This window comes from Streptomyces sp. VTCC 41912 (genome assembly GCF_045799175.1).
In the GTDB taxonomy this organism is placed as follows: Bacteria; Actinomycetota; Actinomycetes; order Streptomycetales; family Streptomycetaceae; genus Streptomyces; species Streptomyces albulus_C.
Genome location: NZ_JBJMAB010000002.1, coordinates 227,141 through 336,909, shown reverse-complemented (window position 1 = coordinate 336,909; position 109,769 = coordinate 227,141). Strand labels below are relative to the sequence as shown.

At 73.0% G+C, this 109,769-nt stretch carries 108 protein-coding genes and 2 pseudogenes (2 of these 110 running past the window's edge); 58 read left to right on the top strand and 52 right to left on the bottom strand.

All coding sequences use genetic code 11. The features are described 5' to 3' along the window. On the bottom strand, window positions 1-463 hold the 5' portion of the coding sequence (locus ACJ6WD_RS04880; RefSeq protein WP_233657092.1) for a hypothetical protein. The gene continues 329 nt to the left of window position 1, outside the view; only the first 463 of its 792 coding nucleotides appear in the window; the start codon lies at window positions 461-463; its stop codon lies off the left edge, out of view. Between the two features lie 334 nt (window positions 464-797). Between ACJ6WD_RS04880 and ACJ6WD_RS04875 the strand changes: the two genes are divergently transcribed. The 6 genes from ACJ6WD_RS04875 (at window position 798) to ACJ6WD_RS04850 (ending at window position 8,195) form a co-directional block, all read left to right on the top strand. Beyond that, a complete protein-coding gene (locus ACJ6WD_RS04875) occupies window positions 798-2,273 on the top strand; it encodes an aldehyde dehydrogenase family protein (RefSeq protein WP_233657135.1) in 1,476 nt (491 codons plus the stop codon). 70 nt (window positions 2,274-2,343) lie between these two features. Continuing rightward, entirely contained in the window at window positions 2,344-3,885 is a 1,542-nt protein-coding gene (locus ACJ6WD_RS04870) for a GMC family oxidoreductase (protein ID WP_233657091.1), read from the top strand. Further along, window positions 3,885-5,027 (top strand): glycine betaine/L-proline ABC transporter ATP-binding protein, encoded by a 1,143-nt coding sequence (locus tag ACJ6WD_RS04865; RefSeq protein WP_233657090.1) that lies wholly within the window; start codon window positions 3,885-3,887, stop codon window positions 5,025-5,027. The genes ACJ6WD_RS04870 and ACJ6WD_RS04865 overlap by 1 nt, the downstream gene beginning before the upstream one ends. Further along, a complete protein-coding gene (locus ACJ6WD_RS04860) occupies window positions 5,024-5,197 on the top strand; it encodes a hypothetical protein (protein ID WP_157955311.1) in 174 nt (57 codons plus the stop codon). The genes ACJ6WD_RS04865 and ACJ6WD_RS04860 overlap by 4 nt, the downstream gene beginning before the upstream one ends. Further along, window positions 5,194-7,188, top strand: coding sequence for an ABC transporter permease subunit (locus ACJ6WD_RS04855; RefSeq protein WP_233657089.1), 1,995 nt, complete (start codon window positions 5,194-5,196; stop codon window positions 7,186-7,188). The genes ACJ6WD_RS04860 and ACJ6WD_RS04855 overlap by 4 nt, the downstream gene beginning before the upstream one ends. 2 nt (window positions 7,189-7,190) lie before the next feature. After that, a complete protein-coding gene (locus ACJ6WD_RS04850) occupies window positions 7,191-8,195 on the top strand; it encodes an ABC transporter substrate-binding protein (protein WP_233657088.1) in 1,005 nt (334 codons plus the stop codon). A 115-nt stretch (window positions 8,196-8,310) separates the two neighbouring features. On the opposite strand, the gene ACJ6WD_RS04845 is transcribed toward ACJ6WD_RS04850, so the two are convergent. Then, complete coding sequence (locus ACJ6WD_RS04845; protein WP_233657085.1) at window positions 8,311-9,060, bottom strand: BPL-N domain-containing protein; 750 nt, start codon at window positions 9,058-9,060, stop codon at window positions 8,311-8,313. Between the two features lie 6 nt (window positions 9,061-9,066). Continuing rightward, window positions 9,067-13,254, bottom strand: a complete 4,188-nt coding sequence (locus tag ACJ6WD_RS04840) for a Pls/PosA family non-ribosomal peptide synthetase (RefSeq protein WP_407615177.1) — start codon at window positions 13,252-13,254, stop codon at window positions 9,067-9,069. 239 nt (window positions 13,255-13,493) lie between these two features. Between ACJ6WD_RS04840 and ACJ6WD_RS04835 the strand changes: the two genes are divergently transcribed. Continuing rightward, complete coding sequence (locus ACJ6WD_RS04835) at window positions 13,494-13,706, top strand: hypothetical protein (RefSeq protein ID WP_233657083.1); 213 nt, start codon at window positions 13,494-13,496, stop codon at window positions 13,704-13,706. A gap of 51 nt (window positions 13,707-13,757) precedes the next feature. Here the strand turns inward: ACJ6WD_RS04835 and fabV are convergent, their stop codons facing one another. Beyond that, window positions 13,758-14,975: an enoyl-[acyl-carrier-protein] reductase FabV gene (gene fabV, locus ACJ6WD_RS04830; protein WP_233657082.1), complete on the bottom strand. Its 1,218-nt coding sequence runs from the start codon at window positions 14,973-14,975 to the stop codon at window positions 13,758-13,760. A 232-nt stretch (window positions 14,976-15,207) separates the two neighbouring features. On the opposite strand from fabV, the gene ACJ6WD_RS04825 reads away from it, so the two are divergent. Continuing rightward, window positions 15,208-16,446: a serine protease gene (locus ACJ6WD_RS04825; RefSeq protein WP_233657081.1), complete on the top strand. Its 1,239-nt coding sequence runs from the start codon at window positions 15,208-15,210 to the stop codon at window positions 16,444-16,446. A gap of 77 nt (window positions 16,447-16,523) precedes the next feature. Here ACJ6WD_RS04825 and ACJ6WD_RS04820 read toward each other — a convergent pair whose 3' ends face one another. From ACJ6WD_RS04820 to ACJ6WD_RS04805, 4 genes are all read right to left on the bottom strand, one after another. Continuing rightward, window positions 16,524-16,718 carry a DUF397 domain-containing protein gene (locus ACJ6WD_RS04820; RefSeq protein ID WP_407615176.1) on the bottom strand — a complete coding sequence of 65 codons (195 nt, stop codon included), beginning with the start codon at window positions 16,716-16,718 and terminating at the stop codon, window positions 16,524-16,526. 4 nt (window positions 16,719-16,722) lie between these two features. Further along, window positions 16,723-17,013: a hypothetical protein gene (locus ACJ6WD_RS04815; protein WP_407615175.1), complete on the bottom strand. Its 291-nt coding sequence runs from the start codon at window positions 17,011-17,013 to the stop codon at window positions 16,723-16,725. Between the two features lie 229 nt (window positions 17,014-17,242). Continuing rightward, window positions 17,243-17,440 (bottom strand): DUF397 domain-containing protein, encoded by a 198-nt coding sequence (locus tag ACJ6WD_RS04810; protein WP_376438828.1) that lies wholly within the window; start codon window positions 17,438-17,440, stop codon window positions 17,243-17,245. Next, complete coding sequence (locus tag ACJ6WD_RS04805; protein WP_376438825.1) at window positions 17,437-18,315, bottom strand: helix-turn-helix domain-containing protein; 879 nt, start codon at window positions 18,313-18,315, stop codon at window positions 17,437-17,439. The genes ACJ6WD_RS04810 and ACJ6WD_RS04805 overlap by 4 nt, the downstream gene beginning before the upstream one ends. 208 nt (window positions 18,316-18,523) lie before the next feature. Between ACJ6WD_RS04805 and ACJ6WD_RS04800 the strand changes: the two genes are divergently transcribed. From ACJ6WD_RS04800 to ACJ6WD_RS04780, 5 genes are all read left to right on the top strand, one after another. Then, complete coding sequence (locus ACJ6WD_RS04800; RefSeq protein ID WP_331247752.1) at window positions 18,524-18,982, top strand: ATP-binding protein; 459 nt, start codon at window positions 18,524-18,526, stop codon at window positions 18,980-18,982. Then, window positions 18,979-19,353, top strand: a complete 375-nt coding sequence (locus tag ACJ6WD_RS04795; RefSeq protein WP_233657075.1) for a hypothetical protein — start codon at window positions 18,979-18,981, stop codon at window positions 19,351-19,353. The genes ACJ6WD_RS04800 and ACJ6WD_RS04795 overlap by 4 nt, the downstream gene beginning before the upstream one ends. Continuing rightward, window positions 19,350-19,769, top strand: coding sequence for a hypothetical protein (locus ACJ6WD_RS04790; protein ID WP_376438821.1), 420 nt, complete (start codon window positions 19,350-19,352; stop codon window positions 19,767-19,769). Before ACJ6WD_RS04795 ends, ACJ6WD_RS04790 begins: the two co-directional genes overlap by 4 nt. A gap of 96 nt (window positions 19,770-19,865) precedes the next feature. Beyond that, a complete protein-coding gene (locus ACJ6WD_RS04785; protein WP_016572376.1) occupies window positions 19,866-20,129 on the top strand; it encodes an SCO4848 family membrane protein in 264 nt (87 codons plus the stop codon). 465 nt (window positions 20,130-20,594) lie between these two features. Then, a complete protein-coding gene (locus tag ACJ6WD_RS04780; protein ID WP_376435362.1) occupies window positions 20,595-21,800 on the top strand; it encodes a D-alanyl-D-alanine carboxypeptidase family protein in 1,206 nt (401 codons plus the stop codon). Between the two features lie 93 nt (window positions 21,801-21,893). Here ACJ6WD_RS04780 and ACJ6WD_RS04775 read toward each other — a convergent pair whose 3' ends face one another. The 4 genes from ACJ6WD_RS04775 to glyA form a co-directional block, all read right to left on the bottom strand. Further along, window positions 21,894-22,970, bottom strand: a complete 1,077-nt coding sequence (locus tag ACJ6WD_RS04775; RefSeq protein ID WP_407615174.1) for a YihY/virulence factor BrkB family protein — start codon at window positions 22,968-22,970, stop codon at window positions 21,894-21,896. 135 nt (window positions 22,971-23,105) lie between these two features. After that, the gene (locus ACJ6WD_RS04770; RefSeq protein WP_016578870.1) at window positions 23,106-23,705 is read right to left on the bottom strand and encodes a 2'-5' RNA ligase family protein; all 600 of its coding nucleotides are present in this window, start codon (window positions 23,703-23,705) and stop codon (window positions 23,106-23,108) included. 103 nt (window positions 23,706-23,808) lie between these two features. Next, entirely contained in the window at window positions 23,809-24,873 is a 1,065-nt protein-coding gene (gene trpS / locus ACJ6WD_RS04765) for a tryptophan--tRNA ligase (RefSeq protein ID WP_374206777.1), read from the bottom strand. A 253-nt stretch (window positions 24,874-25,126) separates the two neighbouring features. After that, window positions 25,127-26,404, bottom strand: a complete 1,278-nt coding sequence (gene glyA / locus ACJ6WD_RS04760) for a serine hydroxymethyltransferase (RefSeq protein ID WP_407615173.1) — start codon at window positions 26,402-26,404, stop codon at window positions 25,127-25,129. A gap of 352 nt (window positions 26,405-26,756) precedes the next feature. On the opposite strand from glyA, the gene rocD reads away from it, so the two are divergent. Further along, complete coding sequence (gene rocD / locus ACJ6WD_RS04755) at window positions 26,757-27,962, top strand: ornithine--oxo-acid transaminase (protein WP_233657070.1); 1,206 nt, start codon at window positions 26,757-26,759, stop codon at window positions 27,960-27,962. A gap of 56 nt (window positions 27,963-28,018) precedes the next feature. Then, entirely contained in the window at window positions 28,019-28,912 is an 894-nt protein-coding gene (locus ACJ6WD_RS04750) for a hypothetical protein (RefSeq protein WP_233657069.1), read from the top strand. A gap of 14 nt (window positions 28,913-28,926) precedes the next feature. On the opposite strand, the gene ACJ6WD_RS04745 is transcribed toward ACJ6WD_RS04750, so the two are convergent. Next, window positions 28,927-30,366, bottom strand: coding sequence for a PLP-dependent aminotransferase family protein (locus tag ACJ6WD_RS04745; protein WP_376438806.1), 1,440 nt, complete (start codon window positions 30,364-30,366; stop codon window positions 28,927-28,929). Between the two features lie 47 nt (window positions 30,367-30,413). Between ACJ6WD_RS04745 and ACJ6WD_RS04740 the strand changes: the two genes are divergently transcribed. The 7 genes from ACJ6WD_RS04740 (at window position 30,414) to ACJ6WD_RS04710 (ending at window position 35,532) form a co-directional block, all read left to right on the top strand. Further along, the gene (locus tag ACJ6WD_RS04740) at window positions 30,414-30,917 is read left to right on the top strand and encodes a carboxymuconolactone decarboxylase family protein (RefSeq protein ID WP_020929462.1); all 504 of its coding nucleotides are present in this window, start codon (window positions 30,414-30,416) and stop codon (window positions 30,915-30,917) included. Between the two features lie 5 nt (window positions 30,918-30,922). Next, complete coding sequence (locus ACJ6WD_RS04735) at window positions 30,923-31,372, top strand: carboxymuconolactone decarboxylase family protein (RefSeq protein ID WP_233657066.1); 450 nt, start codon at window positions 30,923-30,925, stop codon at window positions 31,370-31,372. Beyond that, window positions 31,369-32,112: an isocitrate lyase/phosphoenolpyruvate mutase family protein gene (locus tag ACJ6WD_RS04730; protein WP_407615172.1), complete on the top strand. Its 744-nt coding sequence runs from the start codon at window positions 31,369-31,371 to the stop codon at window positions 32,110-32,112. Before ACJ6WD_RS04735 ends, ACJ6WD_RS04730 begins: the two co-directional genes overlap by 4 nt. A gap of 104 nt (window positions 32,113-32,216) precedes the next feature. Beyond that, window positions 32,217-32,984, top strand: coding sequence for a serine hydrolase (locus ACJ6WD_RS04725; RefSeq protein ID WP_407615171.1), 768 nt, complete (start codon window positions 32,217-32,219; stop codon window positions 32,982-32,984). A gap of 167 nt (window positions 32,985-33,151) precedes the next feature. After that, complete coding sequence (locus ACJ6WD_RS04720; RefSeq protein WP_376438800.1) at window positions 33,152-33,463, top strand: hypothetical protein; 312 nt, start codon at window positions 33,152-33,154, stop codon at window positions 33,461-33,463. A gap of 62 nt (window positions 33,464-33,525) precedes the next feature. Beyond that, entirely contained in the window at window positions 33,526-34,953 is a 1,428-nt protein-coding gene (locus ACJ6WD_RS04715; RefSeq protein WP_407615170.1) for a hypothetical protein, read from the top strand. A gap of 69 nt (window positions 34,954-35,022) precedes the next feature. Continuing rightward, complete coding sequence (locus ACJ6WD_RS04710) at window positions 35,023-35,532, top strand: FBP domain-containing protein (RefSeq protein WP_407615169.1); 510 nt, start codon at window positions 35,023-35,025, stop codon at window positions 35,530-35,532. A 46-nt stretch (window positions 35,533-35,578) separates the two neighbouring features. On the opposite strand, the gene ACJ6WD_RS04705 is transcribed toward ACJ6WD_RS04710, so the two are convergent. After that, entirely contained in the window at window positions 35,579-36,400 is an 822-nt protein-coding gene (locus tag ACJ6WD_RS04705; protein WP_407615168.1) for an alpha/beta fold hydrolase, read from the bottom strand. A gap of 74 nt (window positions 36,401-36,474) precedes the next feature. Here ACJ6WD_RS04705 and ACJ6WD_RS04700 point away from each other — a divergent pair, with 74 nt between their 5' ends. Then, window positions 36,475-36,912, top strand: coding sequence for a MerR family transcriptional regulator (locus tag ACJ6WD_RS04700; RefSeq protein ID WP_233657059.1), 438 nt, complete (start codon window positions 36,475-36,477; stop codon window positions 36,910-36,912). Window positions 36,913-37,005: 93 nt separating this feature from the next. Here ACJ6WD_RS04700 and ACJ6WD_RS04695 read toward each other — a convergent pair whose 3' ends face one another. The 5 genes from ACJ6WD_RS04695 to ACJ6WD_RS04675 form a co-directional block, all read right to left on the bottom strand. Next, complete coding sequence (locus ACJ6WD_RS04695) at window positions 37,006-37,779, bottom strand: succinate dehydrogenase iron-sulfur subunit (RefSeq protein WP_016574687.1); 774 nt, start codon at window positions 37,777-37,779, stop codon at window positions 37,006-37,008. Then, window positions 37,779-39,533, bottom strand: coding sequence for a succinate dehydrogenase flavoprotein subunit (gene sdhA, locus ACJ6WD_RS04690; RefSeq protein ID WP_331247742.1), 1,755 nt, complete (start codon window positions 39,531-39,533; stop codon window positions 37,779-37,781). Before sdhA ends, ACJ6WD_RS04695 begins: the two co-directional genes overlap by 1 nt. 32 nt (window positions 39,534-39,565) lie before the next feature. Further along, on the bottom strand, window positions 39,566-40,042 hold the full coding sequence (locus tag ACJ6WD_RS04685; RefSeq protein ID WP_016574685.1) for a succinate dehydrogenase hydrophobic membrane anchor subunit: 477 nt from the start codon (window positions 40,040-40,042) through the stop codon (window positions 39,566-39,568). A 6-nt stretch (window positions 40,043-40,048) separates the two neighbouring features. Continuing rightward, entirely contained in the window at window positions 40,049-40,429 is a 381-nt protein-coding gene (gene sdhC, locus ACJ6WD_RS04680; protein ID WP_016574684.1) for a succinate dehydrogenase, cytochrome b556 subunit, read from the bottom strand. Window positions 40,430-40,611: 182 nt separating this feature from the next. Next, entirely contained in the window at window positions 40,612-41,121 is a 510-nt protein-coding gene (locus ACJ6WD_RS04675; RefSeq protein WP_233657134.1) for a 2-oxo-4-hydroxy-4-carboxy-5-ureidoimidazoline decarboxylase, read from the bottom strand. 417 nt (window positions 41,122-41,538) lie between these two features. On the opposite strand from ACJ6WD_RS04675, the gene ACJ6WD_RS04670 reads away from it, so the two are divergent. From ACJ6WD_RS04670 to ACJ6WD_RS04660, 3 genes are all read left to right on the top strand, one after another. After that, the gene (locus ACJ6WD_RS04670) at window positions 41,539-43,248 is read left to right on the top strand and encodes a glycoside hydrolase family 20 protein (protein ID WP_331247741.1); all 1,710 of its coding nucleotides are present in this window, start codon (window positions 41,539-41,541) and stop codon (window positions 43,246-43,248) included. A gap of 536 nt (window positions 43,249-43,784) precedes the next feature. Beyond that, a complete protein-coding gene (locus ACJ6WD_RS04665; protein WP_233657133.1) occupies window positions 43,785-44,507 on the top strand; it encodes an RNA polymerase sigma factor in 723 nt (240 codons plus the stop codon). Then, window positions 44,507-45,568 (top strand): hypothetical protein, encoded by a 1,062-nt coding sequence (locus tag ACJ6WD_RS04660; protein ID WP_407615167.1) that lies wholly within the window; start codon window positions 44,507-44,509, stop codon window positions 45,566-45,568. The genes ACJ6WD_RS04665 and ACJ6WD_RS04660 overlap by 1 nt, the downstream gene beginning before the upstream one ends. Window positions 45,569-45,763: 195 nt before the next feature. Here ACJ6WD_RS04660 and ACJ6WD_RS04655 read toward each other — a convergent pair whose 3' ends face one another. Then, window positions 45,764-46,120, bottom strand: a complete 357-nt coding sequence (locus ACJ6WD_RS04655; RefSeq protein WP_407615166.1) for a peptidoglycan-binding protein — start codon at window positions 46,118-46,120, stop codon at window positions 45,764-45,766. Between the two features lie 99 nt (window positions 46,121-46,219). Here ACJ6WD_RS04655 and ACJ6WD_RS04650 point away from each other — a divergent pair, with 99 nt between their 5' ends. Then, window positions 46,220-47,800 (top strand): methylmalonyl-CoA mutase, encoded by a 1,581-nt coding sequence (locus ACJ6WD_RS04650; protein ID WP_016575808.1) that lies wholly within the window; start codon window positions 46,220-46,222, stop codon window positions 47,798-47,800. A gap of 54 nt (window positions 47,801-47,854) precedes the next feature. Continuing rightward, window positions 47,855-48,067: a hypothetical protein gene (locus ACJ6WD_RS04645; protein ID WP_016575807.1), complete on the top strand. Its 213-nt coding sequence runs from the start codon at window positions 47,855-47,857 to the stop codon at window positions 48,065-48,067. Between the two features lie 40 nt (window positions 48,068-48,107). On the opposite strand, the gene ACJ6WD_RS04640 is transcribed toward ACJ6WD_RS04645, so the two are convergent. Beyond that, window positions 48,108-48,818 (bottom strand): FadR/GntR family transcriptional regulator, encoded by a 711-nt coding sequence (locus ACJ6WD_RS04640; RefSeq protein WP_233657053.1) that lies wholly within the window; start codon window positions 48,816-48,818, stop codon window positions 48,108-48,110. Window positions 48,819-49,009: 191 nt separating this feature from the next. Between ACJ6WD_RS04640 and ACJ6WD_RS04635 the strand changes: the two genes are divergently transcribed. The 3 genes from ACJ6WD_RS04635 (at window position 49,010) to cutA (ending at window position 51,543) form a co-directional block, all read left to right on the top strand. After that, window positions 49,010-49,525, top strand: coding sequence for a gluconokinase (locus tag ACJ6WD_RS04635; RefSeq protein ID WP_233657052.1), 516 nt, complete (start codon window positions 49,010-49,012; stop codon window positions 49,523-49,525). Window positions 49,526-49,678: 153 nt separating this feature from the next. Next, on the top strand, window positions 49,679-51,076 hold the full coding sequence (locus ACJ6WD_RS04630) for a gluconate:H+ symporter (RefSeq protein ID WP_233657051.1): 1,398 nt from the start codon (window positions 49,679-49,681) through the stop codon (window positions 51,074-51,076). 134 nt (window positions 51,077-51,210) lie between these two features. Further along, window positions 51,211-51,543, top strand: a complete 333-nt coding sequence (gene cutA / locus ACJ6WD_RS04625; RefSeq protein WP_233657050.1) for a divalent-cation tolerance protein CutA — start codon at window positions 51,211-51,213, stop codon at window positions 51,541-51,543. 88 nt (window positions 51,544-51,631) lie between these two features. Here the strand turns inward: cutA and ACJ6WD_RS04620 are convergent. After that, window positions 51,632-52,052 (bottom strand): annotated as a pseudogene (locus ACJ6WD_RS04620) (NUDIX domain-containing protein). A gap of 81 nt (window positions 52,053-52,133) precedes the next feature. Further along, window positions 52,134-52,855 (bottom strand): annotated as a pseudogene (locus ACJ6WD_RS04615) (GntR family transcriptional regulator). A gap of 295 nt (window positions 52,856-53,150) precedes the next feature. On the opposite strand from ACJ6WD_RS04615, the gene ACJ6WD_RS04610 reads away from it, so the two are divergent. Together ACJ6WD_RS04610 and ACJ6WD_RS04605 are read left to right on the top strand one after the other, a co-directional pair. Then, window positions 53,151-54,356: a helix-turn-helix domain-containing protein gene (locus ACJ6WD_RS04610; protein WP_407615165.1), complete on the top strand. Its 1,206-nt coding sequence runs from the start codon at window positions 53,151-53,153 to the stop codon at window positions 54,354-54,356. A gap of 134 nt (window positions 54,357-54,490) precedes the next feature. Then, window positions 54,491-54,985, top strand: coding sequence for a hypothetical protein (locus ACJ6WD_RS04605; protein WP_376435322.1), 495 nt, complete (start codon window positions 54,491-54,493; stop codon window positions 54,983-54,985). 88 nt (window positions 54,986-55,073) lie between these two features. Here ACJ6WD_RS04605 and ACJ6WD_RS04600 read toward each other — a convergent pair whose 3' ends face one another. Further along, window positions 55,074-56,669, bottom strand: a complete 1,596-nt coding sequence (locus tag ACJ6WD_RS04600; protein ID WP_407615164.1) for an FAD-dependent monooxygenase — start codon at window positions 56,667-56,669, stop codon at window positions 55,074-55,076. Window positions 56,670-56,707: 38 nt separating this feature from the next. Between ACJ6WD_RS04600 and ACJ6WD_RS04595 the strand changes: the two genes are divergently transcribed. Continuing rightward, window positions 56,708-57,388: a TetR/AcrR family transcriptional regulator C-terminal domain-containing protein gene (locus ACJ6WD_RS04595; RefSeq protein ID WP_331247733.1), complete on the top strand. Its 681-nt coding sequence runs from the start codon at window positions 56,708-56,710 to the stop codon at window positions 57,386-57,388. 42 nt (window positions 57,389-57,430) lie between these two features. On the opposite strand, the gene ACJ6WD_RS04590 is transcribed toward ACJ6WD_RS04595, so the two are convergent. The 3 genes from ACJ6WD_RS04590 to ACJ6WD_RS04580 are packed head-to-tail and all read right to left on the bottom strand — an operon-like array spanning window position 57,431 to window position 60,956. Beyond that, a complete protein-coding gene (locus ACJ6WD_RS04590; RefSeq protein ID WP_407615163.1) occupies window positions 57,431-58,615 on the bottom strand; it encodes an acyltransferase family protein in 1,185 nt (394 codons plus the stop codon). Further along, window positions 58,615-59,979, bottom strand: coding sequence for an alpha-2,8-polysialyltransferase family protein (locus ACJ6WD_RS04585; RefSeq protein ID WP_233657044.1), 1,365 nt, complete (start codon window positions 59,977-59,979; stop codon window positions 58,615-58,617). Before ACJ6WD_RS04585 ends, ACJ6WD_RS04590 begins: the two co-directional genes overlap by 1 nt. After that, complete coding sequence (locus ACJ6WD_RS04580) at window positions 59,979-60,956, bottom strand: glycosyltransferase family 2 protein (RefSeq protein WP_020929451.1); 978 nt, start codon at window positions 60,954-60,956, stop codon at window positions 59,979-59,981. Before ACJ6WD_RS04580 ends, ACJ6WD_RS04585 begins: the two co-directional genes overlap by 1 nt. Window positions 60,957-61,191: 235 nt before the next feature. On the opposite strand from ACJ6WD_RS04580, the gene ACJ6WD_RS04575 reads away from it, so the two are divergent. The 13 genes from ACJ6WD_RS04575 (at window position 61,192) to ACJ6WD_RS04515 (ending at window position 76,005) form a co-directional block, all read left to right on the top strand. Continuing rightward, window positions 61,192-62,499 carry a DUF6716 putative glycosyltransferase gene (locus tag ACJ6WD_RS04575; RefSeq protein WP_233657132.1) on the top strand — a complete coding sequence of 436 codons (1,308 nt, stop codon included), beginning with the start codon at window positions 61,192-61,194 and terminating at the stop codon, window positions 62,497-62,499. 65 nt (window positions 62,500-62,564) lie between these two features. After that, window positions 62,565-63,779, top strand: a complete 1,215-nt coding sequence (locus tag ACJ6WD_RS04570) for a cytidylyltransferase domain-containing protein (RefSeq protein WP_407615162.1) — start codon at window positions 62,565-62,567, stop codon at window positions 63,777-63,779. Window positions 63,780-63,902: 123 nt separating this feature from the next. Beyond that, window positions 63,903-64,856 (top strand): N-acetylneuraminate synthase family protein, encoded by a 954-nt coding sequence (locus ACJ6WD_RS04565; RefSeq protein ID WP_233657043.1) that lies wholly within the window; start codon window positions 63,903-63,905, stop codon window positions 64,854-64,856. Between the two features lie 151 nt (window positions 64,857-65,007). Beyond that, window positions 65,008-66,162, top strand: a complete 1,155-nt coding sequence (locus ACJ6WD_RS04560) for a hypothetical protein (RefSeq protein ID WP_331250016.1) — start codon at window positions 65,008-65,010, stop codon at window positions 66,160-66,162. Between the two features lie 165 nt (window positions 66,163-66,327). Continuing rightward, window positions 66,328-67,542 carry an amidohydrolase gene (locus tag ACJ6WD_RS04555; RefSeq protein ID WP_407615212.1) on the top strand — a complete coding sequence of 405 codons (1,215 nt, stop codon included), beginning with the start codon at window positions 66,328-66,330 and terminating at the stop codon, window positions 67,540-67,542. A 76-nt stretch (window positions 67,543-67,618) separates the two neighbouring features. Beyond that, the gene (locus tag ACJ6WD_RS04550) at window positions 67,619-68,464 is read left to right on the top strand and encodes a helix-turn-helix transcriptional regulator (protein WP_233657042.1); all 846 of its coding nucleotides are present in this window, start codon (window positions 67,619-67,621) and stop codon (window positions 68,462-68,464) included. Continuing rightward, window positions 68,443-68,730, top strand: coding sequence for a DUF397 domain-containing protein (locus ACJ6WD_RS04545; RefSeq protein ID WP_233657041.1), 288 nt, complete (start codon window positions 68,443-68,445; stop codon window positions 68,728-68,730). The genes ACJ6WD_RS04550 and ACJ6WD_RS04545 overlap by 22 nt, the downstream gene beginning before the upstream one ends. Window positions 68,731-68,924: 194 nt before the next feature. Then, window positions 68,925-69,962, top strand: coding sequence for a BMP family protein (locus ACJ6WD_RS04540; RefSeq protein WP_016574954.1), 1,038 nt, complete (start codon window positions 68,925-68,927; stop codon window positions 69,960-69,962). A gap of 198 nt (window positions 69,963-70,160) precedes the next feature. Beyond that, entirely contained in the window at window positions 70,161-71,684 is a 1,524-nt protein-coding gene (locus ACJ6WD_RS04535; RefSeq protein WP_016574955.1) for an ABC transporter ATP-binding protein, read from the top strand. Beyond that, complete coding sequence (locus ACJ6WD_RS04530; RefSeq protein ID WP_374206776.1) at window positions 71,681-72,871, top strand: ABC transporter permease; 1,191 nt, start codon at window positions 71,681-71,683, stop codon at window positions 72,869-72,871. The genes ACJ6WD_RS04535 and ACJ6WD_RS04530 overlap by 4 nt, the downstream gene beginning before the upstream one ends. Then, window positions 72,868-74,154 carry an ABC transporter permease gene (locus tag ACJ6WD_RS04525; protein WP_331250014.1) on the top strand — a complete coding sequence of 429 codons (1,287 nt, stop codon included), beginning with the start codon at window positions 72,868-72,870 and terminating at the stop codon, window positions 74,152-74,154. Before ACJ6WD_RS04530 ends, ACJ6WD_RS04525 begins: the two co-directional genes overlap by 4 nt. 56 nt (window positions 74,155-74,210) lie before the next feature. Next, a complete protein-coding gene (locus ACJ6WD_RS04520; protein WP_016574958.1) occupies window positions 74,211-74,618 on the top strand; it encodes a cytidine deaminase in 408 nt (135 codons plus the stop codon). A gap of 109 nt (window positions 74,619-74,727) precedes the next feature. Continuing rightward, window positions 74,728-76,005 carry a thymidine phosphorylase gene (locus tag ACJ6WD_RS04515; protein ID WP_233657039.1) on the top strand — a complete coding sequence of 426 codons (1,278 nt, stop codon included), beginning with the start codon at window positions 74,728-74,730 and terminating at the stop codon, window positions 76,003-76,005. A gap of 174 nt (window positions 76,006-76,179) precedes the next feature. On the opposite strand, the gene ACJ6WD_RS04510 is transcribed toward ACJ6WD_RS04515, so the two are convergent. After that, on the bottom strand, window positions 76,180-77,502 hold the full coding sequence (locus tag ACJ6WD_RS04510) for an MFS transporter (RefSeq protein ID WP_233657038.1): 1,323 nt from the start codon (window positions 77,500-77,502) through the stop codon (window positions 76,180-76,182). 63 nt (window positions 77,503-77,565) lie between these two features. On the opposite strand from ACJ6WD_RS04510, the gene ACJ6WD_RS04505 reads away from it, so the two are divergent. Beyond that, window positions 77,566-78,582 carry a LysR family transcriptional regulator gene (locus ACJ6WD_RS04505; protein WP_407615161.1) on the top strand — a complete coding sequence of 339 codons (1,017 nt, stop codon included), beginning with the start codon at window positions 77,566-77,568 and terminating at the stop codon, window positions 78,580-78,582. Between the two features lie 76 nt (window positions 78,583-78,658). Here the strand turns inward: ACJ6WD_RS04505 and ACJ6WD_RS04500 are convergent, their stop codons facing one another. Further along, window positions 78,659-79,426: an alpha/beta hydrolase gene (locus ACJ6WD_RS04500; protein WP_233657037.1), complete on the bottom strand. Its 768-nt coding sequence runs from the start codon at window positions 79,424-79,426 to the stop codon at window positions 78,659-78,661. A gap of 103 nt (window positions 79,427-79,529) precedes the next feature. On the opposite strand from ACJ6WD_RS04500, the gene ACJ6WD_RS04495 reads away from it, so the two are divergent. Together ACJ6WD_RS04495 and ACJ6WD_RS04490 are read left to right on the top strand one after the other, a co-directional pair. Continuing rightward, window positions 79,530-80,690 carry an adenosine deaminase gene (locus ACJ6WD_RS04495; protein ID WP_233657036.1) on the top strand — a complete coding sequence of 387 codons (1,161 nt, stop codon included), beginning with the start codon at window positions 79,530-79,532 and terminating at the stop codon, window positions 80,688-80,690. A gap of 141 nt (window positions 80,691-80,831) precedes the next feature. Continuing rightward, window positions 80,832-81,110 (top strand): hypothetical protein, encoded by a 279-nt coding sequence (locus ACJ6WD_RS04490; protein ID WP_016571670.1) that lies wholly within the window; start codon window positions 80,832-80,834, stop codon window positions 81,108-81,110. 100 nt (window positions 81,111-81,210) lie between these two features. Here ACJ6WD_RS04490 and ACJ6WD_RS04485 read toward each other — a convergent pair whose 3' ends face one another. From ACJ6WD_RS04485 to afsQ1, 5 genes are all read right to left on the bottom strand, one after another. Further along, on the bottom strand, window positions 81,211-81,420 hold the full coding sequence (locus tag ACJ6WD_RS04485; RefSeq protein WP_233657035.1) for a PspC domain-containing protein: 210 nt from the start codon (window positions 81,418-81,420) through the stop codon (window positions 81,211-81,213). Window positions 81,421-81,466: 46 nt separating this feature from the next. After that, a complete protein-coding gene (locus tag ACJ6WD_RS04480; RefSeq protein WP_020929664.1) occupies window positions 81,467-82,018 on the bottom strand; it encodes a VanZ family protein in 552 nt (183 codons plus the stop codon). A gap of 67 nt (window positions 82,019-82,085) precedes the next feature. Beyond that, on the bottom strand, window positions 82,086-82,715 hold the full coding sequence (locus ACJ6WD_RS04475; protein WP_233657034.1) for a hypothetical protein: 630 nt from the start codon (window positions 82,713-82,715) through the stop codon (window positions 82,086-82,088). After that, window positions 82,712-84,451 carry an ATP-binding protein gene (locus tag ACJ6WD_RS04470; protein WP_374206774.1) on the bottom strand — a complete coding sequence of 580 codons (1,740 nt, stop codon included), beginning with the start codon at window positions 84,449-84,451 and terminating at the stop codon, window positions 82,712-82,714. Before ACJ6WD_RS04470 ends, ACJ6WD_RS04475 begins: the two co-directional genes overlap by 4 nt. Continuing rightward, window positions 84,448-85,125 carry a two-component system response regulator AfsQ1 gene (gene afsQ1, locus ACJ6WD_RS04465; RefSeq protein ID WP_016571665.1) on the bottom strand — a complete coding sequence of 226 codons (678 nt, stop codon included), beginning with the start codon at window positions 85,123-85,125 and terminating at the stop codon, window positions 84,448-84,450. Before afsQ1 ends, ACJ6WD_RS04470 begins: the two co-directional genes overlap by 4 nt. Window positions 85,126-85,381: 256 nt before the next feature. On the opposite strand from afsQ1, the gene ACJ6WD_RS04460 reads away from it, so the two are divergent. Then, entirely contained in the window at window positions 85,382-86,203 is an 822-nt protein-coding gene (locus ACJ6WD_RS04460; protein WP_233657033.1) for a SigE family RNA polymerase sigma factor, read from the top strand. A gap of 168 nt (window positions 86,204-86,371) precedes the next feature. Here ACJ6WD_RS04460 and ACJ6WD_RS04455 read toward each other — a convergent pair whose 3' ends face one another. Continuing rightward, window positions 86,372-87,052, bottom strand: a complete 681-nt coding sequence (locus ACJ6WD_RS04455) for a uridine kinase (RefSeq protein WP_407615160.1) — start codon at window positions 87,050-87,052, stop codon at window positions 86,372-86,374. 182 nt (window positions 87,053-87,234) lie between these two features. Between ACJ6WD_RS04455 and ACJ6WD_RS04450 the strand changes: the two genes are divergently transcribed. Beyond that, a complete protein-coding gene (locus ACJ6WD_RS04450) occupies window positions 87,235-87,648 on the top strand; it encodes a hypothetical protein (protein WP_016575464.1) in 414 nt (137 codons plus the stop codon). 110 nt (window positions 87,649-87,758) lie between these two features. Here the strand turns inward: ACJ6WD_RS04450 and ACJ6WD_RS04445 are convergent, their stop codons facing one another. The 3 genes from ACJ6WD_RS04445 to deoC are packed head-to-tail and all read right to left on the bottom strand — an operon-like array spanning window position 87,759 to window position 91,040. After that, window positions 87,759-88,619, bottom strand: coding sequence for an aldehyde dehydrogenase family protein (locus tag ACJ6WD_RS04445; RefSeq protein ID WP_331249248.1), 861 nt, complete (start codon window positions 88,617-88,619; stop codon window positions 87,759-87,761). Next, the gene (locus ACJ6WD_RS04440) at window positions 88,612-90,042 is read right to left on the bottom strand and encodes an aldehyde dehydrogenase family protein (protein WP_331249249.1); all 1,431 of its coding nucleotides are present in this window, start codon (window positions 90,040-90,042) and stop codon (window positions 88,612-88,614) included. Before ACJ6WD_RS04440 ends, ACJ6WD_RS04445 begins: the two co-directional genes overlap by 8 nt. A gap of 2 nt (window positions 90,043-90,044) precedes the next feature. Then, on the bottom strand, window positions 90,045-91,040 hold the full coding sequence (gene deoC, locus ACJ6WD_RS04435; RefSeq protein WP_407615211.1) for a deoxyribose-phosphate aldolase: 996 nt from the start codon (window positions 91,038-91,040) through the stop codon (window positions 90,045-90,047). Between the two features lie 144 nt (window positions 91,041-91,184). Between deoC and ACJ6WD_RS04430 the strand changes: the two genes are divergently transcribed. Beyond that, window positions 91,185-91,808 carry a PH domain-containing protein gene (locus ACJ6WD_RS04430; protein ID WP_407615159.1) on the top strand — a complete coding sequence of 208 codons (624 nt, stop codon included), beginning with the start codon at window positions 91,185-91,187 and terminating at the stop codon, window positions 91,806-91,808. Window positions 91,809-91,866: 58 nt separating this feature from the next. Here the strand turns inward: ACJ6WD_RS04430 and ACJ6WD_RS04425 are convergent, their stop codons facing one another. The 4 genes from ACJ6WD_RS04425 to ACJ6WD_RS04410 form a co-directional block, all read right to left on the bottom strand. After that, window positions 91,867-92,376, bottom strand: coding sequence for a hypothetical protein (locus ACJ6WD_RS04425; RefSeq protein ID WP_233657029.1), 510 nt, complete (start codon window positions 92,374-92,376; stop codon window positions 91,867-91,869). Next, the gene (locus ACJ6WD_RS04420; RefSeq protein WP_233657028.1) at window positions 92,373-92,567 is read right to left on the bottom strand and encodes a hypothetical protein; all 195 of its coding nucleotides are present in this window, start codon (window positions 92,565-92,567) and stop codon (window positions 92,373-92,375) included. The genes ACJ6WD_RS04425 and ACJ6WD_RS04420 overlap by 4 nt, the downstream gene beginning before the upstream one ends. Before the next feature lie 208 nt (window positions 92,568-92,775). Further along, complete coding sequence (locus tag ACJ6WD_RS04415) at window positions 92,776-93,102, bottom strand: recombinase family protein (RefSeq protein WP_233657027.1); 327 nt, start codon at window positions 93,100-93,102, stop codon at window positions 92,776-92,778. Window positions 93,103-93,358: 256 nt separating this feature from the next. Further along, window positions 93,359-94,561: a helix-turn-helix domain-containing protein gene (locus ACJ6WD_RS04410; protein WP_037633091.1), complete on the bottom strand. Its 1,203-nt coding sequence runs from the start codon at window positions 94,559-94,561 to the stop codon at window positions 93,359-93,361. 331 nt (window positions 94,562-94,892) lie between these two features. Here ACJ6WD_RS04410 and ACJ6WD_RS04405 point away from each other — a divergent pair, with 331 nt between their 5' ends. Beyond that, window positions 94,893-95,258: a hypothetical protein gene (locus ACJ6WD_RS04405; RefSeq protein WP_038521418.1), complete on the top strand. Its 366-nt coding sequence runs from the start codon at window positions 94,893-94,895 to the stop codon at window positions 95,256-95,258. 223 nt (window positions 95,259-95,481) lie between these two features. On the opposite strand, the gene ACJ6WD_RS04400 is transcribed toward ACJ6WD_RS04405, so the two are convergent. From ACJ6WD_RS04400 to ACJ6WD_RS04390, 3 genes are all read right to left on the bottom strand, one after another. Continuing rightward, window positions 95,482-97,164 carry a phospho-sugar mutase gene (locus tag ACJ6WD_RS04400; RefSeq protein WP_331249254.1) on the bottom strand — a complete coding sequence of 561 codons (1,683 nt, stop codon included), beginning with the start codon at window positions 97,162-97,164 and terminating at the stop codon, window positions 95,482-95,484. 161 nt (window positions 97,165-97,325) lie between these two features. Further along, window positions 97,326-98,141, bottom strand: a complete 816-nt coding sequence (locus ACJ6WD_RS04395) for a purine-nucleoside phosphorylase (RefSeq protein ID WP_233657022.1) — start codon at window positions 98,139-98,141, stop codon at window positions 97,326-97,328. A gap of 126 nt (window positions 98,142-98,267) precedes the next feature. Further along, a complete protein-coding gene (locus ACJ6WD_RS04390; RefSeq protein WP_233657021.1) occupies window positions 98,268-98,705 on the bottom strand; it encodes a gamma-glutamylcyclotransferase in 438 nt (145 codons plus the stop codon). On the opposite strand from ACJ6WD_RS04390, the gene ACJ6WD_RS04385 reads away from it, so the two are divergent. After that, a complete protein-coding gene (locus tag ACJ6WD_RS04385; RefSeq protein WP_374206773.1) occupies window positions 98,645-100,291 on the top strand; it encodes an NAD(P)H-quinone dehydrogenase in 1,647 nt (548 codons plus the stop codon). The genes ACJ6WD_RS04390 and ACJ6WD_RS04385 overlap by 61 nt on opposite strands. Window positions 100,292-100,609: 318 nt before the next feature. Continuing rightward, window positions 100,610-101,548 (top strand): DeoR/GlpR family DNA-binding transcription regulator, encoded by a 939-nt coding sequence (locus tag ACJ6WD_RS04380; RefSeq protein ID WP_233657020.1) that lies wholly within the window; start codon window positions 100,610-100,612, stop codon window positions 101,546-101,548. Window positions 101,549-101,630: 82 nt separating this feature from the next. Here the strand turns inward: ACJ6WD_RS04380 and ACJ6WD_RS04375 are convergent, their stop codons facing one another. Then, the gene (locus ACJ6WD_RS04375) at window positions 101,631-102,287 is read right to left on the bottom strand and encodes a TetR/AcrR family transcriptional regulator (protein WP_016571401.1); all 657 of its coding nucleotides are present in this window, start codon (window positions 102,285-102,287) and stop codon (window positions 101,631-101,633) included. A 348-nt stretch (window positions 102,288-102,635) separates the two neighbouring features. On the opposite strand from ACJ6WD_RS04375, the gene ACJ6WD_RS04370 reads away from it, so the two are divergent. After that, window positions 102,636-103,820, top strand: a complete 1,185-nt coding sequence (locus ACJ6WD_RS04370; RefSeq protein WP_233657019.1) for an esterase family protein — start codon at window positions 102,636-102,638, stop codon at window positions 103,818-103,820. A gap of 83 nt (window positions 103,821-103,903) precedes the next feature. On the opposite strand, the gene ACJ6WD_RS04365 is transcribed toward ACJ6WD_RS04370, so the two are convergent. Beyond that, the gene (locus ACJ6WD_RS04365; RefSeq protein WP_233657018.1) at window positions 103,904-105,673 is read right to left on the bottom strand and encodes a biotin carboxylase N-terminal domain-containing protein; all 1,770 of its coding nucleotides are present in this window, start codon (window positions 105,671-105,673) and stop codon (window positions 103,904-103,906) included. Window positions 105,674-106,131: 458 nt separating this feature from the next. On the opposite strand from ACJ6WD_RS04365, the gene ACJ6WD_RS04360 reads away from it, so the two are divergent. Next, complete coding sequence (locus ACJ6WD_RS04360) at window positions 106,132-106,590, top strand: hypothetical protein (protein WP_376435546.1); 459 nt, start codon at window positions 106,132-106,134, stop codon at window positions 106,588-106,590. Window positions 106,591-106,664: 74 nt separating this feature from the next. Here ACJ6WD_RS04360 and ACJ6WD_RS04355 read toward each other — a convergent pair whose 3' ends face one another. The 5 genes from ACJ6WD_RS04355 to ACJ6WD_RS04335 form a co-directional block, all read right to left on the bottom strand. Beyond that, window positions 106,665-107,243, bottom strand: a complete 579-nt coding sequence (locus ACJ6WD_RS04355) for a DJ-1/PfpI family protein (protein WP_016571397.1) — start codon at window positions 107,241-107,243, stop codon at window positions 106,665-106,667. Between the two features lie 111 nt (window positions 107,244-107,354). Beyond that, a complete protein-coding gene (locus ACJ6WD_RS04350; RefSeq protein WP_331249258.1) occupies window positions 107,355-107,966 on the bottom strand; it encodes a nucleoside triphosphate pyrophosphatase in 612 nt (203 codons plus the stop codon). Window positions 107,967-107,994: 28 nt separating this feature from the next. After that, window positions 107,995-108,498 (bottom strand): hypothetical protein, encoded by a 504-nt coding sequence (locus ACJ6WD_RS04345; protein WP_407615158.1) that lies wholly within the window; start codon window positions 108,496-108,498, stop codon window positions 107,995-107,997. 13 nt (window positions 108,499-108,511) lie between these two features. Continuing rightward, a complete protein-coding gene (locus tag ACJ6WD_RS04340; protein WP_233657015.1) occupies window positions 108,512-109,474 on the bottom strand; it encodes a tyrosine-protein phosphatase in 963 nt (320 codons plus the stop codon). 181 nt (window positions 109,475-109,655) lie between these two features. Next, window positions 109,656-109,769 carry the final stretch of a penicillin-binding protein 2 gene (locus tag ACJ6WD_RS04335; protein ID WP_331249260.1) on the bottom strand. It continues 1,371 nt past the right edge of the window, so 114 of the gene's 1,485 nt are visible here — the last part of the coding sequence; its start codon lies off the right edge, out of view; its stop codon occupies window positions 109,656-109,658.

The following is a 109,769-nucleotide window of genomic DNA, read 5'->3' as shown; positions in this document are numbered from 1 at the left end:
TGGTGAGGTCGCAGGCGGTGGCGATGCTCTGGAGGAAGGCGTCGTCGGTGGTGCCGTGCAGGAACCGGCCCTGGTAGTTCCGGGCCGCGGTGGTCCCCTCGTCGCCGGGCAGCTGGCTCTTCCAGAAGGCCGCGTCGGGCTTGAGCCAGACGTCCTTGCCGCGTTTGATCAGGTCGACCCGGCCCAGCGGGCCCTTGCTGACGTTGCCGGCGCAGTTGCCCGCCCGGTCGAGGGTGAGGTCGAGCTTGGTGGCGTCGGTGGAGCTGGCGGTGCGCAGCCGCAGCGAGTGCGCACCGAGGAGGGCGTGCAGGGCGTCGTCGGAGATCTGCTGCGCCGTCTTGCCGGCGAGGTCTCCCTCGTCGCCCGGGTCGTCGGCGGGTGCCGCGGCGGCGCAGGTGGCGGCGAGGACCACACCGGCCGCGCCGCAGGTCAGCGGGGTGAGGGAGCGGCGTCTGCGGGGCATCTGGGCTCCTCCGGTACGGAGGGGCTCCCGGGGACCGCGGTGGGCCCTCCGAAAGGCTCCCCGGTGGGCATAAGGCTATTCAGCGTACTTTCCGGTCCATTCGGGCGCATGTGGAGCTGTCGGGCGGCTTTGGGTGACTCGTGTCACTTTCGATGAATGTTTGGGCATAGGACCGGGGCATTGGGTTAGGGGTCCCCGTTGCTAGTGGGCCAGAGGTTGAACCAGTGATGAACACCGGAGCAGCCCGGACCGCCGGCGCAACTCACCGGTAAGCGGAAGGCAGAAGGACGTCGTGTCGGGAACCGAGACAAGCGAGACCATTCACGTAGGCGGGGTGTGGCGGGCGGCTGCATCCGGTGCCACGCGCGAGGTCCTGGACCCCGCCGACGCCACGACGCTCCAGGTGGTCGCCGAGGGCGGTGCCGAGGACGCCGACGCGGCGGTGGCGGCGGCCAAGGCGGCCTTCGACGGCGGCGCGGGGGCGTGGCCCCGCACGTCCGCGGGTGAGCGGGCGGCGCTGCTGCGCCGGGTCGCCGACCTGCTCCAGCGCGACCGCGAGCAGATCGCGCTGATCGAGAGCCGGGACACCGGCAAGACCCTGGAGGAGGGCCGGGTCGACGTCGACGACGTCACCAACGCCTTCCGCTACTTCGCCGACCTCGTCGTCAACGAGAGCGGCGGCCGGGTCGTCGACGCCGGTTCGCCGGACGTGCACAGCGTCGTGGTGCACGAGCCGGTCGGCGTCTGCGCGCTGATCACCCCGTGGAACTACCCGCTGCTCCAGGCGAGTTGGAAGGTCGCGCCGGCGCTGGCGACCGGCAACACCTTCGTCATCAAGCCGAGCGAGGTCACCCCGCTCTCCACGGTGCACCTGGTCCGGCTGCTGGTCGAGGCGGGTCTGCCGGCGGGCGTCGCCAACATCGTCACCGGCGCCGGGCTGCCGGTCGGCCAGCGGCTGGCCGAGCACCCGGACGTGGACCTGTTCTCCTTCACCGGTGGCCTGGCCAGCGGCACGAAGGCGGGTGCGGCGGCGGTCTCCGGCGCCAAGAAGATCGCCCTGGAACTGGGCGGCAAGAACCCCAACGTGGTCTTCGCCGACGCCTGCGCGACCGACGAGGGCTTCGACACCGCCGTCGACCAGGCGCTGAACGCGGCGTTCATCCACAGCGGGCAGGTGTGCTCGGCCGGTGCCCGGCTGATCATCGAGGAGTCGGTGCGCGACCGCTTCGTCGCCGAACTCGCCCGCCGCGCCGAGAAGATCAAGCTGGGAAGGGGCACCGAACAGGGCGTGGAGTGCGGCCCGTTGGTCTCCCAGCAGCAGTTGGACAAGGTCGAGGCGTACGTCGCCTCCGCGCTGGCCGAGGGCGCCAACCTGCGCTGCGGCGGCGCCCGCCCCGAGCCCAGCGACGTCCGGCCGGCCACCGGCTACTTCTACCGGCCGACCGTGCTGGACGGCTGCCACCGCGGGATGAAGGTCGTCCGCGAGGAGACCTTCGGGCCGATCCTCACCGTCGAGACCTTCACCACCGAGGACGAAGCCGTCACGCTGGCCAACGACACCGAGTACGGGCTGGCCGGTGCGGTCTTCTCCGCCGACACCGCCCGCGCCCGCCGGGTCGCGGCCCGTCTGCGGCACGGCACGGTGTGGATCAACGACTACCACCCCTACCTCCCGCAGGCCGAATGGGGCGGCTTCGGGAAGTCCGGCATCGGGCGCGAGCTCGGCCCGACCGGGCTCGACGAGTACCGGGAGAGCAAGCACGTCTACGAGAACCTGCGGCCCCAGCCCGTCCGTTGGTTCGCCGGCTGACCGGTCCGTCCCCGGCCCGGGCGGTCGCCGCCCGGGCCCCGCGCGCACTTCGCAGTAAGGAGCACCCCCCATGCCCGTGTACGACTACGTAGTCGTCGGCGGTGGCACCGCCGGATCCGTCATCGCCTCCCGCCTCACCGAGGATCCGCACACCACCGTCGCCGTGATCGAGGGCGGTCCCACCGACATCGACCGCGAGGACGTCCTGACGCTGCGCAAGTGGCTCGGCCTGCTCGGCGGCGACCTGGACTACGAGTACACGACCACCGAGCAGCCCCGCGGCAACTCGCACATCCTGCACAGCCGCGCCAAGGTCCTCGGCGGCTGCTCGTCGCACAACACGCTGATCTCCTTCAAGCCGCTGCCCTCGGACTGGGACGAGTGGGCGGCGGCCGGTGCGACCGGCTGGGGCGCGAACGAGATGGACCCCTACTTCGGCAAGCTGCGCAACAACATCGTGCGGGTGGCCAAGAAGGACCAGAACCAGATCGCCACCGACTGGATCGAGGCGACGAAGACCGCCCTCGGCGTCCCGGAGGTCGTCGGCTTCAACGACCGGCCCTTCGAGGAGGGCGTCGGCTTCTTCGACCTCGCCTACCACCCGGAGAACAACAAGCGCTCCTCCGCCTCCGTCGCCTACCTCCACCCCCACATGGAGGCCGGCGACCGGCCCAACCTCACGCTGATGCTGGAGACCTGGGCGCACAAGCTGGAACTGGACGGCACCACCGCCAAGGGCGTCCACGTCCGCACCAAGGACGGCGAGGAGGTCTACGTCGAGGCCGCCCGCGAGGTGCTGGTGTGCGCCGGCGCGGTGGACACCCCGCGGCTGCTGATGCACTCCGGCATCGGCCCCAAGAAGGACCTGGAGGCGCTCGGCATCCCCTGCGTCCTGGACCTGCCGGGCGTCGGCGAGAACCTCATCGACCACCCCGAGTCGGTCATCGTCTGGGAGACCAACGGGCCGATCCCCGGCAACTCCGCGATGGACTCGGACGCCGGTCTGTTCGTGAAGCGGGACCCGGACCACAAGGGCCCGGACCTGATGTTCCACTTCTACCAGATCCCGTTCACCGACAACCCGGAGCGACTGGGCTACGAGCGGCCCGAGCACGGCGTCTCGATGACCCCCAACATCCCCAAGTCCCGCGCCCGCGGCCGGCTCTACCTCACCTCCGCCGACCCCGAGGTCAAGCCCGCCCTGGACTTCAAGTACTTCGAGGACGAGGGCGACTACGACGGGCGGACCCTCGTCGACGGCATCAAGCTGGCCCGCAAGGTCGCCGAGGCCGAGCCGTTCAAGAAGTGGCTCAAGCGGGAGGTCTTCCCCGGCCCCGAGGTCACCGACGACGCGGAGATCAGCGAGCTGGTCCGCAAGGCCGCGCACACCGTCTACCACCCGGCCGGCACCTGCAAGATGGGCGCCGAGGACGACCGGCTCGCCGTCGTCGACCCGGAGCTGAAGATCCGCGGCCTGTCCGGCATCCGCATCGCCGACGCCTCCGTCTTCCCGACGATGCCCGCGGTGAACCCGATGATCGGCGTGCTGATGGTGGGGGAGAAGTGCGCCGAACTGCTCCGCGCGGCCTCGACCCAGGGGGGTGATGCGTGATGACCGGTTCCTCCGTCGACGCCGCTGCCGTCCCCAACCCCCGCAAGGACACGGCCGGTTCGGCCGCGGACGGCGCGGGCGAGCAGCCCGTGGTGTTCTCCGTGCGCCACCTGTGGAAGGTCTTCGGGCCGAAGGCCGAACGCATCCCCGACGACGCCGCGGTCACCGAGCTCAGCGCCCGGGAGCTGCGCGAGCAGACCGGCTGCACCGCCGCCGTCCGCGACGTCTCCTTCGACGTCCGCAAGGGCGAGGTCTTCGTGGTCATGGGGCTGTCCGGCTCCGGCAAGTCCACCCTCGTCCGCTGCCTGACCCGGCTGATCGAGCCGACCAGCGGCGTGCTGGAGATGGACGGCGAGGACGTCCGCGCCATGGACCGCACCGCGCTGCGCGAACTGCGCCGCCGCCGGGCCGCCATGGTCTTCCAGCACTTCGGCCTGCTGCCGCACCGCACCGTCGTCGACAACGTCGCCTACGGCCTGGAGATCCAGGGCATGGGCAAGTCCGAACGCCGCGAGAAGGCCGCCGAGATGGTCGACAAGGTCGGCCTGGCCGGCCTGGAGAAGCGCCGCCCCGGCCAGCTCTCCGGCGGCCAGCAGCAGCGGGTCGGCCTGGCCCGCGCGCTCGCCGTGGACCCCGAAGTCCTGCTGTTCGACGAGCCGTTCAGCGCGCTCGACCCGCTCATCCGGCGCGACATGCAGGAGGAGGTGGTCCGCCTGCACCGCGAGGAGGGGCGGACCATGGTCTTCATCACCCACGACCTGGCCGAGGCGCTGCGGATCGGCGACCGGATCGCCCTGATGCGCGACGGGCAGATCGTCCAGCTGGGCACCCCCGAGGAGATCGTCGGCTCGCCCGCCGACGACTACGTCCGCGACTTCGTCCGGGACGTCCCGCGCGAGCAGGTGCTGACCGTGCGCCGCGCGATGCGCCCCGCGGAGGCCGGCGAGGCCGAGGCGGGCCCCGCGCTCGCCCCCGACACCCTGATCTCCGACGCCATCGAGGCGGTGGCCCGCTCCGGCGGCCCGGCCCGCGTCGTCGACGACGGCCGCTGCCTGGGCGTCGTGGACAGCGCCTGCCTGCTGAACGTCGTGGCCCGGATATCCCAGCCGCACCATGACGCGTCGGGGGAGGTGGCCGCATGATGTACGCCGCCGCACCCCACCGCGGCGCCGCCCGCGCCGTCGCCCCCCGCGCGCCCGCCGCGAGCCCCCGGGCCCGCCTGCGCGCCGCCCTCCTGCGCCAGTGGCGCCAGGCCCAGCGGGCCGCCGCGCTGAACGTGGCGGCCGGCACCGTGAAGCGGGGCCGCGCATGAGCACCGCCGCACCCCCCACCACTCCCGGCGTGCTCGGCGCCGGCAAGCCCGGCCCCCTCCAGGGCCTGTTGCGCCGCCGCGGCCTCGCCAAGCTCCTGCTGCTCGCCGTCGCCGCGGCCGTGCTCGTCCCGCTCGCCGCGGCCGCCTGGCCCGGCGGTGCCTGGCCCACCGCGCTGACCGTGGACCTCTCCGGACCGCTCGACCACGTCAGCAACTGGATCATCGACAACCGCGACAGCAACTGGCTGTTCGTCTACGTCCTGGGCCACCTCAGCAACGCCGTGGTGCTCTCCGTCCGCGGCGTCTACCTGCTGCTGCTCGCCCTCGGCTGGACCGGTGTGACGGCCGGTGTGACGCTGCTGGCCTGGCGCGTCGCCGGCCTGCGGATCGCCGCCGTCGCGCTGGTGTCCTTCCTGGCCAGCGGGGCCCTGGGGATGTGGGTCCCGACCATGCAGACGCTGGCCCTGATGATCGTGGCGGTGCTCGCCTCGGTCGTCGTCGGCGCGCTGCTCGGCCTCGCCGCCGGCCTGTCCCCGCGGCTCTTCAAGCTCCTGCGCCCGGTCCTCGACACCATGCAGGTGCTCCCGGCCTTCGCGTACCTCCTGCCGGTCGTGCTGGTCTTCGGCATCGGCGTGCCCGCCGCGCTGCTGGCCACCGTGATCTACGCGGCGCCGCCGATGGCCCGGCTCACCGCGCTCGGCCTGCGCGGCGCGGACGCCGGCGTGCTGGAGGCGGTCTCCTCGCTCGGCGCCACCGGACGCCAGCGGCTGCTCACCGCGCGCCTGCCGCTGGCCCGCAAGGAACTGCTGCTGGGCGTCAACCAGACGATCATGATGGCGCTGTCCATGGCCGTGATCGCCTCGATGATCGGCGCCGCCGGCCTCGGCGACCGCGTCTACCAGGCGCTCGCCTCGGTCGACGTCGGCTCCGCGCTGGCCGCCGCCATCCCGATCGTGCTGCTGGCCATCGTCATGGACCGCACCACCGCCGCGGCCGGCGAGAAGCTGGGCGCGGCCCCGTCCGCCGCCGGCCCCCGGCTGCTGCGCGGCTGGCCCGCCTGGGTCGGCATCGCCGCGGTCACCGCGGTGGTCGCGCTCGTCGGCCGCCTGGCCGGTTCCACCATCTGGCCGGCCGGCGCCACGTTCGCCATCGCCCGGCCGGTCAACGACGTCAAGGAGTGGATGGTCAACCACCTCTACTCCGGTGTCCCGGTCGTCGGCGGCACCGCCGACTGGGCCGCGCACTTCACCAACTGGGTCCTCAACCCGCTGCGGGACGGCCTGACCGCCCTGCCCTGGTACGGCGTGCTGCTCGTCGTCGCCGCCCTCGCCTGGCTCATCGGCACCTGGCGCACCGCGCTCACCGCCGTGCTGGCCATGGCCGCCATCGGCGTGCTGGGCGTGTGGAAGCCGTCCATGGACACCCTCTCGCAGGTGCTGGCCGCCCTGGTCGTCACCCTGGTGCTGGGCGTCGGCGTCGGCATCCTCGCGGCCGGCAGCAAGCGCTTCGAGGCGGTGCTGCGCCCGGTCCTGGACGTCATGCAGACCATGCCGCAGTTCGTCTACCTGATCCCGGTCGTGGCGCTGTTCGCGGTGGGTCGCGCGCCGGCCGCCGCCGCGGCGGTCGTCTACGCCCTGCCGGCGGTCATCCGGATCACCACCCAGGGCCTGCGCCAGGTGGACCCCGGCGCCATGGAGTCCGCCCGCTCGCTCGGCGCCACCCGCTGGCAGACCCTCCGCCAGGTCCAACTGCCGCTCGCCCGGCCGGCGTTGCTGCTGGCCGTCAACCAGGGCGTGGTCCTGGTGCTGGCCGTCGTCATCATCGGCGGTCTGGTCGGCGGCGGGGCCCTCGGCTACGACGTGGTCACCGGCCTGGCCACCGGCGACCTCGCCATCGGCCTGGTCGCCGGCGTCGCCATCGTGTGCCTGGGCCTGATGCTCGACCGGGTCACCCAGCCCACGGAACGGCGCACGACCGGGAAGGGAGCCTGACCATGTCCCGCACTCCGACACGCGCCCGGGCGCTGACCAAGGCGCTGGCCGCCACGGCCGCGACCGGGGCCCTGCTGGTGTCCCTGTCCGCCTGCGGCAAGGCCGACATGACCAAGCAGGCGTCCCCGTTCGCCGCGGCCAAGGGATCCAAGTCGGTGACCCTGTCCGTGCAGACCTGGGTCGGCGCCCAGGCCAACGTCGCGGTGGCGAAGTACCTGCTCGAACACGAGCTGGGCTACCACGTCGACACCGTCCAGGTCGACGAGATCCCCGCCTGGGACGCGCTCAGCCAGGGCCGGGTCGACGCCATCCTGGAGGACTGGGGCCACCCCGACCAGGAGAAGCGCTACGTCCAGGACAAGAAGACCATCACCGCCGGCGGCGGCAACGGCGTCACCGGCCACATCGGCTGGTGGGTCCCGAAGTACTGGGCGGACGCGCACCCCGACGTCACCGACTGGAAGAACCTCAACAAGTACGCCAAGCAGCTCCGCACCTCGGAGAGCGGCGACAAGGGCCAGTTGATGGACGGTTCGCCGTCCTACGTCACCAACGACAAGGCGCTGGTGAAGAACCTCGGCCTGAACTACCAGGTCGTCTTCGCCGGCTCCGAGGCCGCCCAGATCACCCAGATCCAGCAGTTCGCCAAGCAGAAGAAGCCGTTCCTCACCTACTGGTACGAACCGCAGTGGCTCTTCAACCAGGTGCCGATGGTGGAGGTCAAGCTCCCTCCGTACACCGACGCCTGCGCGGCGAAGGGGGCCAAGGACCCGCAGTCCATCGACTGCGCGTACCCCACCACCCCGCTCCAGAAGTACTTCAACACCGACTTCGCCAAGAGCGGCAGCTCCGCGGCGCGGTTCCTGAAGAACTTCCACTGGGACAAGAAGGACCAGAACGAGGTCTCCGAAATGATCGCCTCCAACGGCCTCCCGGCCGACGAGGCGGCCAAGAAGTGGGTGGACGAACACCCCGACGTGTGGAAGCCCTGGCTGACGAAGAAGTAGCCGCCGCACCCCGTCCTCCGCACCCGGGCGGGGCCGTCATCCGACGGTCCCGCCCGGCGTCGTTCGCGGCCTCCTGGGGTCTCAACTCGGCTTCAGGTCAAGGGCGTTCGGTCGGTCAGTCCGCGAGCAGTTCGTCCACCAGGTCCACCGCCAGGTCGTGGGTGTGGTGCACCGGGAGGCCCTCGTCGAGGAACCAGTCGTCGGTGGCCTCGGGGTGGGGGCCGACGACGGCGATCTTGCCGGCGCCGCAGGGGGCGACGACGGCGGCCACGGTGCCGTTGGGGTAGGTGGCCAGGACGGTGGCGGTGGCTCCCGGGTCGAGGAGGAAGTGCGGGCCGTCCTGGAAGTAGACGGTGCGGGGCAGACCGCGCCACCGGGTCTCCACGACGGTGTCGCCGTCGTGGGTGACGGTCGCGCCGGGCGTGACGATGTACTGGTCGGTGTCGCCGGGCAGCAGGTCGAAGCCGGGGTCGTCGCCGGCCAGGTAGCCGCCCAGGCAGAAGCCGAGGTAGCGGCCGCCGCCCCGGACGTAGGCGCGGATCTCGTCACCGTGCTTGCGCAGCCGGCGGTAGGCGGGGCCGAGCGAGCCGCCGCCGGGCTGCGCGTAGAGGTGCGCGTGTGCCAGGGACGTCAGGGACAGCGGGACGTCCTCGGACGGGCCGGTGTAGCGCACGTCGAGGTCCCAGGGGCCGGCCTCCAACAGTGCGGCGACGGCCTCGGAGCAGCCGGCGGGGCGGGCCGCCGGTCCGCGGTAGACCAGGGCCAGGCGGCGTCCGCCGGGGGCGGGCAGCGGCGGGGTCTCCGCCTCGGTGCGGGCGCCGAAGGCCCGGCGGACGGAGTCGAGGAAGCGGGTGGGGGGAGACATGGGCGCTCACCGTGCAGGACTGGTGGGGTGGGGGGTCAACTCGGGGGACGGGCGCGCGCCGCCCCGGAGGGCCAGGCCCTGGACGGGGATGCCGCGCCACGCGGTGCCGGGGGTGAGGTACTCGCCCTTCATGACCAGGGAGAGCGCGTCGAGCCAGACGCCCTCGCCGACGACGCCGTCGTAGAGCACCACCGAGCGGCTGCCGACGGACGCGCCGGCCTGGACGGTGACCTTCGACATCTTCATGACCCGGTCCTCGAACAGGTGCGTCTGCAAGCTCACGCCGGCGCCGATCGCCGCGTCGTCGCCGATGTCGACCAGGTCGAACTCGGTGAGGAAGGTGGTGCCGAGCCACGTCCGGCGGCCGATCCGGGCGCCGAACAGCCGCAGCGCCGGCGGCAGGAACGGGGTGCCGGCCAGGGGCGCGAGGGCGACCGGCACGGCGGCCGCCTCGTACAGGCCGGTGACGAACTCGCTGCGGCGCACGAACCAGCTCCACAGCGGCTCCGTGCGGGGCCGGTAGCGGCCGATGACCAGGCGCTTCAGCAGGGCGCAGGCGACGACGACGGCGAGCCCGCTGGCCATCAGCAGGAGCGGGGCGAGGAACAGGGGGATGGCCCGGGAGGGCGCGCGGGCGACGGCGGAGAGCGCGAGGAGGAACAGGAAGGTGGCGGCGCCCAGCAGGGACGCCGGCAGCGTGGCGCGCAGGTACTCGATGGCCAGGCGGCGGCGGACCGCCTTGCGGGTGGGGCTGAAGGTCAGTTCCTCGGGGAAGGTGCCGCTGCTCTGGCGCTGGGGCAGGCGGATCGCGGGGGAGCCCAGCCAGGAGGTGCCGGGGGGCACGTCGGCGCCGGGCGGGACGGTGCCGACGCCGATCAGGGACCCGGGCCCGGTGCGCGTCCCGGCCGGCAGGTACGCCGCGTTGCCGAGGAACGCGCGGCGGCCGACCTCGGTGCGGCGGCAGGTGACCCGGCCGCCGGCGAACGTCGCGCCGCCCACCCCCGCCATGTCCGCCACGAAGCTGCCCTCGCCGAGGGTGAGCAGGTCCGGGTCGAGGTGGGCGGCGGTGGAGACCTCGGCGCCCGGACCGATCCGGGCGCCCAGCAGCCGCAGCCAGGGGACGGTGTAGAGGGTGGCGTAGAGGGAGTTGGTGAAGGTGAGGCTGGACTCCAGCAGCTTGTCGGAGAGCCACTTGCGGACGCCCAGGGCGGAGCGCACCGGGTGCGTGCCGACCGGGGTGCGGGGCAGCACCAGCCGCTTGGCGCAGGCGATCGCCGCACAGACGGCGAGGACGTAGAGCGGCGCCGCGAGGACCAGGGTGACCGCGACGGCCGGGCCGCTGCCCCAGGCCAGCCAGACGCACCACACCAGCGCGGAGCCCGGCACCAGGACGGCCAGGGTGAGGAGTTCGAGGAAGGCGACGCCGAGCACCGCGGCGGCGACGTGCCGCGCCCGGCCGTGCTCGGTCGTGCCGCCGGCCCGCAACATGTCCTCCACGTGCGGGTCCAGGGCCGGCACCGGGGCGGGCGGCGAGCCGGCCCAGCGGGCACCGGGCGGCACCACCTCCCCCTGCCCGACCACCGACTGTTCGCCGAGGCCGGCCCCCGCCGCCAGCCGGGCGCCGGGCTCCAGCACCGCGTGCGCCCCCACGTAGGCGCGCGGCCCGATGTCGATCGGGGCGACGGTCACCCAGCCGTCCGCCACCCGCCAGGCCCGCAGCGTGACGCCGTAGCCGATCGCGGCGTCCGCGCCGATCCGGAGCAGCGCCGGCAGCGGGACGACGCCGGTGGCGATGGTCGTCCGCGGCCCGATCCGGGCGCCCAGCAGCCGCAGGTAACGGCCCATCAGCGGCGAGCCGCTCAGCGCGGGCAGCGGGCTGACGCTCAGCAGGAGGGAGAGCGCCCACAGGCGGAGGTAGGTCGCGCCCCACAACGGGTAGCGGCCCGCGCGGATACCGGCCGCCAGCGGGCGGGCGAGGACCACCGGCAGCAGCCAGCGGACGCCGAAGTAGCTGATCAGCACGGCCAGTACGGGCCGCAGCGGCAGCGCATCCTCGCTGGTGAAGTCGCCGTTCGCCCAGCTGAAGACGGTGACCAGCGGCAGGGTCAGGACGAACAGCAGGAGGTAGATCGAGGCGGCTTGGGCCAGGCCGGCGACGGCGATCCGGGCCCGACCGGGCCGCAGCGGGCGCGGCCGCACCGGTACCTCGCCGGCGGCCCCGGCACCGCTGCCGCCGCCTGCCGCACGGTCACCGCTCCCCGGCCCCGCGCCGACCGACCCGCCGCCTGCCCCGACCCCGGCCCCGGCCTCCGCGCCGCCCGGTGCGCCCAGGTGGGCCGCGAGCCCGCGCACCGTCGGATGGGCGTAGACGTCGCGCAGGGCGGCGCCGGCGGCGAGGTCGCGGCTGCGCAGCAACGACACGACCTGCGCGGCGAGCAACGAGTGCCCGCCGAGGTCGTCGAAGAAGTCCGCCTCGGTGGAAAGCGCCTCGGGCCCCATGCCGAAGACCTCGGCCCACACGTCCCGCACCCGCGCCTCCCACGCGCCCCGCGGCGGCGTCACCCGGCCGCCGACGCCCAGGCGCCGGCCGGTCGGTGCGGGCAGCCGCCGGCGGTCCACCTTGCCGCTCGGCAGGGCCGGCAGCTCGGTCAGGACGTCGAGGAACGGCGGCACCATGTAGGCGGGGAGCCGGTGCCGCAGCCGCTGGTGCAGCCGGGCGACCAGCGCGTCCCCGTCCGCCGTGCCGGCCTGCCCGGCGCCGTCCGGTGCCAGCACCACGTACGCGGACAACTCCCTCTCCTCGGCCCCGTCGTCGCGGGCCGGCGGCGCCACCAGCGCGGTCGCCGCCTCGGCCACCCCGGGGTCCTCCAGCAGGACGTTGTCGATCTCGCCGAGGTCGATCCGGTAGCCCCGCACCTTCACCTCGTCGTCGGCCCGCCCCAGGAACTCGATCTCCCCGTCGGCGGCGCGCCGGCCCAGGTCGCCGGTGCGGTAGAGCCGCCCGCCGTGCGGGGCCAGCGGGTGCGTGACGAAGCGCTCCGCGGTCAGTTCCGGGCGCCGCACGTAGCCGCGGGCGACGCCCGGGCCGCCCACGCAGATCTCGCCCACCGCCCCGTCCGGCACCGGTTCGCGCCGGTCGTCCAGGAGCACCGCGGTGTACGTGGGCACCGGCCGGCCGATCGTCACCGGGCGGCCCGGCCGGAGTTCGGCGACGGTGGCGGTGACGGTGGTCTCGGTCGGCCCGTAGGTGTTGAGGATCCGGCGGCCCGGCCGGCTCCACCGCTCGACCAGCCGGGCCGGGCAGGGCTCGCCGCCCACCACGATGCTGCGCACCGCCGGCAGCTCCCAGTCCCGGGGGATGGTCGCCAGCAGCGTCGGCACGCAGTAGAAGAGCGTGGTCGCGGACGTCTCCAGCACGCCGGCCAGTTCGGCGCCGAGCCGCGCCCCGGCCCCGACGGGACCCGCGACGAGGGTCGCGCCGACCGCCCAGGTGGGCCAGATCTCCTCGATCGAGAAGTCGAAGGAGAGGGTCATGCCCTGGTAGACGCGGTCGTCGGGGCGCACGTCGTAGACGCCGGGGATCACGTCGAGGAAGTTGCAGATGCTGGAGTGCGCGATGGCCACGCCCTTGGGGCGGCCGCTGGAGCCCGAGGTGTACATGATGTACGCCAGCGGGTCGTCGGGGTCCTCGGCCTCCGGGCCCGGGGGCGCCGGCGGGCGGCCGGGCACCGGGTCCGCGGCGGGGGCCGGCGCCGGCCGCGGTCGGGTGCCGGGCGCGGTGGCCAACTCGGCGGCCAGCGCGTCGAGCCGCACCACGGGCGCCGGCCGTCCGGCCACCGATCCGGCCAGCTCCGTCACCGTCAGCACCGCGTCCACCCCGGCGTCCGCCGCGATGAACGCGACCCGGTCGGCGGGCGCCGCCGGGTCGATCGGGACGAACGCCGCGCCCGCCTTGCCCACCGCCAGCAGCGCCACGTACATGTCCACCGACCGCGGCACCAGGAGCGCGACCCGGGAGCCCGTCCCGATGCCCTGTCCGATGAGGTGGTGGGCGAGCCGGTTGGCCCGGGCGTCGAGGGCGGCGTAGGTCAGGACGTGCGGCCCGCACTCCAGGGCGGTCGCCGCGGGCATGCGGTCGCAGGTGGACTCGAAGAGGTCGGATAGCCGCCTCCCGGTCCGCCTGGTCGTGCCCATGACTCCATCGCAGCGCCGATCACCGGTGATCGCATGTCGGCCCCGGGGAACCCCGTTGACCTGGGCTTTCCCCGCGAAGTGCGGGCCGTCCCGGCGGCGGTCAGCGACGGTCCCGCCCGTCACCCGATCGTATGGCCGCGGACCCGCCGGGCCACCGTGCCGGCCCGCGGCGCTCCAGGCTGGGACGCGCCCCAGACCCGCCCGGGGATCGACCCGGCGCACGAAAGGCCCGGCCCGTCATGCCCCTGCCGCCGCCGCACTGCCCGACCCTCGACTGTCACGACACCCTGTGGAAGGACACCGCCACCACCGAGGTCCACTGGGACAACTGGCGCTGGTGGTGCCGGCGCTGCGACAAGAAGTGGTACCCGACCCGCGAGCAGGTCGAGCAGTACCGGCACGGCGTGGGGGCGGGCCGCCTGGACCCCCGGGTGCCGGCCCGCCCCTGCTGACGCGGCCCGGCCGACCCGCCTACCGGGCCGGCCGACCGCACCCGCCGACCGTCAGGCCGACTCCTGCGGCCACGGCACCTCGGTGGCCACCGGCGCGCCGTAGTCCACGCCGGGCACCGCGAAGCCGTAGAGGCGGTGCACCTCGCCGTGGAACCAGTCCAGGTCGGCGAGTTCGGCGATGTTCTCCGTCGTGGCACGCTGCCACCGCTCGGCGACCGCGGCCTGCACCTGCGGCGTCAGCTCCCAGCGGTCCAGCCGGACCCGGCCCTCCTCGTCGAGGTCCAGCGGGCGGGCCCCGGTGAGCTGGTCCCACAACTCGCCGAGCTGCGCGGTCGGCGACACCACCTGCTCGCCCAGGACGCCGCGCAGCAGCCCGACGTAGAGCGCGATGCCGGGGATGGCGGTGGACGACTGGGTGACGGCGGCGCCGTTGACCGACGTCACCGCGCGCCCGCCGACCAGCTCGGACAGCCGCTTGTCCAGGGTGCGGGCGGTGCCCTCCAGGTGGGCCTTGGCGGCGCCGATGGTGCCCTTGCGGTAGATCGCCTCGGTCAGCGACGAGCCGATGTAGGACAGCGCCGCGGTGGAGAAGCCCTCGGCGAGCAGACCGCGGCCGGCCAGGTGGTCGATCCAGCGCTCCCAGTCGGCGCCGCCCATCACCGCCACGGTCTGGGCGATGTCCTCCTCGGTGGCCGGCGCGGTCTCCACCTCCTTGACCTCGGGCGCGCCCTCGCCGTCGAAGACCAGGGTCCTGGTGCGGGACGGCGCGCCGATCGGCTGGAGGACCGAGGCGTAGGTGGTGCCGGTCTCCGGGTCGGTGCGCCGTGGGGCGGCCACCGAGTAGATCAGGTGGTCCAGCTTCCCGCCGAACCGCTCCGCCACCAGGTCGGCGACCTGCTCCTTCAACGCGTCGGAGAACGCGTCCCCGTTGAGGAAGACCATGTCCCGCCCGGCCTCGCGGGCGAGTTCGGCGGTGGCCGCGGTGCGGTACCAGCCGGCGGTGGCGGTGCGCCGGGCACTGCCCGGCTTCTCGAAGCAGACGCCGATGCCGCGGATGCCGGCGCGCTTGAGGCCGGCGAGGGTGGCGGCCAGGCCGTAGCCGGCGGAGGAGCCGATGACGAGGGCCACCGGGCCGTCGGCCGGCGGCGGCGTGGTCGGGGCGGGCACGGCCTCCCACATGTCGGAGACCAGCTGCCGGCACCCGGCGGGGTGCGAGTCGAGGAAGAGGAACCCGCGGCTGCGGGGGCGGTCGATGACGCGGTCGGTCACGGTGCGGTCCTCGGGACGGTGCGAACAGGACACCGCCGATTGTCCCGATCTTCGGCCGGAGACGGCCCGCCGCCCCGCCCGGCGCGGCGGAACGGCATAGTAGGGCGCGGCCCCATCAGGGGCATGACAGTCAGCCCGCGACTGCCGTCAGGGGAGCACCGACCGGCGCCGGCGCCACCACCGTGCCGCGCCGTGCCGGGCGCGTCGTACGTACCAGGGGGGAACCACACCCATGCCGTCCACACCGGCCACGCCGTCCGCACCGTCCGCACCGTCCGGATCCTCCGCACCGTCCGGTCCGGCCGGACGCGCCCGCCGTCCGCGTCACGGTCGCGTCGCGTTCGCCGCCGCGGCCGCCGCCGTCCTGCTCGCCGCCACCGTGACCGCCTGCGGGCCCGACGGCAACTCCGCCGCCACGGGCGGGGGTTCGGCGTCCGGCAACCAGAAGGCCGGCGGCCTGCCCGACGACGCCCCGACCAGCATCGACGACCTGAAGAAGTGGAAGGACGGCGGCTGGAAGGACTGGGGCAAGTGGGCCCGCGAGGCCCGGGACTTCGCCAACCCGATCATCAAGGACCACTGGAAGGCCGACCGGATGGCGCAGGCCCAGGCGGCCCCCGACGTCGGCGTCCAGGCCGGCGCGGCGGTCGGCGGGTCCGGAGCCACCGACCCCGAACCCCGGCCGGTCACCGCCCAGGAGGTCGGCCGCCCCTACCACCGGAACATGGCCCCGGTCGGGAAGATCTTCTTCGACAGCCCCAAGGGCCCGATGGTCTGCTCCGGCACCATCGTCGAGGACCCGGCGCACCCGGGGAAGTCCAACCTGGTGTGGACCGCGGGCCACTGCGTCCACTCCGGCCGGCAGGGCGGCTGGATGCGCAACATCGTCTTCGTCCCGTCGTACAACGACACCGGCGTGCCGATGAGCCAGGTCGGCACCACCCCCACCCAGGAGGTCACCCCCTACGGCCGCTTCTGGGCGGACTGGATCAGCACCTCCGGTGAGTGGCTCGACATGGGCAGCACCGAGTCCGGCAACGCCGGTTCCGCGTACGACTTCGCGGTGCTGCACGTCCGCCCGGAGAACGGTGGCGGCAAGTCCCTCCAGGAGACCGTCGGCGCGGCCGCGCAGGTGTGGTTCAACGCCCCGCACGCGGACGGCATCAGCTCGATCAAGGCGTTCGGCTACCCCGCCGCGCCGCCCTACGACGGCGCCCGCATGATGTCCTGCTACGACCGCCCCGGCCGCCTCACCATGCAGCAGGGCACGCCGGCCATGGACCGGATCGGCTGCACCATGACCGGCGGCACCTCCGGCGGCGGCTGGTTCGTCGGCCGCAACGGCAAGCTGACGCTGATCTCCAACACCTCGATCAGCTCCAACGCCCACACCTGGCTCGCCGGCCCCTACCTGGGCCCGGAGGCGCAACGCGTCTTCGACTCGGTGAGCCGCAAGTTCGCGGGCCAGTAGGCCGGGTCGCCTTGGCTGTTCCACGACGGGCCCCGGTCCCCGCCGCCTCGCGCGGTGCGGACCGGGGCCCGTTCGCGTCAGTTGCGGTCGTCGCCCTTCAGCGCGTCGGTGAACGCGCTCCAGGCGTCGGCGGGGAAGAGGAGTTGGGGCCCGGCGGGGTCCTTGCTGTCGCGTATGGCGTGGCCGCCGGTGGTGGTGGCGATCTCTACACAGGCTCCGTCCTGGTTCGAGTACGAGGACTTCCGAAACACGCCCATGACCTCTGGCTTCATGTCTTCACTTCCTTGTGCGGCGGTCCGATCTCAAGGAGTTCCCGGCTGCGTCAAGCGCTTTCATCCGGTGGTAGCGCTGCTGGTCGAAGACGTTGACGTAGTGCGCAAGGCCCTTGGGGCCTTCTACCACGTTGGTGTGCGTGGGGCCGTCCGGGGGTGCTGCTTCCACGTTCGCCTCTGCCCCGAACGAGAAGCCCGATAACGAACTCGACATGCCGGCGAGAAGACCTGCCTCCTCGGAGAGCAGTTGGATCGTGACGCTCTGCCGTTCCCCGACGTCCTCCAGGCGAGTCAATTGCCCTTCCCGCACGTGCGGTGCGGCGCGCAGGTCCGCTCGTCCGCGTCCTCGACGCCGTAGAGGTCGAGAAGCGTGCGGAAGCCCCGACGCGGACGTGTGCCCGCTCTCCATGCGGCTGATCTTGGAGCCGCAAGTTCGCGGGCCAGTAGGCCGGGTCGCCTCGGTCGTTCCACGACGGGCCCCGGTCCCCGCCGCCTCGCGCGGTGCGGACCGGGGCCCGTTCGCGTCAGTTGCGGTCGTCGCCCTTCAGCGCGTCGGTGAACGCGCTCCAGGCGTCGGCGGGGAAGAGGAGTTGGGGCCCGGCGGGGTTCTTGCTGTCGCGTATGGCGTGGCCGCCGGTGGATATGGGGGCGACCTCCACGCACTCGCCTGTCTGTGCGGAGTACGAGGACTTCCGGAACGCGCCTATGTCTTCAGGCTTCACGGCTTCACTTCCTTGTGCGGCGTTCCACCTTCAAGGAGTTCCCGGATGCGCTCGGCACTCCTGTCCGGAGGCAGTGCGGCCGAGCGTAGCTGATCGAACGTGTTGACGTAGAGGGCCAGATCCTCCGGCGCTTCCACAACATTGGTGTTCGCCGGATTCTCCAGTGTCACGGCTTCCACGTTCGCCTCCACCCCGAACGAGAAGGCCACGAAAGCTCCTGCCATCCCGGCGACCAGGCTCGCCGTCGTCGGCAGGAGCTGGATGGTGACGTTCTGCCGTCCCCCGACGTCGAGTAGATGCTTCAACTGGCCGTCTCGCACCTTGCGGTCGAGGGAGAGGGAGGTGAGAGCTGGTTCCCAGAGGATCGCGGCGAAGCTGGCCCCTCCCTCCTCGATCCTCCGCTGGCGTTCCTGGCGCAGCTTCGCCAGCTCGACGACCCTCTCGGACGGGATCGTCTGGGGCCCTATGGCGATGACGGATTCCATGTAGTGAGTGGTTTGCAGCAACCCGGGGATGAGGACCGGGCCCCACGAGCGAATGTATGTCGCCTCATGTTCCAGAGCGATGTGGTGGGCGTAGCCGTCTCCGACGGCGCCCTGATAGTCGATCCACCACCCCCGTTCGTTGCTGCGCCGGGCCCACTCCAGCAACTTGGCCCGTTCGCCGGGGTCCTCGACTCCATACAGTTCCAGCAGAGTTCGGACCTCCAGCGCGGAGGCGGTCGTCTGTCCGCTCTCCAGGCGGCTGACCTTCGAGACGGACTTCATGATGGCTTCGGCGCTGTCCGGTTGATCGAGTCCAGCCGCCTCCCGATAGCGCCTCAGTGCGTTGCCGAGCCTCCGGCTTCGTACCGTCGGCCTCCCACCTGCGGGCATGAGCGCTCCTTTCAACGATGGCCTCAGTGTGCCGCGTTGAGCCGTAACGGAAATAGTTTGCACGCTCACGCACCGCAATCGCAACTTGCGCAGGCGGTACTTGTGGACGAAGTGCTCGACGCCCTACCGTGAGACTCGTCACGCAACGCATGTGTAGCGACTCGTTGCGTAATGGCATCGCTCCGTCATGCGCACCAAGGGGATGGCCATGTCCGCACGCGCCCGGTTCGTAGCAACTCCGCCCGTCGCGACCGCAGTCGCCTACCGGTTTCCGTCCGACGCGCGCAGCGTCGGCTGGGCCCGCAGAGAGCTCCGGCGGCAACTGCGCGCATGGCGCGTCGGGGGTGAACTCGCCGAACCAGCAGCGCTGTTGACGTCCGAACTCGTCACCAACGCCGTGCGGGCGCACGCCGGTCTGGCCGCGCCGGTGCCGGCGATCGGGGTCCGGTTCGTGCTGGCGGGCGACCGGCTGCGGCTGGAGGTGCACGACGTCGGCGGCGGGGAGCCCGTGGTCAAGGAGTCGACGGGGGTCGAGGAGGAGGAAACGGAATGTGGTCGTGGCTTGGTGCTCGTGGACGCCTTGGCAAGTGGCTGGGGGGTGGTCCCGGTCGGCACCGGAAAGGTGGTGTGGGCCGAACTCCCGCTGCCTGCACCGGAGATGCCGTGACGGTCGTGGGGGACGTCGCGGTCTACCGGGCGGAGCTGGTGGTCCACCGGCCGGACGCGCCGTCGATCGACCTCGGGGGCGTGGTGACGTACTCGCCGCGCCGGGCGGTGCGATGGGTGCGGACGCGGGCCGAGCAGGTCGCCCAACAGTTAGGGGTGCCCGCCGGGACGGGGGCGCTGGACTGGCTCGGCGACCAGGTCGCTTTCGGCCGGGCGGTGTACGGGCTGATGGCCGGAAATCCCGTCGCCCTGACCGTCGTTGACGCCGAGGGGTGCGCGTACGCCCTCGTGGCCCGGCCCGGCGGCAGGACCGTCGGCGCCTACGGCACCGGCACTCCGCAGGGGCGGGAGGCGGCATGGCTCGCGGCGTGACGTGGACGGTTCGGCCGGGGACGCGGACGGGGTTGGCGGTGCCCGGGATCTGGTGCGAGCGGACGGTGTACCGCTCCGCGCACGCGGACGAGGTGGCGTCCTGGACGGCCCTCGCGGTCGGCGCCCCGCTGCGGGCCGTGCGGGAGATCGCCGCGGACGCCCGGCGGCTGGCCGCCGGGCTGTCCGGGCGGGCGCGCGAACGGGCCCTGCGCGAGGTGGACGGCGACGGGCGCCTGGGGGCGGTGTCCGCACTGCACCGCGGGGAGCCCTGCGGGCTGGCCCTGAACTGCGCGGGCACGTGGGTGGAGTGGTCGGCCCACCCCGTGCTCTTCCTGCCGGTCGTCAGCCGGACCGGACCGCGGTGCCGCCGCGCGGCCGGTGAGGGCGCGGGCTTCGGCGCCGCCGCACTGCGGTGATCACGCGGCGCGGGGCGGGCGCAGGCCGCGGCCGCCCCGAAAATCGATCACGGATACTGGCAGGGCAAGGCTTCCCCGCAGCAGAGGACACACCCCATGAAGCTCAGCCGCCCGGTCTCCTGGTTCCTCCTCGCCTTCGGCGCCTGGTCATGGGTGGTGTGGACGACCTTCGTCAAAAACCTGGTCAAGGACGCCAGCGGGCTGGCCTTCGACCACGGCAACCCCACCGCGTACTTCTGGATCCACCTCACCCTCGCCATCGTGTCCTTCCTCCTGGGCACCGCGATCGGCGTGCTCGGCTTCCGCGGCCTGCGCGCCCTGCGCCGCGAGGCACCCCGGACCGCAGCGGCAGAGGGCTGACGGGCGAGCCCCCGGGCCGTTCCGAGACCTGAAGGGCGGCACCTTCCGCGCCGCGCCCCTTGCGCCGCCACCCCGCGCCGCCACCCCCGCGCACCCCGCCGCGACGTGATCCACGTCCCGGCCGGGCCGGTTTGGGATCCCGAGCGGGCCTGTCGTCGTCTTCGCACCTGTGGACCAGCTCTTTCGCCTAGTCCGGACGTCGTGATGGCCAGTGGTTTGTGGAAGGTGAAGCAGATGCACCAGGTCCCTCCGAGGGGGAGCCGGAAGCAGGACGCGGGACGGGGGAGTTCCGGGGGGTCCGGTCGGGACGGCGGCAGCGGCTCCATCCGGCCGTTCGGAGGGCCACTCTTCCGTGGGGCGCGTTCCGGGAGGCGGTCGCGGCCGGGTACGTTCACGGACGTGCCGACGACCTTCTGTGCCCCCGCGTCCCCCTCCGCCGTACGAGCCGTTCGTACCGTCGCCGCGTTGGCGTCCTCCGTACTGCTGGTGTCGCCGCTGTTCGCGGGCTCCGCGCAGGCCGCCCCCGTGGACGGCGGACAGCCCCCGAAGGCGCCCGTGCCGCCCGCGAAGATGTCGCAGGTCGGCGGGGAACGACTGGGCCAGGCGGGCGTGCAGGTGCAGCCGAGAGGGGGCGCGCCCGCGCTGCCGGACGCCAAGGAGCTGACCGCCCGCTCGTGGATCGTCTCGGACGCCGACTCCGGTGAGGTGCTGGCGGCGAAGAACCCGCACTGGCAGCTGGCGCCGGCCAGCACGCTGAAGATGCTGTTCGCCGACACCGTGATGCCGAAGTTCCCCAAGACCCGCACGTACAAGGTCAAGCCGACCGACCTGGCGGGCATGGGCGCCGGCAGCAGCCTCGTCGGGATAAAGGAGAACCTCACCTACACCGTCCACGACCTGTGGCTGGGGGTCTTCCTGCGGTCCGGGAACGACGCGGTGCACACCCTCTCCGCGATGAACGGCGGCACCGACGCCACCGTCAAGGAGATGCAGAAGCGCGCGGTGGAACTCAACGCCACCGACACGCACGTGATCACGCCGGACGGCTACGACGCACCGGGGCAGGTGTCCAGCGCCTACGACCTGAGCCTGTTCGCCCGGGCCGGGCTCAAGAACGCGGACTTCCGGGAGTACTGCTCCACGGCCAGCGCGCAGTTCCCGGGCGACATGGGCAAGGACGGCAAGCGCGCCACCTTCGGCATCCAGAACACCAACCGGCTGCTCAGCGGCGACTACGACATCAAGCCGTACCCGGGCATCGGGGGCGTGAAGAACGGCTCCACGACCAACGCCGGCTCCACGTTCACCGGCGTCGCCCAGCACGGCGATCGCAAGCTGCTGGTCACCGTGATGAACCCGGAGAAGAAGGAGCACAACGAGGCGTACCGCGAGGCCGCCAAGCTCTTCGACTGGGGCTTCGCCGCGGACGGCAAGGTGGAACCGGTCGGCCGTCTGGTCGAGGCGAAGGGCGCGGAGAAGGAGTCCGGCACGGACGCGGCGGGCGGCGACCCGCAGGCCCAGGCCGCGCTGGACTCCGCCGGCTTCGGCGGACCGTGGGCGGCCGCGGGCATCGGCGGCGTCGTCGTGGTGCTGCTGGGCGGGCTGGCGTGGCTGGTCCGCCGGCGGCGGCCGGCGACGGACGGCGGCGGCGGGCGCCGACGCAGGAAGTGACCGCGGCCGGGGCCGGGCCCGTCGCACCGCCGACGGGCCCGGCCCCGGTCCGGCCGCCCTGCCCGGGGACGGGCCCCACCGGTGGTGCGGCCGCTACGCCGCGGTGGCGGGAGCCGGCTCGGCCGCTCGGGCGGCCGGCCGGTAGGTGGCCGTCCAGGCCGCGCAGAAGACCAGCAGCTTCGCGGTGAAGTTGATCCACAGCAGCAGCGCGATCGGGGTGCCGAACGCGCCGTACATGCTGCGCGCGGCGACGCCCCGCAGATAGCCGCTGAGCAGCAGCTTCAGCAGTTCGAAGCCGATCGCGCCGATCAGCGAGGCGGTGATCAGGGCGCGCCGCGGCGGTCGGGCGCCGGCCAGCTTCGTCAGGACGTAGGCGAGCATCACGAAGTCGGCGAGCACCGCGATGCAGAATCCCGCGGCGGTCAGCAGCAGGCTGGCCGCGCCGCCCTTGGGCAGCCCGATCGCGTCCGCCGCCCGGTCGACCGCGGCCGACGCGAACGTCGAGCAGCCCACCGAGACCAGGGCGACCGCGCCGAGACCGAGCAGCAGAGCGCCGTCGCGGAGCTTGCCGACGAAGAAGTTGGTGTCCTCGTCGGGCAGCTCCCAGACGGCCCGCAGGCAGTCGCGCAGGGACTGCACCCAGCCGATGCCGGTGAGCAGCAGCAGGGCGCCGGCGATCAGGCCGACCGTGCCGGCGTTGTTGACCAGCGCCGCGAGGTCGAGCTGGCCGGAGATGCCGGGGATCTGCTCGGCGAGCTTGGTCTGGAGGGTGTGCAGTTGGGCGTCGCCGATGGTGGCCGCGACGATCGCGGCGGCGACGGTCAGCAGGGGGAACAGCGCGACGAAGCTGGTGAAGGTGATGGCGGCGGCCAGTCGGGTCCAGTGCACCCGCAGCATCCGCTCGTAGCTGCGCCACGGGTGGGAGTCGAGGACCCAGCGGACGGCGGGGGCGAGCCGGGGGCCGACGACCGGCAGCCCGGTGACCCAGCCCAGGGGGCCGGCCTCCGCGTCGGTGTCCTTGGCCTTGGAGGGGTCCTCGGCCGGGCCCTTGGCCGGGTCCTCGGCCTGGTCCGCGTCCCGGCCGTCGCGGGAACTCCCGTTGCCGCCGCCGTGGTTGTCGTGCGCGTCCGCGTCGTCGCCGTCGCCCCGCATGCCCCGTCCGCCCGTCATCCCCGTACCGCCCCTCCGTGCCGGCTGCTCCGGTTGATCCGGAACACTAGCTTCCGGCTACCCCGGACGGCGGGAAGCACCCGACGCACCGGGCAGGAGCGTGACGGCGTGCGGCCGGGCCGGGCGCGGGGCGCCTCAGTAGGACGCGGCCGGCGGCCGGGAGAGCTCGGCGGCCTCGGCGGCCTGCCGGGGCAGCGTCACCGCCGCGCTCCCGGGCCCGAACGGGTACTCCCGCTCCAGCCGCCACACCTCGTCGTCGCCCTTCTCGTAGAGCGCGAAGCCGCCGACCGTCCAGGCGGCCGAGAAGCCCGCCAGCTCCGTCTCGGCGCGGTCCATGGCCGCCTCGTCGATGCCGTGCGCGACGGTCACGTGCGGGTGGTACGGGAACTGCAGCTCCCGCGCGCACGGCCCGGACGCGGCCCGGACCCGCTCCTGGAGGGCGGTGCAGCCGCGGGCGCCCTCGACGACCTTGACGAAGACCACCGGCGACAGCGGCCGGAAGGTGTCGGTGCCGTCCAGCCGCAGCGCGAACGGCCGACAGCCCGCGGCGACCTCCGCCAGGTGCTGCTCGATGGCGGGCAGCGCCGCGGCGTCCACCTCGGTCGGCGGGAGGAGGGTGATGTGGGTGGGGATGCCGCGGGCCGCCGGGTCCCCGAAGCCCTCGCGCCTCCGCTGGAGGAAGCTGCCGTGCGGCTCCGGGACCGCGAGCGAAACGCCGAGCGTTACGGTCCCCACTGCGTTCTCCCTCCAGACGTGTGGGTGCGCGCCGCGGGGGCGCGCACCCTTCCCAGTGTGCCGGGCCGCGCCCGCGAGGGCACGCCCGGATTTCCGCGGACGGTCAGCGCTTGGCCGGCAGGAACCCGATCCGGTCGTAGGTGGCGGCCAGCGTCTCCGCCGCCACCGCCCGGGCCTTCTCGGCGCCCTTGGCCAGGATCGTGTCCAGCGTCTCGGGGTCGTCGAGGTATTCCTGCGTACGGGTCCTGAACGGTGTGACGAAGTCGACCATCACCCCGGCCAGGTCCGTCTTGAGCGCGCCGTACATCTTGCCCTCGTAGGAGCGCTCCAGCGACGGGACGTCCTCGCCGGTCAGGGTGGACAGGATGGTGAGGAGGTTGCTGACGCCGGGCTTGGCCTCGCGGTCGAAGCGGATCACCGTGTCGGTGTCCGTCACGGCGCTCTTGATCTTCTTCGCGGTGGCCTTGGGCTCGTCGAGGAGGTCGATGATGCCCTTGGGCGACGACGCCGACTTGCTCATCTTGATCGACGGGTCCTGAAGATCGAAGATCTTCGCCGTCTCCTTCACGATGTACGGGTTCGGGATCGTGAAGGTGTCGCCGTAGCGGGTGTTGAAGCGGTCCGCGAGGTCGCGGGTCAGCTCCAGGTGCTGGCGCTGGTCCTCGCCGACGGGGACCTGGTCGGCCTGGTAGAGCAGGATGTCGGCGACCATCAGGACGGGGTAGGTGAACAGGCCGACCGTCGTCCGGTCCGAGCCCTGCTTGGCGGACTTGTCCTTGAACTGCGTCATCCGGGACGCCTCGCCGAAGCCGGTGACGCAGTTCATCACCCAGGCGAGCTGGGCGTGCTCGGGCACGTGGCTCTGCACGAAGAGGGTGCACCGCTCCGGGTCGAGACCGGCGGCCAGCAGCTGGGCGACGGCGACCCGGGTGTTGCGGCGCAGCTCCGCGGGGTCCTGCGGGACGGTGATCGCATGCAGGTCGACCACCATGTAGAAGGCGTCGTGGGACTCCTGCAGCGCCACCCACTGGCGCACCGCACCGAGGTAGTTGCCGAGGTGGAAGGAGCCGGCGGTGGGCTGGATGCCGGAGAGCACACGGGGACGCTGCATGGCGGAGCCATTCCCCTCGGGGTGATGGTGGGCGACGGGCGGGCGTTCGAGAGCCATGGCAGTCATTCTCTCAGGTCCGCGGGGAGCCCAGGCGTGGAGCCCCGCGGCCCCGGGCGGAGGGCCCGGTGCGCCCGGCCGCCGAGGCCCGTGCTCCCGGGAGCGGGGGCCGGTGGGCCCGGGCGCGGGGACCCCGCAGGGGGTGGCCGAACACATCCCGTAGGGGAGGGTCGGGCCCCCTGCGAGGCCACAACGCGCGCGGTGGCGGCGGGTGTTCCCGGCGCGGCGGGCAGGCGCTGAACGGGGGAGCGGCTCAGCGGGGGAGCGGCAGGCCCGGCGCCGGGTGAGCGGCCATCAGCTCCGCGACCTCCTTGCGGATACCCGCGAGGGCCTCCTCGTCACCGGTGCCGGCGGCCCGCACGCCCCGGTCGATCCACTCCGCGACCTTCGGCATGTCCGCGGTCCCCAGCCCGCGCGAGGTCAGCGACGGGGTGCCGATCCGGACGCCGGAGGGGTCGAACGGCTTGCGCGGGTCGAACGGCACGGTGTTGTAGTTCACCACGATCCCGGCCCGGTCCAGGGCCTTCGCGGCGACCTTGCCGGGCACCTCCTTCGAGGTCAGGTCGATCAGCACCAGGTGGTTGTCGGTGCCACCGGAGACCAGGTCGAAACCGCGCGCCAGCAGCGCCTCGGCGAGCGCCTTGGCGTTGGCGACGACGGCGTGCGCGTAGTCGCGGAAGGACGGCGCGGACGCCTCCCGCAGCGCCACCGCGATGGCGGCCGTGGTGTGGTTGTGCGGGCCGCCCTGGAGGCCCGGGAAGACCGCCTTGTCGATCGCCTTGGCGTGCGCGGCGCGCGACATCAGCAGGGCGCCGCGCGGACCGCGCAGCGTCTTGTGGGTGGTGGTCGCCACGACGTCGGCGTGCGGCACGGGCGAGGGGTGCGCACCGCCCGCCACCAGGCCCGCGATGTGCGCGATGTCGGCGACGAGGACCGCGCCGGCCTCCCGCGCGATCTCGCCGAACGCGGCGAAGTCGATGGTCCGCGGGACGGCCGTGCCACCACAGAAGATGATCTTCGGGCGTTCCTTGAGGGCCAGGTCGCGCACCTCGTCGAAGTCGATCCGCCCGGTGTCGGCCCGGACGCCGTACTGCACCCCGTTGAACCACGTGCCGGTCGCCGAGACGCCCCAGCCGTGCGTGAGGTGCCCGCCCATCGGCAGCGACATGCCCAGCACGGTGTCGCCGGGGGAGGCGAAGGCGAGGTACGCGGCGAGGTTGGCGGGCGAGCCGGAGTACGGCTGCACGTTGGCGTGCTCGACGCCGAAGAGGGCCTTGGCGCGCTCGACGGCCAGCGTCTCCACCAGGTCGATGTTCTGCTGGCCCTCGTAGTAGCGGCGGCCCGGGTAGCCCTCGCTGTACTTGTTCTGAAGGACCGTGCCGGTGGCCTCCAGCACGGCGGCGGAGACGTAGTTCTCGCTGGGGATCAGGCGCAGGGTGTCGGCCTGCAACCGCTCCTCGGCGTCGACCAGCGCGGCCAGTTCCGGGTCGGCGGTGTGCAGGGCGGGGCGGGCGGGGGGATGGGCCGTCATGGCGTCCTCCGGGGCGATCGAACGGTGGTCGGTCGTGGTCCCGGGGTACCCAGGCGGGCGGCACCTCGTAGGCGTGTGGCCGCGCACCGCTTCCTCGGGGTCCGTTCCCCGTGCGCCAGTCGCGGCTGCGCACGGGAAGTCTAGGGCCTGGCGGCCCGCGCGCGCCCGGGCTCCGGCCGAACGGGTCCGCCCGGCGGTGCCGGCGGACCGCACGCCCGGGCACCTCCCGCCCGGCGGTGCCCGGGCGGGACAATGGGGACAGACCGCGAAGAGGAGCCGGAGCGCGCGGGGAGGGGCCGGCACTCGCTCATCCGGTCGGACCGGGCGGTCCGACCCGCCGGACGGAGACACCGTGACGTCCACGGAAGCGTTCATCGCCGCCGCCGAGGCCCACAGCGCGCACAACTACCTCCCGCTGCCCGTCGTCGTGGCCACCGCCGAGGGCGCCTGGATGACCGACGTGACCGGCCGCCGCTACCTCGATCTGCTCGCCGGGTACTCCGCGCTCAACTTCGGCCACGGCAACCGCCGCCTCCTGGACGCCGCCCGGAGCCAGCTGGAGCGGGTCACGCTGACCTCCCGGGCGTTCCACCACGACCGCTTCGCGGACTTCTGCACCCAGCTCGCCGACCTGTGCGGGATGGAACTCGTCCTGCCGATGAACACCGGCGCCGAGGCGGTGGAGACCGCGGTCAAGACCGCCCGCAAATGGGGCTACCGGATCAAGGGCGTCCCCGACGGCCGGGCCCGGATCGTCGTCGCGGAGGGCAACTTCCACGGCCGCACCACCACGCTGGTCTCCTTCTCCACCGACCCCGAGGCCCGCGCCGACTTCGGCCCGTACACCCCCGGCTTCACCGTCGTCCCCTACGGCGACCTGGCCGCCCTGGACGCGGCCGTCGACGCCGACACCGTCGCGGTGCTGCTGGAGCCCATCCAGGGCGAGGCCGGCGTCCGGGTGCCGCCGCCCGGCTACCTGGCCGGCGTCCGCGCACTGACCCGGGACCGCGACGTCCTCTTCATCGCCGACGAGATCCAGTCCGGCCTCGGCCGCACCGGCGCCACCTTCGCCTGCGAGCAGGAGGGCGTGGTGCCCGACGTGTACGTCCTGGGCAAGGCGCTCGGCGGCGGGGTGGTGCCGGTGTCCGCCGTGGTGTCGTCCCGCGCGGTGCTGGGCGTCTTCCGCCCCGGTGAGCACGGCTCGACCTTCGGCGGCAATCCGCTGGCCTGCGCGGTCGGCCTGGAGGTCATCGCGCTCCTGCGCACCGGCGAGTACCAGCGACGGGCCGCGGAACTCGGCGCGCACCTGCACCGGGCGCTCGCGCCCCTGGTGGGTGGGGGCGCGGTGGACGCGGTGCGCGGCCGCGGCCTGTGGGCCGGCATCGACGTCCACCCCTCCCGCGGCGACGGCCGGGCCGTCTCGGAACGGCTGCTGGCCCGCGGCGTCCTGGTCAAGGAGACCCACGGTCCGACGATCCGGATCGCCCCGCCCCTGGTGATCAGCCAGGAGGACCTGGACTGGGGCCTGGAGCAGCTGCGGGCGGTACTGGGCGCGTAGCCGCCCCCGCCCAGCGCCCCTGCCCCGCGGCCCGCCGGCCCCGTACAGTCGGAGCCATGCTGCTCGGGATGATCTGCGCGCTGGCGTCCGCGGTGTGCTTCGGCACCGCCTCCGTCTTCCAGGCCGTCGCCGCCCGCGACACCCCGGCCGGCACCGGCTCCGGCGTCGACGCCCGACTGCTGCTGCGGGTGCTGACGCAGTGGCGCTACCTGCTCGGGCTGGCCCTGGACGGACTGGGCTTCCTGCTGGAACTGGTGGCGCTGCGAACCCTGCCGATCTACACGGTCGGCGCGGCGCTGGCGGCCACCCTCGCGGTGACCGCGGTGGTCGCCGCCCCCGTCCTCGGCACCCGCCTCAAGCGCGCCGAATGGAGCGCGGTCGCGGTGGTCTGCGGCGGACTCGCCCTGCTCGCGCTGTCGTCCGGCACCGAGGGGCACCGGACCGGCAGCCCCGCCCTGCGGATCGGCGTGCTGGCCTTCGCCCTCGCCCTCCTGGCCGGCGGCGCCCTCGCCGGCCGGCTCCCGGACCGCGCCCGCGCCGCCGCGCTCGGCCTCGGCTCGGGCTTCGGCTTCGGCGTCGTCGAGGTCGCGGTGCGCCTGATCGACGGGTTCGGGCCGGCCGACCTGCTCACCAACCCGGCCACCTACGCGCTGCTCGTCGGCGGGGGCGCCGCCTTCCTGCTGCTGACCGCCGCCCTCCAGCGCGGCTCGGTCACCACCGCCACCGCCGGCATGGTGATCGGCGAGACCCTCGGCCCGGCCCTGGTCGGCGTCGCCTGGCTCGGCGACCGCACCCGCGACGGCCTGGCCCCGCTGACCGTCACCGGTTTCGCGCTGGCCGTGGCGGGCGCGCTGGCCCTGGCCCGGTTCGGCGAGGCGCCCGCGACCGGCCCGGCCGACGCCACCGCGGCCGACGCCGAACCCGCACCGGCGGTGGTGGAGCGCCCGTAGGCCGCGGACGCGGGTCAGTTCCCCGGCGGCAGCGCCCGCAGCAGGGCGTCCAGGACGGCCGCGAAGGAGTGGTCCGGCGGCCGGCCGTAGGCGATCACCAGGGCGTCGCGGGCCGCCGCGGGGAACGCCGGGTCGGTGAACTCCCGCAGGCCGTGCACCGCCAACCCCTGCCACAGTGCGGCCTGGACGATGGACTGCTCGGTGCCGGGCGGGAGTTCCAGCACCGCGTGCAGCCCGGCGGCGATCCCCGAGACGTGCACGTGCGGGGCGGCCTCGGCCAGCGCCGCCACCAACTGGTCGCGCCGGCGCCGGTAGCGCAGCCGCATCCCGCGCAGGTGCCGGTCGTACGCCCCCGACGCCAGGAACTCCGCCAGGGTCAGCTGGTCCAGGGAGCCGGACTGCCACTCGCCGGTGGCCTTGACCTCCAGCACCCGGTCGATCAGCCGGTCCGGCACCACCATCCACGCCAGCCGCAGCGCCGGCGCCAGGCTCTTGCTCGCGGTGCCCAGGTAGACGACGTGGTCGGGGTCCAGTCCTTGCAGGGCGCCGACCGGCTGCCTGTCGTATCGCAGTTCGCCGTCGTAGTCGTCCTCCAGGACGTAACCCCCGGTGGCACGCGCCCAGTTGACCGCCGCGGCCCGCCGGTCCGGGTGCAGCGGGACGCCGGTGGGGAACTGGTGCGCGGGGGTCAGCAGGGCCGCCCGCAGGTGGTCCAGGCCCACCAGTTCGCCGGTGTCCGCGCCGTGCGCGTCGACCGGGAGCGGGACCGTGCCGAGCCCGGCCCGGGTGATCACGTCGCGGTGCAGGTGCAGCCCGTAGGACTCGGTGGCGATCCGGCCGGCGGCGCCGCCGCGGGGCCGCAGCGCCCGGCTCAGCAGCCCCAGCCCCTGCATGAACCCCGCACAGATCACGATCCGGTCCGGATCGGCCCGGACGCCGCGGGCCCGGGCGAGGTAGTCGGCGAGCACCGCCCGCAGCTCGGGCCGGCCGGCCGGGGTCCCGTACCCGAACGCCTCGTGGGGCGCGGCGGTCAGCGCCCGGCGGGCCGCCGCCAGCCAGGCCGTGCGGGGGAACGACGAGACGTCCGGGGTGCCGGGGGTGAGGTCGAAGCGCGGCCCGGCGGCGGTCGGGGACGGCGGGCCCGGGGTGCGCCGGGCCGCCGCGGCGCGCGGCAGGACCCGTTCGGCGACCTCGGTGCCGGAGCCCTGACGGGCGCAGAGCCACCCCTCGGCGACCAGCTCGGCGTAGGCGTCGGCGACGGTGTTGCGGGCGATGCCGAGGTCGGCGGCGAGCGACCGGGAGGACGGCAGCCGGGTGCCGGGGGTCAGCCGCCCGGAGCGCACGGCCCCGCGCAGCGCCGTCATCAACGAGGAGCGCACCCCGCCCGGACCGGTCAGCTCCAGATGGAGGTCCCGCCCGAGATCCCGCCCGAAAGTGGCCCGCGAATTCTCCATGGAAGTGGACCATACCCCTGTGCCACTCACCCCGTAGCGTCACGGTCATGACGAACGAGACGACACCCACCGCAGGACACCAGGCCCCGGCCGCCGCCGGCCACCAGCACGGCCCCCGGATGCGCTGGGCCAAGCTCGCCCCCGAGGTCTACAAGGCCATGATCGGGCTGGACGCGGCCGCCAAGAAGGGCCTCGACGCGACCCTGGTCGAACTGGTCAACATCCGCGCCTCGCAGCTCAACAAGTGCGCCTTCTGCCTCCACATGCACACCAGCGACGCCCGCAAGGCCGGCGAGAGCGAGGAGCGCCTCGCCCTCCTGGCCGCCTGGGAGGAGGCCGTCGGCTTCTTCACCGACCGGGAGCGCGCCGCCCTGGCCCTCACCGAGGCGATCACCGTGCTCACCGACGGCTTCGTCCCCGACGCCGTCTACGCGCAGGCCGAGGCCGCCTTCGAGGAGGCCGAACTGGCCCAGCTGATCGCGCTGATCACCACCATCAACGCGTGGAACCGGTTCGGCGTGACCACCCGCCTCGTCCCGGGGCAGGTGTGAGCGCGATGAGCCACCGCATGACGTTCTGGAGCAAGGTCCCCGCCTTCTACCAGGCCCAGCTCAAGCTGACCATGGCCGCGAAGAAGGGCCTGGGCGACGCCGTCCTGGCCGAACTGGTCGTGCTGCGCGCCTCCCAGCTCAACACGTGCGCGTTCTGCGTCGACATGCATGTCACCAACCTCCGCGCGGCCGGCGTCGAGGCGCAGCGGATCGACCTGCTGCCGGCCTGGGAGGAGGCCGGCGACCTCTACTCCGAGCGGGAGCGGGCGGCGCTCGCCTTCACCGAGGCGGTCACCGTACTGACCGAGGGCCACGTCCCGGACGAGGTGTACGAGCGGGCCGCCGCCCAGTTCGACGAGGCCGAACTCGCCCACCTGCTGGCCGTGATCGTCGCCATCAACAACTGGAACCGGGTCAACGTCACCGTCCGCCAGCCCCCCGGGGCGGAGCTGTGACCTCCACCGGCCCCGCCGCGACGCTGCGCGCCCTGCACCACGGCCGCCGGCCGGGCGACCCGCTGGTCCTGCCCAACGTCTGGGACGCCGCCTCCGCCCGGGTCTTCGCCGACGCCGGCTTCCCGGCGCTGGCCACGCCCAGCGCGGGCATCGCGGCGTCCCTGGGGTACGCGGACGGCCGGACCCCGGCCGACGAGATGTTCGCGGCGATCGCCCGGATCGTGCGGGCCGTGGACGTCCCGGTGACGGCGGACGTGGAGGCCGGGTACGGGCTGTCCGCCGAGGAGTTGGTCGGCCGGCTCGCCGAGGCCGGCGCGGTCGGCTGCAACCTGGAGGACTCCGACCACACCACCGGCGCCCTGCGCGACCCCGAGGAGCAGGCCGCCTGGCTGGCGGAGGTGCGTGCCGCGGCCGGCGACGCCCTGGTCCTCAACGCCCGGATCGACACCTTCCTGCGCGGCGAGCGGGGACCGGACGCGTTCGCGGCGCGGGCCCGCGCCTACACCGAGGCCGGCGCCGACTGCCTCTACCCCATCCTCGCCCCGCCCGAGCTGCTGCCCGAACTGGCCGCGGCGGTCACCCTCCCGCTCAACGCCCTGGCGAAGCCCGGCGGCCCGCCCCCGCGCGAACTGGGCGCCCTGGGCGCGAACCGGATCACCTTCGGCGGCGGCCTCCAGCAGCAGGCCACGGCGACCCTGGCGGCGGTGGCGGGACGGCTGTGGGCCGACACCGGCGACTGACCCGACGGCCGACCGGTGGGCGGCGGTCCGGGGCCGGGGCCGGGGCGGGGCGCACAGGGGCGTTCGCGCCGGGGCCCGACGGGACCGCCGCCCTACGATGAGCCATGCTCTCCGTCGCCGTAGCTCCCTGGCAGTGCCCCCCGGTGATCCTGCGGAACGCGGACGTCCCGCACTACGCGGCCAGCACCATGAAGGTCGCGGTGCTCGCCGCCGTCCATCGCAGCGGACTCGCCCTCGACACGGAGGTGCCGGTCGTCAACGCCTTCCGCTCCGCGGTCGGCGGGAGCTACGCGCACTCCCGGGCCGACGACGGCGATCCGGAGCCCTGGGAGCTGCTGGGCCGCACCGCGCCGCTGGGCTGGCTCGCCGACCGGATGGTCAGCCACTCCTCCAACCTGGCCAGCAGCCTGTGCCTGGCCGCGGTGGGCCCGGCCGCGGTGGCCGAGGTGTGGCGGCGGGCCGGGGCGTCCGCCGCCTCCGGCAGCCCGCGCGGGATCGAGGACGCCCCGGCCCGCGCCGCCGGCCTGACCAACCAGGTCACCGCCCACGACCTCGTCCGGCTGCTGACGTCGCTGGAACCCGAGGTCCTGGCCCGCCTGGAACACAACGCGCACGCCGTCGACCTGGCCGCGGGACTGCCCCCCGGCACCCGGCTGGCCAGCAAGAACGGCTGGATCACCGGGGTGCGGCACGGCGCCGCCGTCGTCCACCCGCCCGATGCCCCGCCCTACGTCCTCGCCGTCTGCTACACCGGCCCGCTCGCCGACGGCCGGGACGCCGGCGACCCCGCGGCCCGCCTGCTGGCCCGGCTCTCCGCCCGCGTCTGGGACTGCCGCCACCGCCTCGCCGACACTCCCGACGACTCCTTCTGACGACTCGTCAGATCACGTTTCGGGTTGTCGAATTGCCCGCTCCGGGGTGTTCGCCGCACGCTAGAAGCCGCCCCGTCACGGGTATCAGGAGAACGGGCGTACGGGCAGCCCGGCGGGCTTGATAGCTTGGTGGTGAAGGCCCGCGGGGGAACGGGGAGAAGCGGTACATGGCCGAGCAATTCAAGGTCGACCTGGAAGAACTGGACATCGTCGTCCGACAGCTGCGCCACCTGCAGCGCGACATGGACGACCCCACACAGACGGTCGCCTACAACACGACGATCCCGAGGTCCGCGTTCGGGATCAACTTCATCGAGGCCGGCAGGCTCGCCGGCGCGCACGACGGCATGCAGGCGTACCTCTCCGACGTGCTCGGCGCGCTCCAGGACCTGATCCGCACCTTCGGCGAGAAGACCGAGGCCAGCCGCGGCGCCTACGAGGACCAGGAGCACGACGCCCGGCGCCCCGGGCACGACTGACGGGTCAGCCGCCCGGCACCGGGCGGGCCTGACGACAGCGAGGACGAGGGAGGGGGACCGGTATGACGGAGGCCGGGCCGGAGCGCGACGACGGCGCCCAGGAGGCAGAGCGGCACAGGGCCGAGCAGGAGCGGGCGGAGCGCATGAAGTCGCTCCAGGGCCACCGGTTGACCCCGCGGTCCCCCTCCGACTTCCAGCGGCACGACCTGGCCGCGCTCCGGGCGATGACCGACCACGCCAGCCCCGCGGCGATCGAGACCTCCGGCCGGCACTGGCGGTCCTCCGCCGACCGGCTCGGCGGCGACGACGGCCACGGCGGGATCCGCAAGGCGTTCAAGGACGCCGTCGACCACGCCTCGGCGCACTGGGAGGGCTCGGCGGCGCAGGCGTTCCGCCGGGAGGCCGCCAAGGTGCTGGCCAAGCTCGACCGCAGCTACCAGCACGCGCGCAACGTCGAATCCATCCTGATCGGTTCGCGCGCCTCGGGCCCCGAGGTCGGCGTCGCGCACAACCTCCGCGAAGTCCAAAAGGCCATGGTCAAGCTCCAGCTCGCCGGGGGCGCCCCCGACCCGGTGGCGCCCACCGGCGACGAGAGCAAGTTCAAGCGGGACATGGCCAACCCCAAGCTGGACACCCGGATGGCGCTGGAGCTCAACCGCGGCAGCCTCCCGCCCAGCAAGGAACGCCAGATCGAGGCCGTCATCGTGATGGACGAACTGGCCGCCCACTACGAAGCGCAGACCAAGCGGCTCCAGGACGGCACCGGACCGGGGATCGACGGGGACTGGCCCATCGCCCCGGCCGGCGGCCCGACCCCACCGCCGGTGAACGCCGCGGTGACCGGCGGCCCCCAGCCGCACCACCCGCCCGCCGCGCAGCGGCCCAACGGCGTCGGCGGCGGCGCGGTCCCGGCCGGCTTCGACAGCCCCCGGGCCGACCGGCCGGTCACCACGGGCCTGGAGAGCACCGGCGGCGGCAGCCTCACCGCACCGCCGGTGAGCACCCACGGGCTCGGCGGCGGCACGCAGTCCGGCGGCCAGAGCAGCCCGGCCCCCGCCGCCGGCGGCTTCCCGGGCGGCGCGGTGCCGCCCGGCGTCATCGGCGTGACGGGCAGCGGGATGCCGGCCGGCGGCGCCCGTGGCTCCGGCGGGGCGCGGCGCAGCGCCAGCGGCCGGGCGGGCGCGCCCGACGCGGTCGCCGCCCGCGCCGCCCTGCCGCCGCAGGCACCCGGTACTCCGACCGCGCGGCCGACGAGCCCGACCGGCGGACCCGGCCCCACCGGCGGCAACCGCCAGGGCGGCGGCGGACTGCACCGCAGCCGCGGCGGCACCCGGGCGACCCCGGCGGACCCGACGGCCCCCCACGGCAAGGGCAAGGGCGACGTGTCCGACAAGGGCGGCCGGGCCCGTACCGGCACCCCGCGGCCCCGGTACCTCGACGAGGACGAGCCCACCCCGCCGCGGGAGATCCCGCCGTCCGTGATCGAGTGAGCCGTCGCGGGGACGGGGCGCGGAAAAACCGCACGACGCGCCCCGGCCCGCGCTGTTAGCGTCCGCACCATGGATCCGGTCGGTGAGAAACAGCTGCGCGCCTCCTTCGTGAACTGCTCCAAGGGGGAGGCGAGCCGGCTCCACCTGCCCGTGGGACTCGCCGAACTGCCCTGGTCGGAACTGGATTTCCTGGGCTGGCGCGACCCCGGCGCCCTCGACCGCTGCTACCTGGTCGCGCCGCGCGGCGACGACCTGATGGGCGTGACCCTGCGGGTGCCGCAGGGCGTGCGGCGCAGCTTCACCAAGACGACGGTGTGCTCGATCTGCCTGACCGGGCACCCGGGCTCCGGGGTGAGCCTGCTCGCCGCCCGCCGCGCCGGGCCCGCGGGTCGACAGGGCAACACCGTCGGCACCTACCTGTGCGCCGACCTCGCCTGCTCCCTCTACGTCCGCGGCCGCAAGAAGTCCCAGCTGGCCGGGCGGCACGAGGAGACCCTCCCGCTGCCGGACCGGATCGCGCGCACCGTGCGCAACCTCGACGCCTTCCTGGACAAGGTGCTGGACGGCGCGGCGGCCTGACGGAGCGGGCCCGGGCGGGCGGCCGCCCCGCCGCCGGCCCGCCCCGTCACAGCCCCCGCGCGGCCAGGAAGTCCCCGATCAAGGCCAGCCACTCCGCGTTCCGCTCGACCATCGGCAGGTGCCCGCTGGCGACCTCCGCGTACCGCGCGCCCGGGATGTGCTCGGCCAGGTAACGGGAGTGGGCCGGGTCCAACAGGGCGTCCTGGGTGGTCGCGATGACGAGCGTGGGGACCGCGATGCCCGGCAGGTCGGCGGTGGTGTCCAGGGCCTTGACCAGGGCCGCCTGCTCCGCCGAGCCGGCCGGCGGCAGCGTCGGGTCCGGGTCCAGGGCGGCGGCCAACTCGGCCGGCGACAGCGCGCCGAGGCGCTCGGTCGACAGCCCGCTGAGCGTCCGGGCCTGGGCGAAGCCCTGGTAGTCGCCGTGGTCCAGGAGCCGCAGCCACAGGTCCAGCCAGACCTGTGCGCGGGTGTCCGCCTTGGCCAGCCCGGCGGTCAGGACGAGCCCGCGCACCCGCTCCGGATGACGGGCCGCGGCCCGTACGGACACCGCGGTGCCCATCGAGAAGCCGACCATCGTGAAGGTCTCCACCCCGGCCGCGACGGCCTCGGCGACCACCGCGTCGGCCAGCGCGTCCAACTCCAACGGGCCGGTGGCGCGCGGGGATTGGCCCGAGCCGGGGTAGTCGGGCGCCACCACCCGGTGGCCGGTGGCGGTCAACGCCGGGATCAGCGTGCCGTAGTTGTCGCGGACGCTGCCGGTCGCGCCGTGCGCCAGCAGGACGCCGGGCCCGCCGGCCGGGCCGGCGACGGTGGTGGACAGCGGCGGAAGGGAAACGGACGGGGTCTGCACCGCGGGAATCTTCGTCATGCCGCAGAGGTTGCCGTCTGACACCGGTGTGAAGGTCAAGCCGGACCGGACGGGAGCGGTGAGAGGAGCCTCACATGGCGGTCGGCACCCGGGCGGGCCCGTCCCCGACGGGCCGGATGCGGATCGGCGCGCTCGCCCGCCGCACCGGCGTCAGCACCCGCGTCCTGCGCTACTACGAGCAGCGCGGCCTGCTGCGCGCCGGGCGCGACGCCAACGGCTACCGCACCTACGACGCCGACGCCGTCGAGACCGTCGGCCGCATCCGCGACCTGCTCGCCACCGGCCTGAACACCGAGTCCATCCGCGAGCTGCTGCCCTGCGCCCAGGGCGGCCCGGGGCTGACCCCGTGCGCGTTCTCGTGCGGCGCGGTGGAGCGCCAGATGGCCCAACTCGACGCCGAAATAGCCGAGTTGGAGCAGCGTCGGGCGGCCCTGGAGGTCTACGCGCAGGTCATGCGGGAGCGCGGGGCCCAGGACGAAGCGCTGGCCGCGAGGGCGCTGCGCTCGGGCTGAGCGGCCCGGACACGGCCGAGGGCCCCGCCCCCCCCGTACGCACGGGGAGCGGGGCCCTCAAGGAGACGAGCGGCCCGGATCGGGCCCGACGGATCAGAACCGCCGGGTGATCAGGGCCCGCTTGACCTCCTGGATCGCCTTGGTGACCTCGATGCCACGGGGGCACGCGTCGGTGCAGTTGAAGGTCGTCCGGCAGCGCCAGACGCCGTCCTTGTCGTTGAGGACCTCCAGCCGCTGCTCACCGCCCTCGTCACGCGAGTCGAAGATGAAGCGGTGCGCGTTGACGATCGCCGCCGGGCCGAAGTACTGCCCGTCGTTCCAGAACACCGGGCACGACGAGGTGCACGCCGCGCACAGGATGCACTTGGTGGTGTCGTCGAAGCGCTCGCGGTCCTCGGCGGACTGCAGCCGCTCACGGGTCGGCTCGTTGCCGGTGGTGATCAGGAACGGCATCACGTCCCGGTACGCCTGGAAGAAGGGCTCCATGTCGACGACGAGGTCCTTCAGCACCGTCAGGCCCTTGATGGCCTCGACGGTGATGGGCTTCTGCGGGTTGATGTCCTTGATCAGCGTCTTGCAGGCCAGCCGGTTGCGACCGTTGATCCGCATGGCGTCCGAACCGCAGATGCCGTGCGCGCAGGACCGACGGAACGTCAGCGAACCGTCCAGGTCCCACTTGATCTTGTGGAGGGCGTCCAGGACGCGCTCCTTGGGGTCGATCTCCAGCTGGAAGTCCTCCCAGCGGGCCTCCTCGGAGACCTCCGGGTTGAACCGGCGGATCCGGAAGGTGACCGTGACCAGGTGCGCGGCGTCGTTCTCGGCCGCGTCCAGGGCAGCGGAGTGCTGGTCGAGAGTGGGGGTGCTCATCAGTACTTACGCTCCATCGGCTGGTAGCGGGTCTGCACGACCGGCTTGTAGTCGAGACGGATCGACTCGGAGCCGTCGGCGCCCACCTCGCGGTACGCCATGGTGTGCCGCATGAAGTTGACGTCGTCGCGGTTGGGGTAGTCCTCGCGGTAGTGACCGCCGCGGGACTCCTTGCGGGCGAGCGCGGAGACCGCCATGACCTCGGCCAGGTCGAGCAGGTTGCCCAGCTCGATGGCCTCCAGCAGGTCGGTGTTGAAGCGCCTGCCCTTGTCCTGGATGGACACGTTGCGGTAGCGCTCGCGCAGCTCGCCGATCTTCTCGACCGCGGTCTTGATCGTCTGCTCGGTGCGGAAGACCATGACGTTGGCGTCCATGGTCTCCTGCAGCTCCTTGCGGATCTCGGTGACCCGCTCGTTGCCGGTGGCGCCGCGCAGCCGCTCGACCTGCTCGGCGACCAGCGACGCCGGGTCCTCGGGCAGCTCGACGAAGTCGGCGGTGGCGGAGTACTCCGCGGCGGCGATGCCGGCGCGGCGACCGAAGACGTTGATGTCCAGCAGCGAGTTGGTGCCCAGGCGGTTGGCGCCGTGCACCGAGACGCAGGCGACCTCGCCGGCGGCGTACAGGCCCGGCACGACGGTGGTGTTGTCGGCCAGCACCTCGCCCTCGACGTTGGTCGGGATGCCGCCCATCGCGTAGTGCGCGGTCGGCTGGATCGGGATCGGGTCCGTGTAGGGCTCGATGCCGAGGTAGGTGCGCGCGAACTCGGTGATGTCCGGGAGCTTGGCGTCCAACTGCTCCGGCGGCAGGTGGGTCAGGTCCAGGTAGACGTGGTCGCCCTCGGGACCGCAGCCGCGGCCCTCGCGGATCTCGGTGTAGATCGAGCGGGAGACGACGTCGCGCGAGGCGAGGTCCTTCATGACCGGCGCGTACTTCTCCATGAAGCGCTCGCCGTCCTTGTTGCGGAGGATGCCGCCCTCACCACGGGCGCCCTCCGTCAGCAGGATGCCCATCCGCCAGATGCCGGTCGGGTGGAACTGGAAGAACTCCATGTCCTCCAGCGGCAGCCCGCGGCGGTAGACCGCCGCCTGGCCGTCACCGGTCAGGGTGTGGGCGTTCGACGTCACCTTGAAGAACTTGCCGGTGCCGCCGGAGGCGTAGATGACCGCCTTGGCCTGGAAGACGTGGATCTCGCCGGTGGCCAGCTCGTAGGCGACCACACCGGCCGACTTCTTGACGCCGTCGACCTCGGTGATCAGCTGGTCCAGGACGTAGAACTCGTTGAAGAACTCCACGCCCTCCTTGACGCAGTTCTGGTACAGCGTCTGGAGGATCATGTGGCCGGTGCGGTCCGCGGCGTAGCAGGACCGGCGGACCGGGGCCTCACCGTGGTTGCGGGAGTGACCGCCGAACCGGCGCTGGTCGATCCGGCCCTCCGGCGTGCGGTTGAAGGGCAGGCCCATCTTCTCCAGGTCGAGGACCGAGTCGATGGCCTCCTTCGCCAGGATCTCGGCGGCGTCCTGGTCGACCAGGTAGTCGCCACCCTTGACCGTGTCGAAGGTGTGCCACTCCCAGTTGTCCTCCTCGACGTTGGCGAGGGCCGCGGCCATGCCGCCCTGGGCGGCACCGGTGTGGGAGCGGGTCGGGTACAGCTTGGTCAGCACGGCGGTGCGGCTGCGCTTCGTCGCCTCGATGGCGGCGCGCATGCCGGCGCCGCCGGCGCCGACGATGACGGTGTCGTACTTGTGGATCTGCATGGGTGGAATACCTCTGTCCCTCAGCCCGGGGCCTAGCGGATGTTCGGGTCGAAGGTGAAGATCACCAGCGTGCCCAGAAGGACGGTGAACACCGTGGCGGTGTAGAGCAGCATCTTCAGCCAGAAGCGGGTGTTGTCCCGCTGCGCGTAGTCGTTGATGACGGTGCGCAGGCCGTTGGCTCCGTGCAGCATGGCGAGCCACAGCATCAGCAGGTCCCAGACCTGCCAGAAGGGCGAGGCCCAGCGGCCGGCCACGAAGGCGAAGCCGATCTTGGAGACGCCGCCGTCGAGCACCAGCTGGATCAGCAGGTGGCCGAGGACGAGGACGACCAGGACGATGCCGGACAGCCGCATGAACAGCCAGCCGTACAGCTCGAAGTTGGTGCGGGTCGACTTCGGGGTCTTCCCGGTGCGCTTGCGGGGTGCCTCGATGACCGGAGCCGGGTTGTCCGCGTCGTAGAGCGCGACGTTCTCCGCGGCGGTGCCCGCGGCGGTGGATTCAGCAGACATCACGCGTCAGCTCCCGAACAGCGTGCGCAGCGTGTGCTGCAGCACGGGGTAGAAGGCACCGGCCATCAGCACGACCCAGACGCCGACGACGGTCCACAGCATCTGCTTCTGGTACTTCGGGCCCTTGGACCAGAAGTCCACGGCGATGACCCGCAGGCCGTTGAGCGCGTGGAAGAGGATGGCGGCCACCAGGCCGTACTCCATCACGTTGACGATCGGCGTCTTGTAAGTCGCAACGACGTTGTCGTACGCGTCGGGGGAGACACGAACGAGAGCGGTGTCGAGGACGTGTACGAACAGGAAGAAGAAGATGAGGACGCCAGTGACTCGATGAGCCACCCAGGACCACATGCCTTCCCGGCCGCGGTACAACGTTCCAGCCGGCACGGAAAAACCCTCCGGGAGCGGGGACTAGGGCCGCGCCGGCTTCTCTGTCGGTCGGGCCCGGCCGGGTACGGTCCACCGGCCGCTCGTCATCGTATCGACGAGTTGTCGGTTCCTCGCGCGGGGGTCCTTAGGTGTGATCAAACAGGCACCAACGGGCTATCACACAAGTGCGAAACAGGCCATTAGCGACAAGTCGCCGCGAGTTGTCCCAGTCGGACGCCGGCCAGGCGCCGTAACTGGTCGGCCGCGACCGTCCGCTCCTCGTCGGGTTCGTGCGCGAGGCGGGTGCGGATGGCGTGCAGGGTCTGGTCCATCAGCTCGTCGTCGCGGTAGCCGTCGAGGCAGATCACGAAGGCGTGCCGGAAGCGGAGTTCGTAGGCGGCGTGGGCGGCGCGCAGGGCGGTGTGGGCGGCGAGGGTGCCGGGGCCGGGGCGGGCCGGCGGCAGGGGCGCGGGCGCCTCCCGGGCCAGCGCCTCGGCCTGCTCGGTCGGCGTGAGGTCGTAGCCGGCCTCGTCGCCGGCGGCCAGGAGGGACGCCAGGTCCGGATAGGGGCGGTGGGCGGCGATCCGCTCGGCCCACCGGAGGCAGCCGCAGCAGGTCAGCAGGGCGGCGACGGCCCGGTCGTGGGGGAGTGCGTTGAAGCGGGCGAGGTCGGCCGTCGCGGGCTCGGTGCGCGGCGTCCGCCAAGGTATGCCGCACCGTGGAGCAGGCGGGTGGGACCGCGTCGGCGGGCGGGCGGCCGGAGTGTCACCGGACAGCGTGGGCTCCTCGGGCGGACGGGACGGCTGAGAGTGGATGTGGTGGGTGGGCGGCGGGCGACTGGCGGAAACCGAGCGGCGGGTGGGGCGAAAAGGATGAAAAGTCTGATACGTACGGAATGTGCAGCAGGTGTGGTGATACGTCACATGAGGTGGCACCCGGCGGTTTTCCGGCGGTCCACGCGCCCTGGAAGGGAGTGAGCGACGGCGAGGCCACGCTAACGACGCCCGCCGGCCACTGTCCGACGGATGCGCGATTTTCACCCGGATGAGAGAGCTTTCGCGCGCACGGTGGACGCCCTGCCCCGCACCCCCGGCAGTGCCTTCGCCCCGAAAAGTGAGGATTGCACGATGTCGAACCCGATGCGGCCGCCGCGTTTCCCGCGGCCCTCGGCCTTCCCCCGGCCCCCGCGTCCGGCCGCCCCGGCCGTCGGTCCGGCGGCCCGCCGCGCGCTGTGGGCCGCCCCGGTGCTGGCCGGCGCGCTGGTGCTCGGCGGCTGCTCCCAAGGGGCCGATTCCCAGCCCCCAGGGGCCGCTCCTAGCTCCTCCAGCCCCGCCGCCCCCATCCCCACGTGGGCGAAGGTGACCGGCCCGCCGCGCATCGTGCCGGCCGTCCGGGACTTCCACCCGGCGGACGGGAACGGCTGGCGGCCGACCAAGGACGCCCGGGTCGTGGTACCGGCCGGGCAACAGAGCACCGTCGCCGATGAAGCGCAACTCATGGCCAAGGATCTCGGTGGGTTGGCGGTGGTCTGGGGAAAGCAGGACGTCCGGCCCGGTGACGTCGAGGTGAAGCTCGGCGGATCGGGCGGTGCCGGCCGCCCCGACAACGCCCCGCCCAACAGCACCGCCGACGAGTCCTACACCCTGACCGCCCGGGACGGCCGGCTCACCCTCGCCGCCCCCACCGACGCCGGGATCTTCAACGGCACCCGCACCGTCAAACAGGCCGTCCGCAACGCCGGCGGCCTGCCCGAGGGCACCATCGAGGACCGCCCGGACCGCCCCCAGCGCGGCATGCTGCTCGACAACGCCCGCAAGCCGTTCACCGCGGACTGGATCGAGGCCCGCATCCGGCAGCTCGCCGACCTCAAGCTCAACCAGCTCCAGCTGCACTTCTCCGACGACCAGGGCTTCCGCATCCAGAGCGACAGCCACCCGCAGATCGTCTCCGCCGACCACCTGACCAAGGACCAGGTCCGCCACCTCATCAAGGTCGGACAGAGCCTGCACGTCGCCCTCATCCCGGAGATCGACTCGCCCGGCCACCTCGGCGCGGTCCTCGCCCACTACCCCGACCTCCAGCTGCACAACGCCTCCGGCACGGTGCTGCGCGGCGCCATCGACATCTCCAAGCCGCAGGCCGGCGCGCTCATCGACTCGCTGCTGAAGGAGTTCGGGCAGCTCTTCCCCGGCCCCTACTGGCACCTGGGCGGCGACGAGTACCAGGCGCTGATGTCCCGCAACCCCGAGGCGTCGTACCCGCAGCTCGCCAAGGCCGCGCGGGACAAGTACGGCGCCGGCGCCACCATCAAGGACCTCGCGACCGGCTGGCTGAACGACCGGCAGAAGACCGTGCAGGCCGCCGGCAAGACCCGGATCGAGGCGTGGAACGACGGCTTCTTCGCCGGCGGCAAGGTGGCCGCCGACAAGAACCGCACGGTCGCCTACTGGACGGGCAAGGAGATCGGCGCCCGCGACCCCGCAGAGTTCCTGCGCGAGGGCCGCACCGTGCTCAACCTCAACGACGAGTTCCTCTACTACGTGCTCGGCGAGCCCAACGGCTTCACGTACCCGACGGGTGAGCGGATCTACCGGAGCTGGACCCCGCGGGTGCTGCGCCACACCGCGCCGGTGTCCGTGCCGGAGAGCCAGACCGGCGCCGACCGCATCCCGGGCGGGCGGTTCGGGGTCTGGTGCGACCACGCCGACGCGCAGACCGCGCAGCAGATCGCGGCCGGGATCAAGATGCCGCTCGCGGCGCTGGCGCAGAAGACCTGGGACCCGCGCACCCCCGCGCTGTCCTGGCCGGACTTCAAGGCGCTGGCGAACCGGATCTGACCGGTCGGGCGGAAGATCGCGAGAGACGGCCGAGGCCGCCACCCCCCACAGGAGAGGCCCCGGCCGTCGCTCACGCGGAGCCCCGCGAAGGGCTCCTAACCGATACAGCGCCAGCGGACCCGAAAGCGTCACACGGGGTACGGGCGGCGGCACGGCCAGTGGTCTGGACGCGGGCCGGGCGGGGCCCGTAACGTGCCGGAACGCGCCGGTTGGCGCACGGCCCGCGGCCGGCTCCGCGACCCGAAGGACGTTTAGTTACTGGGGAGTTCGGATGAGTGCGAGGGCACGTCGTGCCGATGCGCCGCCCGTCCCAAGAGGTGGCCCGGGTGCCGGGCACCGGGTCTCACCCGTTACGGTCAGCAGGAACGGCCGGACGTCTGACGACCGGCGCAGCGGCTGACCGCACCGGCCGCGCGGCGCGCCCGGGCGGACCAGACGACCAACCAGCAGCGAAGAAACAGCGACAGCGCGAAGCGGCAAGGACCGGGCGGCGGACATTCAGCGTGCGACAGGATGGACCCGTGCGAGGGGACGACATTCAGCCGGACGACGGACGGCTGACGGTTGCCGTGCAGGCGGCGCAGGACGGCGACGAGGCGGCGTTCCGGCTCGTCTACCGCGCCATACAGCCCCGGCTCCTCGGCTACGTCCGGACCCTGGTGGGCGAGGCGGACGCCGAGGACGTGGCGTCCGAGGCGTGGCTCCAGATCACCCGCGACCTCCCTCGCTTCAGCGGCGACGCGGACCGCTTCCGCGGCTGGACCGCCCGGATCGCCCGTAACCGTGCGCTGGACCACATCCGGATGCGCGGCCGTCGACCGGCCGTCGGGGGCGACGAGAGCGAACTCGCCGACACCCCCGCCGCGTCCGACACCGCGGGCGAGGCGCTGGAGGCGCTGGGCACCGGCCGCACCTTCAGCCTGATAGGCCGGCTCCCGCAGGACCAGGCCGAGGCGGTGACCCTGCGGGTGGTCGTCGGACTGGACGCCAAGAGCGCGGCCCAGGTCCTGGGCAAGCGGCCGGGCGCGGTGCGCACCGCGGCCCACCGCGGTCTGAAGAAGCTCGCCGAACTCCTCACCGAGGACGGTGGCGGGGACGACGGTGACGGGGCGACCCGACGGCTGTCCGCCGGTCCGGGCCCGGGTGCTGGCACGCTGGGTGAGCTGCCCGTACAGGACCGAAGACACCAGGACGGTGTGGCGGATTCGTACGTACCAGGTGTGACGGAAACGGCCGCACGAACGCAGAAGGACATGTGATGGCCGACGACCGGTATAGCTGGCTCGACAAGGACGCCGCGGAGCGACTGCTGCGTGGTGAGCCGGCCGGTTCCCAGGTCGGCGACGGCGCACCCGAACTCGAACACCTGCTGAAGGCCGCCGCAGCGGCCGGTTCCGGCCTGCCCGAATCCGCCCCGCTGCCCGGCGAGGAGGCGGCCCTGGCCGCCTTCCGGAACGCCCGGCACGGCCCCGGCGCCCGCGGCGACACCGCCCGCGGCGCCGCGCTGCCCGGCGTCCGGTTCGACCGCACCCGCCGCGTCGCCGAACGCGGCGGGCTCGCCCGCCCCTTCAGACGCGGCTTCGCCGTCGCCCTCGCGGTCTGCGCGATCGGCGGTATCGCGGTCGCCGCCGGCACCGGCGTGCTGCCCACCCCGTTCCGGGGCGGCGAACCGCAGCCCGGGGCCAGCGTCTCGGCCGCCGAGACCCCCAGCACCTTCGAGACCCAGGAGCCGGCCACCACCGGCGAGACCGGCCGCACCCCGGCCACCCCGCCCGACGGGCGGCCCACCGGCCCCGGCGCCAGTCCCAGCCCCGGCGGCAGCCCCGGCACCGTCCCGACGCCCGGCACCCCGACGCCCGGCACGGGCACCGGCACCCCCGGCGGGGGCGGCTGGCCGCAGCAGGACGGCGACGGCAAGGGCAAGAAGCGCCTGCTGCTGGCCCTGTGCAAGGACTACGAGACCGGCAAGCGCGGCGACATGGACCGCGACACCCTGCGGCGCCTGGAATCCAAGGCCGGCGGCCCGGACCGGGTGCACGCCTTCTGCCGCCAGTACCTCGCCCAGTCCGGACAGCAGGGCGGCGGCTCGGGTGACAACGATGGCGGAGGCGGCAAGGGCGGCAACGGCGGAGGCCAGGGCGAGAACGGCGGCAATGGCGGAGGCGGCCACAACGGTGGCGGCAGCGGCGACGAGGAGGGTGACTCGTCCCCCACCGCCACGCCCAGCCCGAGCGCCCCGCCCGCCAGCACCACCCCCGCACCGGACCCCAGCACGACCGTGCCGACCCCAACCGGAACCCTTCCCGCCGGTCGGGTGTGACGTTTTTGAACGCCGCGGCGCAGTAAGAAGTGAGCCGACTGGTCATCGGCGGCGCACGAGCCAGGGTTCCCCCCGTACCCGTGGCTCAGCGCACTCGGCGCGGGCGGGGCACGTTCCCCCGGCCCTGCCCGCGCCGCCCTTTTGCGCCTAAGCCGGCGCCGCTCCCGCGTAGGTGGTGGCGGTGGGTGGGGGTGCTCAATTGTCGCTTCGGTCACGGATTTTGCCCGTGTGATGCAGTTCGGTGTGGGTCGGTCTTCTGGTGCGGGAGGTGAGCGCCGAGCGGTCCGCGCTCGCGTAGATCCCGGTGACGGACAGCCCGGCCTCCTGCTGGAACGTACGGACGGCGCGGGCGGTCCCGGCGCCGTAGCGGCCGGTCGGGTCGTGCGGGAAGAGGGCCAATTGGGCCAGCCGGGCCTGGAGGTCACGGACCGCCGGGCCGTGCGCGCCGGGCCGCAGTACCGGGGTGATTTGCACCGGATGGCAGGCCGTCACCGAGGTCAGTGCCACCAGCGCCGTCAGCGCCGCCGTTCCCGCTCTCCCGCTCCACCGCATGACCCACCCCCTTCCCTCGGTGCATCGGGACGAACCTCCGGGCATGCTGTGAATGCGGTGCAAATCTGCACTGTTCACCCGTTTGGAGGCGTAGTGGACATGGTGCGGGAGAGCGAGAGCGGACTGCCCATCGAGCCGGTGTACGGGCCGGCGGCGCTGGCCGGGTGGCACCCGGACGCCGCGCTGGGCGAACCGGGCGCCTATCCGTACACCCGGGGCGTCTACCCGACCATGTACACCGGGCGGCCCTGGACGATGCGGCAGTACGCCGGGTTCGGGACCGCGCGGGAGTCCAACGCGCGCTACCGGCAGCTCATCGAGCACGGCACGACCGGACTGTCGGTCGCCTTCGACCTGCCGACGCAGATGGGCCACGACTCCGACACCCCGATCGCGGCGGGCGAGGTCGGCAAGGTCGGAGTCGCGATCGACTCGGTCGACGACATGGAGGTGCTGTTCGGCGGCATCCCGCTGGGATCGGTCTCCACGTCGATGACGATCAACGCGCCCGCCGCGCTTTTGCTGCTCATGTACCAACTCGTGGGCGAGCAGCAAGGAGTGACGGGTCCTCAGCTCAACGGCACGGTGCAGAACGACGTGCTGAAGGAGTACATCGCGCGGGGCACGTACATCTATCCGCCGCAGCCGTCGCTGCGGCTGACCGCGGACGTCTTCCGCTACTGCCGGGCCGAGGTCCCCCGCTGGAACACCATCTCCATCTCCGGCTACCACATGGCGGAGGCCGGCGCCTCGCCCGCGCAGGAGATCGCCTTCACCCTGGCCAACGGCATCGCCTACGTCCGCACCGCGCTCGCCGCCGGCATGGACGTCGACGACTTCGCGCCGCGGCTGTCGTTCTTCTTCGTCGCCCGCACCACGCTGCTGGAGGAGGTCGCCAAGTTCCGTGCCGCGCGGCGGATCTGGGCGCGGGTGATGCGGGAGGAGTTCGGTGCGCGCAACCCCAAGTCGCAGATGCTGCGGTTCCACACCCAGACCGCGGGCGTGCAGCTGACCGCCCAACAACCGGAGGTCAACCTCGCGCGGGTGACCGTGCAGGGGCTGGCGGCGGTGCTCGGCGGGACCCAGTCGCTGCACACCAACTCCTTCGACGAGGCGATCGCGCTGCCCACCGAGAAGGCGGCCCGGCTCGCCCTGCGGACACAGCAGGTGCTCGCCCACGAGACCGACGTGACCGCCACCGTCGACCCGTTCGCCGGTTCGTACGCGGTGGAGTCGCTCACCGACGCCGTCGAGGAGGCGGTCCTCGCGCTGATGACGCGGGTCGAGGACCTGGGGGGCGCGGTCGCCGCCATCGAGCGGGGCTTCCAGAAGGAGGAGATCGAGCGCAACGCCTACCGCATCGCCCAGGAGACCGACGCCGGCGCGCGGGTGGTGGTCGGCGTCAACCGCTTCCGCACCGACGAGGAGGAGCCCTACGAGCCGCTGCGGGTGGATCCCGCCATCGAGGCGCAGCAGGCCGAGCGGCTGGAGCGGCTGCGCGCCCACCGCAACCGCCACGCGGTCACCGCGGCGCTCGGCGCGCTCCGCAAGGCCGCCGAGGGGACGGACAACGTGCTCTACCCGATGCGGGAGGCGCTGCGCGCCCGGGCGACGTTGGGCGAGGTGTGCGACGCGCTGCGCGAGGTGTGGGGGACGTACGTGCCGACGGACGCCTTCTGAGGTCGTGCCGGGTGCCGGGTGCGGCGCCCGCGGCGCGTCCGCCAGACTGGGGGCATGTCCGCACCCCGACGCCGCTGCCCCATCTGCACCCGAGAGATCGCCGTGGTCGGCGGTCGGTACGCCCGCCACGACCCGCCGGGGCGGCGGACCGGGATCGAGCTGATCTCCTGTCCGGGCTCGCGGCGGACCGCACCGATGATGGCGCCCGCGGAGAAGCTCTTCGACCCCGAGGAGCCGCCGATCCCCGGCCAGCAGCCGCTGTTCTGACGGGCCGGCCCGGGGCGGACCGCGGCGCCGGGTCCGCGAACTACGGTGCGAGGACGTCGAGTTCGGCCATCGCGCCGACGGTGATCTCCCGGGTGAGGGCCTCCGCGCGGACCGCGTCCCCGGTACGGATCGCCTCGGCGACCTGGACGTGCAGGGTGACCGCGGCCGGGTCGGGGTCGGTGAACATCACGTGGTGCTGGGTGCGGCCGGTCAGGACCGCGGCGACGACCTCGGCGAGGCGCGCGAACATCTCGTTGCCCGAGGCGGACAGCACCACCTTGTGGAACGCCATGTCGTGGACGAGGTAGGCGTCGAGCTGCTGGCCGCGCGAGGTGGCCACCATCCCCATGGCGTGCTCGGTGAGCTCGGCGCACTGGGCGGGGGTGGCGTGGTGGGCCGCGAGCCCGGCCGCCACCGGCTCGACGGCCGAGCGCAGCACGGTCAGCGAACGCAGCTGCCGGGGGCGGTCCCGGCCGGCCAGTCGCCAACCGATCACCCGTGGGTCGTAGACGTTCCACTCCTCGGTCGGGCGGACCGTCACCCCGACCCGGCGCCGGGACGCGACCAGGTGCATGGACTCCAGGACCCGGACCGCCTCGCGGATCACCGTGCGGGAGACGTCGAACCGCTCGGCCAGTTCGTCGGTGCGCAGGACCGTGCCCGGAGGGTGGTCACCCGCGGTGATCGCGGGCCCCAGGGACTCCAGCACGCGGGCGTGCAGCCCCTTCTCCCCGTTTGCGGTCGCGTCCATGAGCCAAGCCTACGTTCCCGCCTCCCGGCCAATTAAGTATGACGTTTGCGTCACAGGGGCTTGAATACGTCGTACCTAATGAGTTTCAGTGGAGGGCGCACGAGGTCAAAGAAGACCGTGTCGTACCGATCACCCCGAGAGGGGCGATGTGGCGCGAGACGTTCTGTATACGAAGTTTCGAGGTATTCGGGATGGGCAGCGCCGACGTCATCGTCGTCATGGGTGTGGCCGGGACCGGCAAGACGACGATCGGTCCCCTGGTGGCCGACGCCCTCGGCGTCCCGTACGCCGAGGGCGACGACTTCCACCCGCCGGCCAACATCGCCAAGATGTCGGCGGGCGTGCCGCTGGACGACGCCGACCGCGGCCCCTGGCTCGACGCCATCGGCGCCTGGGCGCACGGGCGGGCCGGCCACGGCGGAGTGGTCAGCTGCTCCGCGCTCAAGCGGGCCTACCGCGACCGGCTGCGGGCCGCCGCCCCGGGCGTGGTCTTCCTCCACCTCGCCGGCGACCGCGCGCTGATCGAGGCGCGGATGGCCGAACGCAAGGGCCACTTCATGCCCACCGCACTGCTGGACTCCCAGTTCGCCACGCTCGAACCGCTCGGTCCGGACGAGGCGGGCGTGGCCGTCGACGTCTCCGGTACCCCGGAGCAGATCGCCGACCGCGCCGTCACCGCACTGCGCCACCGGACCCAGGCCGCGTAACCCGCGCCGAGGCCACCCCCCCCAAGCCGCCGGGCCCCTCCCTTCCCCCCCCCGAGGGGCCCGGCTCTCCTCACCGTTCCCCTCCCCTCCGACCAAGGGGCCCTCCGAAAGCCGGGCCTTCGCCAAAGGGGCCCTCCGACAAAGGGAATCGCCGTGCCACATCTCAGCGTCGAGATGCTCGCAGCGGACGCGACCACGCCGATCACCACGGCCGGTCACGCGCAGCTGGGCATCGCCGTCCTGGCGGGTATCGCCGTCATCGTCCTGCTGATCACCAAGTTCAAGCTGCACGCCTTCCTGTCGCTGATCATCGGTTCGCTGGTGCTCGGCGCGGTGGCCGGGGCGCCGCTCGACAAGGCCATCGCCAGCTTCTCCACCGGGCTGGGCACGACCGTCGCGGGCACCGGCGTGCTGATCGCGCTGGGCGCCGTCCTCGGCAAACTCCTCGCCGACTCCGGCGGCGCGGACCAGATCGTGGACACGATCCTGGCGAAGGCCGGGCGACGGGCGATGCCCTGGGCCATGGTGCTGATAGCCGGCATCATCGGGCTGCCGATCTTCTTCGAGGTCGGCATCGTGCTGCTGATCCCGGTGGTCCTGCTGGTCGCCAAGCGCGGCAACTTCTCCCTCATGCGCATCGGCATCCCGGCGCTGGCCGGCCTGTCCGTGATGCACGGGCTGATCCCGCCGCACCCCGGGCCGCTGGCCGCGATCGACGCGGTCAAGGCCAACCTCGGCGTCACACTGGCGCTGGGCGTCGTCATCGCCATCCCCGCGGCGATCATCGCCGGCCCGCTCTTCTCCCGCTACGCGGCCCGCTGGGTCGACATCGCCCCGCCCGAGAAGATGATCCCCCAGCGGACCTCCGACGACCTTCAGAAGCGCCCCGGCTTCGGCATCACCGTCGCCACCGTCCTGCTGCCGGTCGTGATGATGCTCGCCAAGGCCCTGGTGGACGTCGTCGTGGACAACCCCGCGCACACCGTCCAGCGGATCTTCGACGTCGTCGGCTCGCCGCTGATCGCACTGCTCACCGCCGTCGTCGTCGCGATGTTCACGCTCGGCCGCGCGGCCGGCTTCACCCGTGGCCGGATCGCGTCCACCGTCGAGTCCTCGCTCGGCCCGATCGCCGGCGTGCTGCTGATCGTCGGCGCCGGCGGCGGCTTCAAGCAGACCCTGGTGGACTCCGGCGTCGGCCAGATGATCCTGGAGATCTCCAAGGACTGGAACATCTCCACGCTGCTGCTGGCCTGGCTGATCGCGGTCACCATCCGCCTCGCCACCGGCTCCGCCACCGTCGCCACCATCTCGGCCGCGGGCCTGGTAGCCCCCCTCGCCGCCGACATGAGCACCACCCACTCCGCCCTCCTCGTCCTCGCCGTCGGCGCCGGCTCCCTCTTCTTCAGCCACGTCAACGACGCCGGCTTCTGGATGGTCAAGGAGTACTTCGGCATGGACGTCGGCCAGACCCTGAAGACCTGGTCGGTGATGGAGACCCTGATCTCGGTCGTCGGGATCGTGGGGGTGCTGTTGCTGTCGTTGGTGGTGTAGGGGCGGTCGCCGACGCGTCGGCCTCACGGTTGTGGATGAGCCCCTGCCGGGCGCCCTTGGGGTGGTCGGCGGGGGCTTTGCGTCGGAAGTGCGTGTTCACGGAGAAGCGGAGCCCGCGTCAGTAGGCTCGCCACATGGCGGACTTCCTTCAGGTATCCACTGCGACGGAGACTCGCGAGGGCGCGGTCAGGCTCGCTCAATCGGTTGTGTCGGCTCGGCTCGCGGCGGGAGCACAGATCGTCGGGCCCGTGATCTCCGTCTTCTGGCATCGGGGTGAGTTCGGCACGGGGGAGGAGTGGCAACTCCTGTTCAAGGCCCGTGCCGACCGGTACGACGAGATCGAGGCGCATCTGTTGAATCACCACCCATGGAACAACCCGGAGGTTTCAGCGGTGCCGATCGTCGCCGGATCGGCGGCATACCTGCGCTGGGTGGAGACGGCCACCGCGCCCGACTCGGAGGGGTGAGTTGTCGGAGAGCCGACCGCGGGAGGCGCGAGGTGTCCCTGCCGGTCGCCATGTCGGCTCCCGACAGAGAGCCTTCGCCCGTCGGCTGCTATCCCAGGTACGGTGCCGGTCGGCGTTCCAGGAAGTGCCGAATCCGTAGCCGTTGAGTGTGGTGCATGGGCAACTCGTCCGTCTCGTCAGGAGCCACGAAACGAGGCTCCGATGCCTCGTCGGAGAGCGTGAGCGCACCTCCGACGACCTGCGCGGTGAAGTACACGTTGAACTGCCGCCGCACCTCTCCGTCGCTGTATGCGATGACATGACGCGGGTCCGTGTAGGTGCCGACCAGGCCGGTGACCTCCACGTCCAATCCGGTCTCTTCCTTGACCTCCCGGACGGCCGTTCCCGGGAGGGAATCAGTCAGTTCCATCCCGCCGCCGGGCAGCGCCCACAGGCCGTTGTCGACCCAGCCGCTGGAGCAGGATGCGTCCCGCGTCCTCCGTGACGGCTGCCGACGCGGCGACGAGCAGGGTGTTCGGTTGCGGCGCCCGTGGGTCGTCGTAGTGCTCAGTCCGGGGCGCGTGCTCAGCCTCTTGCCGCCCTGAGGCCCCTCACGGCTGGTACTCGTATCCGATCGTGAAGCGGGGCGGCAGGCACCATTCGCCGTATTCGATGACGCCGTCGGCGTCCGACCAGCGGTGTGCTCCCGCCAGGATCGGAGCGCCCACGGGCAAGCCCAGGGCGCTGGCCTCGCGCGCGTCCGCGGCCCGGGCGTGCATGTCGTCCCTGGCGTGCGCGATGGTGCGTTCCGTGGCCTCCAACACCCGGGCCGACAAGCCGTGGTTGCGCTCCGGTGCGGTGTTCAGCAGGTCGGGCACGAGGGCGGCGAACGGCGCCGGGTACCACGTGACCGCGAACACCGTCCGGGTCTTGCCCCGGCCCGCCAGCCATTCCCGGCGGACGACCTGGTCTCCCGTGTCCAGGTCGAAGATCTCGGCGATGTACAGCGGAGGGGCAACCAACTCCGCCGCCGTGACCCGGCTCGTCTCGCCGTCGGCGAGGAACGACTTCACGCGCTGCACCCGGGCGAGCCGGTCGCGCGCCGAAAGGGTCCACACCGGGTCGTCGGCGACGTACGTGCCGCGCGGAGTGGTCCGGATGTACCCCTCGACCTGGAGTGCCTGGAGAGCGCGGGACACCGTCGCGGCGGCCACCTGCCACTGCCCCGAGATCTCCCGGTTCGTGGGCAGCTTCGCCCTGGCTCCAGATCGCCCGACAGGATGCGCTCCCGGAAGTGATCCGCGATCTTCGTAAACGTTTTCGGGCCAGGCATCTCCCTTACTCCTCACGTGAGTTGGGGGCCGAAGTCGCTCAGCACACTAGGGCACCGGAACCGCAGCCGGAGCGCTTCGGCCGCCTCGGTAATGAACTAGTTCTCGCTGATCGTCGGCGCCGGCGGCGTCAAGCAGACGCTGGTGGAGGCGACCGGGTGCAGCGGCTCCTCGGGCAGCCCGCTCACTCGCGAACTCCGCACCGACCCTCCGTAGAGTGACGGAGAGCAATTGCCGTTCCCCGGTGGCTGGCCCGGGGGTACCTTCGGAAATGTCGAGATCCGAAGGGATTCCCGGATGCCCTACGCCAGTGGCAACGCCAGCGAGCGCATCGGGCAGCGCATCGCGGAGGCCCGCAAGGCACGTGGCCTGACGCAGCTACAACTCGCTCAGCACGTCCCGTGCTCGAAGTCGCTCATCGCCCAGGTGGAGCGCGGCCACAAGCCCGCCACGCCGTCGCTCACCGCAGGCGTCGCCCGTGCCCTCGGGATCCGTCTCGAACAGCTCACCGGGCAGCCGTACGAGGACCCGCACCGGGGGCGGGTGCGTGCGACCGTGCCGGACATCCAGACGTCGATGCTGTCGTGGGACCTGCCCGAAGAGGACCTACCGGTCCGGCCGTTCGAGGCGCTGGCGGCCGATGTCGCGCGGGCCTCCGCACTCGGGCGGAAGGCCCGGTACGCGACGCTCGGCACGATGCTTCCGTCGCTCCTCGACGAGCTGTCGGCCGCCTGCCACTCCGCCAACGGGGCCGAACGGGAGAAGCTGTTCGGGCTGCTCGCCGAGGCGTACAGCGGGGTGACCGCCATCGCGTACGCCGTGGGGTTCTTCGACTTGCGTTCGCAGGCCATGGACCGGGTGCAGTGGGCGGCGCGCGAGTCGCGCGATCCGCTGCGCATCGGACGCACGCAGTGGCAGCGCGCCACCCTGTTTCTACAGGCGGCCGCGTACGACCGCGGGATGCGACTGTTGGACCGGGTGCGCCACGACGTGGGCGAGGACATCGGCCGCATGGCGGGACCCGAGCTGAGCATGCACGGTGCCGTCCACCTGCGTTCGGCCATGTTCGCCGCGCGGGACGGGAACGCGGCCACCGCCCGCGCGCATCTCGACGCCGCGGCCGACACCGCACGTCTGCTCGGGCGGGACGCGAACCATTACGGCCTGGAGTTCGGGCCGACCAACGTGGCCATGCACCGGCTCGGGGTGGCCGTGGAACTGCACGACGGGCCGGAGATCGGACGCCTCATGCGGCACACCCGGCTGCCCACCGACGTGGCACCCGTCCGGGCGGGCCGCTGGTACATGGACGCGGCGAAGGGCTGGCTCGACTACGGCCATCGTGAGAAGGCGTTCACTGCGCTCCAAGCTGCCCGCCGCGTGGCGCCCGAGCAGACCCGCAACCATCCCCAAGTGCGGGAAACCGTCCATGCGTTGATCCGGCTCCAGCGGTACGGCAGCGAGTCCCTGTCGAGTTTCGCCGCCTGGCTCGGCATCGCCTGAGGTTTCACGAGCCGTGAAACTCACCGGGCTTCGTCGGGCCCAGCATGAAGGGACAAGGCCGGGCGAGGACGCACTGGTGCGACCTCCTCGGGTGTGCCCCGTGCTGGTTGAGGAGCGTGAAGGTGCTGAATCCCATGGACACCGCACGGCTGTTGCCGTGGAGCAGCCCGGAGGGAAAGCCGTGTTACCTCATCGGCGGGACCGGGACCGGGTACGTCTCCCGGCTCGCCGACCGGGTGGAGGCGGAGCAGATGGACGCGGCGGCCGAACTCGTCGAGGAAGCCGGTGATGTCCTTGCCGGGCGGTGCTGGTCACCCGGCGAAATCCACTTGCTGGCCGTCGAGTTGAACGCGCACCTGGCCAGGGTCCATCGGGTTTCGAAGAGCCGGGGCGGCCGGTTGCTCCAGTTGGAGAGAGATTCCGGTACGGACGGCGAGGACGACGAAGACGGTGCGGGCGGTCGCGGAGACCCGCCTGCCGAGGACTTCCCCGACCGGGACGGTCCCGAGGAGGGGCGGCGCGCGCCCCGTTCGAGCCCGCGGGCTCGGCTCGGGGCTCCGGTCCGTCCTGCGGGGAGCGTCCCGGGCGTTCCCCTGAAGGGTGCCGTGCGGGGGGCGTCCGCGCGGTGAGGGAGGCGGGGCCCGTCCTCCTGGTCTCAGGGGAGGGCGGGCCCCGGGCCGGTGGTGCGGGTGGTGGCTCGGTCTCGCCCGGGCCGGCTCAGGCGGCGACGGGGGTCGCGCCGAAGTGCGTCCGGAGGGTCTCCGTGAGTGCCGCCGTCGCCTCCTCGGGCGGGGCCGCCACCGCGATGTAGCCGTCGGGGCGGATGAGGAAGACGGTGGGGGTGGTGCCGTAGGCCGCGCGGAGGTGGCCGTCGGGGTCGAGGAGGTCAGGGGTGGGGCCGCCGACGTGGACGGTGTGGAGGGGGGTGGAGCCGGCCGCTTTGGTGAGGGCCGGGGTGTCCAGGTCGGGGGCGTCGAGGGCGAGCACGGTGAAGTGCGGGCCGCGGAAGGCGTCGAAGAGGCGGGTGGGGGTGCCGTCGGCGGTGGTGCAGGGGGCGTCGGGGGCGCGGTCGCCGGCGGTGCGGGCGCCCTCGGCGAGGCCGGTGCGCAGCTCGCGGGTGAGCGGGCTTTCCGGGTAGCCGACGCCGAGTTGGTGCAGGTCGCGGCCGCGGCGGAGGCTGCCGGAGCGGTGCAGTCGGGTGCTGGTCGCGAGGATGTCGGCGGCGATCGGGCGGCGCTCGGCCTCGTAGGTGTCGAGGAGGGCGTCGGGGGCGCCGTGCCGGAGCACTTGGCCGAGCTTCCAGCCGAGGTTGTAGCCGTCCTGGACGCTGGTGTTCAGGCCCTGGCCGCCGGCCGGGGAGTGGATGTGCGCGGCGTCGCCGGCCAGGAACACCCGGCCGTGGCGGTAGGCGTCGACCATGCCGGCCTTGGGGCGGTAGAGGGACGTCCAGAGCACCTCGCGGACCTGGTCGCGGGTGAGGTGGGTGTGCGTGGCGATCAGGTCGCGGACCGCCTCGTGGGAGGTGTCCGGCTCGCCGGCCGCGGCGGCGAGCAGCTGGAAGTCGTCGGTGCCGGCCAGCGGGAGGAGGCCGACGAAGCCGCCGTTCGGCAGCATCCAGCGGTGCCAGTGGTCGCGGTCGAGGCCGTCGAGGCGGATGTCGGCGAGGACGGCGTGGCCCGGGGCGAGGTCCGGCCCGGTCATCCGGACGTCGAGCTGCTTGCGGACGGTGCTGGCGCCGCCGTCGCAGGCGACCAGGTAGCGGGCCCGGACGGTGCGCACGGCGGCGTCGGGCCCGGTCAGACGGGCGGTCACGCCGTCGTCGTCCTGGGTGAAGTCGGTGAGTGCGGTGTCCAGTTGGACGCTGCCGCCGAGGTCGCACAGGCGGTCGTGGAGCAGGCGGACGTTGCGCCACTGGGGGAGCATGCGGATGTCGGCGTAGGGCGCGGACGGGGTCGGGACGCCCCGTTCCACCATCTCGTGGGTGCGGACGATCCGGCCGTCCTCCCACAGTGCCATGGGCGGGTAGAGGCCGCTGGCGGCGTGCGCGGCGGGGAGCACGCCGAGGTCGTCGTAGACCTCCTGGGTGCGGGGCTGGATGCCGGTGCCGCGGGCGCCGCGGGAGAGGGTGTCCTGCCGCTCGACGATCAGGGTGGTCACGCCCCGGCGGGCGAGGTCGATGCCGAGCGCGAGGCCGGTCGGGCCGGCGCCGGAGATCAGGACGTCGACGGGCGGCGCGGTGGCGCCCCCGGCGGCGGCCTCGGAGGTGCCCTCGGTGGGGTTGGCGAAGGTTTCCTTAACGCTGTTAAGTGCCATGCTTCCGAGGCTGCCCTTAACGGTGTTAAGTTGTCAACATGGCTTCGCGCATTGACCGAAAACTGGTGGTGGAGACCGCCCTGCGGCTGCTGAACGAGGGCGGGCTGGACGGCCTGACCCTCCGGCGGATCGCCAAGGAACTCGACGTCCAGGCGCCGGCGCTCTACTGGCACTTCAAGAACAAGCAGGAACTGCTCGACGAGATGGCGACCGAGATCTTCCGGCGGCTGTTCCGGTCGACGCCGCCCGAGGGCGGGCCGGGGCCGGACGGCCGGTGGCCGTCCTGGCAGGAGATGGTCCGGAACACCTGCGCCGCGCTCCGCCGGGAACTGCTCACCTACCGCGACGGGGGCAAGGTCGTCGCCGGCACGCGGATGACGGACGACAGCTTCGCCGCCCCCCTGGAACTCTTCCTCGGCCACTTCACCGCGGTCGGCTTCACCCTGCCCGAGGCGTCCCGCGCCTGGTGGACCGCGTACAACTACACGGTCGGGCTGGTCATCGAGGAGCAGTCGGTGCACCCCGACCCCGCGCACCGGGAGGTCCGCGACCCGTCCTACGACCTCGACGAGCGGGAGCGCCGACTGGGCGCGGAGTACCCGCTCGCCGCGCGGGCCGGGCGGGCGCTCTTCGGGGACCTGGAGGAGGCGTTCGAGGTCGGGCTCCAGATCATCGTCGCCGGGATCGAGGCCAACTACGTGCAGGCGCACGGGCGTTGACGGAGGTGCGGGGCGGGTCGGGCCCGCCCCGCCGGTGAGCGGCTAGCGGCGCGGATCGATGGCGCGGCGCAGTCGCGGGGTCAGCGGGCGCTCGACCCACCGGTGCAGCACCCACGCCAGCAGCAGCATCAGCCCGACGGTCAGCAGGAACGTGGCGTACGAGGGCAGCCCGAGGTCGCGGTGCAGCACGCCTATGACGACCCAGCCCAGGTGCTCGTGGACGAGGTAGAAGGGGTAGGTCAGTGCCCCGGCGACGGTCAGCCAGCGCCAGTTCGCCCAGCGCAGGGCGCCCAGGGCCACCGCGGCGACCGCGGCGAAGCCGAGGGTCACGATGGCGATGATGACGGTCGCCGAGCGGTACGAGAAGGCGTGCGCGGACGGTGCGTGCCAGAGCCCGGCGACCGCGTAGTGCTGCCCGATCAGCCAGCTGACCAGCACGATCGTCCAGGCGACCGGGTCCCGCCGGCCGAACCGGTGCAGCAGGTACAGGCCCACGCCGCCGATGAAGAACGGGGCGTACTGGGGCATCAGGACGGTGGTGAGGAAGGGGTCGTGGGCGGACTGGGCTAGGGCGGCGGCCAGCGTCCAGCCGGCGCAGAACAGCACGACCCGCCCGCGGGTGGCGCCCGGCAGCACCACGCACAGCGCGAAGAGGGCGTAGAAGCGCATCTCCGCCCAGAGCGTCCAGCACACGCCGAGGACCCGGTGCACGCCCAACGGGTACTGGAGCATGGTGAGGTTCGTCAGCACCTCGCTGGGCGAGAGCGCCTTGAAGGCGACCCAGGGGAGCGCGAAGACCGCGGTGACCAGCAGGATCGCCACCCAGTAGGCGGGGTACAGGCGGCTGACCCGGGAGGCGACGAAGGAGCGCAGGGTCCGCCCCCAGCCACTGAGGCAGATGACGAAGCCACTGATCACGAAGAAGATCTGGACGCCCAGGCAGCCGTACGCGAACGCGCCGGAGAGGGCGGGGAACTGGTGGGCCGGGGAATCGCCCCAGGCCCGGGAGACGTCACCGTTGCGGCCGCCGTAGTGGTACGCGGCGACCATCAGGGCGGCGAGCAGCCGCAGCCCGTCCAGGGCCCGCAGCCGGGCGGCGCCACCGCTCCGGCCGCGGCCCGGTATCGAGGTGTCCCGGACGGCGGCCGGAGCGGCGCCCGACCGGCCGGCCGCGGCGCGGTCCGGCGCCGTGCGGGGCGCCCCGGCCGCCGGTGAGGTCGTGGTCATCAGGCGGCGGCCCGCTTCCTCAATCGGCGCTGCACGGCCCGGGCCCGGCGCGCCACCCGGCGGAGGGCGGCGTTGCGCGGGATGAACGACAGTTGGGACGGGAGCGCGCCGGGCAGCGCCAGCGCGGTGAGCCGGCGACGCTTGAAGTAGCGCCGGGTGCGCGGGCTCAGGTGGGCCGCCAGGTAGCGTTCGGCGGCCGGCCGCAGGTGCGGGTAGATCTGGTGCTGCATCGCGTAGCCGACGGCGGTGACCAGCGGGCCGACGTCCTCGGGCGCGGCGATGGCGCGGGGCCGTTCGGCGCGGTCGGCGAGGTCCGGCACCAGCGCGTCCACCAGCGTCACCGGCATCCGGTTGCTGTTCTGGTACGGCGTCAACCGCTCCAGCAGCAGCCCGGTGCCGGTCCGGGCCACCGGCAGGTCGTAGAAGACGGCCGCGGTCAGGAGCGCGGTGGAGAAGCAGCCGACCACCAGCGCCGGCCGGGTCCGCTGGTAGAGGACCTCGGCGAGCACCGGCCGGTCCAGCACCGTGAGCGCGACCTCAAGCCGCTCGGCCTCCCGCTCCAGCAGCCGCGACCAGCGGGCCGGCGCCGACGGGTGCGGCTTGAAGACGATCTCGCGGTGCCCCCGCTCGACCGCCCCGCGCACCATCGCCACGTGCAGTTCCTCTTCCTCCTGCGGGGTGAGGATGGCGAGCGCGGAGAGGTACTGGCCGAGCAGCAGCGCCGCGCCCTCCGGCACCCCGGCCAGGTCGCCCGCCGCCGTGCCGTCGTCGGCGAGGTCGGCCAGCACCTTGGTGAACGCGGCGGACGGCACCAGCACCGGCTCGACCCCGAACTCGGTGAGCAGCAGCGGCTTCAGGCCCGGCACCAGGTCCAGGTGCAGCAGCCGCTCGATCCGGGTGCCGACCAGCGGGTCGAGCTTGTTGCGGGTGGGGCCGTAGCTCATCAGCCCGTCGGCGTAGACGTGGACGGGCGCACCGGGGAAGAGCTGCGCCAGCGCCAGCGCCGGGTTGACCTGGATCGACTCCACGACCAACTCGACCTGGTCGTCGCCCAGTTCCCACAGCAGCCGCAGGTGGCGCTCCCACAGCGGTACGTCGTCGGAGCGCGGCGACCAGCCGCCGGGGTGGAACGGGCGGATCGTCTCGTTCCACGACAGCACCCGGTCGAAGCGGCCGCGCAGCCGCGCGAAGCCGGGCATGGCGTCCAGCGCCGGGGTGGTCTCCGGGGTCGTCGCGTTGTTGCTGATCAGCAGTAGTCGGCGGTCGGCCGGTGCGAACAGGTCGGCGTCCAGGGCCGCGGCCAGCGTCGCCGCGCCGTAGAGGGTGGAGGCCAGGAAGATCTGGGTGCGGGGCCGGTCGGGCATCAGGCGGCGACCTCCGCCGGGGTGGGGCGGCGACGCAGCCGCCGCAGCCGGGAGGCGCGGTGTACATCCATGGAATCCAGGGCTTCCTTCAGTACGTCCTGCGGCATGCGTTTCATGGCCGCGGCGCTCATCGCCCGCAAGGTGCGGGCGACCGGCGGCTCGAACCGTTCGATCGAGCCGAGATGGTGGGAAATGATCGCGCAATACGTGCGGACCGCTTTCGGCAACAACAGGTGCGCTTCGGGGTCCCGCGCCGTTTCCTCGATCACCTGATCGAAGGCGCGAATGAAGTCCAATTGCCGCACATCGCCGATCTGGGTCAGCGAGGACGCCACTCCGCGTCGGTAGAAAACCCCCAACAGGCCGGTCACCGCCATGGATTTCGCCTCGCGGTGCAATCGCCAGATCCACGGCCGGTCCTCGGCCGTGCGCAACCCGTCGGTGAAGTGCAGCAATCCGTCGTCGAGCAGCCGCCGGTGGTAGATGCCGGCCCAGGCGTAGGCGTAGTCCACCGAGGTGGAGCGGTCGGCGGGCAGGATCACGCTCCGCGGATCCATCACCACCCCACGCCGGCCGTGCGGGACCCGGTGCACGGTGCGCGCCCGGGCGGTGCACTGGACGTGGTCGGTGCGGACGAAGTCGCACCCCAACTCCTCTATGACGGAGAGGAGTTCGGGGAGGTAGCCGGGGGCCAGCCAGTCGTCCCCGTCGAGGAAGGTGAGGTAGGTGCCGCGGGCCGCGTCCAGCCCGGTGTTGCGGGCGGTGGCCAGACCGCCGTTCTTCTCGTGCCGCAGCACCCGGGCGCCCGGCAGGTCCGCCGCGGCGCGCGCGAGGATCTCCGGCGTCTCGTCGCGTGAACAGTCGTCGACGAGGAGGAATTCGAAATCCTCGCGAGAGTTCGCCGCCAGGCTTTTCAGAGTATCGGGCGCGTATGTCTGCACGTTGTAGAACGGCACGATGACGGAGAGCTTAACCACCCACGTGACGTTAGGGGTGGCGCCCGGCATTCGTCTTGACGTGGCGCGTACTTGGCGGTGAACGAAGAATGGCGGGATGGTTAACCGAGCCGGTGACCGGACGGTATCCGGGTGGGTTCGACATGCGTCGGTCGGCTGTTAACCCGTTGTTGCTCCTCAGTTGGTCCGCCAACCGTCGCGCCTTCCTAGCGTCTTCGACGTGCCATCACGTATCCATTCCGCACCGCGGGTCGCGGTGCTCGCCGACTCGGACACCCGGTGGAAGTGGGGCGCCCTGACCGCCCGCCGACTCCAACCGGACGCCCGGCTCGACGGCTACCTGCTCCGCGGCCGCGCCACCCCCACCGTCCGCCAACTCGGCGAGGTCGGCGCCCGCGCGGACTCGCTGCGGGAGATCCGGGGCGTCGACTTCGTCCGCGCCGTGGACCGCACCCGTTGCGACGTGCTGGTGCTGGCCTGCGTCGGCGGCGCCGTCCAGGCGATGCTGCACGGACTGGGGCACGCCTGGCGCACCGAAGGGCGCCGCCCCGTCGTCGTCACCGGTTACGTCGGCGTGGTCTACGAGAAGCTCGCCGACGGCCTGTTGCTGCGGCACGGCGCGGACGTGGTGCTCGCCAACTCCCGCCACGACGCGGACCGGTTCCGCGCGGTCTACCGCGGCGTCGGCGCCCCGGACGGCTCCGTAGTGGAATGCGCGCTGCCCTTCCTCGGCGGCGCCCCCTACGCGGAGCCGCAGGCCGGGCCCGCCGCACCGGGAGGCCGCCCGTACACCGTGGTGTTCGCCGCCCAGCCGTCCGTGCCGGACGGCCGCGAGGGGCGGACCCACCTGCTGCGCAGGGCGGTCGAGCACGCCCGACGGCACCCGGACCGGGAGGTGCTGATCAAGCTCCGCAGCAAGCCCGGCGAGCACACCACCCACATCGAGGAGCTGCCCTACCAGAAGCTCGCCACCAAGCTTCCCGGCGGACTGCCGCCCAACTGCCGCCTGGTGTACGGGAACATGGGCGAGGTCCTGGACCGCACCGACCTGCTGGTCACGGTCAGCTCCACCGCCGCCCTGGAGTCGCTGCACCGCGGCATCCCCACCGCCGTCCTCACCGACCTCGGCATCCGCGAGGCGCTCGGCAACCACCACTTCCTCGGCTCCGGCTGCCTGGCCTCCTGGGACGAACTCGACGCCGGCCACCGCCCGCAGCCCGACCCCACGTGGCTGGCCGGACAGGGCGTCGCCGCGGACGGGGCGTACGAGGGGGCCTTCGACGCCGCCCGCGACCGCGTCACCGCACTGGCCGCCGCCGGCCAACTGCCGCCGCTCACCCCCTACTACACCCCCCGCACCGCCCCCGGCTACCTGCCCGGCATCCTCGCCCGCTACGGCCTGGACCCGCAGGGCGCACCGCTCGCCGGACACGCCGAGGAACCCCAAGAAGCCGGCGGGCTGCGGAAGTTGGCCCGCGAGACGGTCCGCGAGGCCGCCCGGGGCGCCTACCGGCACGGCGTCCAGCGCGTCGCCCCGGCCATCCGCCGCTGGGGGCAGCTGTGAGCCACCCCCGCACCCGCGCACGACCGGCACCAGCGACCGGTCCCCGCCCGACCAAGGAGAGCCCCATGCCCCCCACCGTTGTGGCCGTCATCCCCGCCCGCGGCGGCTCCAAGGGCGTCCCCGCCAAGAACCTCGCAGCCGTCGGCGGCGTCCCCCTGGTGGCCCGCGCGATCCGCGAGTGCCGCGCCGCCCGGCTCGTCACCGACGTGGTGGTCTCCACCGACGACGCCGGGATCGCCGCCGCCGCCCGCGGCGCCGGCGCGATGGTCATAGCCCGGCCCGGCGAGATCGCCGGCGACACCGCCACCAGCGAGGCCGCGGTCCGGCACGCCATGGACAGCTACGAGGCCGAACAGGGCCGCCCGGTCGACGCGGTGCTGCTGGTCCAGTGCACCAGCCCGTTCCTCACCAGCGAGGACATCGACGCGGTGGCCGCCGCGGTGGTCGAGGACGGCGCCGACAGCGCACTGACCGTCGCCCCCTTCCACGGCTTCGTCTGGCGCGACGCCGACGCCGCGGTCGACGCGGTCGCCGGGGCGGACGCCACCGCCGACGGCGGCCACGGCGTCAACCACGACAAGTCCTTCCGGCCGCGCCGCCAGGACCGCCCGCAGGACCTGCTGGAGACCGGCGCCGCCTACGCCATGGACGCCGCCGGCTTCCGCACCAGCGGCCACCGCTTCTTCGGCCGCACCGAGCTGGTCCGCACCGACCCGGCCCGGGTGCTGGAGATCGACGACCCGCACGACCTGGCCCGCGCCCGCGCCCTCGCCCCGCTCCTCGACGGACCCCGCCCCGGCGCCCTGCCGAGCCGTGCGGACGTCGACGCCGTGGTCCTGGACTTCGACGGCACCCAGACCGACGACCGGGTGCTGGTCGACGCCGACGGACGGGAGACCGTCGCCGTGCACCGCGGCGACGGCCTGGGGATCGCCGCGCTGCGGCGCGCCGGGCTGGACCTGCTGATCCTGTCCACCGAGCAGAACCCGGTGGTCGCCGCTCGGGCCCGCAAGCTCAAGGTGCCCGTCCTGCACGGCATCGACCGCAAGGACGTCGCCCTCAAGCAGTGGTGCGAGGAGGCCGGCGTCACCCCGGACCGGGTGCTCTACGTCGGCAACGACGTCAACGACCTGCCCTGCTTCGACCTCGTCGGCTGGCCGGTGGCGGTCGCCTCCGCCCACGACGTGGTCCGCGGCGCGGCCCGCGCGGTCACCGCCACACCCGGCGGCAGCGGCGCCATCCGCGAGATCGCCGGCTGGCTGCTGGGCCCCTCCCTGTAACTCCCGCCCAGCCCTGTAACGCCGTTACAGCCCGCCGGCCTGCCCTTCCCCGACCCACCCACTGCCCTTCCCCCACCCGCCTCCCCTGATCCACCACCCTCGAACAGAACGAAGGAACCTCCCATGAGCAGCACCTCCCGCCTCCGCTCCCTCGGCGACCGCCCGGTCGGCCCCGGCCGCCCCGTCTACATCACCGGCGAGATCGGCATCAACCACAACGGCGACCTGGAGAACGCCTTCGCGCTGATCGACGCCGCCGCGGACGCCGGCTGCGACGCCGTCAAGTTCCAGAAGCGGACCCCCGAGGTCTGCACCCCGCGCGACCAGTGGGACGTCGAGCGCGACACGCCCTGGGGCCGGATGACCTACATCGACTACCGCCACCGCGTGGAGTTCGACGAGGACGGCTACCGCGCCATCGACGAGTACTGCAAGAAGCGCGGCATCGCGTGGTTCGCCTCCCCCTGGGACGTCGAGTCCGTCGCCTTCCTGGAGAAGTTCGACGTCCCCTGCTACAAGGTCGCCTCCGCCTCGCTCACCGACGACGAGCTGCTGCGCGCCCTGCGCGCCACCGGCCGCGCCGTCATCCTCTCCACCGGCATGTCCACCCCCAAGCAGATCCGGCACGCCGTCGAGGTCCTGGGCAGCGACAACATCGTCCTCTGCCACGCCACCAGCACCTACCCGGCCAAGGCCGAAGAGCTCAACCTCCGCATGATCCACACCCTCCAGGCCGAGTACCCCAACGTCCCGATCGGCTACAGCGGCCACGAGACCGGCCTGCAGACCACCCTCGCCGCGGTCGCCCTCGGCGCCACCTTCGTCGAGCGGCACATCACCCTCGACCGCGCCATGTGGGGCTCCGACCAGGCCGCCTCCGTCGAGCCGCAGGGCCTGACCCGCCTGGTCCGCGACATCCGCACCATCGAGGAGTCCCTCGGCGACGGCGTCAAGAAGGTCTACGAGAGCGAGCTCGGCCCGATGAAGAAGCTGCGCCGGGTCACCGGCGTGGTCGCCGAGGCCGAGGCCGCGCAGGACGCGGACGCCGCGGCCGACCGCGCGCCGGCCGCCGTCTGACCGGCCGAGCGGAGTTCGCGACGTGGACTCACCCGACGGGACCCGCGCCACCAGCGCCGAGGTCCCGCCCCAGGAGGCGGCGGGGACTCCCGCCCGCCGCCTCCTCGGGGTGCCCCGGCAGCGCCACCGGACCGACCCCAGCGGTGACGACATGACCCCCGCCCCCACGGACACCGGGACCCTCGCCTTCGTCGAGAGCCCGGTGCAGCTGCTGAACGTCCTCGAATGGGCGCACGCCGCCCGCGCCGCGGCGCTCACCGTCGTCGTGCTCTCCCCGCACGACCCGATGACCCGCGGCCAACTGCGCCGGATGGCCGAACTCGCCCGCGACGAGGGCCACACCCTGCGCTGGGAGGAGGCCCGCGGCGGCGCCACCGCCCCGCTGCGCACCATCGGCGGCCTCACCCCCCTGCTCCGCCGGGCCCACCGGGTCGTCCTCGGCGACCCGTTCTCCCGCTACGTCCAACTGCTCCTGGGCCTTACCCGCGCCCGCGACCTGGTCGTGGTCGACGACGGCACCGCCACCATGGAGTTCATCGGCCAACTCGCCCGCGGCGAACGGCTGGTGCGCTGGCACCGGCACGGCTCCGGGCGCGGCCCCCGCGACCTGCTCTTCGCGCCGTTCGCGGCCACCGCGCGCCGCCGCCTCACCCCCGGCCCCGAGGGCGCCCGGCGCCGCCGCACCGTCGCCCTCTTCAGCTCCATGCCCGTCGAGGTGCCCCAGGGCATGGCGGTCACCGCCAACGACTTCGCCTGGACCCGCGGCCGCTTCGGCCCGCCCCGCCTGACCCGGACCGCCGACATCGTCGGCACCTCGCTCGTCGAGACCGGCGTCGTCGACACCGACCGCTACCTGGCCGCGGTCGCCCGCCTGGCCCGCGCGCACGGCGCCACCCGCTACTTCGCGCACCGCCGGGAAAGCGCCGGCAAGCTCCACCGGCTGGCCACCGAGACCGGACTGGAAGTGGTCCGCCCCGACCTCCCGCTGGAACTCATCGCCCGCCGCGGTCCGATCGGACGGCTGGTCCTCAGCTTCCCGTCCACCGTCGTCCACACCCTCCCGCTGGCCCTGAAGGGAACCGGCGTGCAGGTCGCGGTCTGCGACATCGACCCCGCCTGGCTCACCGCGCACGCCTCGCCCCGCGCCCGGGGCTTCCTCGACGACGTCACCGGCACCGCCCGGGACGTGCGGCGCCTGCCGGGCGCCGACCCCGACGACCGCACGCGAAGACGCCGCGCCGCGAGCGGACCCGGCGACCCCGCGCCCCCACCGAACGCCGTGGCCGAACACGGTGATCGAACCTGAGAGCAGAACCTGACAGGGAGCGATAAAACCCTGCTTCATACCCCTGCCAAATTCGGTCCATGCACCCAGCTGCCTAAAATTTCTTCCCCTGAGGGGCTGAACTTTTGTTGATCGAGGGCCAGTTGCCCCGTTCGGACCCGTAACCTTCAACGGGTGAACCAACTGATGTCCCACACCGCCGACGACCCGCTCGCCCCCGCCCTGCCCGGTACGCTCCCCGCGGAACTACGCGCCGAACTCGTCGCGTTCCGACGGGACTTGCACATGCACCCCGAGCTGGGCAACCAGGAGTTCCGGACCACCGCGGCGCTCAAGGACCGCCTGGAGCGGGCCGGACTGCGCCCCCGCGTCCTGGCCACCGGCACCGGCCTCGTCTGTGACATCGGTACGGTCGACGGCACCCCGGGCAGCGCGGCGGGCGAGCGGCTCGCCCTGCGTGCGGACATCGACGCCCTCCCCATCCCCGACACCAAGACGGTCGACTACGCCTCGACGGTCCCCGGCCGCGCCCACGCCTGCGGCCACGACGTGCACACCACCGTGGTGCTCGGCGCCGGCCTGGTCCTCGCCGAGCTGGCCCGCCAGGGCCGCCTGCCCCGCCCGGTGCGGCTGCTCTTCCAGCCCGCCGAGGAGGTCCTGCCCGGGGGCGCCGCCGAGGCCGTCGAGTGCGGGGTGCTGGACGGCGTCGGGCAGATCCTCGCGGTGCACTGCGACCCCCGCGTCGACGCCGGCCGGATCGGCCTGCGGACCGGCCCGATCACCTCGGCCTGCGACCGGCTGGAAGTCACCCTCGAAGGCCCCGGCGGCCACACCGCCCGGCCACACCTGACCACCGACATGGTCACCGCCGCGGCCCGGGTCGCGGTCGACGTGCCGGCGCTGATCGCCCGCCGGGTCGACGCCCGGGCCGGCCTCGCCGTCACCTGGGGCCGCCTGGAATCCGGCCACGCCTGCAACGTCATCCCGCAGCGCGCCGCGCTCTCCGGCACCGTCCGCTGCCTGGACCTGCACGCCTGGCGGCAGGCGCCGGACCTGGTCCACGCCGCGATCGACGAGGTCGCCACCCTGCACGGCGCCAAGTCCCAGATCGACTACGTCCGCGGCGTCCCCCCGGTCGTCAACGAGGTGGACAGCGTCCAGCTCCTGCACGACGCGATGGCCGCCCGCCGCGGCACCGCGTCCGTCGAGGACACCGAGCAGTCCCTCGGCGGCGAGGACTTCTCCTGGTACCTCGAACACGTCCCCGGCGCCATGGCCCGGCTCGGCGTCCGCCCGCCGGGCGAGCTGAGCAGCCTCGACCTGCACCGCGGCGACTTCGACGTCGACGAGCACGCGATCACCGTCGGCGTCGAACTCTTCACCGCGGCGGCCCTGCTCTGAGCCGAGCCCCTACCGGGGAGCGTTCGAACTGATTGCCTTCTGTTCGGCACGCGTTGCCCCACGGGATGGTGGCGGCATGAGGTACGCACCGAAGACCCTGACCCCGTACGTCTCCGCCCGCCACTACTTCGGCTCCGAACAGCGCCGCCACCGCGAGGTCGCAAAGCTGTCGCTGGTCCAGCTGGCCGACATCGTCAACTCCAGCAAGAGCAACCTGGCCCGCGTCGAAACAGCGGAACTGATGCCACCGCCGGAACTGCCGTCGGCGCTCGACGCGGCCTTCGGGACGGAGAGGTACTTCTTCGGGTTGTACCAACTGGCGAAGAAGGAGATTCATCCGGACAGGTTCCGCCGGTACATGGAGTTCGAGAGTCAAGCGACCGTCATCGAGGACTTCGCGACGAACGCCGTCCCCGGCCTGCTCCAGACCCGGGCCTACGCTCACGCCTTCTTCGGCTACTGGCCAGGCGCCACGGCCGAACAGGTCGAGGAACGTGTGCAAGCGCGCCTGCTCCGCCAGGAGAGGCTGCGGTCGGTGCATCCGCCGCGCTATTCCGCGATTCTGGACGAGGCGATCCTGCACCGCCCCGTCGGAGGCCCCGAGGTTATGCGCGAGCAACTGGCTGCCCTGCTAGCGCAGATCGACACGTCACACACCATGATCCAGGTGCTTCCGTTCCTACACGGCGGATACGCCCTGATGGAAGGCCCGTTGAAACTTCTGACGCTTCCCAGCGGCCAGGGGGTGGCGTACGAGGAAGGCCGTATGTCCGGGGATTTGCTGGAGGTCCAGGGAGACGTGGCCCAACGGAGGGCGCTCTACGATTCCCTTCGGGCGTACGCGCTGTCTCCCCGGGATTCCGCGGCGCTGATCCAGCACCTGATGGAGAGGTACGAGCCATGCGCACCAGCATCGACCTGAGCACCCTCGCCTGGCGCAAGAGCAGCTACAGCAACATGGACGGTGGCAACTGCGTCGAGGTCGCCGAGATCATCCCCGTCGCCTGGCGCAAGAGCAGCTACAGCAACATGCAGGGCGGCGACTGTGTCGAGGTCGCCGACGGCCTCCCCGGGCTGGTCCCCGTCCGTGACAGCAAGAACCCGGACGGTCGGGCCCTTGTCCTCCCGGTGGCGGCCTGGTCGGCGTTCGTCGCGGCGATCAAGGTCGAGGAGATAGCCGCTCGCTGAGCGTACACATCGCGCCACATCCCGCCGGTACGGGCGGTCGGCCTCACGCCGGCCGCCCGTGGTGTTTCCGGGGGACGCCCTGAGAGACGAATCGGTAACGGCAACGCAGTGGAGGGTTTTGCGCCAGGTCTACGCGCGTTAATCTCCCGACAAGTCAGCGCCACTGGGGGCGCTTACAGCGAAGGGAAGGCCCCGTGCGTCGGGTCATCAGGGTTGTCGCCGCGGCCACCGCCACCGCGTGTCTCGGGCTCACCGCCACCGCCTGCGGCCAGAGTTTCGCCGAGGCCAACCGCGCGACACACGCGGGTGTCGGGCTGGCCTTCGACATCGGCGGGCGGGACGACCACTCGTTCAACGAGGCGGCCGCCCGCGGTACGGAGAACGCCCGCAAGCAGCTGGGCGTCAAGGTCAAGATGCTCACCGCGAAGAACGGCGAGACCGAGGCGGACCGCGAGCAGCGGCTGACCTCGTTCGCCGAAGCCGGGTACAACCCCGTCATCGGGGTCGGCTTCGCCTACAGCCAGTCCGTGCAGAACGTCGCCAAGGACTTCCCCGACACCACCTTCGGCGTCGTCGACGCGGTGCCCACCGGCAAGAACGTCGATGCGATGGTGTTCGCCGAGCACGAGGGGTCGTACCTCGCCGGGGTCGCGGCCGCGCTGAAGAGCAAGACCCACAAGGTGGGCTTCATCGGCGGCGTGAACAACGCGCTGATCCAGAAGTTCCAGGCCGGCTTCGAGCAGGGCGTGCGCGACACCGACCCGAAGGCCAAGGTCGTCTCGCAGTACCTGTACCCCAACAACGACAAGGGGTTCAACGACCCGGCCGCCGCCAAGGCCAAGGCCCAGGGCATGCTCGACAGCGGCATCGACATCATCTACTCGGCCGCCGGGCAGTCCGGCGCCGGCTCCATCGAGGCGGTCAGCAAGGTCAAGGGCGCCTGGGCGATCGGGGTGGACTCCGACCAGTACCGGCAGCCGGGACTGGCCCGCTACAAGGACCACATCCTGACCTCGGTGGTGAAGAACGTGGACGTGGCGGTCTTCGACCTCATCAAGAGCTGTGAGCAGCACAAGCCGCTCACCGGCGTCCACACCTACGACCTGAAGCACGGCGGCGTCTCGCTGGCCACCTCGGGCGGCTTCATCACGGACGTCCAGCCGCAGATCGACGCGGCCCGGAAGAAGATCATCGAGGGTCAGGTGAAGGTCAAGGAGACGCCGAAGTCGTAGCCTCCCGGGGCCGCGCCCGGCAGGCCCGTGCGAGCGCCGCCGGCACCGCTTCCCCGCTCCGTCCCACCCCGTCCGCTCCTTCCGCTCCTTCGCCCCTGAGGGGAGTGCGCCATCAACGCAGCACCCACCAGCAGCCCGCCCGGTCAGGACGCCCCTGCTGTAGAACTCCGCGGGATCACCAAGAGGTTCCCCGGCGTCGTGGCCAACCACGACATCCACCTCACGGTCCGCCGCGGCACCGTCCACGCCCTGTGCGGCGAGAACGGTGCCGGCAAGTCCACCCTGATGAAGATCCTCTACGGCATGCAGAAGCCGGACGAGGGCACCATCGCGCTCGACGGCGAACAGGTCGCCCTGCACTCCCCGGGCGACGCCATCGCCCGCGGCATCGGCATGGTCCACCAGCACTTCATGCTCGCCGACAACCTCACCGTCCTGGAGAACACCGTCCTCGGCGCGGAGAAGCTGCACGGCATCGGCGCCGGCGCCCGCGCGAAGATACGGGAGATCTCCGACGCCTACGGGCTGAACGTCCGGCCCGACGTGCTCGTCGAGGACCTGGGCGTCGCCGACCGGCAGCGGGTGGAGATCCTCAAGGTGCTCTACCGGGGCGCCAGGACGCTGATCCTCGACGAGCCGACCGCGGTCCTCGTCCCGCAGGAGGTCGACGCGCTCTTCGACAACCTGCGCGAGCTCAAGTCCGAGGGTCTGACCGTCATCTTCATCTCGCACAAGCTGGGCGAGGTGCTCTCGGTCGCCGACGACATCACCGTCATCCGGCGCGGCACGACCGTGGCCTCCGTCGAACCGGCCGGGACCACCCCCAAGCAGCTCGCCGAACTCATGGTCGGCAGCGAACTGCCGTCGCCCGAGACCCGCGAATCCACCGTCAGGGACGAGGAGCTGCTGCGCGTCGACGACGTGCGGCTGTCCGCCACCGACTCCGACGGCGTGGTCCGCACGGTGCTGGACGGCATCTCGTTCACCATCCGCAAGGGCGAGGTGCTCGGCGTCGCCGGTGTCGAGGGCAACGGGCAGGCCGAACTGGTCGAGGCCGTCATGGGCATCCGCACACCGGACGGCGGGACGATCACCCTGGACGGCACCGACCTGTCGCGGTCCTCCACCCGCGCCCGACGCGAGGGCGGCATCGGCTACATCCCCGAGGACCGCCACCGGCACGGCCTGCTGCTGGACGCCCCGCTGTGGGAGAACCGCATCCTCGGCCACGTCACCGAGCGCCCCAACAGCAAGGGCCGGCTCCTCGACCTGGCCGGCGCGCGCAAGGACACCGAGCGGATCGTCGCCGAGTACGACGTCCGCACCCCCGGCATCGAGGTCACCGCGGCCTCGCTCTCCGGCGGCAACCAGCAGAAGCTGATCGTCGGCCGCGAGATGAGCCACCACCCCAAGCTGCTGATCGCCGCCCACCCCACCCGCGGGGTCGACGTCGGCGCGCAGGCCCAGATCTGGGAGCAGATCCGCGCCGCGCGCCGGGAGGGCCTGGCGGTCCTGCTGATCTCTGCCGACCTGGACGAGCTGATCGGCCTGTCCGACACCCTGCGGGTGATGTACCGGGGCCGACTGGTCGCCGACGCCGACCCCGCCGTGATCACCCCGGAGGAGTTGGGCTCCGCCATGACCGGTGCCGCCAGCGGCCACCTCAGCGCGTCGGACGACTCGGTCGACACCGCCGCCGCCCAAGGGGGTGACGCGCAGTGAGCACGTCCACCCCCACCCCAACGGCCAAGAAGCCCGCCGCCGTTGACGCCATCGCCCGCAGCGCCGCCCGGGACAAGGTCCTGCTGGGCATCGCCGCACCGGTGCTGGCGATCGTCGCCGCGATAGTGATCAGCTCGCTGGTCTTCCTGGCGTCCGGCGAGAACCCGTTCCGCGCCTACGGGATCATGGCCGACTACGGCCACTACAGCGACAGCCAGGTCTGGATCGTCAACAAGGCGGTGCCGTACTACCTTTCGGCGCTCGCGGTGGCCGTCGGCTTCCGGATGAACCTCTTCAACATCGGGGTCGACGGACAGTACCGACTGGCCGCCTTCGCCGCGGCCGCGGTCGGCGGCGCCGTCGCGCTGCCCGGCGCCCTCCAGATCATCCTGCTCATCGTCATCGCGATGCTGGTGGGCGCGATCTGGTCCGGCATCGCGGGCCTGCTGAAGACCACCCGCGGGGTCAGCGAAGTGATCACCACGATCATGCTGAACTCCATCGCGGCCTCGGTGATCGGCTACTTCCTCCAGGACGGCCGGCTCGCCATCAAGGACGGCAACCTCCTGCACACCAAGTTCCTGCCGGAGTCCAGCCACTTCTTCTCCTTCCCCACCCACCCCAAGCCAGTCGAGGGCTTCGTGGTGGTCGCGGTGCTGGCCGGGGCCGTGTACTGGTTCCTGATCAACCGCACCCGCTTCGGCTTCGACCTGCGGGCGGTGGGCGCCTCCGAGCCGGCCGCCGAGGCCAGCGGCGTCAGCGTCAAGCGGATGGTCGTCATCAGCATGCTGCTGTCGGGCGCCGCGGCCGGCCTGGTCGGGATGCCGACCCTGCTCGGCGAATCGTTCCAGTACGGCACCGACTTCCCCGCCGGCATCGGCTTCACCGGCATCGCCATCGCACTGCTCGGCCGCAACCACCCGGCCGGCATGGCGTTCGGCGCGCTGCTCTGGGCGTTCCTCGACCGCACCGGCTCCCGGCTGGAGTTCGAGGGCTACGCCCAGGAGATCGTGGGCGTCATCCAGGGCGTGATCGTGCTCTGCGTGGTCATCGCCTACGAGGTCGTCCGCCGCTACGGGCTGCGCCTCCAGCAGCGCAAGGTCGGCGAGGAGCTGGCCGCGCTCGCCCGGACCGGCGACGGCACCGGCAGCGCCGACAACAGTGACAAGCCGGAGGTGACGGCGTGAGTAGCGAACTCAAGTCCGCGGCACGGACCGCGGCCCCCGCGCCCGCGCCCGGCGGCCGGCGCAAGCTGACCTACCCCTGGATCCTGCTGATCATCGCCGGTGCGCTGGTCGCGGTCTCCGCCCTGCGGGCCGTCAGCGGCGCCACCGACCTCACCTCCGGCGGCCAGTTCGGGGCCGCGCTCAGCGCCGCGGTGCCGATCGGCCTGGCCGGTCTGGGCGGTCTGTGGGCCGAGCGCGCCGGTGTGATCAACATCGGCCTCGAAGGCATGATGATGCTCGGCTCGTTCGCCGCCGGCTGGGTCGGCTGGCAGCACGGTCCCTGGGCCGCGGCCGCGGCCGGCATCCTCGGCGGCGCGCTCGGCGGCCTGGTGCACGCCGTCGCCACCATCACCTTCGGCGTCGACCACATCGTCTCCGGCGTCGCCCTCAACATCCTGGCGCTGGGCGCCACCCAGTACCTCGCCACCCTGTGGTTCGGGCAGGAGGGCAGCGCCGCGATGGTGGCCGGCGGCAACGACAAGCAGTCGCCGCCGATGCCCGACATGCCGACCTTCACCGTCCCCGGCCTCGCGGACTGGCTGAACGGGATCGAGGGCCACCACTGGTTCCTGGTCTCCGACCTCGCCGGGGTGCTCGGCGGTGCGGTCACCGGCGTCTCCTGGCTGACCGTGCTGACCGTCGGGCTCTTCGTCGGCACCTTCTTCCTGCTGTGGCGCTCGTCGTTCGGCCTGCGGCTGCGGTCCTGCGGCGAGGCCCCGCTCTCCGCCGAGTCCCTGGGCGTCAACGTCTACGCGTACAAGTACGCGGCGGTCCTGGTGTCCGGCGCGCTGGCCGGCCTCGGCGGCGCCTTCCTGGCGATCAGCGTGCACTTCTACCAGGACGGCCAGACCGGCGGCCGCGGCTACATCGGCCTGGCCACGATGATCTTCGGCAACTGGCGGCCGGGCGGCGTCGCCCTCGGCGCGGGCCTGTTCGGCTTCATGGACGCCATGCAGCTGCGCAGCGGCGGCCCGACCGTGCACGCCCTGCTGCTCGGCCTGGCCGCGCTGCTCGCCGGCCTGGCGCTGGTCCGGCTGCGCGCCGCCAAGCGCGCCCAGGCCGCGGTCGCCGCGGTGGCCGCCGCCGTTCTGGTGGTCTGGTACGCGCTCTCCGACAGCGTTCCGCTGGAACTGGTCGAGGCCAGCCCCTACCTCGCTACGCTGCTGGTCCTGGCGCTCTTCTCCCAGCGGCTGCGGGCCCCGAAGGCGATCGGCAAGCCGTACCGCCGGGGCCGGGGCCACTGACCCGCCGAGGCCCGACGCACCCCGCGCGACGCGAGAGACGAAGGAAGACACCCCGCATGACGCACGACGTGCCGGTCACGATCGACTGGCCCGCACTGCGGACGCAGGCCCGGGACGCGATGTCCCGGGCCTACGCCCCTTATTCCGGCTATCCGGTCGGCGCCGCCGCCCTGGTGGACGACGGCCGCACGGTCACCGGCTGCAACGTCGAGAACGCCTCCTACGGCCTGGGACTGTGCGCCGAATGCGGCCTGGTCTCGGCCCTGTTCGCCAGCGGCGGGGGCCGGCTCACCGCGTTCACCTGCGTCGACGGCAAGGGCGAACTGCTCGTGCCGTGCGGCCGCTGCCGCCAACTGCTGCACGAGCACGGCGGCCCGGACCTGCTGGTGGACACCGCGGCCGGGATCCGGCCGCTGGCCGCGCTGCTGCCGGACGCGTTCGGCCCGGGACACCTGACGCGCTGACGGCCGCGGGAGCCCGCGGACGGCGGGTGTCGCCATCCGCCGTCCGCCCTGGCGACCGCGCCGTCTATGCGTGTAGAACGGGACCTACCCGTTCGAAAGGAATCCGTCCATGGACGCCATCTCCGTCATCCGCACCAAGCGCGACCGCGGTGAACTGACCCCGGAACAGATCGACTGGGTCATCGACGCGTACACCCGCGGCGAGGTCGCCCACGAACAGATGTCGTCCCTCGCCATGGCCATCTTCCTCAACGGCATGAACCGCCGGGAGATCGCCCGCTGGACCGCCGCCATGATCGCCTCCGGCGAGCGGATGGACTTCTCCTCGCTCACCCGCCCCACCGCCGACAAGCACTCCACCGGCGGCGTCGGCGACAAGATCACCCTGCCGCTCGCCCCGCTGGTCGCCGCCTGCGGCGCCGCCGTCCCGCAGCTCTCCGGCCGCGGCCTGGGCCACACCGGCGGCACCCTCGACAAGCTCGAGGCCATCCCCGGCTGGCGCGCCGCCCTGAGCAACGACGAGATGCTGGACGTCCTGCGCACCGTCGGCTCGGTCATCTGCGCCGCCGGCGACGGCCTCGCCCCCGCCGACAAGAAGCTCTACGCCCTCCGCGACGTCACCGGCACCGTCGAGTCGATCCCGCTGATCGCCTCCTCCATCATGTCCAAGAAGATCGCCGAGGGCACCGGCTCCCTCGTCCTGGACGTCAAGGTCGGCTCCGGCGCCTTCATGAAGAACCTCGACGACGCCCGCGAACTCGCCTCCACCATGGTCGGGTTGGGCACCGACCACGGCGTGCAGACGGTCGCCCTGCTCACCGACATGGCCACCCCGCTCGGCCGCACCGCCGGCAACGCCCTCGAAGTCCGCGAGTCCGTCGAGGTACTGGCCGGCGGCGGCCCGTCCGACGTCGTCGACCTCACCCTCGCGCTGGCCCGCGAGATGCTCGACGCGGCCGGCCTCAAGGACGCCGACCCGGCCAAGGCACTGGCCGACGGCTCCGCCATGGACCACTGGCGCCGCATGATCGCCGCCCAGGGCGGCGACCCCGACGCCGCGCTCCCGGTGGCCCGCGAGCAGCACACCGTCACCGCCGCCGCCACCGGCACCCTCGCCACCCTCGACGCCTACGCCGTCGGCCTCGCCGCCTGGCGCCTGGGCGCCGGCCGGGCCCGCAAGGAGGACCCGGTGCAGGCCGGCGCCGGCATCGAACTGCACGCCAAGCCCGGCGACCGGGTCACCGCGGGCCAGCCGCTGCTGACCCTGCACACCGACACCCCCGAGAAGTTCGCCTACGCGCTCGAAGCCCTGGACGGCGGGGTGGAGATCGGCCCGGCCGACGCGGCCTTCACCGCGCGCCCGGTGGTGCTCGAACGTATCGCCTGACCTGCGGTTTTCCCATTCGGGCGAACGGGATCGGTGGACCGACGCCGGTCCCGTCAAGGCCGCGGGATACGCGAAGGCCGGGGTGTCTTCCCCGTCGACTGACGGGGAGTCGACGGACGAAGGGCCCGCCCCACCAGGACAGGTGGTGGGGCGGGCCCTTCGCGTCGTGGGGTGTTACGCGGCCTTGCCCAGGGTCGGCAGCCGACGTTCGGCCACCGCCTTCCGGGTGGCGTAGAGGGTGATGCCGGCGGCGCCGACCATCGCGGCCAGGCCGAGCAGGACGGTGCCCGACCAGCCGGCGGCGTGGAAGGCGGCGGCGCCGAGCGCACCGCCCAGGCTGCTGCCGATGTAGTACGCGCACTGGTACAGGGCGGACGCCTGGGCCCGGGCGGTCTTGGCGGTGCGGCTGACCGACGACGAGGCCACCGCGTGGCCCGCGAAGAAGCCCGCGGTGATCAGGACGAGTCCCGCCACCACCGCGCCCACCGAGGCGACGAGCGTCAGCAGCAGTCCCGCCGTGGTGGTGCCCACGGCCAGGTAGAGCGCACCGCGCCGGCCGACCCGGCCGACCAGCTTCCCGGCCGCGGCCGACGAGACCGTACCGACCAGGTAGATCACGAAGATCGAACCGACGATGCCCTGGGGGAGGTTGAACGGCTCGGCGACCAGGCGGTAGCCGATCACCGTGTAGACCGCGCCGAAGACCGTCATGAACAGCCCGCCGATGGCGTAGAGGCGACGCAGCAGCGGGTCGGCGAGGTGACCACCGAGGGTTCGGGCCAGCGCCCGCGGGCCCACCGAACGCGCCACGAAGTGCCGGGCCCGCGGCACCAGCAGCCGGAACGCCACCGCACACACCACGGCCAGCACGCCCACCGCGCCGAGCGCCGCCCGCCAGCCCCACGCCTGGGCGACCCAGCCGGTGACGATCCGCCCGGACATCCCGCCGATGCTGTTGCCGGCCACGAACAGGCCGATCGCCGCCACCAGCGCCTTCGCGCGCACCTCCTCCGCCAGGAACGCCATCGCCGACGCGGGCAGCCCGGCCAGCGCGACGCCCTGCACGGCGCGCAGCGCGATCAGGGTGCCGAGGGAGGGTGCGAACGGCACCAGCAGCGCGATCACCGCGGCGACGGTGAGGGAGGCCGTCATCAGGGTGCGGCGCCCGAACCGCTCGGAGAGCGCGCTGAGCGGGATCACCCCGAGGGCCAGCCCGAAGGTGGCCGCGGAGACGGTCCAACTCGCCTGGTCCGGCGCGACGTCGAGGTCCGCGGAGATGGCCGGCAGCAGGGCCTGGGTGGAGTACAGGAGGGCGAAGGTGGCCACTCCGGCGGCGAAGAGGGCGAAGCTCATCCGGCGGTAGCCGGGGCCGCCCGGCCGCAGCTTCTCCGACTCGGGGTCGGTCACCGCGGCGGAAGGGGAAGAGGAGTCCGTGGACGACTGGGGAGAGGCGGCCGCACGGTCGGTGACGGACGCCCCGGTATCAGCGGGAGGCATGCTCCGAAGGTAGAAGGACGCCACCTCATGCGTCCAATGCATCAAAACGCGATAATCGATGCCGTGGAACATGATCGCAGCTCACCGCCGCCCCTGTTGCAAGGCCGCAACAGAAAAGACATCCCGGAACGCCTCCGCTCGGTCCCGCCGACCGCCCCCGAGGCCGCCGAGCTGGGCCCCGACTCCTGGGCGCTGGCCCTCGCCCCGCGGCTCGCCCAGTTCGCCGCCGTCGCCCGGCACGAGCACGTCACCCGCGCCGCCCACGAGCTCGGCATGCCCCAGCCGACCCTCAGCCGCGCCCTATTGCGGCTGGAGCAGGACCTCGGCGTCGCCCTCTTCGCCCGGCACGGCCGCACCCTCTCCCTCACGCCGGCCGGCCGCGCCTTCCGCACCGCCGCCGAACGCGCCCTGACCGACCTGGAACGGGCCACCGACGCCGTCCGCGCCGACGCCGACCCGGCCGCCGGCAAGGTCGCCTTCGGCTTCCTGCACACCCTCGGCTCCGAGACCGTCCCCGGCCTCCTCCGCACCTTCCGCGCCGACCACCCCGGCATCCGCTTCCAACTCGTCCAGAACTACGGCGAAGCGATGATCGAACGCCTCCGCGCCGGCGACCTCGACCTCTGCCTGACCTCCCCGGTCCCCGACTACCCGGACCTGGTGGCGCGCCGCCTCGACGAGCAGAAGCTCCGCCTGGTCGTCCCGGACGACCACCGGCTGGCCGGCCGCAAGCGCATCCGCCTCGCCGAGGCGGCCGGCGAGCTCTTCGTCACCCTCGAACCGGGCTACGGCCTGCGCCGGATCACCGACGCCCTGTGCGCCGAGGCCGGCTTCACCCCGCGCATCGCCTTCGAGGGCGAGGAGGCCGAGACGCTCCGCGGCCTGGTCGCCGCCGGCCTGGGCGTCGCCCTCCTCCCGCCCCCCGCCGTCCCCCGCCCCGGCGTCACCGAACTCACCGTCACCGCCCCCCGCGCGGTCCGCGAGATCGGCGTCGCCTGGCTCGACGGCCGCGTCGACACGCCCCCGGTGACCGCCTTCAAGAAGTTCCTCCTGAGCCGCCGCGGCGCCCTCTTGTCGTGAGGCGGCGCCCCGACACCCCCACCCCGCACCGGAGTCGACCGTCCGGTCGGTGCCGGTCACTGGTGCCCAGTGGCGTTCAGTGCCGCAGGGACGTCCCGAAACCCGATGCCAGGGGCATGCGGAGGCCCAGGGGTGGGGGAGCGGCCAGGGCGTCCTTGACGGGGCGGGCGTAGGAGCGGGTGAAGAGGGCGCCGAGGAGGAAGTCGGTGGCGAGGGCGTGCACCTCGAAGCGGTGTTGGTGCAGGGAGTGGCCGTCGGAGTGCACCTCGAAGCGGCAGGTGTCGCGGTTGATCTTCTTGGCGCGCTGGGCGTAGCGGTAGGAGAGGTCGGGGTCGACGCGTTCGTCGTTGGTGCCGTGCACCAGCAGGACCTGACGTCCGATCAACTGCTTGACCGGGTCGGGGTCGGTGCCGTACTGGCGCGGGTCGGCCAGCCACGGGGCGAGGCCGAGGACGGCGTGCACGGCCGGGTGGCCGGCGGCGTGCAGGGCCGCGCGGGCGCCCATGCCGGTGCCGACGAGGGCCACCGGGACGTCGCCGTAGCGCCGGACCACCTCGTGCAGCGCCCAGGTGGCGTCCCGCGCCGGGTGGGCGGCGGAGCCGTTCCAGCCGCGGCAGCGGTAGTGCACCACGTGGGTGGTGAGTCCCTCGGCCCGGCCGGCCCGGGCCAGTCGGGCGGCCAACGGGCGTACGGACAGGGCCGGGACCGGCGACGGCCGGCGCAGTCCGGTCGGTCCGCACCCGGGCAACAGGAGGGCGACGGCGTTGACCGTCCGGTCCGTGCCACCCGCTCCCAGTGGTTTTCCCAGCCGGGCCTCGCGCACCGGCAGTGCTTGCTGAGCCATGACGAGAACGATGGCAGAACGAGGAGCCCTGTCCACCCCGCGGACCGGTCACTGTTACGTATCGTTCGGCGATATCTACGCGCGTAGGGTCTACAGTGCCGAAATGACGAGCGAGCTCAGCAACCTCCCGACCGCCGAACAGATCCGTCGCGCACCCAAGGTGCTGCTCCACGACCACCTCGACGGCGGCCTGCGCCCCGCCACCGTCGTCGAGCTGGCCGGCGAGATCGGCTACACCGGACTCCCCGAGACCGATCCCGACCGGCTCGGGACCTGGTTCCGGGAGGCCGCCGACTCCGGCTCGTTGGAGCGCTACCTGGAGACCTTCACCCACACCTGCGCCGTCCTGCAGACCCGCGAGGGGCTGTTCCGGGTCGCCGCGGAGTGCGCCGAGGACCTGGCGGCGGACGGCGTCGTCTACGCCGAGGTCCGCTACGCGCCCGAACAGCACCTGGAGGGCGGGCTCGACCTCGAAGAGGTCGTCCAGATCGTCAACGAGGGCTTCCGGGAGGGCGAGCGGCGGGCCCGCGAGCGCGGCCACCGGATCCGGGTCGGCGCCCTGCTGACCGCGATGCGGCACGCGGCCCGGGCGCTGGAGATCGCCGAACTCGCCAACCGCCACCGCGACCTGGGCGTGGTCGGCTTCGACATCGCGGGCGCCGAGGCCGGCTTCCCGCCCACCCGCCACCTCGACGCCTTCGAGTACCTCAAGCGGGAGAACAACCACTTCACCATCCACGCCGGCGAGGCGTTCGGCCTGCCGTCGATCTGGCAGGCGCTCCAGTGGTGCGGCGCCGACCGGCTCGGCCACGGCGTCCGCATCATCGACGACATCGAGGTCGCCGACGACGGCACGGTCACCCTCGGCCGGCTCGCCTCCTACGTCCGGGACAAGCGCATCCCACTGGAGCTGTGCCCGACCTCCAACCTCCAGACCGGCGCCGCCAGTTCCTACGCGGAGCACCCCATCGGGCTGCTGCGCCGGCTGCAGTTCCGCTGCACGGTCAACACCGACAACCGGCTCATGAGCGACACGAGCATGACCCGGGAATTCGAGCACCTGGTGAAGACGTTCCGCTACACACTCGACGACCTCCAGTGGTTCACGGTCAATGGTATGAAGTCTGCTTTCCTTCCTTTCGATGAACGTCTGGCCATGATCAACGACGTCATCAAGCCCGGATACGCGGAATTGCGCTCGGAATGGCTCTTCCGTCAGTCGGCCGCGACCACCGCGCCCAGCAGCGGTTCTGACGCAGAGTGAGCGCCCGAAAAGGCGCCTAGCGCAACGGCCGGTGGATTGTCCACCGGCCGTTTTTCCGTTCGCCCCAGGTGTTTGCGGGGGCGCCGGCCGCCTTACTAGGTTTCCTAGCCGGTCAAGCCCCCATCACGAGGACGTAAAGCAATGAAGCAGGGAACGGTCAAGACTCTCGGTGCCGTCGCGCTCGGCGCCGCCATCGCCGCCACCGCCGCAGGCGCGGCCAACGCCGCCCCGGCCGGCAACTCGATCGACACCAACCGCGTGCTGCACAGCCTGCCGGTGAAGGACGCCACCAGCACGCTCTCCGGAGCGACCAAGGGCGGCGGCAGCGACGTCAAGGCTCCCGTCACCTCCAAGGGCAACCAGCTGCTCGGCGGCATCCCCGCCGGCACGGTCACCAAGAACCTCCCCCTCGGCGGCTGAACCGGCTCCGCCGTCCCCTAGGGGACGGCCCCGGGACGCCCCGGTCCGCACGCGGTATCCCGTGCGGACCGGGGCACCGTCGTGTCCGGGGCGCGGGCGGTCACCAGGCCGCGGCGTCGCGCGCCGAGTCCTCCGAGGGGAGGAGGACCCACAGGGCCAGGTACGCGACGAACTGCGGACCGGGCAGCAGGCAGGAGAGCAGGAAGAGCACCCGCATCGTCGCCCGGGACGTCCCGAAGCGGCGGGCGAGGCCGGCGCAGACACCGGCGATCATGCGGTTGTTGGCGGGTCGGACCAGTGCGGCGGCCATGACGGGCTACTCCTTGTCGACGATCCGGGGCGGTTGCCCCGATGTCTCAAAAGTAGGTCCGGCCGCCGGAGAAGACGTCAGCCTGCGGGGCCAGATTGACCCTGGGGATTCTCGGGGTCGCACCCTGGCTCCGCTCGTCCCGCCGGCGGAGTCGGGACCGGGCCCCGGGGACGACCACCAGGTGCGCCAGTGCGACCCCGAGTGCGTTCAGGAGCACCGTGTCGACGTCCGGCACCTGACCCGGCACCGACGTCTGAAGCAGCTCGATCGTCAACGAGATCATGACGCCGGCGAAGACCGTGCGCGTCATCGAGCCCCAAGGCGAAACGTTCAGTCGGCCGCCGACCAACGGCAGCAGCACCCCGAGGGGCGCCAGCAGCAGCACCGGCGCGCCGAGGTGCCACACCGCGGCCCAGCCGCCCCGCGCCAGCTCGGCGTGGATCGACGCCAGCGGCTGGAGGTTCGCCGCCGGCACCCACGGCACCGTACGGGGGCGCAACATCAGCCAGCCGACGATCAGCAGATGCGCCACGAGGAGGAGAAACCCGGTGGCGCGCAAACGGGGGGCGACGGTGTTGCCGGGGCCATGACGCTGCACACAGGCCAGGACGCCGGTACCGGGGGGCGCGGTTCCGCCCCGTTGTGCCCGTCTTGGACGGTACCGCTCAGCTCTCCTCGGACTGCGGGTCGCCCCAGCCCGCGTGCTGCGCGGCGTCCGGGTTGGCCTGCACGTCCGGCGAGCAGTCGTAGCGGTGCGCCGCCGCCGGCCCCGGGCCGCCCAGCAGCGCGCCGCCGGTACGCCCCAGCGCGGCGCTGCGGCCGTAGGTGCACACCAACTGGGCCAACGCGAACGACGGCAGGTCGTCCGGCTCGGCCGACAGCCGCAGCGCCTCGGGGGCGTCACCGGCGTGCGGCCCGTCCACCCGCAGCGTGCCGGGCATCGCGGTGCTGAACCCGGCCCGGGTCTCGTCCGGCGTCGGCGGCTTCTGGAGCTCCGCCAGGAGCACCCGGGCCACCGGCAGCCGCACCGCCGCCCCCGGAGCGGCCTGCGGCCGGGCCACCTGCCGCTCCACGGACACCAGCGCCGACCCGCACACCAAATACACCGCGACCCGTTCCGCCCCCGCCGCCGTGACCGCACCCGGTCCCGGCGCGTGGCAGCTCACCCGGGACGGGGCGCCGCCCGCGTCGACCGGGACCGACGTGCCGCGGATCCCGCAGCCCGCGGCGGCCAGCGCCAGCACCGCCGCCGGCACGGCGCACCGCACCGCCGCCCGCCGCCCGCGCCGGATCACCGGCCGCCCTCCGCGCCCCCGCCGGCCGGCCGCTCGCCGCCGTCCGCCGACGCGTCGTCGGTCAGCCGGGAGGCGTCCATCGGCAGCCGCAGGGTGAACACCGCGCCGCCCTCGGGATGGTTGGCGGCGCTGATCCGGCCGCCGTGGATGTGCGCGTTCTCCTGGGCGATCGACAGGCCCAGACCGCTGCCCTCGGACCGCGGCCGGGATGCGCTCGCCTTGTAGAAGCGGTCGAAGACGTGCGGCAGCACCTCCTCCGGGATGCCCGGCCCGTGGTCCCGCACCCGGATCACCAACTGGCCGCCGGGGATCTCCCCGCCCTGCTCGAACGGGGCGGCGTCGGTGGCGGGCCGGGGCTCCGCCGCCGCGCCGTCCGCCGGCTCCGCACCGCCCGCCGCCGACTCGGCCGCCGCGGGCTCCGCCGGCTCGGTGCGGACCGACACCCGCACCGGCGAACCGCCGTGCTTGAGGGCGTTGCCGATCAGGTTCGCCAGGATCACGTCCAGCCGCCGCGGGTCCAGACGGGCCACCGTGCCGCGGTCCGCGTCCAGCTCCACCGCGTCCAGCCAGGCCCGGGCGTCGATGCAGGCGGTGACCTGGTCGGCGACGTCGACGGCGTCCAGCACCAGCCGCGCGGTCCCCGCGTCGAAGCGGGTGACCTCCATCAAGTTCTCCACGAGGTCGTTCAGCCGCCGGGTCTCGCTGACCACCAGCTGCACGGCCGGCGCGATCATCGGGTCGAAGGAGTCGGCCTCCTCCTCCAGCACCTCGGTGACCGCGGTGATCGCGGTCAGCGGCGTCCGCAGCTCGTGCGACATGTCGGCGACGAACCGCCGCGAGGCCGCCTCCCGGCCGCTCAGCTCCTCGACCCGCTGCTGGAGCCGCTCCGCGGTGCGGTTGAAGGTCCGCGACAGGTCGGCCAGTTCGTCGGTGCCGGTCACCCGCAGCCGGGTGTCCAACCGCCCCTCGCCCAGCTGCCGGGCCGCGTGGCCGAGCCGCTGCACCGGCCGCAGCACGGTCGTCGCCGCGGCCTGCGCCAACAGCGCCGAGCCGACCAGCGCCAGCGCGGTGGCGATCCCCAGCGACCAGCCCAGCGACGTCAGGTCCTGCCGCTCGGTGGCCAGCGACTTCATCATGTAGCCGGTCGGTCCGCCGCCGATCACCTTCGCCCCGGCGACCAGGTACGGGACGTCCCCGACCTGCTTGCGCTGCCAGTACAGGTGGTGCGCGGCCTGGTTGTTCTCGTCGACCGGGCGCACCTGGTCGACGGCGCTGCGCAGCGCCTGCGGGACGTTCGCCGGCGTCAGCAGGTCCTTGTCGGTGGTGGCCGCGCACTCCTTGCCCTCGCGGTCCACCCCGATCAGCAGCACCGCGTAGTTCTGCGGGCCGGCCGCCATCTGGCGCGCGGTGTCCTGGAGTTCGGAGCAGCGCGGGCGCAGCGGCAGCGAGCGGGTGTTGTCCTCCAGCGACTTGCGGAAGTCCTGTAGGGCGGCGTTCTGCGTCCGGTCCAGGACCGTGTTGCGGTTGAGCCAGTACGCGATGCCGGACGCCGAGACCGCCGCGGTCAGCGCGACCAGGGCGAACACCACGACCAGCCGCAGCCGCAGGCTCGTCAGCCGCAGCAGGCCCGCGGCCCGGCGCAGCAGCCGCACCAGCCGGCCGCCCGGCGCGTCGCCGTCCCCGGCCTCCCGCGTCCCCTCCCCGGCCCCGCCGTCGTGCGGGGTGGCCGTCGTCACTGCGGCGCGTCCAGCCGGTAGCCGACGCCGCGGACGGTGCGGATCAGCGTCGGCGAGGACGGGACGTCCTCCACCTTCGCGCGCAGCCGCTGCACACAGGCGTCCACCAGCCGCGAGTCGCCCAGGTAGTCGTGCTCCCACACCAGCCGCAGCAGCTGCTGCCGGGACAGCGCCTGCCCGGGGCGACGGCTCAGCTCCAGCAGCAGGCGCAGCTCGGTCGGGGTCAGTTGCAGGTCCTGGCCGTTCTTGGTGACGGTCATCGCGGACCGGTCGATCACCAGCGAGCCGAACGTCGCCGAATCGCTGGACTCCCGCTCCCCGCGCCGCAGCACCGCGCGGATCCGGGCGTCCAGCACCCGGCCCTGCACGGGCTTGACGACGTAGTCGTCGGCGCCGGACTCCAGGCCCACGACCACGTCGATGTCGTCGCTGCGCGCGGTGAGCAGGATGATCGGCAGTTGGTCCGTGCGCCGGATCCGCCGGCACACCTCGAAGCCGTCGATGCCCGGCAGCATCACGTCCAGCACGATCAGGTCCGGCCGCTGCTCGCGCAGCAACTTCAGGCCGTCCTCGCCCGTCGCCGCGGTCATCACGCGGTGACCCTGGCGGGACAGCGAGAGTTCGAGGGCCGTGCGGATGGCGTCGTCGTCCTCGATCAGCAACAGGAAAGGCACGCTCGCCATTCTGGCGCATGGGGCGCCGGTAGATCGACCGCCGGCGGTCCGGCGCCGTCCACCGGGCCCGACCGCCGGTCGTGACGGAGCCACGCCGCACCGCCCCCGGCCCTGTGACACGCCTGTGACAGACGGCGGACAACGCGATGAAACTGGGTTGGCAGTCTTTTGGCAGCCGGGAGAGATCAACTCCGCAGCGGAGGATCTCGACCGGGACACACCGAACGAACTGGCTCGATCGACGGGGGGCAGCGCGATGAAGAACACCCTGCACGGCACGACTTCCAGTGCGGTCGTCACGCGCCTCCACGACATCGGGCGTGAGAAGTCCGGTGCGGAGGGGGGCACCTCCCTGCCCGAGCGAAGCCGAGGGCTTGGCGGAGGACGGGGGTGCGCTCGCGGCACCGGGCGTCACCGGCCGCCGTACATGGTGGCCATCGACGCGACGATGGTGTCCCAGGGGCCCAACGGGGGGACCGCGGGCCGCGGGGACACCGACGGGGGAGCGCAGTACGGGGAGACGGGGGACCGGCGCACCGCGGCGGACGCGGCGGAGGCCGAAGCGGCCTTCACCGCCTACGTCCAGGAGCGCCGCGCCTCCCTGTACGCCACCGCCTACCACCTGACCGGCGACCGCTACGAGGCCGAGGATCTGCTGCAGAGCGCACTGTTCTCGACCTACCGGGCCTGGGACCGGATCAGCGACAAGGCGGCGCTCGGCGGCTACCTGCGCCGCACCATGACGAACCTGCACATCAGCGCCTGGCGCCGCCGCAGGCTCAACGAGTACCCGACCGAGGAACTGCCCGAGACCGCCGCCGACGCGGACGCCATGCGCGGCACCGAGCTGCGCGCCGTCCTGTGGCAGGCGCTGGCCCGGCTGCCCGAGGCGCAGCGCACCATGCTGGTGCTGCGCTACTACGAGGGCCGCACGGACCCGGAGATCGCGGACATCCTCAACATCAGTGTCGGCACGGTGAAGTCCAGCATCTGGCGCTCGCTGCGCCGGCTGCGCGAGGACGAGGTCCTCAGCTTCGGCCGTGACGAGCAGGAGTCCTTCGGCGCACTGGTCGCCTGAGGACGGGGGGTAGGGCCCGAGGGGGATCCGGGGGGAGAGCCCGAGGGGGGACACGGGGGAACAACGGGGAACACGGGGGAGACGAGCGGGTTCGGGCGGCCGGGGGGTGCGTCCGAACCCGCTCCTTCGTGCGTGCCGGGAGCGTCCCGCCGCGCGGCGGGAGGCGCGTCAGCGCCGGGTCGCGGCCCGCGCCGGATCGTCCCCCGCGCCCGCGACCCCGTGCACACCGGACGGCGCGCCCTCGCGCGCCGCCGCTATCCGGGTCAGCGCCTCCGGCTTGGCGCACGGGTGGGCGCCGAGCGCGGTGTGCCGGGCCACGATCGTCCGCTCGTTGCGCAGCAGCCGCAGCCCCCGCCGCACCAGGTACACCGCGGGCTTGCGGCCCTCGCGCAGGTCCCGGGCCAGCCGCCGCCGGAAGGTGGTGGCGGGCCGCCCGCGCAGGCACAGCGCGTCGGCCAGCAGCCCCGCCGCCCGGCACCGGTCGATGACGTCGGCGGCGAAGATGCCCTCCGCGATGAACAGCGGCGCCCCGTCCAGGGCCAGGCCCGTGGCGCCGGTCCGGGAGCTGGTCGCGATGTCGTACACCGGGACCGCGGTGCGGCCGGTGCGGCACAGCTCCTCGATGGCCGCGACCGCGGTGTCCGCGTCCCAGGAGAGCGGCGAGTCCCAGTCCGCGCCGCCGCCGTCCGGCAACTGCGGGAGCGAGGGGTCCGTGCACTCCTTGTAGAAGTCGTCGAGGTTGAGGACGGGCAGACCGGACAGGGCGGCCAGGGACGTCTTCCCGGAGCCGGAGGGGCCGGTCAGCAACAGGACGCGGGCGCGCGGCCGGGCGGGCGAATGGGAGTTCACGGGCACTCATTGTCGGGCATTGCGCCGTGGGGGGTACCCCTGGCGCGCGAGGTGGAACGCCCGGCCGCCCCTCAACTACGCTTCGCAGTCAATCGGTTACGCGGAGGGTTCGTGAGGCGTCCGCGAGACCGGTGGCACCACCGCGATTCCGCTCCGCTCCGATCCACAGGCAGGTGGCTCACATGCCCTCCCACGCACGTCCCAAGACCAGCCGCGTCCCCCGCGGCCTGTTGCGCGCCGGTCTGGTGGTCTCCGCGGCCGGCGTCGCGCTCACGGGCGGCGCGGCGGTGGCGGGCGCCGCCGCCCCCGCGGCCGGCGACACGGCCCCGCAACGGACCTCGGACGAAGGGCTGGTGGGGCAGGCGCTGACGCGCTCGGTGACGGGCTCCACCGGCCGTGGCCTCGGCCCCGTCAAGGACCTCAAGCTGGACCCGATGGCCAACACCGGCGTCGATCCGCTGGCGAACGGCCTCGGTACCCAGGTCGCGGACTTCAAGCCGGTGAGCACCACGCAGGTGACGGACCCGGTGACGAAGGGCGGTTCGCTGCGGGACCTGCCGGTGACCGGCACGGCGATGCGGCTGCTGCCCGGCTGACCGGCCGGCCCCGCCCCGCAACGCGACGGCGCGGGACCCCGCCCACCAGGGGCCGGGTCCCGCGCCGTTCGTCCGTGCCGGCCCCGGGACGGATCCGGCACGGCTGCGGATCAGACGCCCATCGGGTGCCACACCGTCTTGGTCTCCAGGAAGGACAGCAGCCGGTCGGTGCCCGGGTCGGCGGTCCAGTCCGTGGCCCGCGGGCGCAGCACCCGCTTGAGGTTGTCCGCCGCCGCGGTCTCCAGCTCCGTCGCCAGTTCGGCGTCGGCACCGGCCAGGTCCAGGGCGTTGACGTCCTGGTGGGCGGCGAGCGGAGCGGACAGTTCCGCGGTCCGGCCCGAGAGGAGGTTGACCACCCCGCCCGGCAGGTCGGAGGTGGCCAGCACCTCGGCCAGGGACAGCGCCGGCAGCGGGGCCCGCTCCGCGGCCACGACCACGGCGGTGTTGCCCGTGACGATCACCGGGGCGAGCACCGAGACCAGACCCAGGAACGACGACTCCTGCGGCGCCACCACGGCCACCACGCCGGTCGGCTCCGGGGCGGAGAGGTTGAAGTACGGGCCCGCCACCGGGTTCGACGACCCGGCGATCTGGGCGACCTTGTCGGACCAGCCCGCGTACCAGACCCAGCGGTCGACCGCCGCGTCCACCTGCGCCGCGGCCTTGGCCTTCGACAGCCCCTCGGCGTCCGCCACCTCGGCGACGAACTGGTCCCGGCGGCCCTCCAGCATCTCCGCGACGCGGTACAGGATCTGGCCCCGGTTGTACGCCGTCGCGCCCGACCAGCCGCCGAACGCCTTGCGGGCGGCGACCACCGCGTCCCGCGCGTCCTTGCGGGAGGCCAGCGGGGCGTTGGCCAGCCAGCTGCCCTTTGCGTCGGTCACCTCGTACACCCGCCCGCTCTCGGACCGGGGGAACTTGCCCCCGACGTACAGCTTGTAGGTCTTGAAGACAGCCAGCCGCTCAGACATTGAGGTACGCCTCCAGACCGTGCCGGCCGCCCTCGCGGCCGAAGCCCGACTCCTTGTAGCCGCCGAACGGCGAGGTCGGGTCGAACTTGTTGAACGTGTTGGACCAGATGACGCCGGCCCGCAGCTTGCTCGCCATCCACAGCATGCGCGAGCCCTTCTCGGTCCAGATGCCCGCCGACAGGCCGTAGGGCGTGTTGTTGGCCTTGGCCACCGCCTCCTCCGGGGTGCGGAAGGTCAGCACGGACAGCACCGGGCCGAAGACCTCCTCGCGGGCGATCCGGTGGGCCTGGGTGACGCCGGTGAACAGCGTCGGCGCGAACCAGTAGCCGGCGCCGGGCAGTTCGCACGCCGGGGCCCAGCGCTCGGCGCCCTCGGCCTCGCCCGCGTCGGCCAGCTCGGTGATCCGGGCCAGCTGCTCGGCGGAGTTGATCGCGCCGATGTCGGTGTTCTTGTCCAGCGGGTCGCCGACCCGGAGGGTGGCCATCCGCCGCTTGAGCGCGTCCAGCAACTCGTCCTGGATCGACTCCTGGACCAGCAGCCGGGAGCCGGCGCAGCACACGTGCCCCTGGTTGAAGAAGATCCCGTTGACGATCCCCTCGACGGCCTGGTCGATCGGGGCGTCGTCGAAGACGATGTTGGCCGCCTTGCCGCCCAGTTCGAGGGTGAGCTTCTTGTCCGTGCCGGCGACCGTACGGGCGATCGCCTTGCCCACCTCGGTGGAGCCGGTGAACGCGACCTTGTCGATGCCCGGGTGGGCCACCAGCGCCGCGCCGGTCGAGCCGTCACCGGTGACGATGTTGACGACGCCCTTGGGCAGCCCGGCCTGGCGGCAGATGTCCGCGAAGAACAGCGCGGACAGCGGGGTGGTCTCGGCCGGCTTGAGGACGACGGTGTTGCCGCAGGCCAGCGCCGGCGCGACCTTCCACGCCAGCATCAGCAGCGGGAAGTTCCACGGGATGACCTGGCCGGCCACGCCCAGCGGGCGCGGGTTCGGGCCGAGGCCCGCGTGGTCGAGCTTGTCCGCCCAGCCCGCGTAGTAGAAGAAGTGCGCGGCCACCAGCGGCAGGTCGGCGTCCCGCGCCTCGCGGATCGGCTTGCCGTTGTCCAGGGTCTCCAGGACGGCCAGCTCGCGCGAGCGCTCCTGGATGATCCGGGCGATCCGGAAGAGGTACTTGGCGCGCTCGGCGCCCGGCAGCGCCGACCACTTCTCGAACGCCGCACGGGCCGCCTTGACCGCGCGGTCGACGTCGTCGGCGGTGCCCTGGGTGTACTCGGCCAGCACCTCCTCGGTGGCGGGCGAGACGGTCTTGCGCAGGCCGCCGCCCGCGCCCTCGGTGAACTCGCCGTCGATGAACAGCCCGTAGGAGGACGCGAGGTCCACCACGGCGCGCGACTCGGGCGCCGGTGCGTAGTCAAAGGTCATGGTCAGTCCACCGTGACGTAGTCGGGGCCGGAGTAGCGGCCGGTGCTGAGCTTCTGACGCTGCATCAGCAGGTCGTTGAGGAGGCTGGACGCGCCGAAGCGGAACCAGTCGGCGGTCAGCCACGCTTCGCCCAGCGTCTCGTTGACCATCACCAGGTACTTGACCGCGTCCTTGGTCGTCCGGATGCCGCCGGCCGGCTTCACGCCGACCTGCACGCCGGTCGCCGCGGCGAAGTCACGCACCGCCTCCAGCATCAGCAGCGTGACCGGGGGAGTGGCGTTCACCGCCACCTTGCCCGTCGAGGTCTTGATGAAGTCCGCGCCGGCCAGCATCGCCAGCCAGGAGACCCGCCGCACGTTGTCGTACGTCTGGAGCTCGCCGGTCTCGAAGATGACCTTCAGGTGGGCGGCCGAGCCGTCGGGACGCGCGCACGCCTCCTTCACGGCCTTGATCTCCTCGAAGACCTCCAGGTAGCGGCCGGAGAGGAAGGCGCCCCGGTCGATCACCATGTCGATCTCGTCGGCGCCGGCGGCCACCGCGTCCCGGGTGTCGGCCAGCTTCACCGGCAGTGCGGCCCGGCCCGCCGGGAAGGCGGTGGCGACGGAGGCGACATGGATGCCGGAGTCGCCCAGCGCCTCCTTGGCGGTCGCCACCATGTCCGGGTAGACGCAGATCGCGGCGACCTTGGGGGCGGTGCGGTCGGTGGGATCGGGGTGGACGCCCTTGGCGCACAGCGCCCGGACCTTGCCGGGGGTGTCCGCGCCTTCGAGCGTCGTCAGGTCGATCATCGAGATGGCCAGGTCGATGGCGTACGCCTTCGCCGTGGTCTTGATCGAGCGGGTGCCGAGCGTGGCGGCGCGGGCCTGGAGCCCTACCGCGTCGACGCCGGGGAGTCCGTGCAGGAAGCGGCGCAGCGCTCCGTTCGAGGCGGTCACGTCCGCCATCGACGCCAGGCGCCCCGCGGCCTCATTGCCGTATGCGGGAACAGTGGTGGGCATGGTCACGAGGGGAGCATATCTACGCGCGTAGCGACATGCCACCCCCCGGCCGGAACCGCCCGGGAACGGCCGGATGCGCACGGCGTCCGCATTGATGCCGTAACGCAATGTCCGGCATCCGGACGGTCAGGCAGAATCGGCGGCATGACGAGCCCGGAACGGTCCACCTCGCCTCCGCAGCAGTACGCGGAACGCAGCTACCGCTCGCCGGCGGCCCTGGTCGGCGGCGCACTGCTCATCGCGCTCGGCCTCTGGCTCGGCGCCGACGCGCTGCTGCGCGGCACCCCCGCCACCAAGCTCACCGCGCTCTTCGCGCTGCTCCTCGGGGTGCCGCTGGTCGCCGCCTTCTCGCTGCGACCGCTGGTCCGGGCGAACGAGGACCGGCTGCTGGTGCGCAACCCGTTCCGCACCATCACGCTGCCCTGGGCGGCCGTCGAGGACCTGCGGGCGACGTTCTCCGCCGAGGTCTTCACCGGCGCCGGCGCCAAGTACCAGCTCTGGGCCATTCCGGTCTCCCTCCGCCAACGCAAGAAGGTCGCCCGCCAGGCCGCGCGCGGCACCGGCCGCCCCCGCTTCGGCCTCAACGCCGACGCCGGCCCGGTCCCCAAGGCGATGGCCGACCAGACCCTCGCCGAACTCCACGAGATCAAGGACCGCGCGACCCACCGCGAGACCGCCCAGGGCGACCCCGAGGTCCGCTGGTCGTACGCGATCCTCGCCCCGAGTGTCGTGGGGGCGGTGGGGCTGGCGGTGATGGTGGCGCTGTAGCCGGCGTGGGGGCGGCCCCGCCCTCCCTGGCCAACGGGGAAGGCGGGGCCGTTCTCCCTCACCGTGCGGGCGGGATCCGCGCAGCACCCTTCAGGGGAGCGCCCGGGGCACTCCCCGCAGGGCGGACCGGGGTCGCGAGCCGAGCCGATGGGGCCTTACGGGACCCGTGCGGCCCGTGCTCGGGGCCCGTCCGGTCGGGGGAGTCGTGTGCGGGCTCCGGCGCGTCGTCGCCGTCCCCGCCGTCTGCGTCGTCCGCAGCCTCCTCGTCGAGATCTCCCTCCCACTGGACCAAGCGGGCGCCCCGACTCTCCGACACCCGGTGGACCTTGGTCAGTTGAGTGTTCAGTTCGACGGCCAGGAGGTGGATCTCCCCGGGGGTCCAGGACCGGGCGGCGAGGATGCCGGCCGCGTCCTCGATGAGGTCGGCGGCCGAGGCCATCTGCTCCGCCTCGACCCGGTCGGCGAGGCGCGAGACGTATCCGGTGCCGGTCCCGCCGAGGAGGTAGCACGGCTTCCCGTCCCAACTGGTCCACGGCAACAGCCTGGCGGTGCCCATGGGGTGCGTCACGCGGCCACCTCCACTCCGTGGATCCAGCGGGGCCCCATGTCGATGCCGTGGACGGCCAGCCAGAGGGTCCGGCGCCGTTCCCGTTGCGCGCGACGCTCCCGCCGTTCCTCGGGCGTGAGCACGTACGGGCGGACCAAGGCGACGTCCTCGCCCCGCAACACGGGGGCGGCCACGTGCTCCCGTCGGGCCATCGGGGCGTGCACCCGCCGCGCGACGGGCGGCGAACCGGCCGACCGACGGCGGCCTCGCGCGGGGAACACCCGTCGCAGCAGCGGGAGTAAGCATCCCGCGATAGCGTTGGTCATGTCGTCAACTCCTTGTTAGTTGATGGCCACGCCCCCGGGCCGTCGCCACGGTCGCGGGGGTACTCCTCTTGTCGTGCACGTTCCTGAGTGGCCGTCAGGCGGGCTCGGTGTGCGGCCTGCCCGACGCGGCGGCCATGACGTGCAGGAATCCGCCGGCCTTCTCGATCTCGCGGGTCACCTGGTCGTACTCCCGCGCCACGGGCGAGATCATCGAACGGCGTGCCGTGACCACCGCACCGGCCCCACCGGACCTGACATGCTCGATCGCTTGCCTGAGCCCGGTGCGGTCCGGAGGCGGCGGTGCACCCGCACCGTCCTCGATCACGGCGGTGATCTCCCAGCAGAACGCCTCGGCGTACTCCGTGCAGTCCCTGCGGAGTTCGGCGGTGTCGGCGTGCGGGTCACCACACAGGTAGATCACGCAGCGGAACCGTCCTCTGCGCGTGGCTTTGCCGGACGCACCCGCGTCACCCGGCGGGACGCCCGCTGCCGCGTCCGCGAGAGTCCGTCGCCGCCGTAAGTCGCTCTCGGTTCGCCGGGCCTTGGTCGGCTCCTGCCGCTGCCCGCGTTCGGTACTGGCCATGCGTCAATCGTGTACGAGTCGTCACGCATGGTGAAGTGACGGAATGTAGGGCCGGGCGAGTACGTCCAACCCCTACTCACATGCTTCGTAGGAGTTACGAGATCAGTGGCACGCCGATCAGCTCGCTGATGTTCCGCACCCGTGCCGTGGAGACCTTGGCGAGACGCTTTCCGATGACACCGGGCAGCGCCTGGTGCTTGACCCACTGCGGGGCGTCGAGTCCGACTTCGATCAGGGTGTCTGCGGCTCGGTCGTACAACCTCGACTCGCACTGGGCCAGGGCGACATCGAGCTTGTAGCGGTTGCGGGGGATTTTCAGCATGGAACGGGGAAGCTCCGTGCGCTCGGCCAGCTTCAGCGCCCTTCCGTGGTTCCCGAGTGCCACGGCGATTCCCACGGCCTCGGTGCTCGCCGTGGTGGGGCCGAAGTACGTGCCGTACAGCACTTCGTCGCTACCGAAGCGGGCGGCCGCCGCCTGCGCCTGCGACAGGTACTCATCCGCGGACGCGGCGTCTCCTCGACGCGAGGCTGCGACGGCCGCAGCGATCATCAGTCGTCCGTACGCGAGCAACCGAGGACGGGGGGCTTTGCTGAACGACGGCTCGATCTGCGCGGCAGCGCGTTCCGCGACGGCTACCGCCCGGGGGACCTTCGCGCTTCGCAGGTGAATCCACGACAGCGTCGACTCGACGAGCGCAGCCTGCACGGGATCACCGGACTGTTCCGCCAGGTGACGCGCGGAGGTGATCGCACCGAACGCGAGGTCGCGCTGACCGAGCAGGACCGCCGTCGAGGCCGAGGTCTGGTAAGTGCTCGCAAGGACCGAGGCCAGCCGTTCGCGTTCATGTCCCACCGCTTGCCGATACCGAGCGCTTCCTTCGAGCAGCACCTTGGCGATGAGTTCGCCCAACTCCGCGTATTCCCCCCGCCAGTAGGTGGCCCACATGCGATCGAGGACAGTCTCTAGTTCGGCGAGCGTGCTCGGCTCACCCAGACCTTCCCAGTCCCCGAGCGCACTCTCGTGCACCGCGTCGGAAATCCGCCGCATGGCGACCCTGGTGTCCCGGCTCATCCCTTGGCGCGGCGCCTGCTGCCCCAGGATCACCGCAACGTCGGTCTTGAGCGTATTGGCGAGCTTCAGCAGCGAGCCGACGGAGAGGTCTCCGCGGTCCTGTTCGGCCTTCTGCACGAGGGCGAGCGAGACGCCCGCCGCCTCGGCGAGCGCCTGCTGCGTCAGGTCGGAGCCCCGTAGATGTTTGATGCGCTTGCCAGTCGTAAGGTCGGCCCAGTTGCTCACGATCACCTCGGTGGGTTGCTCAGGCTCAAGCGGCTCCTTCGATGGTAGGCGCCGTTGCCGCGGTGCCCAGGGTGTACGGAACAACCGGGGAACCGCATTCAGCCGTACGTGGTGCAGCCCTTCTCCCACGAGTCACAGTTGGTCGAGGAACGGGCCGCGAGGCGGGGAGAGTTCGGAGTGCTCGGCCGGGTTGCGGCTGCGTCGGGGAATGCTTTCGAGTGGACCGCACGAGGCAGAGTTTCTCCCCGGCCGGCCACGCCCGCATCATCGCCCTGGAAGCAGAAATCGGCGCACTGAGCACGCACTGAAGGAAATCGAGAGAGGGGTACCTATGGCGGACCACGAGGGTGCACGGCTGTTCCGCGAGGCGTGGATCGCGGGTGTGCACGCGCATTTTCCGGGTGAGCCGAAGCCCGGCTATGTGGCTCCCTGGGAGGACACGCCGGCTTGGGAACGCGAGGCGGCGGGAGCGGTGTACGAACAAGTGCGTCAGTTGTTCGACGTCAGCGGGGGCAGGGCGGCACGGCTCAGCAGTGAGCAGAAGGGCCGCTTCGTGGCGACCTGCTGGACTGCCCAGATGTTCCGGCACTTTGCGGACCCGAAGCCCGGATACGTCGCGGACTGGGCGGACTTGCCCGAGTGGCAGAGGAAGACGGACGTCGCCGTCTTCGCCGCCATCGAGGAATCGCTGAGCTGACGGGACTTAGTTCAACACGGTCGCTACGCCCGCCACGCCCGCCAAGGGCTGGGCTGACGCCGGCCGGCGCGTTCAGTGCGTGGTGCGAAACCACGGCCCGCCGCGCCGGGTGCGGCCGGGGACGGAAAGCGTACGGGCCGGGCTCGCGGGGAGCCCGGCCCGTCGACGCAGCGGCACGCCAGAGAGGCACGCCGCAGAGGCACGAAGCCGCGCCTGGGGAACGTCAGATCCCGGCTGCCGTCGCCACGTCCGACTTGATCGACGCCAGGGCCGCCGCCGCCTTGGCCCGCGCCGCGGGCAGGCCGTCGCGGTCGGCCACCGGCACCACGACCTCCAGGTAGCACTTGAGCTTGGGCTCGGTGCCGCTGGGGCGGACCACGACGCGGGCCGCCTCGATGCCGTCCGCCGGGGCGCCCGCGAGGTAGTAGCGCAGGCCGTCGGTGGGCGGGAGGGCGGCGCTGCCCTCGTTGAGGTCGTCGGCGCGGGTGACCGTCAGGCCCGCCAGGGCCGTCGGGGGCTCGGCGCGCAGCCGGCGCATCGCGTCGGCGATCAGCGACAGGTCCTCGACGCGCACCGAGAGCTGGTCGGTGGCGTGCAGGCCGAAGTCCACGGCCAGGTCGTCGAGGAGGTCGGCCAGGCCGCGGCCGGCCCGCTTCAGCTCGGCGGCCAGTTCGGTGATCAGCAGGGCGGCGGTGACGCCGTCCTTGTCGCGGACGCCCTCGGGGTCGACGCAGTAGCCCAGCGCCTCCTCGTAGGCGTAGCGCAGGCCGTCGACCCGGGCCAGCCACTTGAAGCCGGTCAGCGTCTCCTCGTAGGGGAGCGTGGCGCCGGCCGCGATGCGGGACATCAGCTGCGAGGAGACGATCGTCGTGGTGAACGTCCCGGCGGCGCCCTTGCGGACGAGGTGCGCGGCGAGCAGCGCGCCGACCTCGTCGCCGCGCAGCATCCGCCAGCCCTCGGGGGTGCCGGGGGCGGGGACGGCGACGGCGCAGCGGTCCGCGTCGGGGTCGTTGGCGATCACGATGTCGACGCTGCCGGGGGCCTGGGCCCGGGCGGTGGCGAACGCGAGGTCCATCGCGCCCGGCTCCTCCGGGTTGGGGAAGGCCACCGTCGGGAAGTCCGGGTCCGGCTCGGCCTGTTCGGCGACGACCGTCGGGGCCGGGAAGCCGGCCCGCGCGAAGGCGGCGACGAGGGTGTCCCGGCCGACGCCGTGCATCGGCGTGTAGACGACGCCCACGTCCCGCGCGGAACCAGGGGTCAGCACCGCGTCGGTGCGCTCCAGGTAGGCGGCGAGGACCGCGTCGTCCAGGACGTCCCAGCCGGACTCGGGGCGGGGCACGTCGGCCAGCGACCGCACCGCGGCGATCCGGTCGGCGATCTGGCCGTCCGCGGGCGGCACGATCTGCGAGCCGTCGCCCAGGTAGACCTTGTAGCCGTTGTCCCGCGGCGGGTTGTGGCTGGCGGTCACCTCGATGCCGGCCACCGCGCCCAGGTGCCGGATGGCGAAGGCCAGCACGGGGGTGGGCAGCGGGCGGGGCAGGACCGCGGCGCGCAGGCCGGCACCGACCATGACCGCGGCGGTGTCCCGCGCGAAGTCGGCGCTCTTGTAGCGGGCGTCGTAGCCGACGACCACCAGCCCGTCCCCCTGGCCGCTGTCCTTCAGGTACGCGGCGAGGCCGGCCGCGGCCCGGATGACCACCGCGCGGTTCATCCGCATCGGGCCGGCGCCCAGCTCGCCGCGCAGACCGGCGGTGCCGAACTGGAGGGTGCCGGCGAACCGCGCCGCCAGCTCCTCGTGCTGGTCCGCCTCGATGAGCTTGGCCAGCTCATCCCGGGTCTCCGGGTCGGGGTCCTCGGCCAGCCACGCCTGGGCCCGGCCGATCAGCTCCGCGGGAACGGTAGCCACGTGATGCTCCTGCCTGTGGATGCGATGTGGGGGATGCCTAACGGGACGCGCGGCCGGGCGGCGGGGCGCGGCGGGGTCCGCCGGTCCCGTCCGCCGCGCGCGCCGGCAGCGGGGGCCTGCCGCCCGGGACGGGCCTGGGCCGGCCCGGGCGCCGGTACCGGCTAGATCTTGCTGAGGACCTGGCCGAGCAGCGTGCCCATCGCGATCGCGGAGTCGCGGCCCGCCTGGAGCACCTCCTCGTGGTTCAGCGGCTCGCCCGTCATGCCGGCGGCGAGGTTGGTCACCAGCGACAGGCCCAGCACCTCGGCGCCGGCCTCGCGGGCGGCGATCGCCTCCAGGACGGTGGACATGCCGACCAGGTCGGCGCCCATGGTGCGGAGCATCCGGATCTCGGCCGGGGTCTCGTAGTGCGGGCCGGGGAGCTGGGCGTAGACGCCCTCCTCCAGGGTCGCGTCGACCTCCTTGCACAGCGCGCGCAGCCGCGGCGAGTACAGGTCGGTCAGGTCGACGAAGTTGGCGCCGGCGATGGGGGAGGTGGCGGTGAGGTTGAGGTGGTCGCTGATGAGCACCGGCTGGCCGGGGCGCATGCCGTCGCGCAGGCCGCCGCAGCCGTTGGTGAGCACCACGGTCTTGCAGCCGGCGGCGACGGCGGTGCGCACGCCGTGCGAGACCGAGGCGACGCCGCGGCCCTCGTAGTAGTGGGTGCGGCCCAGGAAGACCAGGGCGCGCTTCTCGCCGATCCGGTACGAGCGGATCTTGCCGCCGTGGCCGGCGACGGCCGGCGCCGGGAAGCCGGGCAGCTCGGTGACGGGGAACTCGTGCTCGGGCGCGCCCAGGGCCTCGGCGGCCGGGGCCCAGCCGGAACCCATGACCAGGGCCACGTCGTGGCTCTCGGCACCGGTGAGTTCGCGCAGGCGGGCGGCCGCGGCGTCCGCGGCCCCCTTCGGGTCGATGTCGGGGGTAACAGATGCGTTCACGCGGACGAGGGTAGCCGGTAATGCCCTACGCGCGTAGATGTCGCTGCCCACGGCCCTGCGGGCGCCGGTTTGTGGCATCTGCCAAAGGGTTCCGGGGGCGCGGCGGGCCGGTCGGGGGCGAACCGGTCAGCAGGGGCGCTTGCGGATCTCCATGACGTAGTCGTGCGGTGCGCCGGCGGACTCGGCGGCGTCGGCGATCTCGCCCAGGTAGCGGGCCGAGGGCAGACCGCCCTCGTAGCCGTTGAGGACGTAGATCCAGGCGGCCTCGTCACCGTCGAGGGTGTGCACCCGGACCCGCATCCGCCGGTAGATCTCCAGGCCGACGCCCTCCCAGCGGTCCATGGACTCCTCGTCCATCGGAGCGATGTCGTAGAGCGCGACGAAGAGCTGGGAGGCCGGGTCCTCGACGACCGTCGCCAGGGCGCCCTCCCACCCCATCTGCTCGCCGCCGAAGGTGAGCCGCCAGCCGTTCAGCCAGCCGGTGCCGCGCAGCGGGGAGTGCGGTGCGCGGCGGGACATCAGCCGCGCGTCGAGGTTGCCGGCGTACGCGGCGTAGAGCGACATGCTTCCGAGGGTACGGGAGGTTCCCCGTTGGGCTCGTGGTACCGGAGATTCGCACAACCGGCTGGCGAGAGCACACGGCCGGCGCCCACCCGGCGGCATCCGCGCCCCCGGGGGAGAGTCGCGGTCGGGCGTGCGGGACAATGGAGTACGTGACTCGGATCGTGATCATCGGTGGTGGACCCGGCGGATACGAAGCGGCCCTCGTGGCGGCTTCGCTCGGCGCGGAGGTGACCGTCGTCGATTGCGACGGTCTGGGGGGTGCGTCGGTGCTGACCGACTGCGTCCCGTCGAAGACCCTCATCGCCACCGCCGAGGTGATGACGACCTTCGACTCCTCCTACGAGGAGCTCGGCATCATCGTCGAGGACGACACCCCGTACAACGAGCGCCCCGCGCGGGTGGTTGGCGTCGACCTCGGCAAGGTCAACCGACGGGTCAAGCGGCTGGCGCTGGCCCAGTCCCACGACATCACCGCCTCGGTCACCCGCGCCGGCGGCCGGGTGCTGCGCGGCCGCGGCCGGCTGGAGCCGGGCCAGGCGCCGGACGGTTCGCGCAAGGTCACCGTGACCGCCGCCGACGGCTCGACCGAGGCCCTGATCGCCGACGCCGTGCTGGTCGCCACCGGCGCCCACCCGCGCGAGATCCCGGACGCCAAGCCGGACGGCGAGCGGATCCTGAACTGGACGCAGGTCTACGACCTCACCGAGCTGCCCGAGGAACTCATCGTGGTCGGCTCCGGCGTCACCGGTGCCGAGTTCGCCGGTGCCTACCAGGCGCTCGGCTCCCGGGTCACCCTGGTCTCCTCGCGCGACCGGGTGCTGCCGGGCGAGGACCCGGACGCCGCCGCCGTACTGGAGGACGTCTTCCGCCGCCGCGGGATGAACGTCATGGCGCGCTCGCGGGCGCAGTCCGCCAAGCGGGTGGGCGACCGGGTCGAGGTGACCCTCGCCGACGGCCGCACCATCTCCGGCACGCACTGCCTGATGGCGGTCGGCTCCATCCCCAACACCGAGGGGATCGGCCTGGAGGGCGCCGGCGTCCGCCTGAAGGACTCCGGCCACATCTGGACCGACAAGGTCTCCCGCACCACCGCCCCCGGCGTCTACGCGGCCGGCGACTGCACGGGCGTGTTCGCGCTGGCCTCGGTCGCCGCCATGCAGGGCCGGATCGCGATGTACCACTTCCTGGGCGACGCGGTCACCCCGCTCAACCTCAAGACGGTCTCCGCGAACGTCTTCACCGACCCCGAGATCGCCACCGTCGGCTACTCCCAGGCCGACGTCGACAACGGCGTGATCGACGCCCGGGCGGTCAAGCTCCCGCTGCTGCGCAACCCGCGCGCCAAGATGCAGGGCATCCGCGACGGCTTCGTGAAGCTGTTCTGCCGCCCCGGCACCGGCATCGTCGTCGGCGGCGTGGTGGTCTCGCCGCGGGCCAGCGAGCTGATCCACCCGATCTCGATCGCGGTCGACAACAACCTGACGGTCGAACAGATCGCCAGCGCCTTCACCGTCTACCCGTCGCTGTCCGGCTCGATCGCCGAGGTCGCCCGCCAACTGCACACCCGCAAGACGGCCGGCGACTGACCGCTGCCCCGCAAGCGGGCCGATGGAATATTTGTGCCCACTATGGGCACTTGGGGTGAAACGGTCCTGCACGGTCGGGACCGGACACCTCTCCCCGCGGCCCGTCGCCCTCCGCTCGAAGAGCACAACTGACCAGGCAGCGGGCGGATTTGTGCACGCACGGTGACGGGAATCGGGGCATGTGCATGCCGCATACCACGTGAAGTGATGCCGTGTGAACAACTTCCGTTAATTGGTGCAACCTGCTGAAAACAGACGGTCGTTGGCGTTACTGTCAGTTTCGTGTTCGCTGCAGAACGTCGCCAATTGATCCTAGAAATGGTGCGCGCGAACGGAGCGGTATCGCTCCGGGAGCTCGCCCGCGTCGTCCAGACCTCCGAAGTGACCGTACGGCGCGACGTGCGGGCGCTGGAGGCAGAGGGACTGCTCGACCGCCGGCACGGCGGGGCGGTCCTACCAGGAGGTTTCACCCGCGAGTCCGGCTTCCCGCAGAAGTCCCACCTCGCCACCGCGGAGAAGACGGCGATCGCCGACCTCGCCGCCGGTTTCGTCGAGGAGGGCGAGGCCATCGTCGTCGGCGCCGGGACCACCACCCAGGAGCTGGCCCGCCGGCTCGCCCGGGTCCCCGGCCTGACCGTCGTCACCAACTCCCTGCTGGTCGCCCAGGCGCTGGCCCACGCCAACCGCGTCGAGGTGGTGATGACCGGCGGCACCCTGCGCGGTTCCAACTACGCGCTGGTCGGCAGCGGTGCCGAGCAGTCGCTCCAGGGACTGCGGGTCTCCCGCGCCTTCCTGTCGGGCAGCGGCCTGACCGCCGAGCGCGGGCTGTCCACCTCCAACATGCTCTCCGCCAGTGTCGACCGGGCGCTGGTGCAGGCGGCGGGGGAGGTGGTGGTGCTCGCCGACCACACCAAGCTCGGCTCCGACACCATGTTCCAGACCGTGCCGACGGACGTCATCACCCGACTCGTGACGGACGAGCCGCCGGCCCACGACGACCGGGCCGCCACCGAGTTGCAGGCACTGGCCGACCAGGGCGTCCAGATCGCCGTCGCCAGCAACTCGCTCCCCGGACAGGCACCCGCCCAGCCGGGCCTGGAGACCGCCCCGCCGGAGCGCCGGGGCCCGCGGCGGGACGTGCCGCTGCCGGGCCAGCGGCGCAGTCACCCGGGCGGCGCGCCCGGGGCGCCGCAGCTGCGCTCGGCGGGCGCGCTCGGCGACGGCCGGGTGGCGGATCTGGCGCCCCGACGGCGCTGAACCGGCGGGACGGCGGGCGTCGGGCGGGCCGGAGAGTCCGGCCCGGGACGCCGGGGCCCGCCCCGGTCCACCGGGCGGCGGGCTACGCCCCGGCCTCCCGGCCCGTCCCGCCCGCCTTCAGCCCGCGCAGGGTCAGCGTCAGCAGCCGGTCGGCCAGCTCCGGATCGTCCGGGGACTCCTCGGCGGCCAGCGCGATGCCGTTGGTGAGCTGGAGCAGGTCGCCGATGACGACGTCCCGGCGCACCGCCCCGGCCTGCTGGGCCCGGCTCAGCAGCGCGGCGCCCGCCTCGCCCAGCGGCACGCTGCACCGCGCCATGCCCGAACTCTCGTCCGCCGACGCGGTCATCATCGCCCGGGACAGGCCCCGGTAGGTGCTGGCGTGCGTGATCAGCGCGCGCAGCCAGTCGACCAGCGCGGTGCACGGCTGCGGCGCGTCGGCCAACTCCCGCGCGTAGCCGACCAGGGCGTGCACCTCGCCCTGGAAGACCGCGCCCATCAGGGCGGTGCGGTTGGGGAAGTGCCGGTACAGCGTGCCGATGCCGACGCCGGCGCGCCGCGCGATGTCCTCCAGCGAGGTGTCCGTGCCGTGCTCGGTGAACGCCGTCCGCGCCTCGGTCAGCAGCCGCTCGTAGTTCCGCCGGGCGTCGGCCCGCATGGGACGCACCGCGGACGTCCCCCCGGCCGCGTGCGCCGCCGCGGCCCGCTCCACCCGCCGCTGCCCTGCCGTGTCGGTCGCCATCGCCGTCCTTCCTCACACCGGCCGGTTGCGGCCGGTGGCTCCAGGATGCCATTGCCCGCCGGACGGGTGTTCCGGCGTGGTCGGCGGGGGCCGCCGGGAGCGTCGTCGGCCCGGGCGGGCCGGGGCTGAACGCCGCTCAGAAAGGGCCGTCCAGGGCCCGCGGCCGGATGCCGATGCCGCAGGTGGACGCCCGGCGGACGACCGGTGATGTTCCGGCGTACCGGGGCCGTCGGGCCGGCGAACACCTCGCGAAGGCGGCAACGTCACCCTGCCAAGGGCCATCAAACCAGGCGCAAAGAGGGCTTCCGGGGACGTCCGGGGGCCGTCCAGGAAGTCTGGGGAACATCGATGGGACTGACCAGCCGGCCACTGTTGTACGCCATGATCGCCCTTTCCGCGGCCTGCGTGGGGCTCACCGTCTGGCTCTGGCCGCGGTTCGCCGGGCGCGGGCCGCGGGCGGTGCTCGGGCGGCTGGGGGTGATCGCCGCGACCCAGTTGGCGATCGTGGCCGCGCTCGGCCTGGTGGTGAACACCAACTTCCAGTTCTACGCCTCCTGGCACGAACTGCTCGGCCTGTACGACGGGGCCCCCGCCGCGGTCGGCAAGTGGGGCGACGAGGGCGCCGCGGGGCCCGCCGGCGACCCGACCAAGGGCCTGGTGCAGCCCTCCGGCCCGGAGGGGCTGGACAAGGTGCACGGGCTGCCCACGGGGCCGCCGGAGAAGAACGGCAAGGTCGAGACGGTCCGGATCGTGGGCAAGCGGACCCGGGTGGTGGACCCGGCGTACGTCTACCTGCCGCCGCAGTACTTCCAGAAGCAGTACGCCCGTCAGCGCTTCCCGGTCGTCGTCGCGCTCAGCGGCTACCCGGGCGGGATATTCCTGCTGGGACAGCATCTGCGGATGCCGGAGACCGCGGCGAAGCTGGTCCGCAACGGCACCCTCCAGCCGACCGTCATCGTGATGCTGCGCCCCACCATCGCGCCGCCGCGGGACACCCAGTGCGTCGACGTCCCCGGTGGCCCGCAGGCCGAGACGTTCTTCGCCCAGGACGTGCCCGAGGCCCTCAAGTCGCACTACCGGGTGGGGCACGACCCGGGCGCCTGGGGCCTGCTCGGCTACTCCTCCGGGGGGAGCTGCGCCCTGCAACTCGCCATGCGCCACCCCCGCACCTACACCGCGGCGGCCGCCCTCTCGCCCGACTACAAGGTCGCCAACGACCCCACCACCGGCAACCTCTTCGGCGACGGCAAGGACCGCGGCAAGCGCCGCGCGGAGCACGACCTGATGTGGCGGCTGGCGCACCTGCCGTCGCCCGACGTCAACGTGCTGATCGGCACCAGCCGCAGCGGGGAGAAGAACTACCCGGCGGCGCGGGCGTTCCTGGCCGCGGTCCGCCCGCCCATGAAGGCGGACTCGATCGTGCTCGACCACGGCAGCCACAACTTCGCCACCTGGCGCCGCGAACTGCCCGCCGCGCTCCAGTGGATGAGCCGGACGCTGGTCTTCCCGGAGGAGGTCGTGGGGAAGTCGTAGCCGCCGGCGGCGACAACGACGAGGGGCGGGCTCCTGGTACCGAGGTACCGGGAGCCCGCCCCTCGTGGCGGTGCGGGGACCGGTCAGTCCTTGATCTCGCAGATCACGGCGCCGGAGGTGAGGGCGGAGCCCACCTCGGCGGTCAGGCCCTTGACGGTGCCCGCGCGGTGCGCGTTGATCGGCTGCTCCATCTTCATCGCCTCCAGGACGATGACCAGCTCGCCCTCGGCGACCTGCTGGCCCTCCTCCACGGCGACCTTGACGATGGTGCCCTGCATCGGGGAGGCCAGGGTGTCACCGGAGGCGGCGCTGCCGCTCTTCTTGGTGGCCTTCCGCTTGGGCTTGGCGCCCCCGGCGACCGCGGCGCGGGCCAGCGGCATGCCGAGCGACGCCGGCAGGGAGACCTCCAGCCGCTTGCCGCCGACCTCGACCACGACCGTCTCGCGGGTGTCGGCCTCGGCCTCCTCCGCACCGGGCGCGGCGAACGGGGGGATCTCGTTGACGAACTCGGTCTCGATCCAGCGGGTGTGGACCGTGAACGGCGCGGTGGAACCGGTGAGTTCGGGGGCGAACGCCGGGTCCTTGACGACCACGCGGTGGAAGGTGAGGGCGGTGGCCATCCCGTCCACCTGGAACTCGTTGAGCGCCCGGGCGGCCCGCTGGAGGGCCTGCTCGCGGGTGGCGCCGGTGACGATCAGCTTGGCGAGCAGGGAGTCCCAGGCGGGGCCGATGACCGAGCCGGCCTCGACGCCGGCGTCCATGCGGACGCCCGGGCCCGACGGCGCGTCGAAGCGGGTGACCGTGCCGGGCGCGGGGAGGAAGTTGCGGCCCGGGTCCTCGCCGTTGATCCGGAACTCGAACGAGTGGCCGCGCAGCGCCGGGTCGTCGTAGCCCAGTTCCTCGCCGTCGGCGATCCGGAACATCTCGCGGACCAGGTCCAGGCCGGTGACCTCCTCGGTGACCGGGTGCTCCACCTGGAGACGGGTGTTGACCTCCAGGAAGGAGATGGTGCCGTCCTGGCCGACGAGGAACTCGCAGGTGCCGGCGCCCTCGTAGCCGGCCTCCTTGAGGATGGCCTTGGAGGCGCGGTACAGCTCGGCGTTCTGCGCCTCGCTCAGGAACGGCGCGGGGGCCTCCTCGACGAGCTTCTGGTGGCGGCGCTGGAGCGAGCAGTCACGGGTGGAGACGACGACGACGTTGCCGTGCTTGTCGGCCAGGCACTGGGTCTCGACGTGCCGGGGGCGGTCGAGGTAGCGCTCGACGAAGCACTCACCGCGGCCGAACGCGGCGACCGCCTCGCGCACCGCCGAGTCGTACAGCTCGGGAACCTCTTCGAGGGTGCGGGCGACCTTCAGGCCGCGGCCGCCGCCGCCGAACGCCGCCTTGATGGCGATGGGCAGCCCGTGCTCCTTGGCGAACGCGACGACCTCGTCGGCACCGGAGACCGGGTCCGAGGTGCCGGCGACCAGGGGGGCGCCGGCACGCTGCGCGATGTGCCGGGCCGCGACCTTGTCGCCGAGGTCGCGGATGGCGTGCGGCGGCGGGCCGATCCAGGTCAGCCCGGCGTCGAGCACCGCCTGCGCGAACTCGGCGTTCTCGGAGAGGAAGCCGTAGCCGGGGTGGATCGCGTCCGCACCGGAATCGGCGGCGGCCTGGAGGACCTTGGCGAAGTCGAGGTAGCTGGTGGCAGGGGTGTCACCGCCCAAGGCAAAAGCCTCGTCCGCGGCACGGACGTGCAGGGCGTCCCGGTCCGGGTCGGCGTAGACGGCTACGCTCCCGATTCCGGCGTCCCGGCATGCACGGGCAACGCGGACAGCGATTTCGCCACGGTTGGCGATGAGCACCTTGCGCACGATGGGTCCTTCCTGGGCGCTACGCCGCAACACACTGAACGCAGCGAGTTTAGGGACTGGCGACACCGCGTGCCGACCCGTTCTCTGGGGTGAGCTTGCCCACACGGAGCGTGCGCGCGGCGAGGGTGAGGGGGTGAAGTCCTTTGGAATCCCAGGGTAGAGCCGGATTCCCGGGCTCTGGTCCGCGGCGCGGTGTGGTCTAGGTCTCGAACTGTGGACGCCCGGCGAACCGTCAATTCTTTGTGGAGTCCCTACGAATGGGCGAGTGAAAGTTTTCGGGTGGGCGCGCCGGGCGGGGGCATGCGGAAGGAGGGCGTGCGCGGTGATGTAGACCCCTTGCCGCAGGTGTTACCCATTAGTAGCCTGCGTGATGCCTTCTGTACTCCTGGTAACGGCTCGTGACGACGGCACACGGCGGCGCGGACAGCGCGGCGACGGTGCATGACGGTGGAAGTGGGGTGGGCGAGGTGGTGGCGGCCCGCAGACCGGTGGCCCTGGCGGCGGCGGTGGTCCTGATCCTCGAAGCGGCCGGGATGCTGCTGCTCAACTGGATCCTGAGCATCGTGGTCGACCGGCAGCAGATGTCCCTGGCCGGCCTGCGGCCGGGCGCCATGTCCGTCGGCGCCTGGGCCGGCGGCGCGGCCTTCGCCCTCTTCCTGCTCGGCTGCGCCGCGGTGCTGCTGCGCGGCGCGCTCCGGGACCGCGGCCCCGGGCGCCTGGCGCGCATCGCGCTGATCTGCTGCGCGGTGGTGCACGGCGTCCTCGGGGCGCTCGCCGTCGGACTGCTCGGCTGGCCGGCGTTCGCCGCCGCGATGGTGGTGCTGGCGCTGCTCGTGCTGACGCTGGTGGCCTACGGCGAGGCGCGCCCGCGGGCGGCAGGGGTCGAGGAGCCGGCCGCGGGCGGCGCACCCGCCTGAAGCCCGCCCGGGGGAGGCGCGTCCCCCGGGGCGGCGGCCCGGACCGGGGCGCCTCCCCGGGCCGCCCCGCCCGGTCAGCTGCCGGCGGGCCCGTCCGCCGGCGCGTGCGCGCGCAGGATCGTGACGAACGCCCGCATCCACTCCGGCTGGTCCGGCCAGGCGCGGGCCGAGACGACCTTGCCGTCCACCACCGCCGGGCCGTCCACGAAGACCCCGCCGCCCAGCTCCACCTCCGGCGAGCAGGCCGGGTAGGCCGAGGTGCGGCGGCCCTTCAGCACACCGAGTGGGGCCAGGGCCAGGGCCGCGTGGCAGATGTGCGCGACCGGCTTGTCCGCGTCGAAGAAGTGCCGCACCACCGGCCCGAAGTCCGGGTCGTGCCGCAGGTATTCGGGGGCCCGGCCGCCCGGGAGGACCAGCGCCGCGTACCCGGCGGGATCGACCTCGGACAGCGCCAGGTCGGCCGGCCAGGAGTGGCCCGCCGACTCGGTGTAGGTGTCGTAGCCCTCGACGAAGTCGTGCGTGACGAACCGCAGCTTCTTGCGCGACGGCGCCGCGACGTGGACCTCGTACCCCTCCTCCAGCAGCCGCTGGTACGGGTAGAAGAACTCCAGGTCCTCGCTGGCGTCGCCGGCGACGATCAGGATCTTGGCCATGGGGAACACTCCTCGCGGTGTCGGTCGCTTCGGGAACCATCGGTTCCCCGGCGACGCGCACCACTCACCGGCTGGCCGGAAAACACCCGTCGCGGACGGGATCCGGACCGCTCAGGTCCACAGGTCGGTGATCGCGACGCCCAGGTCGGCCAGCAGCCGGCGGAACAGCGGGAGCGACAGGCCGATGACGTTGCCCGGGTCGCCGTCGATCCCGTCGATGAACGGCGCCGAGCGGCCGTCGAGGGTGAACGCGCCCGCCACGTACAGCGGTTCACCGCTGGCCACGTACGCGGCGACCTCGGCGTCGCTGGGCTCGCCGAAGCGGACCGTGGTGGACGCGGTGGCCGAGACCTGCCGGCCGGTCGCGGTGTCGATCACGCAGTGGCCGGTGCGCAGGACCCCGGACCGGCCGCGCATGGACTTCCAGCGGGCGGTGGCGTCCTCGGCGTCCGCGGGCTTGCCCAGCGGCCGCCCGTCCAGCTCCAGGACCGAGTCGCAGCCGACGACCAGCGCACCGGCGGCCTCCGGCCGGGCCGCGACCGCGACGGCCTTCGCCTCGGCCAGCACCCGGGCCAGCTCCTCGGGGGTGGCGGCGGTCAGCGCGTCCTCGTCGACCCCGCTGACCACGACCTCGGGCGCCAACCCGGCCTGCCGGAGCAGGCCGAGCCGGGCCGGGGACTGGGAGGCGAGGACGAGACGGCGGGGGCGGGCAGCTTCGGTCATGCCCGCCATCGTACGGAGCCGGCGGCGGTCAGTGGGCCGGGGCCCGGCGCCGCCCGGCCCACAGCACCAGCCACCCCGCGAGGGCGCCCAGCGCGGCCCCCAGGGTGTTGTGCGCCCAGTCCGCTGGCTGGCAGTCGCGCACCGGGTCGAGGGTCTGCAGGAGTTCGACGGCGGCCCAGGTGGCGGAGATGCCGAGCGGCACCAGCAGCGCCCGCCGGGTCGCCAGCACCCCGCAGAGCGCCGGCGGGATCCACAGCAGGACGTTGACCCACTGGTGCCCGGCACCCGCACCCAGCGTCCGCACCCCCGCCCCGCCCTCCACGACGCACGCGTGCAGCCGCCCGAGGACGCCCGGCGCGATCTGGTCGGGCAGGGTGATCCCGACGCACAGGCCGTAGGTCACGAGGAACAGCAGGGTCGGGACGCGCGGCCAACCGCGGTGCCGGACGAGCGGCCGCCACGCCAGCAGGGCGACCAGGACCAGTGCCGCGCTCAGCGCGGCCATCACCAGGGCGTGCGGCTTCGGCGACATCGGCGCTCCCCCGTCAGGCGGCGATCAGTCGTTGCCGCAGCTTGCGCTCGGTGGCCCGGTCCAGTCCGAGCCCCTTGCTCAGATAGCCGTCGAACGAGCCGTACTTGGCCTCGACCTCGTGGAACGCCGCGTCCAGATAGCTCTCCCGGACCCCCAGCACCGGCTCCAGCAGCGCCGGGTCCTTGAGCTTGCCGGCGGCCTGGAGCTGCGCCACCTGACGGTCGTTGGCGGACTGGAGGTAGTGGTTGGACGCCAGGTAGTCCTGGTCGACGGCGTTCCGCGGCACCCCCGCCGCGGTCAGCAGGACGGCGCTCATCCAGCCGGTGCGGTCCTTGCCCTGGGTGCAGTGGAAGAGCACCGGCGTCCGGCCGTCGGCGACCGCCCGGGCCGCCGCCCCGAACGCCTTGCCGGCCGCCGGGTCGCTGACCAGCCAGGCGTAGTACGCGTCCATCATCCGCACCGCCTTGCCGGCCCCGAGTGCCCGCTGCTGCGCCGCCGGGCCGCCCGCGATCAGTGTGGCCATCGTCCGGGACAGGTCGGCCTTGGGGTCGTAGACGGGCAGGGCGGTGCGGTGGACCCCGCTCGGCAGCGCGTCCCGGGCGGTCGCCACCTCGGCCGGGGAGCGGAAGTCGAGGTCTTCGGTGACGCCGTCCTCGGTGAGGGTCCGCTGCTCGGCGGGGGTGAGGTGGTTCAGCGCGTCGGCGCGGTAGACGACGCCGTGGCGGACCTCGTGGCCGTCGGCGGTCCGGTAGCCGCCGAGGTCGCGGGCGTTGGGGGCGTCCCGCAGTCCCATCGACCGGGGCACGGGGGCGGTGGCGGCGGCCCGGGCGGTGCTGCCCGACCCGCCGCCCGCGGGGTCCTGGGCGGGGCGTGCCGAGCAGCCGACGGCGCCGGTGGCGAGGACACCGAGACCGGTGGCCGCGACGACGAGCCGGCGCACCGACCGCCGTCCCGGAAGCTTATTAATGGTGACCATTAGACGACGGTAGGGGCGGCTACGGTAAATCCTCCATAAACATTGCCGACGGTCACAGGAAACGCACAGCCGGCGCCACAGGAAGCCCACAGGAAACGGGCCGGGCCCCGGTGCTCAAGGGAGATCATTTCCCCCTATTTCCCGGCCGCCCGGCCCGCCGTATTCCGCGTCCCGGAATTGCCTACTGGTTCAGCACGGCCTGCATCACCGACTTCGCGATCGGCCCGCCCAGCTTTCCGCCGGCGATCTCCGAACGCGGGATGTCCATGTCCTTCGGGTCGACGAAGACCGCCAC

What these genes read in the sequence shown, in the direction of transcription:
- ACJ6WD_RS04705 (WP_407615168.1), bottom strand. Translation starts at nt 36,400, where the DNA reads ATGACGAAGATTCCCGCGGTGCAGACCCCGTCCGTTTCCCTTCCGCCG.
- cutA (WP_233657050.1), top strand. Translation starts at nt 51,211, where the DNA reads ATGGCGGACTTCCTTCAGGTATCCACTGCGACGGAGACTCGCGAGGGC.
- ACJ6WD_RS04490 (WP_016571670.1), top strand. Translation starts at nt 80,832, where the DNA reads ATGAAGCAGGGAACGGTCAAGACTCTCGGTGCCGTCGCGCTCGGCGCC.
- ACJ6WD_RS04610 (WP_407615165.1), top strand. Translation starts at nt 53,151, where the DNA reads ATGCCCTACGCCAGTGGCAACGCCAGCGAGCGCATCGGGCAGCGCATC.
- ACJ6WD_RS04445 (WP_331249248.1), bottom strand. Translation starts at nt 88,619, where the DNA reads ATGTCTGAGCGGCTGGCTGTCTTCAAGACCTACAAGCTGTACGTCGGG.
- ACJ6WD_RS04865 (WP_233657090.1), top strand. Translation starts at nt 3,885, where the DNA reads ATGACCGGTTCCTCCGTCGACGCCGCTGCCGTCCCCAACCCCCGCAAG.
- ACJ6WD_RS04555 (WP_407615212.1), top strand. Translation starts at nt 66,328, where the DNA reads ATGTCCCACACCGCCGACGACCCGCTCGCCCCCGCCCTGCCCGGTACG.
- ACJ6WD_RS04590 (WP_407615163.1), bottom strand. Translation starts at nt 58,615, where the DNA reads ATGACCACGACCTCACCGGCGGCCGGGGCGCCCCGCACGGCGCCGGAC.
- ACJ6WD_RS04405 (WP_038521418.1), top strand. Translation starts at nt 94,893, where the DNA reads ATGGCGGACCACGAGGGTGCACGGCTGTTCCGCGAGGCGTGGATCGCG.
- ACJ6WD_RS04515 (WP_233657039.1), top strand. Translation starts at nt 74,728, where the DNA reads ATGGACGCCATCTCCGTCATCCGCACCAAGCGCGACCGCGGTGAACTG.
- ACJ6WD_RS04350 (WP_331249258.1), bottom strand. Translation starts at nt 107,966, where the DNA reads ATGACCGAAGCTGCCCGCCCCCGCCGTCTCGTCCTCGCCTCCCAGTCC.
- ACJ6WD_RS04565 (WP_233657043.1), top strand. Translation starts at nt 63,903, where the DNA reads ATGAGCAGCACCTCCCGCCTCCGCTCCCTCGGCGACCGCCCGGTCGGC.
- ACJ6WD_RS04495 (WP_233657036.1), top strand. Translation starts at nt 79,530, where the DNA reads ATGACGAGCGAGCTCAGCAACCTCCCGACCGCCGAACAGATCCGTCGC.
- ACJ6WD_RS04735 (WP_233657066.1), top strand. Translation starts at nt 30,923, where the DNA reads ATGAGCCACCGCATGACGTTCTGGAGCAAGGTCCCCGCCTTCTACCAG.
- ACJ6WD_RS04840 (WP_407615177.1), bottom strand. Translation starts at nt 13,254, where the DNA reads ATGGGCACGACCAGGCGGACCGGGAGGCGGCTATCCGACCTCTTCGAG.
- ACJ6WD_RS04440 (WP_331249249.1), bottom strand. Translation starts at nt 90,042, where the DNA reads ATGACCTTTGACTACGCACCGGCGCCCGAGTCGCGCGCCGTGGTGGAC.
- ACJ6WD_RS04485 (WP_233657035.1), bottom strand. Translation starts at nt 81,420, where the DNA reads ATGGCCGCCGCACTGGTCCGACCCGCCAACAACCGCATGATCGCCGGT.
- ACJ6WD_RS04375 (WP_016571401.1), bottom strand. Translation starts at nt 102,287, where the DNA reads ATGGCGACCGACACGGCAGGGCAGCGGCGGGTGGAGCGGGCCGCGGCG.
- ACJ6WD_RS04745 (WP_376438806.1), bottom strand. Translation starts at nt 30,366, where the DNA reads ATGGAGAATTCGCGGGCCACTTTCGGGCGGGATCTCGGGCGGGACCTC.
- ACJ6WD_RS04600 (WP_407615164.1), bottom strand. Translation starts at nt 56,669, where the DNA reads ATGGCACTTAACAGCGTTAAGGAAACCTTCGCCAACCCCACCGAGGGC.
- ACJ6WD_RS04500 (WP_233657037.1), bottom strand. Translation starts at nt 79,426, where the DNA reads ATGGCTCAGCAAGCACTGCCGGTGCGCGAGGCCCGGCTGGGAAAACCA.
- ACJ6WD_RS04520 (WP_016574958.1), top strand. Translation starts at nt 74,211, where the DNA reads ATGACGCACGACGTGCCGGTCACGATCGACTGGCCCGCACTGCGGACG.
- ACJ6WD_RS04585 (WP_233657044.1), bottom strand. Translation starts at nt 59,979, where the DNA reads ATGCCCGACCGGCCCCGCACCCAGATCTTCCTGGCCTCCACCCTCTAC.
- ACJ6WD_RS04640 (WP_233657053.1), bottom strand. Translation starts at nt 48,818, where the DNA reads ATGGACGCGACCGCAAACGGGGAGAAGGGGCTGCACGCCCGCGTGCTG.
- ACJ6WD_RS04710 (WP_407615169.1), top strand. Translation starts at nt 35,023, where the DNA reads ATGGATCCGGTCGGTGAGAAACAGCTGCGCGCCTCCTTCGTGAACTGC.
- glyA (WP_407615173.1), bottom strand. Translation starts at nt 26,404, where the DNA reads ATGACGGCCCATCCCCCCGCCCGCCCCGCCCTGCACACCGCCGACCCG.
- ACJ6WD_RS04750 (WP_233657069.1), top strand. Translation starts at nt 28,019, where the DNA reads ATGCTGCTCGGGATGATCTGCGCGCTGGCGTCCGCGGTGTGCTTCGGC.
- ACJ6WD_RS04845 (WP_233657085.1), bottom strand. Translation starts at nt 9,060, where the DNA reads ATGTCTCCCCCCACCCGCTTCCTCGACTCCGTCCGCCGGGCCTTCGGC.
- ACJ6WD_RS04450 (WP_016575464.1), top strand. Translation starts at nt 87,235, where the DNA reads ATGCCCTCCCACGCACGTCCCAAGACCAGCCGCGTCCCCCGCGGCCTG.
- trpS (WP_374206777.1), bottom strand. Translation starts at nt 24,873, where the DNA reads ATGGCTCTCGAACGCCCGCCCGTCGCCCACCATCACCCCGAGGGGAAT.
- ACJ6WD_RS04660 (WP_407615167.1), top strand. Translation starts at nt 44,507, where the DNA reads ATGGCCGACGACCGGTATAGCTGGCTCGACAAGGACGCCGCGGAGCGA.
- ACJ6WD_RS04800 (WP_331247752.1), top strand. Translation starts at nt 18,524, where the DNA reads ATGTCCGCACGCGCCCGGTTCGTAGCAACTCCGCCCGTCGCGACCGCA.
- ACJ6WD_RS04545 (WP_233657041.1), top strand. Translation starts at nt 68,443, where the DNA reads ATGCGCACCAGCATCGACCTGAGCACCCTCGCCTGGCGCAAGAGCAGC.
- ACJ6WD_RS04720 (WP_376438800.1), top strand. Translation starts at nt 33,152, where the DNA reads ATGGCCGAGCAATTCAAGGTCGACCTGGAAGAACTGGACATCGTCGTC.
- ACJ6WD_RS04825 (WP_233657081.1), top strand. Translation starts at nt 15,208, where the DNA reads ATGCCGTCCACACCGGCCACGCCGTCCGCACCGTCCGCACCGTCCGGA.
- ACJ6WD_RS04870 (WP_233657091.1), top strand. Translation starts at nt 2,344, where the DNA reads ATGCCCGTGTACGACTACGTAGTCGTCGGCGGTGGCACCGCCGGATCC.
- ACJ6WD_RS04595 (WP_331247733.1), top strand. Translation starts at nt 56,708, where the DNA reads ATGGCTTCGCGCATTGACCGAAAACTGGTGGTGGAGACCGCCCTGCGG.
- ACJ6WD_RS04725 (WP_407615171.1), top strand. Translation starts at nt 32,217, where the DNA reads ATGCTCTCCGTCGCCGTAGCTCCCTGGCAGTGCCCCCCGGTGATCCTG.
- ACJ6WD_RS04645 (WP_016575807.1), top strand. Translation starts at nt 47,855, where the DNA reads ATGTCCGCACCCCGACGCCGCTGCCCCATCTGCACCCGAGAGATCGCC.
- ACJ6WD_RS04835 (WP_233657083.1), top strand. Translation starts at nt 13,494, where the DNA reads ATGCCCCTGCCGCCGCCGCACTGCCCGACCCTCGACTGTCACGACACC.
- ACJ6WD_RS04650 (WP_016575808.1), top strand. Translation starts at nt 46,220, where the DNA reads ATGGTGCGGGAGAGCGAGAGCGGACTGCCCATCGAGCCGGTGTACGGG.
- ACJ6WD_RS04695 (WP_016574687.1), bottom strand. Translation starts at nt 37,779, where the DNA reads ATGAGCACCCCCACTCTCGACCAGCACTCCGCTGCCCTGGACGCGGCC.
- sdhA (WP_331247742.1), bottom strand. Translation starts at nt 39,533, where the DNA reads ATGCAGATCCACAAGTACGACACCGTCATCGTCGGCGCCGGCGGCGCC.
- ACJ6WD_RS04460 (WP_233657033.1), top strand. Translation starts at nt 85,382, where the DNA reads ATGAAGAACACCCTGCACGGCACGACTTCCAGTGCGGTCGTCACGCGC.
- ACJ6WD_RS04370 (WP_233657019.1), top strand. Translation starts at nt 102,636, where the DNA reads ATGGGACTGACCAGCCGGCCACTGTTGTACGCCATGATCGCCCTTTCC.
- deoC (WP_407615211.1), bottom strand. Translation starts at nt 91,040, where the DNA reads ATGCCCACCACTGTTCCCGCATACGGCAATGAGGCCGCGGGGCGCCTG.
- ACJ6WD_RS04670 (WP_331247741.1), top strand. Translation starts at nt 41,539, where the DNA reads ATGTCGAACCCGATGCGGCCGCCGCGTTTCCCGCGGCCCTCGGCCTTC.
- ACJ6WD_RS04700 (WP_233657059.1), top strand. Translation starts at nt 36,475, where the DNA reads ATGGCGGTCGGCACCCGGGCGGGCCCGTCCCCGACGGGCCGGATGCGG.
- ACJ6WD_RS04655 (WP_407615166.1), bottom strand. Translation starts at nt 46,120, where the DNA reads ATGCGGTGGAGCGGGAGAGCGGGAACGGCGGCGCTGACGGCGCTGGTG.
- ACJ6WD_RS04510 (WP_233657038.1), bottom strand. Translation starts at nt 77,502, where the DNA reads ATGCCTCCCGCTGATACCGGGGCGTCCGTCACCGACCGTGCGGCCGCC.
- ACJ6WD_RS04560 (WP_331250016.1), top strand. Translation starts at nt 65,008, where the DNA reads ATGACCCCCGCCCCCACGGACACCGGGACCCTCGCCTTCGTCGAGAGC.
- ACJ6WD_RS04605 (WP_376435322.1), top strand. Translation starts at nt 54,491, where the DNA reads ATGGACACCGCACGGCTGTTGCCGTGGAGCAGCCCGGAGGGAAAGCCG.
- ACJ6WD_RS04635 (WP_233657052.1), top strand. Translation starts at nt 49,010, where the DNA reads ATGGGCAGCGCCGACGTCATCGTCGTCATGGGTGTGGCCGGGACCGGC.
- ACJ6WD_RS04785 (WP_016572376.1), top strand. Translation starts at nt 19,866, where the DNA reads ATGAAGCTCAGCCGCCCGGTCTCCTGGTTCCTCCTCGCCTTCGGCGCC.
- ACJ6WD_RS04380 (WP_233657020.1), top strand. Translation starts at nt 100,610, where the DNA reads ATGGTGCGCGCGAACGGAGCGGTATCGCTCCGGGAGCTCGCCCGCGTC.
- ACJ6WD_RS04685 (WP_016574685.1), bottom strand. Translation starts at nt 40,042, where the DNA reads ATGTCTGCTGAATCCACCGCCGCGGGCACCGCCGCGGAGAACGTCGCG.
- ACJ6WD_RS04715 (WP_407615170.1), top strand. Translation starts at nt 33,526, where the DNA reads ATGACGGAGGCCGGGCCGGAGCGCGACGACGGCGCCCAGGAGGCAGAG.
- ACJ6WD_RS04820 (WP_407615176.1), bottom strand. Translation starts at nt 16,718, where the DNA reads ATGAAGCCAGAGGTCATGGGCGTGTTTCGGAAGTCCTCGTACTCGAAC.
- ACJ6WD_RS04550 (WP_233657042.1), top strand. Translation starts at nt 67,619, where the DNA reads ATGAGGTACGCACCGAAGACCCTGACCCCGTACGTCTCCGCCCGCCAC.
- ACJ6WD_RS04860 (WP_157955311.1), top strand. Translation starts at nt 5,024, where the DNA reads ATGATGTACGCCGCCGCACCCCACCGCGGCGCCGCCCGCGCCGTCGCC.
- ACJ6WD_RS04855 (WP_233657089.1), top strand. Translation starts at nt 5,194, where the DNA reads ATGAGCACCGCCGCACCCCCCACCACTCCCGGCGTGCTCGGCGCCGGC.
- ACJ6WD_RS04805 (WP_376438825.1), bottom strand. Translation starts at nt 18,315, where the DNA reads ATGCCCGCAGGTGGGAGGCCGACGGTACGAAGCCGGAGGCTCGGCAAC.
- ACJ6WD_RS04740 (WP_020929462.1), top strand. Translation starts at nt 30,414, where the DNA reads ATGACGAACGAGACGACACCCACCGCAGGACACCAGGCCCCGGCCGCC.
- ACJ6WD_RS04775 (WP_407615174.1), bottom strand. Translation starts at nt 22,970, where the DNA reads ATGACGGGCGGACGGGGCATGCGGGGCGACGGCGACGACGCGGACGCG.
- ACJ6WD_RS04430 (WP_407615159.1), top strand. Translation starts at nt 91,185, where the DNA reads ATGACGAGCCCGGAACGGTCCACCTCGCCTCCGCAGCAGTACGCGGAA.
- ACJ6WD_RS04355 (WP_016571397.1), bottom strand. Translation starts at nt 107,243, where the DNA reads ATGGCCAAGATCCTGATCGTCGCCGGCGACGCCAGCGAGGACCTGGAG.
- ACJ6WD_RS04390 (WP_233657021.1), bottom strand. Translation starts at nt 98,705, where the DNA reads ATGTCGCTCTACGCCGCGTACGCCGGCAACCTCGACGCGCGGCTGATG.
- ACJ6WD_RS04570 (WP_407615162.1), top strand. Translation starts at nt 62,565, where the DNA reads ATGCCCCCCACCGTTGTGGCCGTCATCCCCGCCCGCGGCGGCTCCAAG.
- ACJ6WD_RS04345 (WP_407615158.1), bottom strand. Translation starts at nt 108,498, where the DNA reads ATGTCGCCGAAGCCGCACGCCCTGGTGATGGCCGCGCTGAGCGCGGCA.
- ACJ6WD_RS04420 (WP_233657028.1), bottom strand. Translation starts at nt 92,567, where the DNA reads ATGGCCCGACGGGAGCACGTGGCCGCCCCCGTGTTGCGGGGCGAGGAC.
- ACJ6WD_RS04340 (WP_233657015.1), bottom strand. Translation starts at nt 109,474, where the DNA reads ATGGTCACCATTAATAAGCTTCCGGGACGGCGGTCGGTGCGCCGGCTC.
- ACJ6WD_RS04850 (WP_233657088.1), top strand. Translation starts at nt 7,191, where the DNA reads ATGTCCCGCACTCCGACACGCGCCCGGGCGCTGACCAAGGCGCTGGCC.